The sequence below is a fragment of the Corynebacterium sp. UMB0012 genome (genome assembly GCF_030216265.1).
Lineage (GTDB): Bacteria > Actinomycetota > Actinomycetes > Mycobacteriales > Mycobacteriaceae > Corynebacterium.
Map to the genome: position 1 here is coordinate 1 of NZ_JASOKQ010000002.1, position 113506 is coordinate 113506.

Consider the following 113506-nt stretch of genomic DNA (forward strand, 5'->3'; position numbering starts at 1 on the left):
CGCTTCGTGTATTGCGCAGTCTCGAGCTTCCTCCTGGAACCGCGCTCGCTGCCACCGGATCCTTTGCGCGCAATGAGATGACCCCGCACTCGGATATTGATGTCATCCTCATCTATCCGGAAGGTCACGAGCCAGATCCGGCGCTGGTGGAGCAGCTGTGGTACCCTGTGTGGGATGCCAAGTACCGCCTGGATTATGCCCTGCGCACCCCACAAGAGTGCGGGGCGATTGCTGCCGAAGATGCCTCGGCCGGCTTTGCCCAGTTGGATTTGGCCTTTGTAGCAGGGCGCAAGGTTCTGGTGGATGAGGCGCGGGCGCAATTGCTCGCGGCGTGGCGGCGCCAGCTGCAACGCGGCTTTGATGATTTCTTGGATACCGCGATTACTCGGTGGAAGCGCTCGGGCGCGGTGGCAGCGATGACGAACCCAGACCTGAAGAACGGGCGCGGGGGACTGCGCGATATTCAGCTCTTGCGCGCGATGGCTTTGGGCAACCTGTGCGACTTTCCAGATTTAGACATTGAGCAGCGGCTGCTTCTCGACGCCCGCACGCTCCTGCACGTCACAGCTCGGCGCCACCGGGATATCTTGGATCCCGAGTTCGCCGCGGATGTCGCTGCGGATCTGGGGTTTGAAAGCCGTTATGCCCTGACAGCAGCTTTGGTCAGCGCTGCGGCCACGGTCAATAAGGCGGTGGAGCGCGGCCTTGCTACCGCCCGTGGGGTGCTAGGCCGTAATGCTTCAGTGACCGGCCGGGGCCGGCGCCGTCCGCTCGATGTGGACGTGGTGTCCGAGGGCGGCAACATTTTCCTTTCGCGCAATCCAAATGTGGAAGACCCGTGGCTGCTCACCCGCGTGGCAGCTGCCGCGGCGCGCACGGGATATATCATCGCCGAGACCACCTGGCACCAGCTCCAAGACTTGCCTGAGCTGCCGCCACGCTGGCCGCGGGCAGCGGTGGATGACTTCTTCGCTATTTTGTCCTCCCCGCGATGCACGCCGCGCGTCATACAGGACTTGGACCGCTATGGCCTGTGGGAACGTTTAGTCCCAGAATGGGGGCATGTGCGCGGCTTGTTGCCCCGCGAGCGCAGCCACGTCAATGCAGTGGACCATCATCTCATCGCAACGGTAACGCGGTGCGCGCAGATGCGTACGTCAGTGGCTCGTCCGGACTTATTGCTGTTGGCCGCGCTTTACCATGACATAGGCAAGGGCTACGGGCGCCCCCACGCCCAAGTCGGTGCGGAGATGATTACCCGCCAGGCAGCCCGTATGCGGCTGAGCGTCGCCGATAGGTCGCGCGCCCAAACCCTGGTGGCAGAACATACCACCTTGGCGCGGTTAGCAGCGACGATGGACCCAGCTTCCGATGCCGCTCGCGACGCCCTCTTGGCTGCCGCGCATTATGATCAGCTGACTATATCCCTGTTAGCGGTGTTGGCTGAGGCGGATGCCCAATCGACTGGGCCGGGCGTGTGGACACCGCGGGTGGAGCAAGCACAGAAGCTGATCGTCGCGCGGGCACTTGAGGCGCTCAAACCACGTGTTCTCGACCGCCCTGCTGTGCATGTACCGCTATCTAGCGAAGGCGTTGCGCTCAAAGTGGATTGGGAAGACCAAGAAGTTAGTGTGTCGTGGTGCGGTTCCTCGCAAGAAGAGTTAAAGCGCATCTTTGCCTTGTTATCGGCTCTGGGGTGGACCATCGTGCGGGCGAAAATCGTTCGCGAGGAGGACGGTGCCTATAAGGCGGAGTTTTTCATCCGCACGGTGCAACAGACCCTAAAGGAAGCAGCGCAGGAGATAAGGTTTATCCAGTCCTATAACTCACGAACTTATACGGAGCTGCCGGCCATTACTGGAGAGGTGACCACTGCGGCATTCGATGTGGGCGGCATTTTGGTCATCCGGACAGTCGAGCGCATCGGCGCTTTAGGGCACTTGGTTGAGGCATTGCCGGACTTTGTGTGGCTGCGCCATGAGATTTTGGGCGCGACGATGATTGTCAATGTGTACCTCGCCGGGCAGGTTTCTCGCGCTACCGTGGTGGGGAATGTGACCAGGGCCCTGGCTAGGGACTAAGATTGAATAGTTGAACTTTAGATCGATCTAAATAAAGGGAGCGCATCCGTAGTGTTTGACTCACTATCAGACCGCCTACAGTCAGCCCTGGCGGGCCTGCGCGGTAAGGGCAAACTGACCGAGGCTGATATCAATGCCACTGCCCGCGAGATCCGCCTCGCGCTGCTGGAAGCCGACGTGTCTTTGACCGTCGTCCGTGGCTTTATCAAGCGCATCAAGGAACGCGCCCGCGGCGCGGAAGTTTCTGAGGCGCTCAACCCAGCCCAGCAGGTAGTCAAGATCGTCAATGAGGAGCTCATTGAGATCCTTGGTGGCGAAACTCGCCGCCTGAACTTGGCTAAGAACCCGCCGACTGTGATCATGCTCGCCGGCCTGCAGGGTGCTGGTAAAACTACCTTGGCCGGTAAGTTGGCCAAGCACCTGGCGAAGCAGGGCCATACCCCGATGCTGGTGGCCTGTGACTTGCAGCGCCCAGGCGCGGTGCAGCAGCTGCAAATCGTCGGCGAGCGCGCTGAGGTGCCGACCTTTGCTCCGGATCCGGGAACCTCCCTGGACTCCAACGAGCATGAAATGGGTACCTCGCATGGGGACCCAGTGGACGTCGCCAAGCAGGGCATTGCTGAGGCCAAGCAGAAGCAGCACGATGTGGTCATCATCGATACCGCTGGCCGCTTGGGCATCGATGAGACCCTGATGACGCAGGCGCGCAATATCCGCGATGCCGTCAACCCGGACGAAGTCCTTTTTGTCATCGACTCCATGATCGGCCAGGACGCCGTGCAGACGGCCGAGGCCTTCCGCGATGGCGTGGACTTTACCGGCGTCGTTCTCACCAAGCTGGATGGTGACGCCCGTGGTGGTGCGGCCTTGTCTATCCGTGAGGTCACCGGCAAGCCCATCATGTACGCCTCTACCGGTGAGAAGCTCGATGATTTCGATGTCTTCCACCCAGAGCGCATGTCCAGCCGTATTCTGGGCATGGGTGATTTGCTCTCCCTTATCGAGCAGGCTGAAGCAACCCTAGACCACCAGAAGGCCGAAGAGGCAGCCTCTAAGCTGGGCTCTGGCGAGCTAACGCTAAATGACTTCCTTGAGCAGATGCTGATGATCCGCAAGATGGGTCCCATCGGCAATCTGCTGAAGATGATGCCCGGCGGCAAGCAGATGAATGAAATGGCCGCCATGGTGGATGAAAAGCAGCTGGACCGCATCCAGGCGATCATTCGCGGTATGACGCCGCAGGAGCGTGAGGATCCGAAGATTCTCAATGCATCGCGCCGCAAGCGCATTGCTAATGGTTCTGGTGTAAGCGTTTCCGAGGTCAACCAGCTCATCGAGCGCTTCAACCAGGCTAAGAAGATGATGTCCAAGATGGCCGGCCAATTCGGCATGGGCGGCATGGGCGGTCGCTCCGCTACCAAGAAGAAGCCCAAGGGTCGCAAGGGCAAAAACGGCAAGCGCAAGAAGGGCAAAGGCGGCGGTGGCAACCGCGGCCCGAAGATGCCAGGCGGTATGCCGGGCATGGGCGGAATGCCAGGAATGCCCGGTGGCGGCGGCATGCCGTCCATGGAGGAGCTGCAAAAGCTCCAGCAGCAAATGGGCGGCGGCGGTGGCATGCCAGGTATGCCCGGTATGCCAAAGATGCCGAAGGGAATGGAAAATATCGACCTCGACAACCTAGACTTTGGCAAGGGTACAAAGTAGTCTTTCTGGCCCGTGGCCAGAGCAAAAGGGGCTTCCGCATTCGCGCGGAAGCCCCTTTTGTGCTTGCGTTTGTCGACGCCCCCCTAAACCGGCTTCGCGAAAGCGCAGCCGGTCTTGGATCTCAGGGGCTAGACTGCCTCATCTTGGCCAGCGTTGGGGTAGGGGACTGGGTTGGCATGTTGCTTGCCGGCGTTGGTAGGCGCTGCGGGCGCTTGCTCCACGGCTCCTGCAGCCTGCTCCGGTGGAATATCCGGGGCTTCCTGCTGGACTTTTTTCCCGTCAAGGAAGGGCTTTAGTGCCTCGCGGATCATTGGCATTGCAGATTCCGCAAAAGCATTGGTGATGTGGTGCATGTCGCGGTAGACCATCGTATTGCCGATGATGACCGGGCAGTCACCATTGGCATCGCAGAACCACGGAGCGGTATCAATCGAGAGCATATTCTGGTACTTCGACAGCACGACCGCACCGGGGTCAAAAGGCTGGTAGACCTGCTCAAATCGCATGCCGCAGCCATAAGCATCTTCGGAAGCGACGTAGCATTCATCAAACTCGCGTGGGCGGCCTTCTTCATCGAATCCCCACGGGTTATCGCGGAAGCCCAAGAAAGGAATATCGCGGTCGGCCAATTCATCCCAGAACGCCTGGTAGCCGGCGGGCACGGCATCAGGGCCGGTGCCATATTCATTTTGCGGGCGAGTGGTATTCGAGATGACCAAGGCCGGGTTCGCCTCTTCGATGCGATCCATGACCAGCTTGCCCCACTCGGCACATTCTGGGGTCACGGTGACATCGTCACCCAATTCAATCGGGCAGCCCTGGCGCAGCAGCGGTACCAACTTAAAGCCCATTTCCTTGCCTAAGCGGTCCAGCGGGGCAGAATACTGCTCCGCGTGGGAACCGCCCACCAAATAGACTTCCTTCTCTGCGTTGGGGTCACCGAAAATGCAGGGGGTCTTTCCGTCCTTGCGGGTTTCGAAGAAGAAGTCAGCAGGCTGGCTATCTGGTACGAAGCACCAATTTGTCGCTACCGGTGGCTGGATGCCGCCGGCCAGGATCGGATCAGGTTTAATTTCCACATTATCCGGCGGGGTGATGTCGTTGATGAACGTCGTTGCGCCGGGGTAAAGGGCAGGATCCAAAAGCTCTGCATCAGCATCATTCAGTGTGCGCATCCATAGCGGTTGGACCGCCAAGAGGCCGATAACAGCCGCGGCGACAACAACGCCACCCACACCGCGGGCGGCACCGGCGGGTTTCTGCAAGGTCGACAGGCCCTTGCGCACCGGTAGATCCTCCGACGTGGGGCGCTTGCGATGCTGGCGTAGGGGCTTTTCCAAAAAGCGGTGCGTGAGGTCCGCCAACACCAGCGAAATGACGATAATGATGACGCCCAACCACCACGATGGGGTTTCTTGACCCAGGTAGGAGGTGGACAAAATGAGCAACGGCCAGTGCCACAGGTAGAGCGGATAGGCTACGTCGCCCAGCCAGCGCGCCTGCTTGGAGGCCATGGCCTTGGAAATCTTGCCACCGCCGCCCAAGATAATGAGTACGGCGCCGCCTAGTGGCAAGAGGGAAAGCGGGCCAGGGTACGCAGTGGTATCCGCGATGATGGCACCAGTAAAGATGAGCATCAGCAGGCCCAAACCAGTAAAGAGATCATAGAGGCGGGCTGGAATCTTCCAGGAGGAACCGTAGATGGCTAGGACCGCGCCCAAGGTCAACTCCCAAGCGCGCGACCAGGTGGAGTAGTAGTTCTCCGGAGTTCCGTAGAGGCCGTGGCGCGAAGCATAGGCAAAGGAAGCAATCGTGACCACGATGAGGATCGGGCCAGCAATCTGGTTGACCGTGGGGAAGCTGCGCTTGCCCAAAGGTTGCTGCTTTGGCCGGAACTTCATGATGGCCGCCAAGATGAGCGCGAAGGCAATGCCCATGATGTAGAACTGGCCCTGCACGGCCATGGACCACATGTGCTGTAGCGGTGAGGTATCAGCCGCGGCCGCCGTGTAGTCGGCGTTTTGTTCCGCTAGCTCCCAGTTCTGGTAGTACAGCATGGTGGCTGTGATCTGTTGAGTGAGCTCGGTGCGCATGAGCTGCGGGGTGAAAATGCGCACTAGAATGTAGGTCACACCGATGACCAAAACCAAGCTTGGTACCAGGCGCCGCAAGGTACGCCAGATGGGCCACCATGGGTTCAGCGAGGCGTTGGGCTTGCTCGCGTAGCGCAGTTGGGAGCCCAAGAAGAAGTAGCCGGATAGCAACAAGAATACGTCGACGCCGCCGGAAACGCGTCCGACGAATACGTGGTAGATAACTACTAGGCCGATGGCAATACCGCGCAGACCATCAAGGTCATAGCGGTACCGGAAATTTCGCGGTGATTCTTTAGTCATAAACTGTCTTTTCGTGCGCCTATGCCTGGATGGTAAGGCGGAAGGCGCGCCATACATATGAAACGAAATGTCTATATTCGGCCCCTAAGGGTACTCTGCTTCAGTATCGCAGGCATAACGAACCTGCGTGCGTGGCGTAGTGATTTTTGAAAATGCAGCTACTCGCGCTAAAATATCCCAGGTTATCTACTCGGATATTCTGAGCTAGATAAACTGAAGAACGTAATATTCTGCGTAGCACCGTTCCCGTCTACGGTCGGCCGGTATGTCACGCGCAGATAAAATCCAAGGGTTGAACCGGCGCACAACCTAGTGCGCGTCTGTACTGCCCAGTGACTAGTAAAGGAGCCAACATGGCTGTCAAGATCAAGCTGCAGCGCCTGGGCAAGGTCCGCGCTGCTGAGTACCGCGTTGTTATTGCTGATGCCCGCACCCGTCGTAACGGCAAGGTCATCGAGAACATCGGTATCTACCACCCGAAGGAAGAGCCTTCCCTCATCCAGATCGACTCCGAGCGTGCACAGCACTGGCTGTCCGTTGGCGCACAGCCAACCGAGCCGGTTCTCGCTCTGCTGAAGGTCACCGGTGACTGGCAGAAGCACAAGGGTCTGCCGGGCGCAGAGGGCACCCTGAAGGTTGCTGAGGAGAAGAAGTCCAAGCTGGAGATCTTCAACGAGGCACTGGCTGAGGCCAACAACGGCCCGACCATCGAGGCCATCACCGAAAAGAAGAAGAAGGCAAAGGAAGAGGCTGAGAAGAAGGCTGCTGAGGAAGCTGCTGCTGCAGAGGCTGCCGCTGCTGCCGCCGGCGAAGCTGACGCTGAGGCCGAGGAGAAGGCTGAGGAAGCTTCCGAGGAGTCCGCAGAGTAATCTGCCTCCCTTGCTAAGCGCATAGCGCTTCTAGCTTTGGGCCCGTCGCTACGATCACTGGTCGTAGTGGCGGGGCCTTTGTAGTTTTTGGTGCCTATAATGCCGGCACACGAAAACGACCGTGCACGCTAGCCCGTGGCGGGGCTGCGTGCGCGGTCGCTAGTGAAATTGGCGCGCAAGGAAACTTTCGGCGTCCCTCTCGGGGATGTGCCGGTTCGCCTTTAGCTCTGTGGCTTGTATTTGGGGTAGCGGCTGTGGACGTTGGATGGATCCTTAAAGTCCATGCCGCGCAGGGCGCCTGTAACAACCGGTGTGAAAAGCTCGAGGATCTGCTCGCGTGGAAGCCGGGACATAGGGCCGTTGATGGCAAGTACGGTAAAACCGTGAATGGCCGACCAGGCCAGCAGAGCATTCTGCATGAAATACGTAGCGTCAGTGGTATTGTCCAGCGCTTCCGCGTGGCGGGACAACAGCGCGAAGAAATCGCGAATCTGCTGTAGGTGATCCATCTTCGGATCATCTTCCGTATTGGGATCTACACCAAGCATGAAACGCAGCGCCTTCCACTCCAGCATGCAGCGGAAGAAATTGGCCTCATCCAAGGCAAACTCGAGGTAAGCGTAACCAATCTGCATCAGGTGCTCTGGAAAATCTAGGCCCTCTGCAGTCTCGGTAGTCTCGTGTAAACGCCGGACCAACTCATCGGTGGCAAGCTCAGCGACCTTATCGTGCAGTTCTTCTTGGTCCTTGAAATGGCGGTATGCAGAGGTAGGGGACACTCCTGCTTCGCGAGTTACCGCACGAACGGTAATTGCGTCGGGGCCGCTTCTTTTGCCTAGTTGAACAGCGATACGGAGCAGCTCATCGTGGAGGTTTCCATGATGGTAGGGCTTATTGTACGTTTCCATAAAACTCATTTTATCAACAAAACCTATGTACGTATAAACTATTTAGTCAGCATGGTGAGCAGCAAAATTGCGGGGGTAGAAGGGTCGCCGCTCTCGCTTGTAGCCTCGACTTTATGTACCTCATATGCAGGAAGGTGCACGATAGAGCCGGGGGTGAGCGTGATGGTTTCACTGCCGTAGCTGAAGTCAAGCTCACCGCGCAGCGCCTGCACGGTGATCGGATGTGCGGCCTTGTGATCGGGCAGGGACTGTCCTGGTGCAAAGCTAAAGAGAATGAGGTTGGCACCATCGGCGCTTAAGATGCGCTGGACGCCTGGGCGCGGGCGTTGCGGATCGGTATCTGGTGCGATGTCGAGCAGGTTGAGCGCGGTCATGGCAGAGGTGCCACTGGAATGAGAAGCCGCGCCAAAGGTTTCCGGGGAGTTGGTAGGTAGGTTGCTCATGGACCCACTTTAACGACAATGACACTCAAATTCTGGGTTAGCTTTCTAAAGTGGCGGAAGTTTATGACTGACAAGGGCAAAGAGGTCTGTGTTGTAGACTTTCCGCTATGGAATTGATGATTGGTCGCGTGATTAAATCGCACGGCGTGAAAGGCGAAGTCGTAGTCGAGGCCACTACGGATGAGCCGAAGGTGCGCTTTGCGGTAGGGGAAGTTCTTCATGGCACGCAGGGCAAGAAGGGGCACACACTAACTACCAAGGCGGTCCGGAGCCATAAGGGAAGGCTGCTCGTCACCTTCGAAGAGATCAAAGACCGAACAGTGGCGGATAGCCTACGTGGTACCAAGTTCTTTGCCGCGCCGCTCGACAGTGATGATGGTGGCTTTTATGACCATGAGCTGGAAGGGCTTCGCGTTCTTTTAGCGGGCAAGGAAATCGGTAAGGTCACATCGGTCATCCACGGCGGAAGCCAGGATTTGTTGGAGGTAGAACTCGATAACAGCAAGGAGGCGCTCATTCCCTTCGTGCATGCCATTGTTCCTGAGGTGAACCTAGAGGCTGGAACGTGCACCATCGATCCGCCGGAAGGACTGCTTGATCTATGAGGCTTGACGTCATCACCATCTTTCCGGAGTACCTGGACCCGTTGCGGCATGCGCTTCTGGGAAAGGCCATTGAACAAGGTCGCCTTGAAGTAGGTGTGCACGATCTGCGGCAGTGGGCTACGGATGCGCATAAGTCTGTCGACGACTCGCCGTTCGGTGGTGGTCCCGGCATGGTTATGAAGCCAGAAGTTTGGGGGCCGGCGCTCGATAGCGTTGCTGCGCGGGAAAGTGCGCCCAATCTAGAGTCTGCGCTGCCACATTTGAACCGTCCGCGCCACGATGAATTAGAAGGGGTAGAGGCACAAGCCTATGCGGTTGATGCCACGGCCGATGAGGATAGCGACCTCCCATTGCTTATCGTGCCGACGCCAACGGGAAAACCGTTTAGCCAAGCAGATGCGCGGGCGTGGTCCAATGAGGAGCATATTGTTTTTGCCTGCGGGCGTTATGAGGGCATCGATCAGCGCGTGGTGGATGACGCCGCTCGGCGTTACCGCGTGCGCGAGGTTTCTATCGGCGATTATGTGTTGATCGGTGGGGAAGTGGCAACGTTGGTGATTGCTGAGGCTGTGGTGCGCCTCATCCCCGGGGTGCTGGGAAATAAGCGCTCTCATGAGGAAGATTCTTTTTCTGATGGTCTCTTAGAAGGCCCGAGCTATACTAAGCCGCGAGAGTGGCGTGGCCTAGCCGTGCCGGACGTGCTCACCTCGGGAAACCACGGTTTGGTAGACAAATGGCGGAGGGAACAGGCATTGCTGCGCACGTGGCAACGCCGTCCCGAACTTTTGGAGGCGGCTGAGCTCGATAAGGACGACAAGGCCTTCATCGCGCAGTTGGAACAAGAAGCCAACACCCAGGGTGAAAGCTAATGGAGGTAAGCGCTGACCTCTCGGTACTCCTAGTAACCCAGGAGTGGGAGAAAAGCCTCGAAGCATTACCGGAGGCGATACGTGTCCGGGGTTTTAAGCCAATAAGCATTTTTGCCCTCCAGGTAGCGGAGGAGTGCACTGAAAGCGGCCCGCTAGCGCAGGAATATCGCTTCAGATTCGGCCAGTGGCCGCAGAGAATTCCGGTGTGGCGGCTCATCGTAAACGGAGAGACCACACAGCCCCTGGCCACAGTGGCCGCCCTGGTGGCAGACTGCTTGCCGCCGGCAGCCTCGTGGGTGGGCAGTGCGGAAATCGGTTTTACAGAGATGGGGCTTGGCGCCCCAGCGGTGTGGCGGGCCGAATCTGGGTTATAAGCGCAATCTGGAAAACTCTTTAGCGCTTTTTCCTGCCTAAACTGCAGCGCATATGCCTTCTAGGGTTATAGTAAAGGGGACTTTCCCTTCAGATTCCTATTCCCAAGGTGGTCCCTTAACCATGACGGCTCCCAATGGCAATAACTACGGTGGATATAACCAACAACCGCCCCAGTACAATCAGCAGTATTATTCCCAGCCGCAGCGAAGCGGTGGCGTAGGTGGCGCCACGATCGCCGCGATTATCGCAGCCATTGTGGCGGTTATCGCGGTGGCTGCCATGGTCATCATGTTCGTGACCACTAACAAGGATGATGCATCGACTAGCGCGGCTGCCGATAGTCAATTCCAACAGGCGGATGCGAATAGTGGCTCCGGCTCCTCCAAGGACGATGCAGACGATGAGGATGAAGATTCCAGCCCGGTCACGGTCACCAAGACCAAGGATGCTCCAGCTCCAGCGCCGGCACAGGCAGCGTCTTCTGGCAGCAGCAATGGGCACTCTTGGAGTGACTTCACTAGCTACTATGCGGCTACCAGCAAAACCTCCAGTGGGTTTGCCAACAACGTCTATACCGCGTTTATGAATAACTGGGTCGCTGGCGGCGGAACCGGCGCTACCTTGAGTGTCTACTCGCCGGCAACAGGTGGTACCTACACCATGTACTGCTCCGGTAGCTCTTCGCGCGTTTCCTGCTCCGGCGGCGATAACGCCCGCGTGGTTATCTACTAAGAACGCACTACGGCAACCTCCTTTCCTTACTGGGGAAAGGAGGTTTTGTGCGTATTGGGGGCGTCGGCAAGCGAAGGCAGTAAAGGGGCCGTGCGGTAAATTGGGTGGGTCTAATCCCAAGCCTCGAGAAAGAGTGAGGAGACCACGTGAATATTGCGGCCACTATCGCCGCCGAGCTCAACGTCAAGGAATCGCAGGTTTCTACCGCGTTGCAGCTGCTTGCGGAGGGCAATACAGTGCCCTTTATCGCCCGCTACCGCAAGGAGGCCACCGGTGGGCTGGATGACTCCCAGCTGCGCACCATTGAAGAGCGCGCGAACTATTTGAAGGAACTGCAAGACCGCAAGGAGACCATCCTTGCGGCGATTGAAGAGCAGGGCAAGCTTAGCGACGCCCTCAAGGAACAAATCCTTGCCTGCGAATCTAAGGCGCGCCTAGAAGATTTGTATCTGCCGTATAAAAAGCGCCGCAAAACGAAGGCCGATATTGCCCGCGAAGCCGGCCTTGAGGTACTGACCGATAAGCTCATTGCGGATCCCAACGCCGCTCCAGAAGAGTTGGCACAGGCCTTTACCACCGAGGGCTTTGAGGACACCAAGAAGGCCCTCGACGGCGCCCGCGCCATTTTGGTGGACCGCTTCGCGCTCGACGCGGATCTGGTGGGTGAAGTGCGCGAGCGTATGTTCACTGAGGGCTCCATGGGCGCGCGCGTTGTTGAGGGCAAGGAAGCCGAAGGCGCGAAGTTTAAGGATTACTTTGATTTCAACGAGCCCTTCCACAAGCTGCCTTCGCACCGCATTTTGGCGCTGCTGCGTGGCGAGAATGAGGGCGTGCTGCAGCTGCAGCTCGATGCCGGCGATGACGCGGACTACGAGGACACAATCGCCTCCCGCTTCGAGCTGGATCGCTCCTCCAAGTGGCTTGCCGACGCCGTCCATTGGGGCTGGCGCACCAAGCTCTATATTTCCTCCAGCCTGGACGTTCGCATGCGGCTGAAAGAGATTGCAGAGGAAGGCGCGCTGAAGATCTTTGCCACCAATTTGCGCGACGTGCTGCTCGCGGCACCTGCTGGCCAACGTGCCACCATTGGCTTGGATCCGGGTTACCGCAATGGTGTGAAGTGCGCGGTAGTGGACAAAACCGGCAAGGTGCTCGATACCGCCATTGTCTACCCGCATCAGCCGCAGAACCAGTGGAGCCAAGCAGCTCAGACGCTGTCGACCCTGTGCGCCAAGCATTCTGTAGACCTTATGGCCATCGGCAACGGCACCGCCTCCCGCGAGACCGAGAAGCTTGCCCAGGAAATTGCGGACCTCATCAAGCAAGCTGGGGGTCAGCGACCCACTCCTGTAGTGGTATCGGAGTCCGGCGCTTCGGTTTACTCAGCCTCGCCGCTTGCGGCGGAGGAATTCCCCGACATGGATGTCTCACTGCGCGGCGCGGTCTCCATCGCACGCCGCTTGCAGGATCCTTTGGCTGAGTTGGTCAAGATTGATCCGAAGGCCATTGGTGTGGGGCAGTACCAGCACGACGTTAATCAGACGGCGCTCGCCCGCACCCTTGATGGCGTCGTGGAAAGTGCGGTAAACGGCGTGGGCGTTGATCTCAATACCGCTTCCGTCCCGCTGCTTGAGCGCGTAGCTGGTGTCAATTCCACCATCGCCACCAATATTGTGGCCTACCGCAATGAACACGGTTCTTTTGCTTCCCGCAAGGAACTGAAGAAGGTACCGCGTCTTGGGCCTAAGGCCTTTGAGCAATCTGCAGGCTTCCTCCGCATCAACGGCGGTACCGATCCGCTGGATTCCTCTGCCGTACACCCTGAGGCATATCCTGTCGTCTCCCGCATCGCGGAAAAGACGGGCCTGGGTATTTCTGAACTTATTGGCAATACCCGCGTACTTAGCACGCTGGCGCCAGCAGACTTTGCAGACGAGACTTTCGGCATTCCTACGGTGACCGATATCATCGCCGAGCTGGATAAACCCGGACGCGACCCGCGCCCTGAGTTCAAGACCGCCACCTTTAAAGAGGGCGTACATAAGGTTTCCGATCTCACCCCGGGCATGATTCTTGAGGGCACGGTGACAAACGTGGCGGCATTCGGCGCCTTCGTGGATGTCGGAGTCCATCAGGATGGTCTCGTCCACGTTTCTGCCATGAGCCACAAGTTTGTCTCCGATCCGCACGAGGTCGTGCGCTCTGGCCAGGTGGTCAAGGTGAAGGTCATGGAGGTTGATGTGGAGCGCCAGCGCATCGGCTTGTCTTTGCGCCTCGATGATGAACCGGGGCAGCAGGCTCCGAAGCGCCGCGGTGATTCCCCACGTGGTTCCGCCAAGTCCGGCGGCAGGGGAGAAGGAAAGCGCTCCGGCCACAAGTCCGGGCGCGGTTCCCGGGGCGGCTCGCGCGGCCGCACCGGCGGTCGAGGTGGCCCCGGTGGTGGTGGAGCCATGGCCGATGCCTTGAAGAAGGCAGGCTTCTAATCGTCGTGGGCTAGCCTTTCTACCTGCTGCTTTTTGCTCCCATCGTTGCGGACGGTGGGAGCTTTTGCATTCCTAAGAGAGAATTCCTCCACGACGTGGGGTCCAATGTACGCCGGGATTGTTTCAAAATGGTAAGTTTGGCAAAACTAAATAAAAGGAGCTTGGTGCCATTTTAATTACAAGGAGAAGGAAATGAGCAAAGCCGCTAAAGCCAGCCATGGCAGGGGAGTGTTGGGTTGGCACCGCGTATTGGATTGGCGTCCGCGCAGTGCATTGGCACGGTTGTTCATCGTGTTCTTCCTGGTTGCACCCATTATTGTTGCCGGAACCATGATGTGGGCGATGTGGGACCCATCCAAATACATGCGCAAAATCGACCTAGCGGTGGTGAATGAAGACGCGGGCGTCAACAAGCAAGGCGTTGATACCAACTACGGCGATCAGGTGGTAGAAGGTCTGCTGGATACCGATTACCTAAATTTCGCAGAGGTGAATAAGGATGAGGGGGCCCAAGGGCTGATAAAGGGTAAATATCTGCTGGTGGTGACTATTCCTGAGGACTTTTCCAAAAAAGCGGTGTCCATCATCAGTGATAAGCCCGTCAAACCTGAAATTCACTTCGCTAGCAATGACTATTACGGCACGAACGGCTCCGTTATTTCTTCAAGCCTCATCCCGCAGGTGCAAACTAGCGTGGAAAATGCAATCTCGAAAAAATATGCTGACCAGGTAATCGAAGGGCTCAATAAGCTAAGCGATGGATTGGGTACTGCCGCCGATGGCGCTGGGCGTCTTGATGAAGGTGCCCGGAAGCTACAAGAAGGTGGAGGTCGTGCGGTCGCCGGTATAGGTCAGCTGGGAGCCGGTGCAGGAAAGCTACATGATGGAACTGGTGCGCTGCTTGATGGCACCACCCGCCTCAATGAGGGAGTCGGGCGACTCGATGATGGTGCCACTCGCCTGGATGATGGTGCAACGCAACTTGCCGAAGGCTCCGATAAGCTGCTCGCTGGCACTGGCCGTCTCGCCGACGGTGCCGGCGAGATCGATGGTGGAGTCAATCAGCTCACGGGAATGCTTATCCCAGTGCTCAAACAGGCCCAGGTCGTGGTTCCTGCCCTTTCGCAACTGGTAGAGGTGCTGCGTAACTTGGGTATGGGGCAGCAGGCTGAACAGCTCCACTCGCTCGTATCCAAACTTGATCCGGCCACGAGTGGCAACATGGTGGATAAACTAGAGCAACTTTCTAATGGTACCGGTCAGCTGTACTACAACCTTTCAGATCCCAATTCGGAGTATTTGGGCGGCATGAACAAGCTCAATGGCGGAGCGCACCGTCTGGCTGATGGCACGAAAGAGCTACACAGCGGCGTTGGCGAACTTGGCAACGGCGCCGCTCAGCTGCACGATGGCGCGAGCCGCCTCCACAACGGAACTGGCACCCTGAAGACGGGAACAGACCGCTTGGCAGCCGGTGGTGCCGAGCTCAAGGGTGGTATGGATAAGCTAAAGGCGGGTTCTGGTGAGCTCTCACAGAAGCTGGCAGATGGTGCAGCCAAAGCGCCATCTATCTCCAAACCGGAAGACTCAGCTCAAAACATGGCCGTTCCTATTAACTTCACCGCGTCCAATGTGCATCCAGTCCAAACTGCAATAAGCTCCACGGACCCCACCCGCAAGGACGTCACCGGCGGTGCCTCTTTGCTCTTAGTGCTCGTCTTTGGCTTCCTCGTCATGCTGCTGGTGGCTATGGTGTTTCCCTATTACCTCGGCCGTAAAGGAACTCCAGTTTCGCATCCTGCGCGCGGAGTATTGTCTGCGTTCGTCACGCTGACCGTGCTCAACTTCATTGTCCTTGCCTTTATGGCGCTGATGTCAGCGACTTTGGGGTGGTCACCGGCTAGCTGGCCGATGATTCTCGGGGTAGTAGCAGCGATCGCGGCGGTGGGTGCGGCGACTTACCAGTTCTTCCACGTGACTTTTGGGCGAAAGATCGGTGGCATCTTTGCTGCGGGAGTTTTCGCCCTCGGGGTGATGGTCTTTGGCGGCGTGTGGCCGGTGGCTGCGATACCTCGCCCGTTGAGTATGATGCATCCTTTCCACCCGATGACCTACGCCAAAGGCGCATTCACGCGTGCCACTGATGGGATTCATGATGCGACTTTCTGGACTGGAATGGCAGCGTTGCTCGGATTCACCCTGATCGCACTTTTCGCCTCATATGTGGTCTTTCGTGCGCGTCACTTGGGTACGGCGAAAATCCTAGATGAGCACCTTGTCCGCTCCCCGGCTGCTGCGGCGGCGTAGCTTGGGAGGAGGGAGAAAGTAGTGCTGGGGAGAAATTTGGTTCCTGCCTGTGGATGTGGAAAAATAGTGCACCGTTCTATGTAACGGGCACGAACCGGTTAGGCAGTACGCCGCTAGGGTCCTCTGTCCCAAACTGAAAAGGAATATTGGCATGTCCAACATTATTGACAAGGTCGATGCAGCACAGCTGCGCGACGATATCCCGTCCTTCCGCCCAGGCGATACCCTCGACGTTAACGTAAAGGTTATCGAGGGCAACAACGAGCGTGCACAGCTCTTCAAGGGCATCTGCATCCGTCGTCAGGGCTCCGGCATCCGTGAGACCTTCACTGTCCGTAAGGTCTCCTTCGGTATCGGCGTTGAGCGTACCTTCCCGGTTCACTCCCCGAACTTGGAGTCCATCAAGGTCTCCCGCCGTGGCCGCGTCCGTCGTGCGAAGCTCTACTACCTGCGCGATCTGCGCGGCAAGAAGGCTCGCATCAAGGAGCGTCGCTAGTACTAGCGCGCTGCGCGCCAGCTTCCTCCTGCACCCAACTGTGGGTGCAGGAGGATTTTTCTATGCCCAATTTCGCTCATCCCGAAGTCAGAAGCCATGTTCTAAACGAAAAGTTGACTGTGAATCCCCCTGCCGCGAGGGGGATAAGACCGGACATCGGGCGTGGGGTTGCTAGGATCTAGCGCGTGAATAAAGACAGCATCTCGCAGGAACAGCCGCCAGAAGGCGAGGGGGCCCACCCAGTACAGGGAGACGCCACCCAGCAAGGCAAAGAGGCGACTAAGAAGAAGGAAATGCCGTGGCTGCTGGAAACCCTTCTGGTAGTGGCGACGGTTCTCGTGATCGTCGGACTATTCCAGAACTTTATCGGCCGGCAGTATGTGATCCCATCGGGTTCGATGGAGCCGACTCTCCACGGCTGCGAGGGCTGCACAAATGACCGTATCTTTACGGAAAAGATCTCTTACTACGGTGACGGCGAGCCAGAACCAGGTGATGTCGTCGTCTTTAAAGGCACCGAGGACTGGAATTCCAGCTTCGTCTCACCGCGCTCGTCCAATCCGGTCATTCATGGCGTGCAGGATGCGTTGAGCTTCGTATCCTTGGCACCGCCAGACGAAAATACTCTGGTCAAGCGTGTGATTGCTACCGGCGGACAGACGGTGTCCTGCCAAGAGGGCGATCCTGCAGTCATGGTAGATGGCAAGCCCATCGAGCAAGACTACGTGCAAGACCCGCCAACGTACCCGGTAGATGAATCGACCGGCTCGGAGGCCTGCGGTGGTCCGTACTTTGGTCCCGTCGAGGTACCGGAGGACAATATCTGGGTGATGGGCGATAACCGTACTGCTTCGGCCGATTCTCGCTACCACATGACCGATAAGTTCCATGGCACGGTTCCAGTAGAAAACGTCCGCGGCAAGGTGAAATTCGTATTCTGGCCGTTTACCCGCATAGGTGGGGTCGATGACCCGGACATTCAGGAATAAGCCTTCCTCCCAACGCCTGCGCACCCGGGATTTTCTTATCCCCGTGGTGGCAGGCTTTGTCCTGCTGGTGCTCCTGCAGGCGCTGGTGGGGCGGATGTATGTCATTCCTTCTGCTTCGATGGAGCCGACCCTGCACGGGTGTCCCGGCTGTAAAAATGATCGCATTGCCGTGCAAAAGGTCAGCTACTACTTCACGGACCCCAAGCCCGGGGAGGTTGTGGTTTTTGAAGGGCCCGACTCATGGAATAACGAGTTTGAGGTCAATCGCTCGCACAATATTTTTGTGCGCGGCGCGCAGAACGCTTTGTCGGCCGTAGGGCTGCTTCCTAATGGGGAGAATATCCTGGTAAAGCGCGTCATTGCTACTGGCGGGCAGACGGTGAGTTGTCAGGCTGGCGATCCTGCGGTCATGGTGAACGGAAAGTCCATTGACCAATCTTTCGTCCTCGATCCGCCGGAGATTCCCGTAGATCCCAGTGTGGGCTCGCAAGAGTGCGGCGGTGAGTATTTTGGCCCAGTCACCGTCCCAGAAGGAAGCCTCTGGGTGATGGGTGATAATCGCACCAACTCCCTCGATTCCCGTGCGCACTTGGGTGACCATCTGCAGGGCACCGTGCCGGTGGACAATGTCCGCGGGCGCGTCGAGGCCGTCATTTTGCCGCTTTCGCGTTGGGGTGGGGTGGAGCACCCGGAAATTTCGCATGCGGCGGCTTAAACAGCGGCGCACCTACGAGGTCGCATTGAGCAAGGCCGGTTTAGGTCCTGTAGCTGGCGTGGATGAGGCTGGGCGCGGTGCCTGCTGTGGACCAATCACCATCGCGGCCTGTGTGATGCCTGATCGGACAATTAAGGAGTTGGCGGAGCTTACTGACTCCAAGAAGCTCACCCCCAAACAGCGCGAGAAGCTTTTTCCACTCATTAAAGACAAGGCTGTGGACTGGTCTGTGGTGCATATTGGTGCGGGGGACATCGATAAGCGCGGCATCCAACACGCCAATATTTCCGGCATGCGCAGGGCAGTTGCCCGCCTGGAAGCACCTCCGGGCTATGTGCTTACCGACGCCCTCTTTATCCCCGGTCTCACCCAACCCCACCTGCCCATTATTGGCGGCGATGCGGCCGCACGGTGTATCGCCGCGGCGAGTGTATTGGCCAAAGTCAGCCGCGACCACCTGATGCACCAATTGGATGCGCGGTACCCCGGCTACGGGTTGGCCAGCCATAAGGGGTACGGAACCAAGGCACATGAGGCCGCAATTGCGACGCTTGGAGCGTGTCCGGAGCACCGGATGAGCTACGAGAATGTCCGCCGCGCTCAAGCGGAGTTTGCCGCGCGTGCCTAGCTAAAATCTAGCCTTCCTCGCGCTAAGCTAAAGCGAGCTAACCCACAACCTGGAGGTCCACCGTGAGTGCAGAGGAACTCGATAACTACGAGGCTGAGGTAGAGCTGTCCCTCTACCGCGAGTACCGGGACGTTGTCAGCCAGTTTTCCTATGTCGTTGAAACTGAGCGGCGCTTTTATCTGGCTAATGCGGTAGAGCTCATTCCGCATACCTCTGGGCCTGATGTCTACTACGAGGTGCGCATGTCTGATGCTTGGGTATGGGATATGTACCGCTCCGCGCGCTTTGTGCGCTACGTCCGCGTTATCACCTACAAGGACGTAAACATCGAGGAGCTGGATAAGCCGGAATTCATGATGCCGGAATAACTTTGTCAAGCTGGCGCACAACGTGCCGCACCCTAGCTGTGGATAACAGCGCTGCAGAGCGTAGTTATCCACAGCTCGGGTCTTTTTTGCTTTTGTGTCCCTTGTGTAGGCCCTTTCACCTGCGGTGTCCTGTGCTAGCCAATGAATTTCTCGACGCACAAGGATAAACCGCAATGCACATTAGTTCAGAACACCGCTTGGCCACGAAGAAGCCCCGTCATAAACAAGTCTTAGGAAAAAGGGGAGAGGCCTTCGCAGCGCGCTATCTGCGCGAACGCGGGGCAGAAATAATTGCTGCCAACGTCACTTATCGGGTGGGAGAAATCGACCTCATCGCCCGGGAGTCAGACGGAACCATCGTCTTCGTTGAAGTTAAGACCCGCGCCAATTCTAGCTACGGGGTAGCTGAGGCCGTAACCCCGCAGAAGCTCGCGCGACTGCGTAAAGCCGCGGCGCAGTGGCTTGATGGAAAGCCACTATCTGAGGTGCGATTCGACGTTATTGCCTTGGTCGCGCGCGGGCAGGGGTTTGCGCTGGAACACTTCAAGGGGGTTGAAGATGGCTCTAGGTAATTGTTTGACCATGTCCCTCAACGGAGTCTTAGCCCAGTTGGTTGACGTGGAAGCGAACGTCGGTCACGGACTGCCGGGCATTCACGTTGTAGGCCAGACGGATACCGCAATTTCCGAATCTCGGGACCGAATCAAGACCGCAGCCTTTAACTCCCATCTGCCCTGGCCCAAGACGAAAGTGGTTGTCTCCATGTCCCCGGCGTCGCTTCCCAAATCCGGGTCCCACTTTGACCTACCCATAGCGCTTGCGATTCTGGCGGCCCAGGCGGAGGCCGACTTCCCGTCTTATGGCAGTACTCCCTCGCCCGCCCAACGTCTCCAGCGCACCTTGGTCCTAGGCGAGCTCGGCCTCGACGGCTCCGTTCGGCCTGTAGCGGGCATCATCCCTGCCCTCCTTGCCGCACGGGAACAAGGAATAACAACTCTCCTTGTTCCGCCTGGCAATGCCGCCGAGGCGACATTGGTGCCGGACATGGACGTACTGGTTGCGTCGTCTTTGAAGGAAGCTTTCGGATGGGCCTGCGGAAACCGTGGGCTGCCGCAGGCTGGAAGCTTTTCGGGGTCGCTCAGCCCCGCGCCTGCGGCGGCGTCGCGACTCGACTTTAGCGATATCGCTGGCCAAGCTAATGCCAAATGGGCTGCCGAGGTTGCTGCAGCTGGAGGCCATCACTTGATGATGATTGGGCCGCCAGGATCAGGAAAGTCCATGATCGCCTCACGCCTGCCCACCATCCTGCCTACACTTACCCCGGACCAGCAGGTCGAAACCACCGCAATTCATTCGCTTACCGGAACCCCAGGTGAGGTCATCGAGCGCGCCCCGTTCATCGCCCCGCATGCCTCGGTAACTCGGGCTGCACTTCTTGGTGGCGGTTCTGGACATCCGCGCCCTGGTGCGGTGAGCTTGGCTCACAATGGTGTGCTCTTTCTTGACGAGGCCAGTGAAGTAGCCGCGCCGGTACTCGATGGTCTGCGTGCACCGTTGGAGGAAGGACAGGTGCGGTTGGCGCGCTCGCGCCGCGAGGTTACGTATCCTGCTCGCTTCCAATTGGTCATGGCGGCAAACCCGTGCAGGTGTGCGGCCGAAGACCCGTCTAAGTGCAGATGCAACCCCCATGAACGAATGAACTACCTCTCCAATCTTTCCGGACCGTTGCGAGACCGTCTGGATATGGTGGTCACCTTAAGCGGGCAGGCGGCAACAATTAACGCGGACGGTGAAGAGGAATCCGCAGTCATCGCCGAGCGCGTCGCCGCTGCCCGTGAGCGCGCCGCCGCACGCTGGTGGGCGGATGGCATCACCGCACGCACCAATGGGGAAGTTCCTTCGTCCTATTTGCGCCGAAAGAGACCCGCTGCAGAGGCTGCGATGGTCATGTTGTCTGCCTACTTGGCTGAAGGTGAAATATCCCAGCGCGGAGTGGACCGCGTATTGAAACTCTCCTGGACTCTGGCCGATCTAGCAGGAAAGGCACAGCCGGACCTGGACGAAGTGGGGCGCGCGCTCGATCTGCGCGGCTCAATAAACGTCGGGAGGCTCGCAGCATGAGCGACCTTGATCTCTCTTCCTCGTATGTGACCTGGGTATACCTCAATCGAGTGGTGGAAGGCCCCTCTGCTGCTTTGCAGGCCCTGCTTACGCAATACCCAGCTGAGGAAATCGCCCACGGAATCTACAATCGCGCCGACTGGATTGGCCCGCTTTTGGCGCGCACGGCCTCCCGCTATGACTGGTTGCGGCAGGCCGAAGATATGGCGGCAGCCGAAAGGGTCGGGGCTCGGCTCATTACGGCAGAAAGCCCAGAGTGGCCCACAGAGGAGTTTGACTCTGCATTCGGCTTCTATCAGCACGGCGGGGAGGCCCCAGCTACTTTTGATGACCAAGCATTGCCACCACATAGCCTGTGGGTGCGCGGTGCGCCATTGCAGGCAGAGGTTGCTCAAGCTGTGGCCATCGTCGGTACTCGTGCCATTTCTCGCTATGGCTGGCAGGCCACCCACAACGTCGTGTCCGGATTGGTTCAGCATGAATGGACTCCAATATCCGGCGGCGCGCTGGGAGTGGATACCGTCGCGCACGAAACAGCGTTGCACAACAACGGGCGCACGGTAGCCATAGCAGCGTGTGGCATCGATAGGGATTACCCAGCCCGCAATGCCAACTTATTCGCTAAGATTGCGGACAATGGTTGCATCATCTCTGAATTCGCGCCGGAAACCGCGCCGAAGCGCCACCGGTTCTTAACGCGCAATCGCTTAGTGGCAGCATTGAGTCACGGTACCGTAGTTATGGAGGCGGCATTTCGATCTGGCGCGTTGAACACCCTCAACTGGGCAGAAGCGCTTGGGCGAGTTGCGATGGCGGTGCCGGGGCCGATAACTACCAGCGGTTCGTTGGGCTGCCACCAGCGCATTCAAGAAGGCCGCGCACAGTTGGTTACCAGTGCTGATGAAATTCGCGCCTTAGTAAGTCGCGCCGGGGAAGTAGACCCAGGCGCACAGTACGAAATCAATTTTGCGGCAACCATGACCCAACGCCTCTCCCGCAATGAGTTGCGCGTCTTTGACGCGACGCCACCGCTAGGACAGGAGAAAGCAACGGCAGAAGACATTGCCCGCGAAGCAGGATTCCGATTACCGCTGACAGTTCACTTACTACTGGCACTGGAAAAGATGCGCGTTGTCGTCCGGCATGGCAATACCTGGGCGCGCCGGGAAACGGAATAAATGGCACCTGCGTAGGGCGAGTACACTGCTGTGGCATGAGTGAAGATGGAAAGTCCGCGAAGTCTCCGAAAGTTGAGGGGCAGATGGCTGAGGCCATTGAGGACTTCGCGGATTTCCAACTACATGTCAAAGGCCGCGCAGAAGCGACGGTGCGCGGGTATCGCTCCGACTTGCGCGACCTTGCACGCAGCGTGCCTACCTTCGCGGAGTTTGACCTCAACAGCCTGCGCCAATGGTTGGCAGAGGCTGTTGCGGAAGGAAAGTCGCGTTCCACCCTGGCACGGCGCACCGCGGCAGCGAAGGGTTTTTCTACTTGGGCAGTGCGCGAAGGGCACCTGAAGCGAGACGTTGCTGCCCGCCTAGTTACGCCCAAAGTGGGGCGTCACCTTCCCACGGTTCTCGCTCCTGAGCAGGCCGGCGAGCTTATGGGCAATGCGGTCTCTGCCGATGAAGTCCACTTCCTTCGCGATAGTGCCATCCTGGAGTTGCTCTATGCCTCCGGTATGCGCGTGGCGGAGTTGGTCCGGCTAGATCTAGGGGATATTGATTTTCAACGCGGTACCTTGCACGTCACCGGTAAGGGCAATAAGCAGCGTGTAGTGCCTTTCGGGCACGCAGCGGAAGACGCCATAAAGCAGTGGATTGACAAAGGCCGTGGAGAAATCGCTGCGGCCGATACTGAAGCAGTTTTTGTTGGCAGCAGGGGAGGGCGCATCGATCAACGCCAGGTGCGCCGCATTGTAGAAAAGGCCGCCAAAGTCACTGGTACACAGGGGCTTACCCCGCACGGGGTGCGCCACTCTGCCGCGACCCACCTATTGGAAGGCGGGGCGGATTTGCGCGTAGTGCAAGAACTGCTGGGGCACTCCTCGCTTAATACCACGCAGATTTATACCCACGTGTCCGCGCAGCGCTTGCAGCGCGTATACGATCAAGCCCATCCCCGAGCCTAAAGCGGTTTGAGTCGAATCACCGGCATGTCCAGCAGGGTTAAAGGATCGATGTAGGAATCTTTTGCGATAAGTGCGCCCCAGTGCAGTCCGGGGTAGCCATCGACGGGATTGCCTAAACGGCCAATAACTTGGCCCTCGCGGACTTCTTGGCCCTGCTTTACGGAGCCGTGCACGGGCTGATACGTCGTTCTCACTCCATCCGCGTGGGCTATGGAGACAACTGGTTTGCCAGCAACCGTGCCCACAAAGGCGACCTTGCCGTCTTCGGCGGCTACCACCGGCGAGCCCACCGATAGGGCCATGTCGACGCCGCGGTGGCCAGGGCTCCACTTTTGTTCGGGGGCATCGAATCCACGCAGTACCCGCGCTGGGCTAGGTTTGCCGGAGGCGGGGTCGACATAGGCTGTGGCCGGTGGGCAACACAGAATAAGAAGCGAAAGAAGGGTGAGGAAAGCGGCGGGGAGGAAGGCGGGGCGTCGGCAAGCGGGAAATGTGGAGGAGGAAAGAAACTGATTCATGGGCACAGTGTCCGCCGGAGGCAAGCGGTTGGGAAGTGAGTTCTCCTTTAGTTGTGGACAACTTGGGTTGCATGATGTGATTGAGTCGATTGTGACGATTGAGGCAAAGTGGCTGCGGCGAAGTTGTGGATAAGCTGACTTCGGTTTGGAAAAACCAGCGTAAGGGGATTATTCTTTGTGGCAGCAGTGTGTCCACCTCGTGGAGGCATTGACTACGCGCGGCGAAGTTGTCGCTTCCTGCTGGAAGGAAGAGACAGCCTGACGGTTGACGTGGTCCTTGGAAACAAGGTGTCAGCGGGGCCTTCGTTGCTAGGGTGCGGAATAAAACACCGCACAATTGGAAAACCGAAAGACAAGATAAAAGAAAGCGAGCGAATCATGGCAGTTGTAACCATGCGCGAGCTCCTCGACGCTGGTGTGCACTTTGGCCACCAGACCCGTCGCTGGAATCCGAAGATGCGTCGTTTCATCTTCACTGACCGTAACGGCATCTACATCATCGACCTGCAGCAGACGCTGACCTACATTGACGAGGCTTACGAGTTCGTCAAGGAAACCGTTGCACACGGCGGCACCATCCTGTTCGTTGGTACCAAGAAGCAGGCTCAGGAAGCAGTTGCTGAGGAAGCAACCCGCGTCGGTATGCCTTACGTCAACCACCGCTGGTTGGGCGGCATGCTCACCAACTTCCAGACCGTTTCCAAGCGTCTGAAGCGCATGAAGGAGCTTCAGGCAATGGATGAGCGTGAGGACGGCTACAAGGGCCGCACCAAGAAGGAAGTTCTCATGCTCAACCGTGAGCGCGCCAAGCTTGAGCGCGTTCTGGGTGGCATCTCCGATATGGCCAAGACCCCGTCCGCACTGTGGATTGTTGATACCAACAAGGAGCACATCGCGGTCAAGGAAGCTCACAAGCTGAACATCCCGGTTGTTGCCATCCTGGACACCAACTGCGACCCGGACGACGTTGACTTCCCGATCCCGGGCAACGACGACGCCATCCGCTCCACCAAGCTGCTCTCCGGCATCGTTGCCTCCGCTGTTGAGGAAGGCAAGAAGGCTCGTGAGGAGCGTCAGCTGGCTGCAGCTAAGGAAGCTGCCGGCGACTCCGCTGAGAAGGAAAAGCGTGACGCTGAGGCAGCTGCCGCAGCTTCCGACCCGGCCTCCGCGGAAAAGTCTGAGGAAGCATCCGCAGACAAGGCCGAGAAGTAGTCTTAACTTCTCGCTAGGAATCTTCCTTACCTGCGTTTAACTGAATACCCCACGCACTTTTGGTGTGGGGCAGCAAGAGAGTAATTCCTGCCCAAGGCTGTTTACCAACCCCCGCCACCGTGCTTTAACGGCGGCGGGGGTTGGTTTTATCTATGCTGGGGGCTGCTGAAACCAGCTCCACTTTCATGCATAGGTGGGAAAGGGGTGGTTTCTGCCACCCTAAAGCGGCGCGATTTCACCGCGTCGACTACGCTGTTTGAACGAACACTGTTTGATTTTCAAGGAGGATCGCCCCAACTATGGCGAACTACACTGCTGCAGACGTCAAGGCACTGCGCGAAGCTACCGGCTCCGGCATGCTCGATTGCAAGAAGGCTCTGGAAGAGTCCAACGGCGACTACGACAAGGCCGTTGAGTACCTGCGCATTAAGGGCGCTAAGAACGTCTCCAAGCGCGCTGACCGTGAGGCTACCGAGGGTCTCATCGCCGTTTCCGGCAACACCATGGTCGAGATCAACTGTGAGACCGACTTCGTTGCTAAGAACGAGGCTTTCAAGACCTTCGCAGCCAAGATTGCTGACGCTGCTGCTGAGGCCAAGGCAAACTCCGCTGACGAGCTCAACAACATTGAGATCGACGGCAAGAAGGTCTCCGAGGTCGTGGACGAGGAGTCTGCAAAGACCGGTGAGAAGCTGCAGGCACGCCGTGCAGTTACCGTAGAGGGCGACAACGTTGCCGTTTACCTGCACCAGCGTTCCGCTGACCTGCCGCCGGCAGTGGGCGTTCTGGTTTCCTACGAGGGCAGCGAGGAAGGCGCTCACGCTGCAGCCCTGCAGATTGCTGCAATGAACGCTGAGTACCTCACCCGCGAGGACGTTCCTGCAGAGATCGTCGAGAAGGAGCGCGAGATCGCTGAGGCCACCACTCGTGAGGAGGGCAAGCCAGAGGCAGCCCTGCCGAAGATCGTGGAAGGCCGCCTGAACGGCTTCTTCAAGTCCATCGTTCTGCTGGAGCAGGCTTCCCTGTCTGATAACAAGAAGACCGTAAAGCAGGTTGCTGAAGAAGCTGGCACCACCATCACCGGCTTCGTTCGCTACGAGGTTGGCGCTTAAGCCTACCCCGCTTTAACACTTAGCCCACGAAGGATGACCCTTCGTGGGTTTTGTTGTGCGCTCACCGTGACGATTAGTGCGGCTTGACTGTCCCTAGGTGGGCCCGGCACGTAGCAATTGCCTAGTGGCCTGCACCGGCGGGCGGTGTGAGGAAGCGAAAGATATATGGGTAAGATAGGGCGGAGATTGAAACTGCCCCGCGTTAAGGAGACGAAGTAGGCGTGACTGCTGCAGATATTAAGCGAACCGGATACAAGCGAGTAATGCTGAAGCTGGGCGGTGAGATGTTCGGCGGCGGCAAGGTCGGCATCGACCCAGATGTGGTTGAAAACGTAGCCCGCCAGATCGCCGAGGTTTCCCGTCAGGGAATCGAGATTGCAGTGGTTATCGGTGGCGGAAACTTCTTCCGCGGCGCAGAACTCTCCCAGCGCGGCATGGATCGTGCTCGCTCGGACTACATGGGCATGCTGGGTACGGTAATGAATTCCCTCGCACTACAGGATTTCCTCAAGCAGCAAGGCGTGGACTGCCGCGTGCAGACATCCATCAACATGGCGCAGATTGCCGAGCCGTACCTGCCGCTGCGCGCTGAGCGTCACCTTGAAAAGGGTCGCGTGGTTATCTTTGGCGCCGGCATGGGCATGCCGTACTTCTCCACGGATACCACTGCCGCGCAGCGTGCCCTGGAAATTGGCGCCGAGGTTCTTTTCTTGGCCAAGGCAGTCGACGGCGTCTACTCCGATGACCCACGTACCAACCCGGATGCGGAACTGTACTCTGAAATCACTCCGCGTGAGGTCATTGAAAAGGGCCTTAAGGTTGCAGATGCTACGGCGTTTAGCCTGTGCATGGACAATGATATGCCAATTTTGGTCTTTAACCTGCTGGAGGAGGGCAATATCGCCCGTGCCGCAGGAGGCGAAGTTATCGGCACGCTGGTGCAGTCCTAATACTGTAAGGGCTGCGAACCTGCTACCTTTTTATACAGCCACCCCTATTCGTTTAAGGATGATTTAACCTCATGATCGATGAGATTCAGCTCGAAGCAGAAGAGCACATGACCGCTTCCGTCGAGCACACCCGCGAGCAGCTGGTGACCATTCGTACCGGCCGCGCGAACCCCACCATGTTCAACGGCTTGGTAGCCGAATACTACGGTGTACCTACCCCAATTACCCAGATGGCTACCATTTCCGTACCGGAGCCGCGCATGCTGCTCATCAAGCCTTATGAGCAGTCCATGATTCATGAGATTGAAAACTCCATCCGCAACTCGGACTTGGGCGTGAATCCCACCAACGATGGTCAGGTTCTGCGCGTGACCGTTCCGCAGCTGACGGAGGAGCGTCGTAAAGAAATGGTGAAGCTGGCCAAGAGCAAGGGCGAGGACGGCAAGATTGCTATCCGTAATATTCGCCGCAAGGCCATGGAGCAGTTGAAGAAGCTGCAGAAGGACGGCGACGCCGGCGAGGACGAGGTCATCGCAGCGGAAAAGGAAATGGAAAAGATTACTTCCGGCTACATCGAGCAGGTGGATAAGCTGGTAGATAATAAGGAAAACGAGCTGATGGAGGTCTAAGACCTCCCGTCATTGCCGCCGTGCCCGTCCCCGGCCGGCGGCGCTTTTTCTGTTCCGCGGCCTACAGCTCCGAAGTTAGGAGTAGCGGAGGTCGAGCAGTAGAAGTCAGCGAGGGGCGCGAAAGAAGCAGTGAAAGGAGCCGGACACGGTGAGTGACGCCATTAACCGCCGATTGCCTCAGCCGAAGAATGGTGCAGGCCGCGATTTGCCGGCTGCTATCGGCGTTGGCGTAGGCCTCGGCGCACTTGTCGTGCTCGCCGTATGGGCCGGACCACTCGCGTGGTACGCGGTCGTGGCCCTTGCAGTTGGCGTTGCCATGTGGGAGGTGCTCAGCCGCCTGCGGGAGCATTCCTACTATATTCCGCGCACACTGCTCATTGTTTTGGGCCAAGCCATGGTGTGGATCTCGTGGCCACTGGGCGCGCCCGGCCTTGTCGCGGTCTATGTCACCGCTGTGCTGGCGCTTATGTTTGGTCGCCTCTTCCATAATGGTCGCCATCGCCCACCCATTAACTACCTGCGTGATATGTCCGTCGGCATTTTTGTCCTAACGTGGATTCCGCTTTTTGCCACCTTCGCAGCAATGCTGTCGCTGGTGTCGACCCCGTTTGCCAGTGGTGCCGCTTCCATCGTCGTCTTCATGTTGTGCGTGGTGGCCTCCGATACTGGTGGCTATATCGCCGGAGTGATGTTTGGCTCGCATCCCATGGCCCCTGCAGTAAGCCCCAAGAAATCGTGGGAGGGCTTTGCCGGGTCCATCCTTTTTGGCATGGTCACCGGCGCGCTTACCGTGAAGTTCCTGCTCCATCACGATGCCTGGGTGGGCGGCCTAATGGGGCTTGGCCTTGTCATTTGTGCCACCTTGGGCGACTTAGTGGAATCACAGTTTAAGCGTGAGCTCGGAATCAAGGATATGTCGGCCTTGCTGCCAGGCCATGGTGGACTGATGGACCGCCTGGATGGCATGCTGCCTTCCGCCATGGTTACCTGGGTGGCCATTAGCTTCCTGGCAACGTTCACACCATAGGAACAGCGGGTACGCAAAAGCCGCCTCTCCCCAATAGTCTTTCCTAAGTAGGCAGGACAGGGGGGAGAGGCGGCTTTTAAGACCTATACCTGCTGAGCCTGCTTGCGAAGTTGGCGGCGCAACTCAAACATACGCCAGCCACCCACCAGTGCCATGATGAGCGCTCCGCCAATGGCGAAGATGAGGAAAGCAATTCCGGCAGGGAACTCACCGGACCAGCCTAGGAAGTTCATGGGAACCGCGTGCTGGTTTTGCATGATGAAAACGATGAGAACAATCAGCAGCAGGAAACCTACAATGAGCGCGATCCACGTGCTGGCTGCGAAAGATCCCTTTGCCTTGCCGGAAGGCTGGGTGGAGTGAGAAGTAGAGTCAGAGACCGTTGGCTCTAGGCTAGAACCGGTCTCCGGTGCAGAAGTGTTCATCTCCGTCGAGGAGAGGTCTGCGTCGGAAGAAGAAAAGTCATCTGCGGGGTAATTCGGATTTGTCATGCATCCATTATTTCTTTAAACCTGTCGATTATGCCACTTGGCATGGCTTTCAATTGGAAAAACCCACGCAGACCGTGGAAAGATGGGCAACACTATGGCTCAACCAGTGAAACTTAACTTCTCCGCCCCGCGCCGCGGACTTCCCCCTAAGCACTTCGCGGACCTGACCGAAACCGAGCGTATTGACAAGCTCGCAGAAATTGGCCTGCCTAAATTCCGCGCAAAGCAGCTGGCTAAGCACTATTACGAGCACTATACCGACAATGTAGAGGATATGACCGATATCCCCGCCGGCAAGCGCGAAGCAGTCAAGGAAGCTTTCTTCCCTGAGCTAATGCAGCCTATCCGGACTACTTCCACGGATGACGGCGAGACCACTAAGTCCCTGTGGCGTTTGCATGATGGCACGCTGCTGGAGTCGGTTCTGATGCGCTACCCAGGGCGCGCTACGTTGTGTATTTCTTCCCAGGCCGGCTGCGGTATGGCCTGCCCGTTCTGCGCTACCGGCCAGGGCGGTCTGGACCGCAATTTGTCTACGGGTGAGATTGTTGAGCAGTTCCGCCATGCTGCAGCTGCAATGGCAGCAGAAGGCGGCCGCCTGTCCAACGTAGTTTTCATGGGCATGGGTGAGCCACTGGCCAACTATAAGCGCGTGGTGCAGGCCGTGCGACAGATTACTGGCCAGGATGGTGCCGGCTTTGGTCTTTCCCAGCGCAACGTGACCGTGTCTACCGTGGGCTTGGCACCGGCAATCCGTAAGCTGGCGGACGAAGATTTGGCCTGCACGCTCGCCGTTTCCTTGCACACTCCGGATGATGAGCTGCGCGATGGTCTCGTGCCAGTCAATAACCGTTGGTCCGTCGATGAGGTGCTCGATGCTGCGCGCTATTACGCGGATAAGTCTGCTCGCCGCGTGTCCATTGAGTATGCTCTGATTCGCGATAAGAATGACCAGGATTTCCGCGCGGATATGCTGGGCCGCAAGCTGCATCAGAAGCTGGGCTCCAAGGTTCACGTCAATGTCATTCCGCTGAACCCCACGCCGGGCTCGGAGTGGGATGCAGCTCCGCAGGACCGCCAAGACGAGTTCGTGCGCCGCGTACAGGCCCAAGGCGTTCCTTGCACGGTGCGCGATACAAAGGGCGATGAGATTGCGGCAGCTTGTGGTCAGCTCGCAGCGGATGAACGGGAAGATAAGTCCGCCTAACTGATAAGATTGGCGGATATGATTATTCCGAATTATCCGCCGCTTGCAGATGACCCCACCGCGCAGGCCTTTGCTGTGCGCGGTCTGAATAAATCTTTCGCTGGGCGCCCCGCGGTGTCGAATTTGAGCCTCGACATTCCGCGGGGCTCTATTTATGGCATCGTCGGCCCTAATGGCGCCGGCAAAACCACCATGCTTACCATGGCATGCGGCCTGCTGCGCCCGGATAGCGGCGAGGCCTTTATCGCTGGGCACAATACGTGGCAGGAACCGATTGCGGCCAAGGCGGCCATGGGCCTGCTCATTGATGGTGCTCCCGTCTTTGACCGTTTATCGGGCCCAGAGTACCTGTTTTATCTCGGCGCTTTGCGCAGCATGAACCAAGCCGAGGTGGAGCGCCGCAGCGCACAGCTGCTGGATGCCCTGCAGCTTGCCGACGCCGCCGATAAACCCATCGCGGACTATTCCGCCGGCATGACTAAGAAGATCCTTTTGGCAGGTGCGCTCCTGCATAACCCAGAGGTAGTGATCCTCGACGAGCCTTTGGAAGCGGTGGACCCAGTCTCCGGCCAGCTCATTCAGGAGCTCTTGCGCGCCTATGCCGCCCGCGGTGGCACCGTAATCCTGTCTTCACACGTCATGCAATTGGTAGAAGGCTTGTGTGACCACGTAGCCATTATCGCGGGAGGACAGGTGCTATCTGCTGGCCATGTGGAGGAGGTGCGCCAGGGCGGTAGCCTGACGGATGCCTTCATCCACTTTGCCGGTGGGAGTGACTTTGACGCGGACTCTTTCGATTGGCTGCGCCGTGGAGGCGGCGATCCGCAGCGCGGGGAAGGGGAGGCGTAGGCGCAATGACTTCGACGCTCCTCAAGCTGCACCGCACACTGTGGGTCCGCAATCTCAAAGCGAATGCCGCGGCGGTCATGATCCCTATCTGCCTCTTGCTCTACGGTCTTATCGGCCTTGCGTCGCTGGGCGCTCTTGCTGCGGCAGATATCTCCATTGGAACTGGGAACGTGCAAGCCCTTACCGTGGCCCCTGCTGTAGGCACGCTTGCCTTTATCGTTATCACCCTCATCATGCCCAGCGGGGAGAATCAGCTTTCTGCCCGTGAGCTTTCCGCGTTGCCGGTGCGGTTAAAAGACATCACACCGGCACTAGCTATTGCCTCAGTACTCAATCTGCGAGCACCTGTATCTGTCCTGCTCTCCATCGCCTACGCGGTGGCGGGAAGCGTGATCTTGGCGGCCAATGGTAAGGCATTGTTCATCGTGCCCTTCTGCCTAGGCATGCTCTTTTCCCTAGTTCTGACGCTGGTCTTAGTAGATCTCGCGGTCTATGCTGGGGTTACTGTCGCGGAGCTAAGCTCGACCACCCTCAAAGTTTTGGGTGCGCTGGCGGTGTTCTTGCTCATCTTTGGTTCTAATCGGCTTGCTTCCCTCGCTGGCTCTGACTTCCCATTGGGAACGGTGGGCGAGGGGCTGGCGTGGACGCCCGTAGGCGCACCGGTGGGCTGGGCGCTCGCGCTCGCCCAAGGCCAACTGGCGGTGGCACTAGCACAGGTCCTCATCGCCGCGGTGTCGCTGGGCGCAGCCGTGTGGGCGTGGCACCGGTTGCTGCGCTTGCAATTCGAGCGCCGCACACTCTTGTCTCCGGCGCACCAACGCCGCGAAAAGGCCAAAGGGATTAACCGCTTTTCCTTGGGCTCCTTTTCCTATCGCGGACCAGCTGCGATGGAATTTACGCGCTCGTTGCGCTACATCTTCCGTGACTCCCGCCTTATTGGAACCATCATCATGCAGCCGATTCTGGCAATCGTCTTTATCATTCAAGGCTTTACTACTGATTCCGTCATGCCTTCTATAGGAGTGCTATTTCTGGGACTCTTCGGCGGAATTGTAGCCACAAATGATTTTGGTTATGACGGTCCAAGCCTGTGGGTAAAGATGGTCGCACCAGTTCGTCCGCGCACGTTTCTCTACGCGCGGCACTGGGCGCACTTGGCGCCCACAGTCACAATCTTCGTCCTCTCGGCGGCGGTGCTTTTCGCGGTGAGTGCCGACAAAGCGCTCACGGGGTGCTTGATGGTGGTAGCACTGGGAATTTTCATTTCTTCTGCGGGATTGTCATTGCTGCTTTCCACTTATAATCCCTTTGCCACCGCGCGGCCCGGTGGCAGTATGTGGGCGGATAAATCCGGCTACTCGGCCAGTGCCTTTTTAAGCGCCATTTTGAGTTTGTTTATTGGCTGGACGCCGATTATCCCTGGCGTCATTCCAATGGCCATCGGCTACGGCTCGAATATGGCGCTGGTTGTGCTGGGGTTTATCCTCGTCGTTGCGGTTCCCGTTGCGTGTTATATCGTCGCCCTCCGGGTAAGCGGCAAACGTGTGGACAACTCCTTGCCTGAGATTTACGCCAAGGTGGGGCACTGGGTGTCTTAATCCTCCGGCCCCGCGACAGTGGCCGCATCGCTGCCCTCCCAGGGCGCGATTGGGTCCGTGGGGCTGGGAGTGGAGCCTCAACGACAGACTGCGTTGGTGAGTAGGGGGGCGTCGCCAAGCGGAGGCATAAAGAAACCGCCGGCCTTCGCAGGGAAGGGCGGCGGTAGCTAAAGCGTACTAAAAGCTTAGAGCGTGTGCTTGCCGGAGGTAACCGGGGTGGCGTTGTTGGTGCCTGGCTCAACGCGCAGGTGAGAAACGCGGGAAGGCTCAATGTTGAGCGCGCGCAGCTGGGAATCGGTCAGCTCGGCGTATACACCGGTGTTGGTCTTCTGGTCGTAGACCCAGTCCGGCTCCTGGTGGCCCACCGGCTGGTTACGGGCGGTCACGGTGCGAACCTGGTGCAACTTAGGCTGGAAAGCGTGGATGAGCAGGCCAACGGCGATCAAGATAGCCAAGGCAATGAGCCAGATGGTCTCAACGTGGCCCTTGTGGTTACCAAAGTTGTAGGCAAGCAGGAACAGGACAGAGATCCAACCAGCGATCTGCACGCCAGAGCGGCTGATGCGGGACCAACCGAATCCTGCGGATGGAACGTCCTCAGTAGAAACACCGTCAAATACCTGCGGTACCGGCTTGTGGGAAGACACTTGCTCTCCTTCGCTTCTGCGTGTGTCCGTCTGCGCGATGGGCATGCGGGCACACCAATGCCATTTGTCTGCTACACATTCTAAAACATCGCACCTGAGATGGCGATTAAACACCCCCGTCGCAGTGCGGCGTACCTGCCGCGCACGCCCAATGGTAGTGGGCGCTAGGGTGGAGGCGTGACTACTCAGCGAATACTCATTCTTGGTTCCACCGGTTCAATCGGCACGCAAGCTCTGGAAGTCATTGCGGATAATCCCGATAAATTCGACGTCGTGGGAATCGCTGCGGGTGGCTCCAACCCGCAGCTCATCATCGAACAAGCCCGTAGCCTCAACCTTTCGTTTGACCACGTTGCTGTGGCCAACGAGGCCGCCGCCGCCGAGGTGTCGGCCGCTTTAGGCGGTTCGGTTTTGAGTGGCGCCGACGCTGCAGAGCACCTAGTGCGCTCGGCCCCGGCCGATACGGTACTCAATGCCTTGGTGGGGTCTTTGGGGCTCAAGGCCACCGTGGCCACACTGGAAATGGGCGAGTACTTAGCCTTGGCCAATAAGGAATCCCTCGTCGCGGGTGGCACGCTGGTTACGCAGAAGGCGCGCCCTGGCCAGATTATCCCTGTTGACTCGGAACATTCCGCCATGGCGCAGTGCTTGCGCGCCGGCGAGGAGGAGGAGCTGGATAAGCTCGTCCTTACCGCCTCTGGCGGCCCCTTCCGCGGTTGGTCGCGCGAAGAGATGTGGGACGTGACCCCTGAGCAGGCAGCGCAGCACCCTACCTGGTCCATGGGGCAGATGAATACCCTCAACTCTGCCACCCTCCTTAATAAGGGCCTGGAGCTGATTGAAGCCACCCTGCTCTTTGGCATCGCCCCGGAGCGCATCGACGTCACCGTGCACCCGCAGTCCATCATTCACTCCATGGCCACCTTCAAAGACGGCTGCACAATTGCTCAGGTCTCGCCGCCGTCAATGAAGCTGCCCATTTCGCTGGCGCTGAACTGGCCGCACCGCGTACCAGGCGCCCAGCCGGCCTTGGACTTTGCGCAGGCGCATGACTGGCGTTTTGAGCCGCTTGACGATGCCGCCTTTCCCGCCGTCAACCTCGCCCGCCGGGCCGCGGCCGAGGGAACAGGGGTCATCTATAACGCCGCCAATGAGGAGGCGGCGGCCGCGTTCTTGTCCGGACGCATCCATTTCCCGGAGATCGTGGACGTCGTGGGCACGATCCTTGATTCCGCATCCGAGTTTGCTGGTGTAGTCTCTAGCCTCGATGAAATCCTCGCGGTAGAAAGCGAGGCGCGCAGGCGCGCGAATGCGCTGATTGATTCGCTGGCTGACTAGAAAGCTTTCACACCATGGCAAACTTGCTGGGCATTGTGTTTTTCGCCCTTGGCATCGGGCTTACCGTAGCGCTGCACGAAGCAGGCCATATGCTCACCGCGCGCGCCTTTGGCATGCGCGTGCGCCGTTATTTTATTGGCTTTGGGCCGCGCCTATTTTCCTTCCGGAAGGGCCACACGGAATATGGGCTTGCGGCCTTCCCAGTAGGCGGGTTTTGCGATATCGCTGGTATGACCGCGCAGGATGAATTCCTCACCGAGGAAGAAGAGCCCCATGCGATGTATAAAAAGCCGTGGTGGCAGCGCATAATCGTGATGGCCGGCGGCATCGGTGTCAACCTGATTCTGGGCTTTGTCATCCTCTACTTTGTGGCGATGACGGCTGGTCTGCCCAACCCGGACGCTGATGTGCGCCCGCGCGTAGGTGAGGTGACGTGCTCGGCCAATCAGAAGCCGAACCAAGAGCTAGAGGCGTGTACGGGTAAAGGCCCCGCTGGAAAGGCCGGCGTGCAGGAGGGCGATATTATTGTGGCTCTCGATGGTCAGAAGCTGGATTCTTTTACCCAGCTGCGTGATGAGGTAATGCAGCGCCCCGGCGAGACCATCACGCTGACGGTTGAGCGCGGTGGGGAAGACAGGGACTTCTCGGTCCACCTCGATACGGTCAAGCGGTTGAACCAAGACGGCGAGCTGGTGGATGCTGGCTCGATCGGACTGAGTAATCAGCTAATCGATGTCGTCGAAAAGCACGGCGCCGTTGACGCCCTACCGGCAACCTGGCGCTTTAGCACCTACTCGCTGGACGCAACGGTCGAGGGGCTGAAGCAATTCCCGGGCAAAATTCCGGGTGTGGTGGCCTCCATTTTCGGCCACGAACGCGAGGCCGATGGCCCGATGTCCGTCGTCGGTGCTTCCCGCGTGGGCGGCGAATTGGCAGAGCGTTCCCTGTGGTCGATGTTCTTTATGATGCTAGCCACCCTGAACTTCTTCCTCGCACTCTTTAACCTGATTCCGCTACCGCCTTTCGACGGCGGACATATCGCCGTCATCATCTATGAAAAGCTGCGCGATGGCATCCGCAAACTGGCGGGCAAGCCAGCTCTGGGGCCGGCCGATTACACCAAGTTGATGCCGGTGACCTATGTCATGGCCGCGCTGCTAATGGGCGTTGGTGTCATTGTCATTGTTGCCGATGTGGTCAACCCCATACGGCTATTTGGCTAGCCGCCGCAGCCCCCGCTGCGCGCACTTCAGGCATAAAGCAAGCAGTGCTAGAGTGGGGGCGTTAATCACCCACCGTATGTATTTACTGTGCTTCAACAAGGAGAATTCATGTCGACCCCCATCGGTCTAGGAATCCCAGACGGCCCACCACCAGTCCTGCACCCGCGCCGCAAGACTCGTCAGCTGCAGGTGGGCCCGGTCGGCGTCGGCTCTGACTCACCCATCTCGGTGCAGTCGATGACCAATACCAAGACGCACGACATTAACGGCACGTTGCAGCAGATCGCGCAGCTGACTGCTTCCGGTTGCGATATCGTGCGCGTGGCTTGCCCTAAGCCTGTTGATGCGGAGGCACTTCCGGCCATTGCCAAGAAGTCCCCGATCCCGGTGATTGCGGATATCCACTTCCAGCCTAAGTACATCTTCCAGGCCATCGACGCTGGCTGCGCCGCCATCCGCGTGAACCCGGGCAATATCCGCGAGTTTGACGGCCGCGTGAAGGAAGTCGCTAAGGCAGCCGGCGATGCCGGCATTCCCATCCGCATCGGCGTGAATGGTGGCTCCTTGGACAAGCGCCTGCTGGAAAAGTACGGCAAGGCCACCCCGGAAGCACTCGTCGAGTCCGCTATCTGGGAAGCTGGCCTCTTTGAGGAGCACGGTTATGGCGATATCGCTATTTCCGTTAAGCACTCCGATCCGGTCCTGATGGTGGAGGCCTACCGCCAGCTGGCGGAAAAGACTGATTACCCGCTGCACCTTGGCGTGACCGAGGCCGGTCCGAAGTTCATGGGCACCATCAAGTCTTCCGTGGCCTTCGGTGCACTGCTGGCAGAGGGCATTGGCGATACCATTCGCGTGTCCCTGTCCGCCCCGCCGGTAGAGGAAATCAAGGTGGGCGACCAGATTCTGCAGTCGCTCAACCTGCGCCCGCGCAAGTTGGAAATCGTCTCCTGCCCGTCCTGCGGCCGCGCCCAGGTGGACGTTTACAAGCTGGCAGAAGAAGTTACCGCCGGCTTGGACGGCATGGAGTTCCCGCTGCGCGTTGCCGTGATGGGCTGTGTTGTCAACGGCCCAGGCGAGGCCCGCGATGCCGATCTCGGTGTTGCTTCTGGCAATGGCAAGGGTCAGATCTTTGTTAAGGGCGAGGTTGTTCGCACCGTGCCGGAAGACAAGATCGTGGAGACCCTCATTGAAGAGGCCATGCGCATTGCCGATGAGCAGGGTATGGAAGCCGTGGAAGGCGCCAAGGCTGAGGTTCGCGTAACCCAGTAATTCACCCACTTTGAGCAGACTGCCCCGCACTTCGGTGTGGGGCAGTCTTTTTTGGCGCTTGCGCTGCTAGAGTGCCAAGACATGAAGAAGTTGGTCGCGCTGGTTGCAACTATCACGCTCGCCTCCACCAGCGTGGTTTCCTGTACTCCGAAGCCGGTTTCTGCGGAACCGGTGGCGGAAGAATTCCTCCAGGGGATGGAGTCCCGCAATAATGACGGTTTAGCCGCGCTTACCGACGCCCCCTCGGACGCCACCTCCGCCCTCGATGCCACCTACTCCGGCCTGCAGGCCGAGGGACTCGACATTGAGCTTGAAGGCGTGGACCAAGATGAGAACCTCGCCACGGCCAACTACAAGGTCACCTGGGACCTTCCCAAGGAACGTACCTTGAGCTATGACACGCAGATGACGCTGACCAAGACTGAGGATGAGTGGACGGTGCGGTGGAAGCCGAGCCTTATCCACCCCGACCTGGGAGCAAATCAGCACCTGGAACTGCGCGCACTGGAAGCAGAGCGCGCCAGCGTGGTGTCTTCCAATGGAGTGGAACTGATGCGCCCGGGGCTGAACTACCGGCTGGTGGTAGATACCAGCTCGCTGGATGATGTGCGTCCCACCGCTTCCAAGATCAGCGGCGCACTAGCTGCCGCTCACCGCCAGGATGACTCCATTGCGGAGATGGATGCCAAGGATCTGGCGAAAAAATTGGAGGATGCAGACGGCTCCTTTTCCGTCACCATGTTTACGGAGGATCAAGCCAAGACCGTGCGCCCCAAGGTGGAAGGCATAGACGGCGTGCGCCTCAATGAAGAACCGGCTCTGGTCACCCGCGACCGTGGCCTGGCACCCGATCTGATGTCGCGCGTGCGTTCCGCGGTTCAGGATGAGGTTGATGGCCAAACCGGCTGGTCCATTTCTGTGGTCAATGAGAATGGCGCAGCACTCTCTGATGTGGAAAAGCACGACCCTGACGCGGCACCATCGATCAAGGTAGGTCTGGACTACGACGTGCAGCGGGCCGCGCAGGAGGCGGTCAATGAGCGTGCTGATTCCCAAGCCATGCTCGTAGCCATCCGTCCCTCCAACGGCGATATCTTGGCCGTCGCCCAAACCGAGAAGGCCGATGAAGACGGCGACGTAGCCCTCCAAGGCCAGTACCCGCCGGGCTCGGTGTTCAAGATTCTCACCGCAGCGGCCGGCGTAGAAAAGCAGGGGCTTAATACCGATACCATCGTTCCGTGCCCGGGCACCATGGATATCTTTGGCCGCGTGGTGACCAACTATAATGCCTTCGCCCTAGGCAGCGTTCCGCTCAGCCAAGCCTTTGCACAATCGTGCAACACTACTTTCGCGGATATCTCCACCAAGCTTAAGCCTGGTGAGTTGAAAGACATGGGAAAGAAGTTTGGCTTCGGCGTGGAATACGATATCCCAGGCCTTACTACCATTACCGGTTCCATTCCAGAGGGCAAAGAACCACTGGAGCGCACTGAAGCTGGCTATGGACAGGGTTACGACTTGGCTAGCCCTTTCGGCATGGCTCTTGTCTCCGCAACGGTTGCTAATGGCAAGACGCCTACGCCCACGCTTATCGAAGGCCACGAAACCAAAGCCTCCGACAAGCCGCAGCAGATTTCGAAGCCTGTGCTAGATAACGTCCGCGGCATGATGCGCCAAGTAGTCACCAACGGTACTGCCCGCAGCATGGCAGCGGGTGGCACGATTTACGGCAAGACCGGTGAGGCCGAGATTAATGAAGGTTCGCACGCCTGGTTTACCGGTTACCGGGAAGAAGACGATATCGCCTTTGCCACCCTCGTGGTTTTGGGCGGCGGCTCCGATGTCTCGGTCAATATCACTAGCAACTTCTTGCAGAAGGTCGATGACTACCGGTCCGGACCGCACGAGGGTGCGGCTCCGCCGGCCGAAGGGTAGAAACCCCGCCTGTCCTCGTGACCCCGGCTGCTGCATTATGGGCGCAGAGGACTACCATGGGAAACCATGAGTAATCGAGGAAAGCTAAAGCCAGGCAAGCCCACTCCGATCCTCACCGTGCCGGAGAGCATTGAGCGCCCCGAGTACGTGTGGAAAGACGAGGTGCAGGAGGCCGTAGGCGAGCCCTACGTCCAGTCCCCAGAGGTCATTGAGAAGATGCGTGAGGCCTGCAAGATTGCAGCCAACGCCCTCAAGGAGGCGGGAAAGGCCGTGCAGCCGGGCGTAACTACCGATTATGTAGACCGCGTCGCGCACGAGTACATGTGTGACCACGGCGCTTACCCGTCCACGCTGGGCTACCGCGGCTTCCCCAAGTCCAGCTGCGTGTCCCTCAACGAGATTGTCTGCCACGGCATCCCGGATACCACCGTGATTGAGGATGGCGACATCGTCAATATCGATATCACCGCTTATAAGAATGGCGTCCACGGCGATAATAACGCCACCTTCCTTGCCGGTAATGTTTCCGAGGAACACCGCCTGCTGGTAGAGCGCACCAAGGAGGCCACCATGCGCGGTATCAAGGCCGCAAAGCCCGGCCGTGAGATTAACGTCATTGGCCGCGTTATTGAGTCTTATGCCAAGCGCTTCGGCTACAACGTCGTGCGCGATTTCACCGGCCACGGCGTCGGCCCAACCTTCCACAACGGTCTTGTGGTCCTACACCATGACTCGACCGTGTACCGCGACATCCTTGAGCCTGGCATGACCCTAACTGTTGAGCCGATGATTAACCTCGGCTCCTTGGATTACGAGATCTGGGATGATGACTGGACCGTCCAAAACACCGACGGCAAGTTCACTGCCCAGTTTGAGCACACCCTCGTCATCACCGAAGACGGCAATGAAATCCTTACCATTCCAGATGAGGACTAGTACTTAGTCTCAGAACAAACTGAAGGCCGCCTCCATTTCCAGAGAAGGGGAGTGGAGGCGGCCTTTGTATTCTTGCCGACTTCCCACGGAGCAGTCGGCCGTATCGGAGCGACTATATATAGCAAAAAGGGCCTCGTTACAAGAACGAGGCCCGTGCAAGCCCTAGCTATCTAGAGCCAATCTGCGGCTAACAATTAGCGGCGGAAGATTGGGTCCAGGATGTGCTGCGGGATGATGCCGTTGTAAACAGCGTAGTTGTAAGCGCCGATGATTGCGCCGATAACGGAGGTGATGCCCAGTGCGGTAGCACCCTTCTTCCAGTTGGAAGCCCACTCCGGGATGGTTTCGGAGGTTTCCTTGCCGAACATGTCCTCGCCGGTGACCTGGTTGTCTGCAGTTACTACCGGCTTGCCGTCCTCGCCCGGAGTCCATGCGCCCCACTCCTTGCCCTTCTGGGTGAAGGAGCTGGAGGACAGGGAGGAACCGGTGCTCTCGTTGGCGGTGGAGGACTCTGCAGAAGCGACGGCAACGCCGCCGAAAGCTACGGTGACAGCGGTAGCAGCAGCAACGGCTGCGGTGCGGAAGTTACGCATTGTGAAAATTACCTTTCGGAAGTTTTGATTGAGCCGTGTGGCTGTTGCTTAGAAGGACGGGCCGTGTACGAAGAAGTTGTAAACAGGGCCGATGATGCCGCCGAGCAGGGCACCAACGCCTGCTACAACGGTTGCACCGTAGAAGACCTTTGCCCATGCTGGCTGGCCGGAGAAGTCCTTGGAAGAACCAAAGATGGCAACGCCGTTAGCTGCCTTGTCGCCCTCGAGCTTGTGGCCAAGCTTGGAGGACAGGGAAGGGGTGTAGTCCTCTGGAGTCTGGTCCTCGGCCTGGCCTTTACCAGTCTTGGAAGGGTTAGCCTGCTCTACGGTGACGTTGTTGCCGTTCTGGTTGACGGTGTCGGCAGCGGAAGCGACGGTGGTGCCGCCGAAGGCAACGGCGAGAGCGGTTGCGCCAGCGATTGCTGCATTGCGGATACGCATATCAAAATTCCTTAAAAGTCGTACTTGCAAGGCTTCCGCACTGGGAAACCAAAGTGTTATTGAATACACAGGCGGTATTCATAAACACGCGGTAGCCGTGTTCGTATCGGCTCGAGCCGGTGTCCCAAGTGAATTTAGTAAAACTCCCGTCCTTTTGCACGTCAAAGACCGGAATTTCAGCGATTAAATTAATTTGGGCCCCTTTATGGTGGTGAATTTCCTGAAATTGTGAATGGGACTTCCTTGGCGTGAAGTGGGAAAACGTCCTAAACCCTGGGAAGAAACTGGAGGAGTGTGAGAAGGATCACGTAACAGTTCACTTATTCCACTCCAGTCCCAAAAGGGTATTTTCCACTACTTCTGGCAGCGCAGGGTGGATCCAATATTGGTTGCGAGTGAATTCCCGCATGTCCAACTTGTAGGCCATCGCGGTAATCAATTGCTGGATCAAGGTTGAGGCCTGCGGGCCCATCAGGTGCGCGCCGAGAAGCTGCCCAGTGGAGCGGTCTGCTACCAGCTTGCAGATTCCGGTGTGATCTTCCATAGCCCAGCCGTAGGCAACGTCGCCAAAGTTCTGTACCTTGACGGTGACGTCGAAGCCCTTCTGTTGCGCCTGCTTCTCAGTTAGGCCCACTGTGGCGATTTGTGGGTGGGTAAAGATGGCGGCGGGGACATTGTCGTGGGGCAGTGGGCGGAGATCTTCTGGGTGGAGCAGGTTATGCTGCACTGCGCGTGTCTCCGCATTGGCTACGTGCTTGAGCATATATGGAGAAGAGACATCGCCGAGCGCCCAAACACCCTCGGCGGTGGTGCGGCCGAACTCGTCGGTGCTCACGCGGGCGTCGGCAAGCAGTTCAATGCCCGCCTTGTCCAGATCCATCTGATCGCCGTTTGGGGTGCGCCCAGTAGCAACCAGAATCGCTTCTGCTTCCACGGACTCACCATTGTCGAGCTCCAACCGCACGCCCGTGTCAGTTTCCTCGAGCTTGGTGCCATTGGCTATGCGCACGTCGAAGCGATCGCGAGCAATCTGGTTGAAGCGGCTAGATAGGTCATCATCCAGGTGGCGTAGCAAGGTCTCGGAGCGATTGACCACGGTGACCTTGGTGCCGAGGCCGTCAAAGACATGAGCAAACTCCATGGCGATATAGCCACCGCCTACCACGATGAGGCTTTCTGGCTGGTGGTCCATGCGCATGATGTCTTCATTGGTGTAGTACTTCACGCCCGAGTTGGCATAGACCTCCGGAATGACCGGACGGGAGCCGGCGGCAATGACGATCTGGTCGCCGCTGATGACATGCTCGCCGGTCTGAATGGTCTTCGGGCCGACGAAACGGGCGTGCTCATCAAACACGGTAATGTTCGGGGTTTCTTCGCCGCGACGGTACTGTTCGCCGCCCTGGGCAATCTGGTCGATGCGGTTGGTAAAGACCCGGTCCACGATGGAATCCCAATCCACGCTAGTGACCTGAGCATCAAGGCCGAGCCGGCCGGCCTCGCGCGCCGCTAGGGCAATATCGGCGGTGTAGACATACATCTTGGTGGGAATGCAGCCTACGTTGAGGCAGGTCCCGCCAAAGGTGCCCTTTTCAATGATGGCGATTTTCCGGTCATCAAAATCCGGGCTAGGGATGGAGTTTCCGGAGCCAGTGCCGATGATGATGAGGTCGAAATGTTCCTCGGCAGCGGGCGTGTGGGACTGGTGTGAAGTAGTCACGTTTATTCCTTATATATAGGGGCTTAATTACTGAGTAGATTGTGGGGTTTCTAGGACGGTGGGCAGCCACTTGTCACAGGCGTCAAAAGCTTCTTGGAGCGGGTCCGGAAGCGATAGGAACACATCGTGCCTAGCCCCCTTGATGGGATGCAAGGTGTAGTGGGCACTAAGTTCCTTTGCCCAGCGCCGCGTTTGCGCAACGTCGATGATGACATCTGCGTGGTTCACGCTGTCGGAGTAAGGCTGACCCAATTGGGTGCGAGTGGACTGCAGCGTCAAGATGGGGACACCGGCATCAACGCGGCCGCTGTGAATAGCATCAAAGCCGTGGAATACCGCGGCTATCCAACCGACATATTTCTTATGGCCCGCCAGTGGCTTAAAGCGGAGGTCAAAATTCCATTCGCCGTAGAAATCCTTATGCACGGACTCGCCGTAAGCAGTGAGGTTGCCACCAGGCAGGGGAGTCATGGGGGCGATGCGGCCCAATGTGTAGAGCAGCGGCTTGAGGGGAGTGAGGACCTGGCCGGGCACGCCCATCATGTCCAGCCATGGACTATTAAGGATGAGGCCCGCCAAGCGTTGGTGGCGTTCTTGGTCGGTTCGGCGCAGATGATCCATCCACAGCGGGGCGATCAAGCCACCGGTGGAGTGGGCGATGAAGATGACTTCATCATTGGGGATCGCATCAAGAGCGGCGGTGAGGTCTGTAAAGTACAGCGCCAGGTCCGAAGCATAGTGCCACGACTGGCCCGAGCGGCGCGAGCGGCCGCACTTGCGCAGATCGATGGCATAAAAGTCATAACCCTCGGCGGCAAAGTGCTCGGCTACGTGGGTGTGGAAGAAATAATCGGTCATGCCGTGTAGCCACACCAGTGCCGGGCGAGACGGGGCGGCTGACTCACGTGCAGTATCGCCCGCATGCTCCGGCGCGTAGTGCACCAGGGTGGTGACCACGTCGCCCTCGCCATCGGGGTCTGTACCCAAGTCAATGGTGGCAGCTTCATAGTCAGGGCCAAGCTTGTCTGGGCCCCATACCGGGGAGTGTGTAACCATGCCTCGATTCTAGGTGCAACGAAGAATTTATGGTGCTGCCGGTGGGGTGTAAATAGTGGGGGCGGAAATTCCCACATTTTCGCCACTGGTCTGGGGGAGAAATCCCAAATTGGATGAGAAAAGCGTAGAGTAAGGCCTTAATGCGTGACGCACTGCCAGGTTGTCATAGTGCAGCGATGGTGGCGCGGGGCGCTAAGCGCTAAAAATCAAGGCGTAGACCGCGCCGATGGATATCTATTTTCAATTCGAAGAGGTAATAACACAGTGTCCTCCGCTAAGAAGACAGCACAGGTTGTAGACGAGGTCGATGTAGCACTAATCGGTGCTGGCATCATGAGCGCCACCCTGGGTGCTATGCTCCGCGAGTTGGAGCCCAGCTGGACCCAAATGGTCTTTGAGCGCCTCGATGGCCCCGCATTGGAGTCCTCCTCCCCGTGGAATAACGCCGGTACCGGCCACTCCGCACTGTGCGAGCTGAACTACACCCCGGAGAAGAACGGCCGCATTGATATCTCCAAGGCTCTGGGCATCAACGAGAAGTTCCAGAAGTCTCGCCAGTTCTGGTCCCACCAGCTCAACAACGGTATTCTCACCGACCCGAGCGAATTCATTAATCCGGTTCCGCACGTGTCCTTCGCACAGGGCGAAATCCAGGTGGATTACCTCAAGCGCCGTTATGATGTGCTGAGCGAGAAGCACATGTTCCCGGGCATGCAGTTCTCCGCGGACGATTCCGATTTTGCTGAGAAGCTGCCGCTGATGGCGAAGGGCCGTGACTTCTCCAATAAGGTGGCCATTTCTTGGACCGACGCTGGTACCGACGTCAACTTTGGCGCGCTGACCAAGCAGTTCCTGACCGCAGCTAAGGCTTCCGGCACCGAGATCCGCTACGGACACGAGGTCATCGACATCAAGCGCGATGGCTCCGCGTGGAAGGTGTACTCCAAGAACAAGCACACCGGTGACATCACCGTAGTTAAGGCAGAGTTCGTCTTCGTTGGTGCTGGCGGTTACGCCCTGGACCTGCTGCGCAAGGCAAAGGTGAAGGAAGTTGCCGGTTACGCAGGCTTCCCAGTATCCGGTCTGTGGCTGCGCTCAAAGAACCCAGAGCTTATCGAGCAGCACCAGGCTAAGGTCTACGGCAAGGCTGCCGTGGGCGCCCCACCAATGTCGGTGCCGCACCTGGATACCCGCGTGATCGACGGTGAGAAGGGCCTGCTCTTCGGTCCTTACGGTGGTTGGAGCCCGAAGTTCCTGAAGAAGGGCACCTACCTGGACCTGTTCAAGTCCATCCGCCCAGACAACATCACCTCTTACCTCGGCGTTGCCGTGCAGGAGTTCGGCCTGACCAAGTACCTGGTCGATGAGGTGCGCAAGAGCTTCTCGGACCGCGTGGAAGCCCTGCGCGAGTACGTACCGGAAGCAAAGGAAAGCGACTGGGAAACCGTTATCGCTGGCCAGCGCGTCCAGGTGATTAAGCCTGCTGGTGCTCCGCAGTTCGGCTCCCTCGAGTTCGGCACCACCTTGGTGAACAACCAGGAGGGCAATATTGCCGGCCTGCTCGGCGCTTCCCCAGGTGCATCCATTGCCCCGGCCGTCATGCTGGAGCTGCTGGAGCGTTGCTTCGGCGAGCACATGATTGATTGGGCAGACAAGATCCGCGAGATGGTTCCGTCTTATGGCATCAAGCTGCGCAACGATGAGAAGCTGTACGACGAAATGTGGGAGTACACCCAGAAGACCCTGAAGCTGGACCGCTAAAAGCTAGCTTTCCTCCCTACGCGCCCCCGCGCCGCCACGTTGGCGGTGCGGGGGTTTCGTGCGTCCTAGGCCGGTAATGGCAGCCCTAGGTGCCGCAGTAGGTGAGGTAGCCCTCGAGACCATTAGGATCCGGCGATTCGAACGTTGGGTTGGGCTCCCACGGGTGGGTGACCGCGTGGAGAAGCTCCTGATACGGGCCCAACTCCCCGCGTTCGGCAGCATCCAGCGCGGATTCTACGGCGAGGTTGCGCGGGATCACCCGCGGCATGGCATTATCGACGCGGGAAGGATCGGGCGAGGACGCAAGGTAGTCATCCAAGAAGTCACCCTCGGCAAAGAGCTCGCGGGCGTGGGTGGGGTGGCCCGCGGCGGCGTCGGCAAGAGCGCGGTGAGCGAGCGTGATATCTGGGCCGTTGAGCTGCATGGCAGCCGCATAAGAAGAAGCGACCTCTCGAGAGGTATCCAAAGCCTGTGCCAAATCTGCCCTGTGCTGGTGCTCAAAGCGGTCGGTAAAGCCGTTGATGGATTCTTGGGCAAAGTCCATGGCCTTATTCATGTTCATATCAAAAAGCGGCAGGAGGGATTCCGCCAAGCGGGCCAGGTTCCATCCCAGAATGGAGGGCTGATTGCCAAAGGCATAACGGCCCTGCCTATCGATGCTGGAAAAGACCGTTGATGGCGAATAGGCCTCCATAAAGGCACAGGGGCCATAGTCAATGGTCTCGCCAGAGATGGTGGTGTTATCCGTATTCATCACGCCGTGAATAAAGCCCAAGCGCATCCAGTGGGACACTGTGCGGATCTGCGCATCCATCACCTGGGTGAAAAACTCCTGGTAGTCCGCTCCAGGGTAGTGGCGCGCAATGGCATAGTCGGCCAACTGTCGGGTGTAATCCGTCTGCGCGGCAAGATGGAAAGTGCCGACGCGGATATGGCTGGCCGCTACGCGTACCACAATGCCGGCCGGTTGCACGTGCCCGCGCTGAATGGGCTGTCCGGTGGAAATAACCGCCAGCGCCCGGGTGGTGGGAACCCCCAAGGCATGCATAGCCTCAGAGACTAGGTACTCGCGCAGCATGGAAGACAGCGTTCCGCGGCCATCGGACCCGAGGCGGGAAAAGGGAGTAAGCCCAGTTCCCTTGGCATGGAGATCCCATAACCGGCCGTCCTTTTCCACCTCGCCCAAGAGCATGGCCCGGCCGTCTCCCATTTGCGGGTTAAACGCACCGAATTGGAAGCCGGAATAGGCCATGGCGTGGCCGCACGCGCGGCCGGTAAGGAAATCTACGCCCTCGGAGGATCGCAGCCAGTCTGGGTCGAGGCCCAACTTGGTGGCCAGTTCCTCGTTGAGGATGACCATCTGTGGGTTCGGCTGCTCCTCACCCTCGGTGGGGCGAACCAAGTGGGGAAGCTTTTGGGCAAAATCGTGGTGGAGCTGCATCTAGACCTCCAGTGTTCCGCGCACGCGAATCTGGGCGCGACCGCCCACCCAAATATCCGTGCCGTCATCGTTGATAAATACTTCTCCCGCCCGGCCAATCTGGCTGCCTTGTGTTGCGGTATAGAGTGGCGGGACGAGGTTGCGTGAGCGCATAAACTGCGCGGCGCCGCCGTTGAAAGAACCGGTGACTGGGTCTTCGAATTGGGTGGTAAAGGCCCGCACCTCATAGGCCGGCTTGCTCTCTGCGGCGTTGGGATTAAGACCCACAACGCCGACCTTGGGGCGCTCGGCCCGGGGCTCAACCGCGCGCACCGCCGCGGCGTCGCGCAATTGAAGCAGGCGCCAGCCCGGGCCATTGTCCACCCAGCCATGGTCCACAATATCCGCGCTATCTAGCCCCAACCCAGCGCAGGCCTCCTTCAGCTCCGCCGGGCTCAGCGGTTCTTCGCGGCGCAGCGGCGGGGTAGCAAAGGAAAAGACTTCGCCCTCTTGGCGGACGGTTACCAAGCCCACGCCGCATTCTTGGACGATAGTTCCCTCCGACTGCGGGCTATTGCCCAGCGCCCGCCACGCGGCAGCGCTACCCAGCGTGGGATGGCCGGCGAAATCAAACTCTTCGTACGGGGTGAAAATGCGGACGCGGTAGTCCGCGCGGGCGTCGCTAGGCTCGAGCAAGAAGGTGGTTTCAGAAAAGTTGGTCCAGTTCGCGATTGCCTGCATCTGCTCGGTACTTAGGCCATCGGCGCCCGCAATCACCGCCAAGGCATTGCCGTTAAAGGCACCCGTGGCAAAAACATCAACCTCAAAGAACTCGTGGCGCATGCCCGCCAGTCTAGTCAGCCCCAGGGATGAGGACTAAGGCTTAGAGCCTGCGCTAGCCTAGAAAGCCATGAAGAAGCTATGGCCCGATGCACTTCGCGCGTGGGTAGGCCCACCGTGGAGAATTCTCATTCCGCTGTTTTTCTGGGTTTCTTCGGTTTCTTATGCTGCTGATGTAGTGGACGGGGATTCCCTCTTTCACAGGGGCGTTTTAATTCTTTATTGCGTGGTTCTCCCATTGGCGTTGTGGCTGCATCCTAAGTTGAAGGAAAAGGCGATAGGCGCAATCGCTATTGTCTTTACCCTGTGTCTTTTTACCCCTTTGGCCGCGCTGAGTAACGTCCATGCTTTTCCCTTGGCGTATTGCGTTTTTCTCATTGGGGCGCATTCCCCGAAGCGCATGCGCCGTGTATGGATTGCCTGGATAGGCCTAGGCACCCTTTTCTCTGTGTGGGCACAGCATTTTGGAAACCTTATCTTTAGTGATATTGATTTTGGGCTCGAGGGAGCACAGATTGATCCCCTAGTGTCCTTAGCCTCCGTTGTTATCATCGCGTGGCCGGTCATGGGCTTTTTCTTCTTGCTGGGCACCAATGACCGCAAAAAGCGCGAGGACCAGCAGCTGCTGATTGAACGTGCGGAGATGGCCGGCGCGGTAGAGCGCAACCGCATTGCCCGCGAAATGCATGACATTGTGGCGCATAATTTAGCGGGCGTTATCGCGCTTGCCGACGGCGCCCGGTTCGCCGCCGCCAAAAATCCCGCAGCGGCCACAGAAGCCTTAGAAACCATAGCCTCTACCTCCCGCGATTCCCTCAAACAGATGCGCGGATTGCTCTCTGTGCTGCGAGATGGAGATTCCCGCGCCGATACCAAGGCGCCCGGCGCGAGTGATATCGCAGGACTCATCTCGGAAGCCCGCCGCAGCGGTTTCGATATCATCGTGCACGGGCTGGAGGACCTGCCGACCGAAAGCGACGAGCTCTATCAGTTCACCGTCTACCGCGTGGTGCAAGAGATTTTGACCAATATGCTCAAGCATTCCCGCGATAAAAGGGGAGTGCTGCGCTTTCGCTCTACTGGAAGCGGCCTAGTATTGAGCGCCGATAACCCGGCCGCACGCACGCCGGACAATCACGAGCCCGGTTACGGGCTCATCGGGATGAGCGAGCGCGTTAGGGCCTATGGCGGCAGCGTTGCTACCCGCACAGAGGACGGACACTTCTTTATCACCGTGGAGGTACCCAATGACTAACTCTGAGCAGCCAGCAAGATCGCATGCCGCTCCCATCCGCATTGGCCTAGTAGATGACCAGCCCCTCGTGCGCGCCGGGTTCGCCATGCTCCTTGGCTCCCAAGAGGATTTAGACGTTGCCTGGCAGGCATCCGATGGCGATGAAGTCCTCGACCTCGCCCGCGCGCAGCCTGCCGATATTGTGCTCATGGATGTCCAGATGGCCCGCGTCAATGGCATCGCCGCCACCGAAAGGCTGCTGCCGGAATTCCCGGATACCCAAGTCATTATGCTTACCACCTTCGATGACCAGAACTTTGTCCATGGCGCCATTTCCGCCGGGGCTTCCGGATTCCTGCTCAAAGACGTCGAACCGGAAAATCTCCTCGCCGCCATTCGCACCGTACATTCCGGCGAGGCCGTCCTTTCACCGCGCATTACCGCCCAGGTGCTGCAGCAACTGCGCAGCGAGCAGTCCGCGTCACAGCCTAATTCACATGCCACCCCCGTTGCGGCAGCGGCTACCGCCCCTCCGGCAGAAGATCTCACGCCACGCGAGCTAGACGTCCTCAAGCTGATGGCACTGGGGTATTCGAATACCGAAATCGCGGAGTGCGAGTTCGTCTCCATGGCCACGGTCAAGACTCACGTGCGCCACATCTTGACGAAAACCGGCTCGCGTGACCGCGTGCATGCCGTGCTCTACGCGCTTACTCATGGCGTGGTTTCGGTGGAGGAACTGCTCTCTCATCCCTAGGTATGACCTGCTAAATCACTCCCAAGGATGGTTACTCTGTGCCGGTCAGGCGGCACGATGGGAACCATGCTCAAAGTTTCACACCTTTCCAAGAATTTCCGCTCCTTTAAAGCAGTAGATGACCTCTCCTTCGAGGTTCCAGACGGTCAAGTCACCGGCTTCCTCGGACCGAATGGTTCCGGCAAGTCCACCACCATGCGCATGTGCGTGGGTCTGGAGACTCCGACTTCCGGCACCGCGACTTTTGATGGCACGCCTTTCCGTGAACTGTCCAATCCCGCCACCATGGTGGGCACCTTGCTGGATGCGAACTGGTTCCACCCGGGCCGCAGCGCCCGTGCTCACCTGGGCTACATGGCCGCGTTGCAGGGCGTGTCTATGAACCACGTGGATGACACCTTGGACCGCGTCGGCCTAACTCAGGTAGCCACCAAGCGCGTGGGCGGCTATTCGCTAGGCATGAAGCAGCGCCTGGGCCTTGCTTGTGCGCTCATCGGCGAGCCGAAGCACTTGCTTCTCGACGAACCCGTCAACGGTCTCGACCCCGAAGGCGTGCACTGGATGCGTGCCCGCATCCGCGAATTCGCCGAGGCCGGTTGCTCGGTCCTCGTATCTTCCCACCTGCTTTCGGAAATGCAGCTCACCGCAGACCGCCTCGTAGTCATCGGCAAAGGCAAGCTGCTGGGCGAGGGCACCATGGATGAATTCGTCAACGGAACTGGTGGCGCAAGCCTCGAAGTCATCGTTGACCAGCCCGATGAACTCTTGCGCCTATTGCACGGCACCGATGCGGAAACCTCCTTTGACGGTGAGGTCCTGCGCGTGCGCGGCCTCGAAGGCTCCGACATCGGCCGCATCTGCCTGGATAACCGCATTCTTATCTCCAGCTTGGAACGCAAACAGCCCTCCCTGGAAGAGGCCTACCTCGGCGCGACCGCCGACCACGTGGCCTACCGCTCCGCCTAAACGCACAACCCAACCTTTAAGGACAGATTTCTATGAATACTGTGGTTTCAGAATCCCGCAAGCTCTTTTCTCTTCGCTCTACCTGGGTCTACCTCGCCATCGTGGCACTCGGCATGACCGCCGGCGGCGTGCTTACGGCTTGGGGCTATGACTTCAACGGCACCGCGGACGGCAAGTTTCAATCCAGTGATGTCTTGGCAGCTAGTGACCTCGCCATGGTGGTGATGATCTTTGCATCTGCGATGATGGTCGGAGGTGACCTAGGAAAGGGAACCGTTGCATGGTCTTATCTTTCCTCCAACCGCCGCGTTGGCATAGTGCTCAGCCAATTCTTAGTCATCCTGGTATCACTCTTGCTCGCTGCCACGCTGGGTATAGCTGTGGGAACCTTGCTGATTGCGGCACTCGGCGGCGATATTGACTTCACAAGCTTTCACCAGTGGCCGGATTGCAACCGAGTGGTGTTTGCTTACCTGGAATGGGCCGGCTTTAGCCTGCTGGCTATGGGGTTGGCTTATCTCTTGCGTAGCGGCACATTTGCGGCGATGATCCTCGTGGTGGAGTTCTTTGTTCTTGAAACTGCGCTTATGGCATTTGACGCTTCGTGGGCAGAAGCGTTGTTGAGCTGCCTGCCCTTCGCCAATATGCAGACCTTGGTCCTGGGTAGCGATTTGGGCCCCTTGGACCATTCCCGCGGTGTGTCTGCTTTGATTCTGGGCGTCACGCTGGCAGTCTGCGTCGGCGGTGCGTGCGCAGTGTCCCGCCGTCGGTCCGTCGCCAAATAACTCCCAGAACTAACTACGCTGGTGGGCATGAGTGATGCACTTTTTGCCCGCATAGAACCTATCCAGACCATGCGGGATGGCACGGTCAAGCAGGTCAACCCGTTCTCCGGGACCGAAGTGTGGACCGTGCCGGGCCGCGGCAACCGCCCGCTGTCCACGCCAGTGGCTAACCCGCAGCCACTGCAGGAAGAAGACTTCACCCACCGCTGCGCCTTTTGTTCAGGGCGCATGACTGATACCCCGCCGGAAAAGGCCCGCATCCTGCCGTCCGGCGGGATTGTGCGTGGATTGCCCTTGAGCGAATACGGCCACACCGTCCCGGCCTTTCGCCGCATTCCAAATCTGTTTGAAATCGTCTCCTTTGACTATTGGCACGCCAACTACGGCTTCGACATGGATGCTGAGACCCGCCAACGCATGGACAACTACCTTGCAGATCCTGCCGGCCGTGAACATGTGCTCAATATCGTGCGCACGAAGCGAAAGGCAGCGCACCTGCCCGAGGCAAGCGACGAGGAACTTATAGAACAGGCGGCGGGCTTTTTCGCAGGTGGCCACGACGTCATCGTGGCGGGCCGCCATTTTGAGCGCGGTGCACAGGATGATTCCCAAGTGGTATCTTCCGGCACCCTCAGCGCCGAAGAGCACCTGCTCTTTATGCAGCTGACTATTGACGCCATGCGCGACCTCTACGAACGCAACCGCTACGCACCCTATGTGGTGGCCTTCCAAAATTGGCTGCAGCCAGCCGGCGCCTCCTTTGAGCACCTGCACAAGCAACTCGTTGCCATCGATGACCGCGGCATGGCCTCCCACCGGGAGGTACAGATGCTGCGCAGCAATATGAATATGTACAACGAGTGGGCGGTGGACTTTGCCGCTAGCCGCAACCTCATCATTGCGGAAAACGACCATGCCGTCCTCTTCGCCGGCTTTGGGCACCGCTATCCCACCTTGGAGGTCTACTCCAAGTCCGCGACCTGCGAGCCGTGGCGGCAGTCGGAAGAAGAAATCCGCGCCATGAGCGACCTCGTCCATGCTGCCCACGCTGCTGTCGGCCGCGAGGTTCCCTGCAATGAGGAGTGGCACCACAAGCCTGCCGATGTCGACGTCGCTCAGCCATGGCGCATTCTCATCAAGCTCCGCATTTCTACCCTTGCCGGATTCGAAGGCGGCACCAAGATTTACCTCAACACCATCTCGCCCTGGGACCTGCGCGATAGGGTAGTAAGCCAGCTTTATCCCTTGCGCGAGTCCGGGCATGTTGCCCGCTCGGTCCGCGTGGCCACCGAATGCTCGGTGCAGCGCAATAGCCTGCTGTATAACCCGCAGCTGCGCTAAGCGGGCAGCGTTGGGCTCAGCGCTTGACGACGAGCGTAAGCTCACTCGACCCAGGCCCCGGCTCCTCAACGGTCATACCCGCGGCGCGCGCGATGGCGGCAACGTCGGCGGCGCTGTAGGCGTCAGCAGGCGAGAGCGCTAACTCGCGGGCTAACAGGCCCTTGAAGTGCTTATTGAAGTGGCTGACCACCTTGCGCGAACCATCGTCCTGCAGGCTTTCCACCCGTACCGTTACCGCATCCTTTACACGGCCGAGCTGCTGGTAAGTGCCCGAGCGCAGATCGACAATAAGCTCGTCCACTCCCTCGAGCGCCTGCGTAATCTGCTTGCCCCAGCGCGACTTCATGGTGCGGCCACCAAGCTTGGAGCCACCCGAAAGCCGGTAATGCGGAATGGGGTCGCTGGCGCGGAGGACGCCAAAGAGGGCGTCGCCAATAGCAAGCCGATCCCACGTGGGCAGGGAAGGGGCATCCAAGGCATCAAAAAGCACGCCGGTATAACGCAACACGGCCGGCATGGTGGGGGTGGTAAAAAGCCCCTGGTTGGATTCGGCCTCACCACGCAGCTTTTCCGAAAGCTTGAGTACCTCCATGGCCTCGTCTACCGGAAGAGACTGCAGCTCAGCGGCAATTTCTTGCCGGGTGGCATGCAATTGCGGAAAGGACAGTTGGCTGAAGTCAAGGGGCTGTCCCGTACCGCCATGGGCCTTAGTTTCTGAAGGAGGGAGGATAATGAGCATATATACAGGGTAGCGGGGTATATTTTTGTGCATGATTACCCGCCTTTCTGAACTATTTCTCCGTACCCTTCGTGAGGACCCCGCCGATGCCGAGGTCCCCAGCCACAAGCTGCTCGTACGCGCCGGTTATGTACGCCGCGTCGCGCCGGGCGTGTATACCTGGCTGCCGTTGGGTCTGCGCACCCTGCGCAAGATTGAAGATGTAGTCCGTCAGGAAATGGACGCCATCGGCGGCCAGGAAATGCTGTTTCCTGCTTTGCTGCCGCGCGAGCCTTATGAGAAGACCAACCGCTGGGTGGAATACGGCGATAACCTCTTCCGCCTCAAGGACCGCAAGAACGCAGATATGCTGCTTGGCCCTACCCACGAGGAAATGTTTGCCAGTGCGGTCAAGGATATGTACTCCTCCTATAAGGATTTCCCGGTTACGCTGTATCAGATTCAGACCAAGTACCGCGATGAGGAGCGCCCTCGTGCTGGTGTGCTGCGTGGCCGCGAATTCACGATGAAGGATTCTTACTCCTTCGACATGACCGATGAGGGATTGGACGAGTCCTACGGCCGCCACCGCAAGGCGTATCAGAATATCTTCAACCGCCTAGAGATCGATTACGCCATCTGTAAGGCCACCTCTGGTGCCATGGGCGGCTCCGCGTCCGAGGAATTCCTCGCCGTCTCTGAGGTGGGCGAGGATACCTTTGTGCGCTCCACCGAGGGCGACTACGCAGCCAACGTCGAGGCCGTGGTGACCCCAGCACCGGCGGAGAAGGATATTGAGGGCCAGCCAGAGGCACAGGAGCATGACACCCCGGGAGCAGAGACCATTGAGAAGCTGGTCGAATGGGCCCAGGGCGCAGGCATTACTGTCGACGGCCGCGAGGCCACCGCTGCAGACACCCTCAAGTGCATGATGGTCAAGCTCTACCACCCGGCCGTGGAGAGCGAAGAGCGCGAGTCTGAATTGGCTGCCGTTCTCATCCCTGGCGATCGCGAGTTAGATGAAAAGCGCCTTGAGGCCGCACTCGAGCCAGTGGAGTTTGAGTTGGCCGGGGACAAGGACTTTGCAGACAATGACTTCTTGGTCAAGGGCTATGTGGGCCCGCGCGCTCTAAATGCCAATGGCATCAAGGTCCTGGCCGATCCGCGCGTGGTCAAGGGCACGGCGTGGATTACCGGCGCCGATGCGAGCGAGCGCCACGTGGTTGGCTGCGTGGCCGGTCGCGATTTCACCGTGGATGAGTTCATTGAGGCCGCAGAGGTTAAAGAAGGCGACCTGGCTCCCAATAACCAGGGCACCTTGACCTTGGAGCGCGGCATTGAGCTTGGCCATATCTTCCAGCTGGGCCGCAAATACACCGAGGCCTTTGACGTGCAAATCTTGGATGAGAACGGCAAGCGCGCCGTTCCCACCATGGGATCCTATGGCATTGGTATCACCCGCATGCTGGCCGTCTTGGCCGAGCAGCGCCATGATGACAAGGGCCTCAATTGGCCAGTAGCTGTTGCGCCGTACCAGGTACACGTAGCCGTGGCTAATAAGGACGCCGCCGCCATGGAGGCCGGCGATAAGCTGGTAGAGGAGCTATCCTCCAAGGGGCTCGAGGTGCTCTTCGATGACCGCCCAAAGGTCTCCCCAGGCGTGAAGTTCAAGGATGCAGAGCTCCTGGGCATGCCCTTCGTAGCCATCTTGGGCCGTGCCTTCAAGGAAGGCAAGATTGAACTGCGCATCCGCGGTGGAGAGACCCTTGAGGTTCCAGCCGAAGACATCGTGGACAAGATCCTCGAGCTCGTGCGTGGCTAAATAGGACTCAACTCTGCGCGGCGGGGTACCGTGGAAGGCATGAACTTTCAAAAGAATGGGCTTTCCACGGTGCTTTCAGCAATGGGCGTATTGCACTTTGTGAAGCCGAAGACTTTCGAATCCATTGTCCCGCCGCAACTGCCAGGCCCTGCGCGCTTCTATAACTTTGCTTCGGGCCTGTGGGAGATTGCCACCGGTGCTTTGCTTCGCCGCCGCGCCACCCGCGGCTTCGGCGGTGCTTCCGCACTCGCGCTCTTTGCAGCGGTGTGGCCGGCCAATATGTACCACGCCTGGATTGAACGCAAGGCAGGGTGGCCAAAGAAGCTCTACCACATCATCCGCCAGCCGCTGCAGGTGCTGTTGATGATGTATGCCTGGAATATCGCCAAGCATGAGGCCTAAAGCCGCCTTGGCTGCATGCTAGCCAGCTAGGTCAAGCACAAAACCGGCCTCCTCCCTTACTCCGCGGGGTTTCGCGGGATGGGGAGGAGGCCGGCTTCGTATTAACTGCCGAGGCAAAAACTAGCCGGCGACGGGGCCGCCGCAGTTGGGCCAAGCGCCAGCACCCTGGGTGGCTAGGACGCTTTCGGCCACGGCAATCTGCTGCTCGCGGGTCGCCTGGTCAGCCGTCGGGGCGTACTGGGTGCCGCCATTGGCGGCCCAAGTCTGCGGGTTGAACTGCAGGCCGCCCTGGTAACCGTTTCCGGTATTGATGTGCCAGTCACCGCCGGACTCGCAGGCGGCTACCTGATCCCAGGCGCTAGCCGGTGCGGCGGTAGCAGCAGGCGCGGCCAAGCCAGCAAGGCCGAGTGCTGCGGCGGATACGGTCAACATGGTCTTCTTAGAACGCATTGAGAGGAAACTCCTTCTCTTTGTGTCTGTTTAGCTTGCGGAATCTCCTGCAAGCTCATGGTGAACCAACCTACGCACGCTAGAGGAGCCGAGGCAATGCATAGGGTCGTAGAGGTTGCTGCCATTTCGCTGGCCCGTTGTCAGGGGATGGACAGGTGGGGTTGGCCGGGGTGGTAGTGGTCTAGCGCATGCCGTGGGACTCTGCCGCGATGCCAATGAGCCACGTAACCCATTCCTGATCCGGGGATTCTTCTTGCGCTGCGCCCGTAGCGGCAGCGGACCACTTGCGGTCGTCATGTTCGGCAAGGCCATCGATAAAGGCCAGGGCGGACGCAGAATCGTGGGGCAGTTCTTGCTCTCCGGAGGCATAAGCCGGCTCCGGCTGCGGAGTGTTGCCGTAGCGGGCAAGTGCGCCCTGGAGGGCGTCGATGCGGCGATGATGAACAGCTAGGCGATGATCCACCTTGTCCTCGTGTTCGGGGCCAACGTAGGCGCGGGCGAAATCTAGGCCGTATACCTGCTCATACTCCCAACTCAAGAGATCAGCAGCGCTCTTTTGCTCCGGTTGGGAAAGCTCGGGAATATCGGGGGCATCGCCAGGCAGCCAAGCATTGAGCGCAATAGCCTGCTCGGTAACTAGGGTGCGCGATTCAACGGTGACCTCATCGGCCGCCTCTGTTGTTGCAGAAGCGGCATTTTCCATAATTTCGCCAGAGTCTGCGGCGTGATTGGCCTCGGTAGGACGCTCCACCTCACAGGAGCGTGGGGGATTGCCGGCATCATCCGTGCCGCATAGCCGTGTAACTTCGGCATACAGGGCGTCCGCCTGGGAGCTGCGCAGCCCTGCGGCATGGTCATCGACGCCGCTGAGGGACAAGGCGTCGGTAGCGGCGGCGTCGGCAAGCGCCAGCAGCCTGCTTTCTGGCCGCGGGCCAAAATAGTCGACGACGGAATCAACCGCTTGGCACCCAGCCAAGGCGGGCACGGAGGCGGTTGTGGCTACGAGGGTCAAAGCTATGCGTCGGCGGTTCACGCAAAAGACTGTACCCCGTAGCACGTAGGCTAGTGGGCATGGCTTTCCCAGATGCACAACAATTGACCGATCTCCTGCAACCCAAACTGGCTGAGCGGGGATTGGACGTAGAAGATATTAAAACCACCAAGGCGGGAAAGAAATCCCAGGTCATTATCCGTGTTGATGGCGATAAGCGCCCTAGCTCCGATGTGTTGGAGGAAGTCTCCAACGAGATTTCTGCCTTCTTTGATGACAAGGAAGCGCAGGGAGAGCTGAACTTCGGCGCCGGCTATACCTTGGAGGTCTCCACCCCCGGCGTGGACTTGCCGCTCACCGCCCCGCGCCACTGGCGCCGCAATCGGGGACGCAAGGTCTCCTTCGACCTTGGCGATGGCAAGACTCAATCGGCGCGCATTGGCGCGCTTAACGACGCCGCCGATGCCGTAATCCTCATCACGGCAAGCAAAAAGGACGTGCAGGCGCGCGCCGAACGATTGGAAAACATTGCCCGGGCAGTGGTAGAAATTGAGTTTGCACAGCCGTCCGAACAGGAGCTAGAGGCAGTGCGAAAGACGTTTGAAGAAGCCGAGAATTAACCGGCAACCGAGAGGAATGACAAGTGAATATTGATCTACAGGCACTTCGTACCATCGAGTCCGAGCGCAACGTCCCCGTAAAGGACTTGCTGGAAGCGATTGCGGGTGCCTTGTTGTATTCCTACCTGGATTACCGCGAGTCTAATGCTGGCGGCAAGGTAGAAGGCGCCAAGTCCCGCGTCGATATCGACGCCACCACCGGTGCGGTCAGCGTCATTGTTTCGGAGCGCGACCCAGAAACTGGGGAAGTAACCACCGAATACGATGACACCCCGGAAAACTTTGGACGCGTGGGTGCACAGGCCGTGCGCGAGGCCATTCTGCGCAAGTTGCGCGAGGCCGAGGCAGAGCGTACCTATGATTCCTACTCGGAGCTCACCGGCCGCGTTGTCAGCGGCATCGTCCAGCGCGATGCGCGAGCTAATGCCCGCGGCATCGTTGTGGTCCAGCTGGGCTCCGAGCTGGAGTCCCAGGATGGCATCTTGCTGCCTGCCGAGCAGATTCCGGGTGAAAAGCTCGAGCACGGTGACCGCATTAAGGCCTATGTCGTAGGCGTTAATCGCAATGGCGCCCAGGTACAGATCAATCTCTCTCGCACTCACCCGGAGCTGGTGCGTGGCCTTTTTGAGCTCGAAGTTCCAGAGGTTGCCGATGGCAGCGTAGAAATGATTGCCATTGCCCGCGAGGCAGGCCACCGTTCCAAGGTGGCCGTTGTGGGCCATGCCAAGGGCCTGAACGCAAAGGGAGCCTGCATTGGCCCGCGCGGTCAGCGCGTCAACAACATCATGCGCCAGCTCGGCGGTGAAAAGATTGACATCATCGACTTCAGCGAGGATCCCACGGTCTATGTAGGCAATGCACTGGCCCCCTCGAAGGTGGTCAAGGTCACCGTTGTAGACAACGAGGCGCAAATCGCGCGCGTGGTGGTGCCGGACTACCAGCTGTCCCTGGCTATTGGTAAAGAGGGGCAGAATGCCCGTCTAGCTGCCCGTTTGACCGGTTGGAAGATCGATATTCACTCGGACGCTGACGCTAATTAAGGATCTGCGCTTTTGTAGCGTAGGCTAGTAAACGGCCCAGTTGCAGATTGGGGGCATATTGGCGACGCGAAAAGTAAGGAGTTGAATGTCTGAGAGGCAAAGACTCCGGACTTGTATCGCCACTCGCCGTCGCCTGCCAGATACGGACTTGTTACGGGTGGTCATCGACCGCGATGATCCGCACGGCCGCCGTCTGGTAGCAGATCCACACCGCCGGCTTCCCGGCCGCGGGGCGTGGATTAGCCCCACACTTTCTGCACTCGAGCTGGCGGAGCGCAAACGCGCCTTCAAGCGCGCGCTTCGCACGTCCGCACCCGTGGACACAGGTCAGGTACGGCAGTACTTGGAAGCGTATAGCGGACAGGTACCTAGCGCGGAAACGCCGCGTTAGATTCGTACGAACCAGAGTTACAAAGGAAGACCGAACACTGATGAGCGCACAACGATGAAGCATCAGCGATGAAAGTCCTACACACCTAACTAGGGGTCAGGCCAGTTTCCGCGGCCTTGACTCCTAGTCGATACCAAGAGGAGACAAGTGCCCGGAAAGCTACGTGTTCACGAGCTCGCAAAGCAGCTCGGAGTAACCAGCAAGGAACTGCTCGCCACCCTGAAGGAACAGGGTGAGTTTGTAAAGACTGCTTCTTCCACCATCGAACCGCCGGTGGTTAAGAAGATGCGAGCTCATTATGAAGCACAGTCCGGCGGCGATGACGCCGCCGAGAAGAAGCAAGACAATAAGCCTGCCAAGGGTGCTGCTAAGAGCACCGCAAAGGCGAGCGCCCCTAAGCCGGGCGCGAAGTCTGCTGCCCCGAAGCCGGGCGCAGAGGCGCCAAAGCCAGGCGCGAAGGCCGCTGCACCGAAGCCCGGCCAGGGCGCACCGAAGCCGGGACAGGGTGCTGCTGCTAAGCCCGGTGCAAAGCCAGCTGCCCCGAAGCCGGGCGCACAGGCCCCGAAACCTGGTGCCAAGTCTGCCGCACCGAAGCCTGGCCAGGGTGCACCGAAGCCAGGTCAGGCTGGCGGCAAGAAGTCGGGCGAGCGCCCGACCCCAGGCAATTCCATGCCTCGTCCTATGCCGAAGCCAGGCGGTTCCCGTCGCGTAGCTAATAACCCGTTCTCCACGGGTGGCGGCGACAACCGTCCGGGCCCGCGCCCAGGTGGCTCCAAGGGCCAGCGTGGCGGCAATAAGCCGGGCGATAACCGCGGTAAGCGCGGCGGCCAGAACGAGGGCGGAAATAACCGTCAGGGCGGCAATAACCAGGGTGGCGGTCGCCGTCCATCCCCGGCCATGATGCCGTCCCACCCGAACCCTGCGTCGATGCCGTCTAAGGCACCGAGCGGCGGTGGACGCGGCGGCCGCGGTCGCGGCGGTCACGGCGGACCAGGCCACGGTGGCCCAGGTGGCGGACGTCCAGGCGGTTTCCGCGGAGGCGGACGCGGCGGACGTCGCGGTGGCACCGCAGGTGCATTCGGCCGCCCAGGTGGCGCTCCACGCAAGGGCAAGAAGTCCAAGCGTCAGAAGCGCCATGAGTACGAGGAGCAGCAGAAGCACGTCGTAGGCGGCGTGCGCTTGCCAGACGGCAAGGGCCAGACCGTCCGCCTGCGTCGTGGTGCATCCCTGTCTGACTTCGCCGAGAAGATCGGTGCGGATCCAGCATCGTTGGTGCAGGCACTGTTCAATCTCGGTGAAATGGTGACGGCAACCGCTTCCGTATCGGAAGATACGCTGCAGCTGCTCGGCTCCGAGATCAACTACAACGTCGAGGTTGTCTCCCCTGAGGACGAGGACCGCGAGCTGCTCGAGTCCTTCGACTTGAAGTTCGGCGAGGACGAAGGCGGCGAGGAAGCACTGGAGAATCGTCCTCCAGTCGTCTCCGTTATGGGTCACGTTGACCACGGTAAGACCCGCCTGTTGGACGCTATTCGTAAGACCAACGAGGGCGCCCGCGAGGAAGGCGGCATCACCCAGGGCATTGGTGCCTACCAGACCACGGTGGACGTGGACGGCGAGCGCACCATCACCTTCCTGGATACCCCGGGTCACGAGGCCTTTACCGCCATGCGTGCCCGCGGTGCTAAGTCCACCGACTTGGCCATCCTCGTGGTTGCCGCCGATGACGGCGTTATGCCACAGACCGTGGAGGCCATCAACCACGCCAAGGCTGCCGATATTCCGGTCGTCGTGGCCGTGAATAAGGTGGATAAGCCGGAAGCTCAGCCGGATAAGATCCGTGGCCAGCTCACCGAGTACGGCCTGGTTCCGGAAGAGTACGGTGGCGACACCATGTTCGTGGATATCTCCGCGAAGCAGGGCAAGAACATTGACCAGCTGCTTGAGTCGGTCATCCTGACCGCGGATGCGGCCTTGGAGCTGACCGCTAACCCAGACATGGACGCACAGGGCGTGGCCATTGAGGCTCACCTGGACCGCGGACGCGGTCCGGTGGCAACGGTCATCGTTCAGCGCGGTACCTTGCACGTGGGTGACTCCATCGTCGTTGGCGATGCGCACGGCCGTGTCCGCCGCATGCTCGATGAGTTCGGCGAAGACGTCGAAGAGGCGGGCCCATCCCGTCCGGTGCAGGTCCAGGGTCTGTCCGGTGTGCCGGGTGCAGGCGATAATCTGCTCGTGGTGGAAGATGATCGCGTTGCCCGCCAGATTGCTAACCAGCGTGATGCTCGCAAGCGTTCTGCCCTGCAGGCAAAGCAGCGCAAGCGCGTCTCCCTGGAGGATCTGGACAAGGTATTGCAGGAGACTTCGACCCTCAACCTCATCCTCAAGGGCGACAATGCCGGTTCCGTCGAGGCACTGGAAGATGCCCTGCTGGATATCAAGACCGAGGACGAAGTCGAGCTCAACATCATCGACCGTGGTGTGGGCGCTGTGACCGAGACCAACGTCTCTCTCGCAGCGGCTTCCGACGCCGTCATCATTGCCTTCAACACCCGTGCGGAAGGCAAGGCGACGGAGATGGCCACCCAAGAGGGCGTGGATATTCGTTACTACACGATCATCTACAAGGCCATCGAAGAGGTCGAGGCTGCGCTCAAGGGCATGCTCAAGCCGATTTACGAGGAGCGCGACACCGGTGCGGCCGAAATCCGCGCCCTGTTCAAGTCCTCCGCGGTGGGTACCATCGCCGGCTGCATGGTTACCGAGGGCAAGGTTGTCCGCAACGGCAAGGTTCGCCTGCTGCGCGATAACAACGTCATCACTGCCGACGCCAAGATTGAGTCCCTGCGTCACGAAAAGGACGACGCAACCGAGATCAAGGCCGGCTACGAGTGCGGTATGGTGCTCTCTTACCCGGATATCCAGGTAGGCGACATCATCCAGGCCTACGAAGAGGTCGAGGTTCCGCGCGACTAAACGTCGCCGTCTCAAGGCCCGCTTCCGCTCCCGCCGTCCCCACTGAATGTGCTGCTAGCACTCAGTAGGGAAGGCGCGGGGAGATGGGAAGCGGGCCTTGCGCTATTCCTGCGTCTGTAAGTTGAGGGCGCCTTGGGTGCCGCTGCCTACTGGCGTTGCCGCGACGGGTTTTCATTGTCCGCGATTCGGCACTAAACTGGTGGTTTCTTGTACCGGTTGGCGGTAATTTTAGAGATAGATTCTTTTTGAGCTGGGAGGTTCACATGGTCGATCACGCACGCGCAGCGCGCATGGCCAAGCGCATTCAGGAAATCGTGGCGAGCGCCATCGAACGCCAGATTAAGGATCGCCGCCTCGAGCTGGTGACCATTACGGATACTCGAGTCACGGGCGACCTGCACGATGCCACCGTTTTTTATACCGTGCGCGGAAAGGACATTGATTCAGAGCCGGACTTCGCACAAGCAGAAGAAGCCCTCAAGCGCGCTAAAGGTCAGCTGCGCAAGATTGTGGGCGATCAGCTCTCGGTGCGGTTTACCCCGACGCTAACCTTCGAGGTCGATACCGTACCGGAGGCCTCTGCTCATATGGAAGAACTTCTGGCTCGTGCTCGCGCCCGCGATGAAGAACTGGCAAAGCTGAAGGAAAACGCCCAGCCGGCAGGGGATGCGAACCCGTATAAGACCTCCGATGAAGACGAGGCTTAAGTGACTAAGAAGCAATACCAGCCGGCAGTTGCCGCTTTGCATGATGCTCATAGCATCTGCATTGTGACGCACCTGCGGCCGGATGCCGATGCCATCGGCTCTGCTGCGGCGTTGCTGCTCGCGCTGCGCCAACGGGGCAAAGACGTCTGTGCCGTTGTGGGCCAGGAGCGGGAGATTTCCCGTAATCTTTACACCATTCCTGCCGCCGACGACGTCACCACTAGTCGTGAGCTGCCGGAAGGCTATGACCTCTACGTCACCGTTGATTGTGGTTCTTTAGACCGGACGGGCTTTTTTGCGGACCGGATTGAGCAGCTAGCCCAGCAGGGCCGAGTTCTGTGCATTGACCATCATTCTTCTAATCCGGGGTTTGGTGCCATCAATGTGGTGGACACTGAATGTGAATCCACCACCGTGGTGTTGCTGAGCATCCTGGATTCACTGGAGATTCAGATTGACCGTCATATTGCGCACTGCTTATATGCCGGTTTGATGACCGATACTGGCAGCTTCCGCTGGGGCAGGCCGGCTATGCACGATATTGCCACCCGCCTCATGCACTACGATCTCGATACCAAGCAGATCGCAGCTGACCTTTTAGATTCCACCACGCCGGACGATCTTCAGATGATCGGTAGGGTATTGGCCGGTTTGCGCCTCGAAGATGCAGGGGAGCACACCCTAGGCATTCTCGTCGCGCGGCTGGAAGATATCCAGGGACACTCTGATTCGGCCGTTGAATCTTTGGTGGAGTTCGTTCGCGCGCTTGAAGGAACCACCGTCGGCGTGGTGTTTAAGGAACAAGCTCCGGAGGTGTGGGCAGTTTCTTTGCGTTCTTCTCGCATTGATTGTTCTTCGGTGGCGCTAACCTTCGGCGGTGGCGGGCATGTACCGGCCGCGGGCTATACCGCTCACGGGGCTCCGGAAAAAATATTTAAGGAATTGGTGGCCGCTATCCGATGAGAAATAGGCAGACGGACGGAATGAACGCTCAGGATCGCTCCACCGCTGGCACGGTAACCGCACGCGAGGTCTTTGGCCTCGCGTTTCCCGCGCTTGGCGTACTTGCGGCCATGCCGCTCTACCTCTTGCTGGATACCGCGGTAGTCGGACGCCTTGGCGCCCAAGAGCTCGCCTCGCTGGCTGCAGCCACCACAATTCACTCCGTGGTGACGACGCAGTTGACTTTCTTGTCCTACGGCACGACCGCTCGCTCTGCCCGTCTCTTTGGCTCCGGAAAGCGCGAAGCTGCGGTTGCTGAAGGCGTGCAAGCCACCTATGTGGCCCTAGGTGTAGGCGCGCTGCTCGCCGTGATCATGTGGATTTTCGGCGGCGTATTTGCCCGCGCCTTAACCGGTGATCCCACCACGGCCGCCGGTACGGCCTTGTGGCTGCGCATCGCAGCTCTGGCTATTCCCGTTACTTTGGTGGAGATGGCCGGAAACGGCTGGATGCGCGGTGTCCAAGATACGAAGAAGCCGCTGTACTTCACTTTGTCTGGCATGATTCCCGGCGCTATTGCGGTGCCCATCTTCGTCCATTTCTGGGGGCTGGCAGGCTCGGCCATTGCCACGGTTTTGGGCATGAGCATTATTGCTGCGCTATTTGTCCGCGAATTGCATAAGGAGCATACCGGCTCCTGGCAATTTCAGTGGCATGTGGTACGCGAACAACTCATCTTAGGCCGCGATCTTATTTTGCGTTCGGCTAGCTTCCAGGTGGCTTTCCTAACCGCCACGGCTGTGGTTTCCCGCGTTGGTACCGCTTCTTTGGCCGGTCACCAGATCATGATGCAGCTGTGGAACTTCATGTCCCTTATCTTGGATTCGTTGGCCATTGCCGCGCAATCATTGACTGGTGCTGCACTAGGTGCTGGCTCTGCGCGGCACGCACGCAGTGTGGGCAGCAAGGTGGCGTTGTACTCTACGATTTTCTCTGGCCTCTTGGCTGCCGTATTTGCTGCTGGTGCAGGGATTATTCCGCGCATTTTTACCTCCGCTCCGGAAGTGCTCGATGCCATCTCTAAGCCGTGGTGGATCCTGGTAGCCATGGTTATCGGCGGTGGCGTGGTCTTCGCCTTCGATGGTGTCTTGCTGGGTGCCGGCGATGCTGCCTTCCTGCGTACGCTGACCATTTCTTCGGTCCTGGTGGGATTTTTGCCGGGCGTTATCTTGGCGCACTTTATGGGCACAGGCTTAACCGGCGTGTGGTGTGGCCTCGCGGCCTTCATTGCTTTCCGCATGGTGGGTGTGGTCTACCGGTTCCGATCGATGAAATGGGCCGTAGTACAGGAGCGCTAGCTGCGCTAAAGTGGGCGTGTTGATACTCTCGCGCGGTGTGCTGCTCCGTGCAGCGCGCAGATTCTAGGAAGGCAGGTGAGAAACCTATGCCAACAGTGTGGGCGGTTTCTGACCTGCATGGAGCGGTCAGCGCCAATAGCGAGCGCATTGATCAGCTTACTCCGCCCGATCCCGCGGATTGGCTCATCGTGGCCGGGGACGTCGCAGAGCGTACCGATCTCATCATTCGTATTTTGCGCCAGCTCAATGATCGCTATGCCAGGGTCATCTGGGTGCCGGGCAACCATGAGTTATTCTCCCGCTCCCAGGATCGTTATCAAGGCCGAGATAAGTATGCGCACCTGGTGGAAAGGTGTAGGGAAATTGGAGTTATCACTCCAGAAGACCCGTATCCAGTATTTCACGGGACCACCATCGTTCCGCTATTTACTTTGTATGACTACAGTTTCCGTCCGCATGGCCTTAGCGTGGACGAAGCCATTGAGGCGGCGCGCGCAAAACAACTGATGATGACCGATGAGTTCGCCATCGCCCCCTTCGTAGACGTGCGGGCGTGGTGTGGGGATAGGTTGGCCTATTCCATCAAGCGCCTTTCCCGAGTACATGGTCCTACCGTGTTGGTTAACCATTGGCCGCTGGTCCAAGAACCGACAATGCTATTGCGCTTTCCGGAAATTGCCTTGTGGTGCGGAACTAGGCATACGCGGTCGTGGCCGCGGCGCTATAACGCGCAGTCCGTCATCTATGGGCACCTTCATATGCCGTCTCGCATGAATGTGGACGGCGTTGACCACATCGAGACGTCATTGGGGTATCCACGCGAATGGCAGGGGCGCGACAGCACCCAGACGTGGCCCTATCCGGTACTGCGTTCTTTTGAAGGGGAGGAGGCACGATGATGTATCCAGAGCTATTTCCTGAAAGTGCGCGCTATTGCTATGTGCGCACGGATTCGGGTTACGCGGATTTGGCTAATTTTGAAGGCCTCGCGGCCGAAGAAAAGTCTCTGGTTTCCCAGGCAGTTGATGTACGCAAGGCCGAGTTCGGTGATGCTCGGTGGTGCGCGCACCGAGCCTTGCAGGAATTAGGTGCCAGCCCGGCGACGCCGATTTTGCGCAGCGAGCGCGGCATGCCGCTGTGGCCAGAAGGCTTTGTCGGCTCGATGACGCATACCGAGGGGATGCGGGCTGCGGTGGTTGCCCCTACCTCAGCCTTAAAATCCGTAGGCCTGGATGCAGAACCCGCCGAACCGCTGCCGGATCATGTGCTCACCATGATCGCCCGAGCGGGGGAGATGCCGCAGCTTTTACGGCTTCGTGAGGCGGGGATTACCTGCCCGGATCGTTTGCTCTTCTGCGCCAAAGAGGCCACGTATAAGTCGTGGTTTCCCATGACTTTTCGCTGGCTGGACTTTGACCAGGCAGAAATCGACCTGCGCGAAGATGGCACGTTAATTTCCTATATTTTGGCTAGGCCCACACCGGTGCCTTTTATCACCGGGCGCTGGGTAATTCGAGACGGCTACGTTATCGTCTCCACCTCGGTTCCAGCCTTAGATTTTAGTCGCTAAAGGGTAGAGGGCCGTGCCACAAATACGGTGGCCAGGCGCTTGCCTTTTTCTTTAATGAGCGCCACGGCTTGGCCATTAGGGGCCACAGCAGCGTGGACGCCCTTGAGCCCGCGGGGCTCTAGCCATTTGCCCATGGCGAGGGCGGCGGCCTCCTCCTCTGTGACGGAAAGGACGGGGAAGCAGCGAGCCAAGGCCTCATCCAAGCTGAGGGAAAGGCGAGGGGATTTGGCAAGGGCGTCGAGCGAGAGGGCGTCGACAAGTGCAAAAGGGCCCACCTCAGTGCGACGCAAGGCGGTCAGGTGCCCGCCCACCTGCAGGGCCTCGCCCAGATCGCGGGCCAGGGAGCGGATATAGGTGCCGGAAGAACAGTCCACCGTGACGTCTAGATCGATGTAGTCGCCCTCGCGGCGCTCGGCCAGGACGTCAAATCTATCTACCGTTACTGGGCGGGCGGGAATGTCTACCTCCTGGCCCTCGCGTACTAGCTCATGGGCGCGGCGGCCGTTAATTTTAATTGCGGATACGGCCGCGGGCTTTTGCATGATGTCGCCGGTGAGCTTGGCAATCTCTGCCTCGATTGCGGTGCGGTCAATTGCCGCAGCGCTAGCGCCCCAGCAGCGCTCCCCCTCGGCGTCATCGGTTGTGGTGGCGGCGCCGAGGCGAATGGTGGCGTCATAGGACTTAGTGGAGGCAACCATGTGGGCCAAGAACTTGGTGCCACGCTCCATGCCTAGGACAAGCACGCCGGTGGCCATGGGGTCGAGGGTGCCGGCGTGGCCTACCTTCTTGGTGCGAAAGTACCTGCGTAGGCGGCCGACAACATCGTGGGAGGTCATGCCGGCGGGTTTGTCTACGATGACGAGTCCGGAGTTTGCGAGCGCATCAGTCATAGCCTCTAAGTCTATGCTCTACGATGGTCTGCGTGGATATTTGGTACGGAATCGATGACATCCCCGCGGAAGTGGGCCCAACGTCAGTAACCATCGGCGTTTTTGATGGCCTGCACCGCGGCCATCAGCAGCTCATCTCCGCCTGCGTGGAGCATGCACGCGCTCATGGTGAGCGCCCTGTCATGGTGACCTTTGACCCGCACCCGGTGTCGGTATTCCTCCCGGAACGTGCGCCGTTGGCGGTGCTGAGCTTTGAACGCCGACTGGAATTGGCCGAAGAGATGGGCATTGCAGCCGTGCTCGTTATTGACTTCACCCGAGACCTTGCTGGGGTGGAGCCACGGCCCTACGTAGAAGATTTATTGGTAGGAAAGCTCGCAGCCCAGCACATCGTGGTAGGAGAGAACTTCACCTTTGGCGCCGGCGCGACCGGAACCGCCCAGGCTATGCAGGACTTTGGTGCCGAGTTCGGCTTTAGTGTGGACATCGTCCCACTGCTGGATGATGAGGGCGTGCGCATTTGCTCCACCCACATTCGTGAGTGCCTTGCGCAGGGGGATATCGAATCCGCAAACTGGGCTCTCGGTCGCCATTTCACTGTGACCGGGCCCGTAGTGCGCGGCGCAGGACGTGGAGGCAAGGAGCTCGGATTCCCTACGGCCAATCAGTATTTCCCGGATACGGTGGCCATCCCGGCCGATGGTGTGTACGCGGGCTGGTTCATCGTTCACTCTGATTCCTCTATCGAGGGGGATATGCGGCCTGGCGTGGCCTATGCGGCCGCTATTTCCGTAGGCACCAACCCCACCTTTGGCGATGAGGAGCGCTCCATTGAGTCCTTCGTGCTCGACCGCGACGCTGACCTGTACGGCTACGAGGCTACGGTGCACTTTGTGGGCCACCTCCGCGATATGGTGAAGTTCAATTCCGTAGACGAGCTGCTAGAAGCGATGGCCAATGACGTAGCCAAGGCCCGCCAGGTGCTAGCCGCCGATGCTAAGGCGCAGGGCTGGACCGCGAAGGACTACTTCCTGCGGGAGAAATAAATGAAGGCGATTCTCGATCTTGATACCGGCATTGATGATGCCCTAGCGCTGGCGTATGCCATCGCCCATCCGGACCTGGACTTAATCGGCGTGACCTGCACGTACGGCAACGTGACCGTGCCCTTAGCCGTGCGCAATACACTGGCCCTTCTAGAACTACTGGGCCAAGACGATATTCCGGTCTTTGCCGGACCTAGCCCGGATGGTTTTCGGCCAAGCGAGATTTCTTCTTTAATCCACGGCCACAACGGCGTGGGGGAGGTCCTGCTTCCGCCGGCAACCACCCAGGCGCAGTCCCAACCAGCGGCTGAGTTCCTCATCGAGGCCGTGCACGAGCACAGCGATGATCTAGTAATCATTCCGACCGGCCCGTCCACCACGATTGCTGCCGCCATGCAGCAGGACCCTTCCTTTGCCACGGCCGCACACTTGGTGATGATGGGCGGGGCTCTCACGGTTCCGGGCAACGTCACGCCGTGGTCCGAGGCCAATATCTCCCAGGATCCGGAAGCTACTGATTACCTGTTCCGCCACACAAGTGATACCACCATGGTGGGCTTGGACGTCACCTTGCGCACGCTTTTGACCACGGCGGAGTCTGCGCGTTGGCGCGCTACCGGAACCCGCGCCGGCCGCATTTTTGCGGATATGGTGGACTATTACATTCGTGCTTACGCCACCACATCGCCGCACTTGGGCGGGTGCGGCCTGCACGATCCATTGGCCGTTGCGGTGGCGGCAGATGCCTCGCTTGTCGACGTCCTTTCGATAAACCTCAAGACTGACACCACCGGCCCTACCCGTGGGCGGACAATCGCGGATGAAAAGCGATTGGATGCGCCACCCACCGCCCGGGTAGCTGTGGGTGTGGATAGTGAGCGTTTTGTGCGAGAGTTTGTCGAACGCCTTGAGACGCTCTTCAGCGAGCTTTAAAAGCACAGCCTAGAAGCCATGTGGTTTTGATTTTCTCTGCCTCGGCGCTGTAGGGTGTTTGTTTGGCTTAGCGACTGCGGTTCACAGCAGTTGCGGCACGCACAAGTACTGCGCCAGCGCAGGCTTAAGCGTCACGATAATGTGGACTGAAATAAAGGAGAAATACTCATGGCATTGACCACTGAGAAGAAGGCCGAAATTCTCAAGGAGTACGGCCTGCACGAAACCGATACCGGTTCCCCTGAGGCACAGGTTGCCCTGCTGACCTCCCGCATCAATACTTTGACCGAGCACCTGAAGTTCCACAAGCACGATCACCACTCCCGTCGTGGTCTGCTGCTGATGGTTGGTCGCCGTCGTGGCCTGCTGAAGTACCTGGCTGAGAACAACGTCGATCGCTATCGTGATCTGATCTCTCGCCTGGGTCTGCGCCGTTAATTTCGGCCCAGCTTCGGCCACCTCGCCCCGCCCTTTGGCGGGGCTTTTGTGGTTTTTCTGTTAGAATTTGACACCGTTGTCATAGACAAAATCGACCAGGCGGCACCGACGATCGCCTAAACCACTCAAGGAGACATTTTTTAATGAGCGTTCAGAACTCCGTCGAGTTCAATATTGACGAGGACTTTGGCATTACCGAGGCCATTGCCACGCTAGACAATGGTGACTTTGGCACCCGCACCCTGCGCTTTGAAACCGGCCAGCTGGCTCGGCAGGCAGACGGCTCCGTGACCACCTACTTAGACGATGACACCATGTTGCTGGCCACGACCACCGCGTCCAACCAGCCGCGCGAGGGATTCGACTTCTTCCCGCTGACGGTGGACGTAGAAGAGCGTATGTACGCCGCCGGCAAGATTCCGGGCTCCTTCTTCCGCCGTGAGGGCCGCCCTTCCTCTGAGGCCATCCTGGCATGCCGCCTTATCGACCGCCCGCTGCGCCCAACCTTTGTCAAGGGTCTGCGCAACGAGGTCCAGGTCGTTGTTACCGTGATGTCCCAGGATCCGGAAGAGTACTACGACGTCGTTGCTATCAACGGCGCTTCCGCCGCCACCCAGCTGTCCGGCTTGCCCGTTTCCGGCGCTGTCGGCGGTGTCCGCATGGCACTGATCGCTGATGATAAGCACCCCGAGGGCCAGTGGGTGGCCTTCCCGAATCACGAGCAGCACGAGCGCGCTCTCTTTGAGATGGTCGTTGCCGGCCGCATTGTCAAAAAGGGCCGTAAGGACGACGTAGCCATCATGATGGTCGAGGCCGGTGCCGGCACCAACGTTGCTGAGCGCATTGCCGATGGCGCTCCTGCACCGCAGGAAGCAACCGTTGCTGAAGGCTTGGAGGCAGCAAAGCCATTCATTAAGACCTTGTGCGAGGCCCAGAACGGTCTGGCCGAGCGTGCCGCCAAGGAAACCCAGGAGTTCCCACTCTTCCCGGCATACGGCGATGATGTCTTTGCGGCAGTGGAGAAGGCTGCTGCAAAGAAGCTAGAGAAGCTGCTGACCATTCCGGGTAAGCAGGAACGCGACGATGCCACCAATGAATACATGGAGCAGGTCGAAGAAAAGCTCTTGGACCAGTTCGAGGACTTGGATGAGGCCGATGCCTCCAAGCAGATCCGCGGTGCTTATAACGCCCTGATGAAGCAGATCGTGCGCCACAAGATCCTCTCCGAGGGCTTCCGTATCGATGGCCGCGGCGTTACCGATATCCGCGACCTCTCCGTTGAGGTGGACCTGGTTCCGCGTGCTCACGGTTCCTCCCTGTTCGAGCGCGGTGAGACCCAGATTCTGGGTGTTACCACCCTGGACATGCTCAAGATGGAGCAGCAGATTGATTCCCTGACCCCGGTGGAATCCAAGCGTTACATGCACCACTACAACTTCCCGCCATTCTCCACTGGCGAGACTGGCCGCGTGGGCTCCCCGAAGCGCCGCGAGATCGGCCACGGTGCTTTGGCCGAGCGCGCTCTGCTTCCGGTCATCCCATCCCGTGAGGACTTCCCCTACGCCATCCGTCAGGTCTCTGAGGCCTTGGGCTCCAATGGCTCCACCTCTATGGGCTCTGTGTGTGCCTCCACCTTGTCCCTCTACAATGCCGGTGTCCCGCTGAAGGCTCCGGTAGCTGGCATCGCTATGGGCTTGGTCTCTGGCGAGGTAAATGGCAAGGAAAAGTTCGTCGCCCTGACAGATATCCTCGGTGCCGAGGATGCCTTTGGCGATATGGACTTCAAGGTCGCCGGTACCTCTGAGTACATCACCGCCCTGCAGCTGGACACCAAGTTGGATGGCATCCCGTCTAAGGTCCTGGCCCAGGCCCTGGAGCAGGCTCGCGATGCCCGCTCTACCATCCTGGAAACCATGGCTGAGGTCATCGATACCCCAGATGAGATGTCTGGCCTTGCACCGAAGATCACCTCCGTGAAGATCCCGGTTAATAAGATCGGTGAGCTTATCGGACCAAAGGGCAAGACCATCAACCAGATTACCGAGGAAACCGGCGCCGATGTCTCCATCGAGGATGACGGAACCGTCTACGTTTCCGCTGCTACCGGTGAGGCTGCGGATGCTGCCATCGATAAGGTGAACTCCATTGCAAACCCACAGCTGCCGAAGGTAGGAGAGCGCTTCCTGGGCACCGTGGTAAAGACCGTGCCGTTCGGCGCATTCGTTTCCTTGACCCCGGGTCGCGATGGCTTGATCCACATTTCCAACTTGGGTGGCGACGAGCGTATCGAGAAGGTAGAAGACGTCATCAACGTTGGCGATAAGGTTCAGGTAGAAATCGCGGATATTGATAATCGCGGCAAGATTTCCCTGGTTCCGGTTGAGGACTAATCCCTAAGCGCAAAGAAGGCTCTGCCTTCCAGTTCACTCGCTGGAAAGCAGAGCCTTCTTTGTAAGGTGTGCACCATTTAGAGGCGCCGCTATACGTTAGTTCTGGAAGTCAATGACCACGCGGGACGGGTCCTTTAGATACGTCACGGAGTAGGCAGTCTTCTTCTCTAGACCGATAATGAGCTGTGTTTGCGCCTCAAAGGTGGTGGTGTAGTTGACTGCGCTGACCACCCCGGCACCAGGGGTAGTGCCTGGCTGCATGTACTTTTCTTTTAGCTCTGGGGTAGAAGGCCACGGCGTTCCCTCAATGCCTAGGTTGAGGAAGGTATTTCCTTGGAGCTCAACCGGCTTGCCGGATGCTTGTTGGGTAGGGCTATCGGTATAGGACGTAAACCAGCCCGGTTCACCTTCGCCCTCCAAGTCAATGACGACGCGGGTGAACCCATCGTGCGCCCCCACTCGCACACCCGTGGGGATGAGGTTTCCGAGATTCTCTGGCATATGCTGTTGGTCCTCGAGAGAGGCCGTGCCCATACCGGCGAACGTCATTGGGGCTGAGTCATGGGAGAGCTTCTGCATTTCTTCATTCGCCGCTGAGGTACTGCGCGGTGCAGAAGTGGTGGCAGGGGTAGCGGAGGTGGTCTGAACTTCAGCAGTGTCGGTAGTTGACTGAACCTCACTAAACGCCGGTGTGCCTGCCTGCGTAGTGTCTTCAGCGGAACAAGCGGCAACTGCTAACGCGCATCCTGCGCTGATGGCCACGGCGATAGTGCGAGAGAAATTTGAGGGAGACATATTCATCACTTCCTTGGTGCGTACCGTGTTGTTACACCCATTCTACTGGGGAAGATGGGACGTACAGTAGGAAGTGATGCAATTGTTAACCTGTGTGAGAAGGAAGGGTGCGGTTACTTCTTCAGTTCCACCAGCTGAATAAGGTTACCTACGGTGTCATCGAAAACAGCGATGATGGACGGCCCAACATCGGTGGGCTCCATGGTGAACTTCACGCCCTTGTCACTGAGCTCCTTATATTCGGCTTCCACATCCGCGGACAGGAACTGCGTGACCGGAATACCGTCGGCCTTGAGTGCTGCGGCGTAGTCTTTGGCAGCGGGATGGCCCTTCGGTTCCAGAAGCAGCTCGGTATTTCCCTCACCTTCAGCATTGGTAACGGTAAGCCACCGGAAATCGCCGTGAGTTACGTCATCCTTAACTCGGAAGCCAAGGGTATTGACGTAAAAATCGTGAGCGCGGGCAACGTCGTCTACAGGAACGGAAGCGATATATATCTACATGCTTGCCATCCTAGGGAGAATGAGGGGGCATCGTCGAAGGGGGCAATTCCATTCCAAGGAAGGTGAAGAATTGTGCAACCTCCATGCGCGTTAGGATGGGGAGAAAAGTACTACCGATGTGGCTGAAGAAGGAGAACACACCATGGCTATCAAGGTTGGCGTGCTAGGCGCCCACGGGCGCGTAGGTCAGGCAATCGTTGAAGGTGTCAACGCGGAAGATGACCTAGAGCTGGTGGCAGAAATCGGTCGCGATGATGATTTGCGGCAGCTTATCGACGCCCACGCAGAGGTCATCGTGGACTTTACCCAGCCAGATTCCGTAATGGGAAACCTTGAATTCTGCATCTCCCACGGAATCCACTGCGTGGTGGGAACCACCGGCTTTGATAAGGATCGCTTGGCTCAGGTAGAGGAGTGGACCAAGCAGGACGGTGCCGGCAATGTCCTCATTGCGCCGAACTTTGCCATTTCTGCAGTTCTCACCATGGTGCTAGCTAAGCAGGCTGCCAAGTTCTTCGAAACGGCAGAGGTAATTGAGTTCCACCACCCAACCAAGTTGGATGCGCCGTCCGGTACTGCGATCCATACCGCTGAGGGAATTGCCGCCGCCCGCAAGGAGGCTGGTCTGGGTGACATGCCGGATGCTACGGAAAAGCAGCTCGATGGTGCTCGCGGCGCCACTGTCGATGGCATTCCGGTACACGCGGTTCGCACCCGTGGCATGGTGGCACACGAGGAGGTCATCTTTGGTGCTCAAGGTCAGTCGCTGACCATCCGCCAGGATTCCTATGACCGCGCGTCCTTCACGCCGGGCGTACTGGTGGGTGTGCGCCAAATTGCGGATCACCCGGGCCTAGTCGTGGGCCTCGACAAGTACCTGGGGCTTTAAGCCATGGCTAAAGCAAGTGAGCTAGATATTCAGCTCATTGCCGCAACGCAGTTCCACGCTCCGCAGGGCGTGGAGTGGCACGCGGATGACTCGGCCTCTGATGGGGAAGCACTCGTCGAGTTTGCTGGACGGGCTTGCTACGAGTCCTTTGATAAGCCAAATCCTCGCACGGCAACTAATGAAGCCTACCTGCACCACATCATGGAGGTAGGCCATACTGCGTTGCTCGAGCATGCCACAGCCACGATGTACATCACAGGGCTGTCGCGTTCGGCGAGCCATGAGCTCGTGCGCCACCGGCACTTTTCCTTCTCGCAGCTCTCCCAGCGCTTTGTCCACCCGGAGGAGACCGAGGTGGTCCTGCCTAAATTGGTGGCTGAGGACGAGCAACTTAGCCGATTGGTAATGCAAGCGGTAGATGAGACTCGCTTTGTCTACGATGAACTGCTTAGCGCACTAGAGGAGAAGCTGGATGAGCCCAACGCGCTCCTCCGCAAGAAGCAGGCCCGCCAGGCGGCGCGTGCCGTTCTTCCCAACGCCACAGAAACGCGCATTGTTGTCACCGGCAACTATCGGGCGTGGCGTCACTTTATTGGTGCTCGTGCCGCCGAGCAGGCCGATGAGGAGCTCCGCCACGTTGCGGTGGAGTGCCTGAAACTGCTGCAAAGCAAGGCCCCAGTGCTGTTTGATGATTTCAACATCACCACTCTGGCTGATGGAACCCAGATGGCGGCAAGCCCCTACGCCTAACACGCGCGTGACCCCGATGCGGCTAATTGCAAGCCAAAAGGGTAATCTTGACGGCTATGAGCACAGGTATGACAGCAAAGACTGGCGTCGACACCTTTGGACGCATCGGCGTCGCCATGGTCACCCCGTTTGACCGTGACGGTGCGCTGGACGTTGCAGCAGGTCGTCGCCTAGCAGCTCATCTCGTTGACAATGGCGTTGATTCGCTCATCCTAGGTGGAACCACCGGCGAATCACCGACCACTTCAGTTGAAGAGAAGCTGGAGCTGCTCAAAGCCGTAAAGGAAGAAGTAGGAGATCGCGCAAAGCTTTGCGCCGGTGCCGGAACGAATGACACCGCAACCTCCATTAAGTTGGCTCAGACCACCGCTGACGCGGGGGCAGACAGCTTGCTGGTGGTAACTCCGTACTACTCCAAGCCATCTCAAAAGGGCGTTTACGAGCACTTTGCCGCAGTCGCGCAAGCCACGGATCTGCCGATCTGTGTCTATGACATCCCTGGCCGCTCGGGCATCCCAGTGGCGCCGGATACCCTCCGCCGCCTTGCGGATTTGCCGACCATCCAAGCCGTAAAGGACGCCAAGGGCGACCTTCCTGCGGCCGCAGAACTCATCCAAGAAACCGGTTTGGCCTGGTATTCCGGTGATGATCCGATTAACCTGCCGTGGCTTTCCCTCGGCGCTTCTGGTTTCATCTCCGTCATCGGCCATGTTGCACCGCGTGCCTTGGTAGAACTTTATGAAGCTTTCGACGCGGGCGATATGGCCCGCGCCCGAGAAATCAATGTCACTACGCTCCTTCCGCTCACCCATGCACAAGCTCGGTTGGGCGGAGCGACGTTTGCAAAGGAAGCCCTGCGCCTGCAGGGCATCGAAGTTGGCGATACCCGTCTTCCTGTCACCGCTGCGAGCGAGGAGGAACGCGAGGTACTTCGCCGTGATCTGGAACAATCTGGAGTCCTCTAAGAATGAATGAACCCCGTAACCGTTCCCGCAAGGTGACCCGCAAGGCGGGCCCACCGGCGGAAAACGAAACCGCCTCCAACGAGGCGGCTTCGCCAGTTTTCCAAGCCCCAGCAACTGATGCGGGCAATTCCGCACAGGATAATTCCGCGAAGGGCGACAAAGGCAATTCTGGCAAGAAGAATTCTTCCGACAACAACAATGATGGCGGCAGCAACAATCGTCGCTCCCGTTCCCGTGGCAGCCGCGGCCGTGGCCGTGGTGGAAACGGCAACGGCAATGGCAATAACCACGGTGGAAACAATAACCACGGCGGCAAGAACGGCAATGGCAACGGAAAGAACGGCAATGGTAAGGGCCGCGGCCGCAATAACCGTGGCCGCCGCAACGTGCCCAAGTCTATGCAGGGCGCGGATCTGACCAAGCGCCTGCCGGAGCCACCGAAGCAGCCGAAGGATGCCCTGCGTATTTACGCTCTGGGCGGTATTTCGGAGATCGGCCGTAATATGACCGTCTTCGAGTACGGTGATGACCTCATCATCATCGACTGTGGTGTGCTCTTCCCATCCTCTGGTGAGCCAGGCGTGGACCTCATCCTGCCTGACTTTGGCCCGATTGAGAAGAAGATCCACAAGGTCAAGGCCCTCGTCGTTACTCACGCGCACGAGGACCACATCGGCGCTATCCCGTGGCTGCTTAAGCTGCGTCCGGATATTCCCATCGTTGCTTCCCGCTTCACCATCGCGCTTATTGCTGCAAAGTGTAAGGAGCACCGCCAGAAGCCGAAGTTCGTCGAGGTTAATGAAAAGTCGGACGTAACCTACGGTCCGTTCCGCGTACGCTTCTGGGCCGTCAACCACTCCGTGCCGGATGCCTTGGGCATCATGCTGGGAACCCCAGCCGGCAATATCATCCACACCGGTGACATCAAGCTGGACCAGACCCCGCTGGATAACCGTCCAACGGACCTCCCAGCCCTGTCCCGCTATGGTGATGAGGGTGTTGACCTCATGCTGTGTGATTCCACCAACGCAACCGTCCCCGGTGTTTCGGCATCTGAGGGTGATATTCCTGCCAACTTCAAGCGGCTCGTCGCCGGCGCTAAGCAGCGCGTAATCTTGGCGTCCTTTGCCTCCAACGTTTACCGTGTCCAGGCCGCTATCGACGCCGCTGTGGCCAACGGCCGCAAGGTGGCTTTCAATGGCCGTTCGATGATGCGCAACATGGAAATCGCGGAGAAGATGGGCTTCTTGAAGGTTCCACGCGGCACCATCATCCCCATCGATGAGGCCGCCAAGATGGCTCCGCATAAGACCATGCTGATTACCACCGGTACGCAGGGTGAGCCCATGGCCGCACTGTCGCGTATGGCCCGCCGCGAACACCGTCAGATTACCGTCCGCGATGGCGATACCATCATCTTCTCTTCCTCGCTCATTCCGGGTAACGAGGAGGCCGTTTACGGCGTCATCAACATGTTGTCCCAGATCGGTGCCAACGTTATTACCAACCAGGACGTAAAGGTCCACGCTTCCGGTCACGGTTACGCTGGCGAGCTCCTCTTCCTGTACAACGCAGCGCGCCCGCGCAACGCGATGCCGGTGCACGGCGAGTGGCGCCACCTGCGCGCCAATAAGGAACTGGCTATCTCCACCGGTGTGGACCGCGACCGTACGGTGCTGGCACAAAACGGCGTCGTCGTGGACCTGCGCAAGGGGCGCGCCGAGGTCGTAGGCCAGATGCAGGTGGGTAACCTGTACGTCGACGGCGTATCCATGGGTGATGTGGACGCTGATACCTTGGCTGATCGCACCAACCTGGGTACCGGCGGCGTGGTTTCTATCACCTGTGTGATTGATAACCGCACCTCGCGCCTGCTGGAGCACCCAACGGTATCTACCACCGGCTTCTCCGATGATGACCGCGGCATCGTGCCGGAGGTTGCGGAGATGGTGGAAAACACCATGAACGATCTCGCCGCTGAAGGGGAGAACGATACCTATCGCATGGTGCAGAAGCTGCGCCGTAAGGTATCCAAGCTCATGGATTCCAAGTACAAGCGCGAGCCGGTTATCCTTCCGACCATCGTGCCGACCAACTCCGGCCCTTTGGTTACCGATGAAGAAGACGTTGACGCTTCTCGTGAGTCCCTGTAAATAGCGCGGGTTCCTCGCGCTAAGCGAAAGCAAGCCCCAGCATGCCAGCTAGCTCGGTATGCTGGGGCTTATGTCGTTTTCTTCTGCTGAGCGCGCCAAGATGGTAGCGCTATTTCATAAGCTTGGTCCCGATGCCCCAACCTTGTGCGAGGGCTGGACAACCCGCGACCTAGCCGTACATTTGTGGGTGCGGGAAAATCGCCCAGATGCAGCCGCCGGCATCTTCGTTAAAGCATTTTCCGGCCGGCTGGAAGAGGAATCACGCAAGGTAGCCGAACGCGACTTTGATGAGTTGGTTGATGACTGGGGGAGGGGACCTGCTGCCTATAACCCCGTCCGGTTCGTGGATGCACAGCAAAACTTTGTGGAGCACTTTGTTCACCACGAGGATATTCGCCGGGCTAATGGCATGGGCCCACGCGACTTTTCGGCGCGCATCAAGCAGCAGATGCATGGCTACCTAAAGCCCTTGGCCAAGTTGGCTCTGCGCAAATCTGAACGTCCGGTCATTGTGCAGCCGGAAGGATTGCCGCGAATCGTTGCCGCAGATACCCATGGCGTGGCGGATAAGGGCGATGCCGTGGTCCGCGTTTCGGGCGAGGTGGGCGAGCTCATCCTCTGGTCCTTCGGGCGTGATGCTGCTGAAGTGACGGTAGAAGGTAATGCCAAAGCTATCGTAAGGTCAAGCCTTTAATATTGATTTAGCTATCACTTTTATGTCGTGGGCCGCGCGTGACGTGTGTGCCGACAGTTTAAAGGGGGCAGGTGCTAGGGAAACGCGTGTGGCTAATGTGATTTGTGGGGTAGCCCGGTTAGAGTAGAGGCATGTCTGTCAAAAATGCCTCTTCGCGCGGAACGCGCCGAAAGTCGAATCGTTCCCGGCCGTCGGGCCGCAGCCGGTCCGGTGCTGGCATGCCGGAAACCTTGGCTATGACGTCTTCGCATCGGCGCGCGGCGGCGACCTCGCAGGAGCGTACGGGTAGTGCGTTCCGGGCCGTCGGCAAGGGCTTGGGCGTTGCCTTTAGTGCCACGGCCCGCGGCATGGGAAATATGGCGCGGGGTGTAAGCCATGGCGTGGCCGGGCTCAAGCCCAGCGAAGACGTATATGACACCGAGGAGTACGAGACGACGAGGGAGCCGGAAGAAATTTCTGCACGCGGGGAGAAAAAGAAGAAGAGCAAGGTTACTCGGGCGCGCGATGTAGCCGCGGAAGAAGAGCTTTCTACGATGGAAGCAAGCGAGGAAGAATCACGCGGTATTCAGGTGAAAAATCCTGATGCGGTGGCACTCGTTCTCATCGGCATTGCCATCGTGCTCGCTGCTACCGTCTGGTTTGGCGTTGCTGGCCAGGTTGGCGCCTGGGTGGGCAATATCGTCCGCTATGTCATTGGTGCAGGCGCCTGGGTGCTGCCGGTGGCACTGGTGGCCTTGGCCATTTCCTTGATGATGGATATCTCCGGCCCAGCGGGGCACTTTAAGCCGCGCATTGTGGGCGGTATCAGCATCATCGTCCTTGCCATGCTCAGCTTGATCCACATCTTTGCTGGCACCCCTGAGCTTGGCTTTACCCCGGACAGCGCCGGTGGTGCTGGCGGTGTAATCGGCTACGCCATCGGCGGCCTTCTGGAGACGGCCTTTACCTCTTTCGTCGCAGTGCCGTTGCTTTTCCTCGTCATTATTTACGGCGCCTTGTTAGTCACCGGCATTACTATCCGCGAGGCCTATGAGTTGGTGGCTGATGCCATAGCTGCGGCCTTCTCCCGCTTTGGTGGTACGGATGAAGACTATTACGACGAAGAGGGCGATGACCTCTACGGCCACGTGACTGGCGATATTGATGACATCGCGGAAGGCCGTGAGCGCAGCGAGCGCCCAGCACGACCTGTGGCCAAGCGTCGTTCCTCTGAGCGTGGTGGAAGCCTGCGCGCTTTCCGACGCCCCTCTGAAGACCCCGCCCCGCGTGGTTCTTCTTATCCGGTGGATTCCCCTGCTGCAGCAGAGGAGGAACAGGCCACCCGCGCCTTTAGTGCACCAACGCGTGGCGGGTTCCAGTCCGTGTCTAACGCGGCTGAAAAGCCGGTCTCTCGTGACATTGGCGATACCGATGAGATCCCGGTAGTGGACGACGCCGCTGCGTCGTCGACGGCACAACCGGACTCCGGGGATCCGGAACCAACTCGAGTGCTGGGCACTACTCGTCAACGTTCCACTTCTCCTTCTGCTCGATCGGCTACGGCAGCGGGTGCTGATGCTGGCACCGCCGCCGGTAACGCAATTGGCTCGGCCGCTGGTGCGGCTGCGGGCGCCGCGGGTGCTGCGGGAGCAGCAAGTGGCGCAGCAAAGACTGCTGCTGCGGGTGCTGCCGGTGCCGCTGGCGCTGCAGCAGCCGGTGCAGCTGCAGGCGCTGCTGGATCCGCGGTGGAAGGAGGCGCTGATGCAGTATCGTCCGCGCACGAGAAGGCCCGCCAACTCTTCCGCGAGCGCTCCGGACGCGACGCTACGACCGGTGCACAGGTGGACTCCACCGAGCCTGCGACCGAGGCCGCAGGGGAAACGGGTACTTCTGCTGCTCCTGCGCCGTCCGCGCAGTTTGGCAATGAGAACTACGCGGTTCCCACCACAGACCTGCTGACCCCGGGCACTCCGGCCAAGGAGCGCACGGAGATTAATGACCGCATCATCGAGGCCATCACCGATGTCTTCGAAGAGTTCAAGGTCGATGCCCAGGTAACCGGCTTTAGCCGTGGCCCAACAGTGACCCGTTATGAAATCGAGCTAGGACCAGGCGTCAAGGTATCGAAGATTACGAACCTGCAGTCCAATCTGGCCTACGCCGTGGCCACGGATAATCTACGCTTGCTCACTCCCATCCCCGGCAAGTCGGCCGTCGGCATTGAGGTTCCGAACCCAGACCGCGAGATGGTGCACCTGCGCGAGGTGCTTGATGCGCCAAGCATGACCAGCTCACCGGATCCCATGCTCATCGGTTTGGGCAAGGACATCGAAGGCGAATACACCTCGTTCTCGGTGCAAAAGATGCCGCACTTGCTGGTCGCCGGCGCTACCGGTTCCGGTAAGTCCGCTTTCGTTAACTCCATGTTGGTCTCGCTGCTTACCCGAGCCACCCCTGAGCAGGTTCGCCTCATCTTGGTGGACCCGAAGATGGTGGAACTTACCCCGTACGAGGGCATTCCGCACTTGATCACGCCCATCATTACCCAGCCGAAAAAGGCCGCAGCAGCCCTGCAGTGGCTGGTGGAGGAGATGGAGCAGCGATACATGGATATGAAGGCTGCTCGCGTGCGCAAGATTGAGGACTATAACCGCAAGGTGATCTCCGGCGAATACCAGGCACCGGCAGGATCCGAGCGCGAGGTACGCCCGTACCCGTACATCGTCTGTGTCGTTGACGAGCTGGCGGACCTGATGATGACCGCGCCAAAGGAGATTGAGGACTCCATCGTCCGCATCACCCAGAAGGCGCGTGCCGCCGGAATTCACCTGGTGCTGGCAACCCAGCGCCCGTCCGTTGACGTGGTGACCGGTCTGATTAAGACCAACGTGCCTTCACGCTTGGCCTTTGCGACGTCCTCACTGACGGACTCCCGCGTTATCTTGGATCAGGGCGGCGCGGAAAAGCTCATTGGTATGGGCGATGGCCTCTTCATTCCGCAGGGCAAGCGTCCTGTGCGTATGCAGGGCGCATTCGTCTCGGATGATGAAGTCATGGCGGTTGTCGATGCCGCCAAGTCGCAGGCAGCGCCGAACTATACCGAGGGCGTGACTGAAGAGAAGCAATCCGAGGCCAAGCAGGAAATCGATGAGGAAATTGGCAAGGACATGGACGACCTCCTCGAGGCCGTCGAGCTGGTGGTCACCGCCCAGTTGGGCTCGACCTCGATGTTGCAGCGTAAGCTGCGCATCGGTTTTGCCAAGGCCGGCCGCCTCATGGACCTGATGGAATCTCGTGGCGTCGTCGGACCGTCCGAGGGCTCCAAGGCCCGCGAGGTCCTAGTGAAGCCGGAAGAGCTCGATACCATCATCTGGATGATTAAGGGCGCCGATCCTGCCGAAGCCCCGAAGGAGATTCAGGAGGAGATGCAGCAGCAGGAGCAGGAGGAAGCTGCCGCTACTTCCGATGCCGACTCTTCTCCAAGCTCCGATTCTTCCCCGCAGGGCGATGACGGCGATACCCGTACCGTTCAGGCGACGTATAACCCTTCGGCAGGTGCCTTCTAAGATCGTGTAAGGTTGGACGGGTCTTGGAGGGGAGTACCCCATCCTTCGGCATCGATCGTCAGCACGGAAGCGTTACGCTCCCGGTCGTGCCGGCCCGGCTGCAGTTATCTAGCCGGGCGGGGGAGACCTCCGGTCACTTTGTTGTATCTTCGACCGGAGGGATGTACCAATGCATGTGCCATTGTGGATCTGGGCGATTTCCATCGTCGTCATTCTTGGATTCTTTGTTTTTGATTTCTACTCCCACGTGCGCACCCCGCACGAGCCGACGCTGAAGGAATCCGGGTTTTGGACCCTATTCTATGTCGGTATCGCTTTACTTTTTGGTGCCGGAGTGTGGGCCATATGGGACCACGAGCACGGCATCCAATACCTCACGGGTTACGTGACAGAGAAAGCGCTATCCGTAGATAACCTCTTTGTTTTCGCGCTTATCATGGGTGCCTTCAAGATCCCGCGTAAGTACCAGCAGAAGGTATTGCTTATCGGTATCGTTATTGCCTTGGCATGCCGCCTGGTGTTTATCCTTTTGGGTGCTGCGGTCATCGCGGCATGGTCCGATATCTTCTACCTGTTCGCGATTTTCCTCATCTACACAGCGATCAAGCTCATCGTCGACGAGATTCGGGACGCCCCCGAAACCGATCCCAATGACATGGGCATCATCAAGCTGATCCGCAAGGTAGTCCACGTCACCCCGCGCTACCACGGGGATAAGCTCACGCACCGCGTGGAAGATTCTTCGGGCAAGCGGAAATTCGCGTTCACCCCGCTATTTATCGCGTTGGTGTCCATTGGCCTTATCGACGTGATGTTTGCCTTCGACTCCATTCCGGCCATTTACGGCATTACCTCGGAAGCGTTCTTGGTCTTTACCACCAATGCCTTCTCCCTCATGGGATTGCGCCAGATGTACTTCCTGCTGGATGGCCTGCTGGATCGCTTGGTGTACCTGCCCTATGGTTTGGGCATCATCTTGGGCTTCATCGGTGTAAAGCTCATGTTCCATGCGCTGCATGAGAATAACTTGCCGTTTGTAAACGGCGGCGAGAATGTGGAGTCCATCCCAGAATTTTCCACTATCACCTCTCTTATTGTGATCGTGGGCGTCCTAGTCATTACGGTTATCGCCTCGATTATTAAAAGTAAACGCGATGAGAACCAAGGCGGAGTGCCGGTATCGCACAATCACTTCGACTGGGACGAGGAAGGCAATAAGATCGTCCGGAACAAGAGGGGCGAATTCTTGGGCAAGGCCAAAGACCTGCCCAAGGAAGAGCTACCACACTAGAAGCGGGCGTTGACGGGACTCCATTCGCGGAAGCTGCGGCCAGTGATGCAGCCGGCTTGGTAGAAGGGGTCTTGGTCCATGAGGGCGATGGCGTCGGCGACCACGGCGTCGTCGGCAAGCCCCACGATGATGAGTGCGCCGCCCTTGGAATCCGTCAAGGGGCCTGTGGCAATGATGGTGCCCTCCTCAAAAAGTTGCGCGGTAAACTCGCGGTGCGCGGGGCGAGCCTTAGCAATCTCAGGATTATTGGGGTTGTAGTCGTAGCTAACAGCAAAATACTTCATGCTTCGCATTTTAAAATGCAGGGGCATCCAAGCGCAGGTGCTTGGTGCTAACAGGTAGTATGTATAACGTGAATCAACCCGGAACACAGTCAGCGCAATCCTCGGATGTGAATCCACAGGTATCCAATTGGAACCTGCCAAATATTCTCACCAGCCTGCGCATTCTTTTCATTCCGGTTTTCGCATGGCTGGTGATTGCCGGCCATGACTGGTGGGCTTTTGGCCTATTTGCGGCCCTAATGCTGACAGATAAGCTCGACGGGGACATCGCACGTGCCCGTGGCCTTATCACCAATTTTGGCAAAATCGCTGATCCCATCGCGGATAAAGCGCTTATGACTACCGCATTGGTGTGCCTCAACATCATTGGGGTACTGCCAGTGTGGATTACCGTGGTCATTCTCATCCGTGAGTTCGGTATCACCATCTGGCGTATGGTTTTGTTGCGCCGCGGCAAGGTCGTTCCTGCTTCGAAGGGCGGCAAGCTGAAGACTGTATTGCAATCCTTGGCAGTAGGGCTGTATCTGTGGCCCTTGCCGGAGTGGATGAACGTTCCTACTTTCCTGGTGATGCTCTTGGCTGCAGTGGTGACCGTGGTTACCGGCGTTCAGTACCTCATCGACGGCAAGAAGCAGAATAGCTAGGTAGTTCATGAGCTCCATGGCGGCCCGCCTCGTATCTGAACTCACCGAGCGCGGCGAAACTTTGTCCTTTTGTGAGTCACTTACTGCTGGGTTGGCCAGCGCCACGGTGGCTTCCGTCCCTGGAGCTTCGGCTGTGTTGCGCGGAGGGCTTGTAACATATGCCACCGAGGTGAAATCCCACTTTTTGCACCAACCGGTAGCCGATATCGAAGCAGCCGGTGTGGTTTCTGGGGAGACCGCCCTTGCAATGGCGCGCGCGGCGGTGGCAGAAACCGCCGCGGACTGGGGGATAGGCCTTACCGGGGTGGCGGGACCAGACCTACAGGAAGGCAAGCCGGCGGGCACGGTTTATATCGGAATTTTTTCTCCTAGCGGAGTCAGTTTTTCGCAGCAGCTGTCCGGGTTGGGGAAAGAGCGAAACGAAATCAGAGAGGCCACGGTCGCAGCCGCCTTGCGGCTCCTGGGCTCAACTGTGGAAGAAAATCCGGCACTGCGGGAACAATAACGAGACAAGGAGCGTTGACCATAGTGATGAACACTTCTACTGCAGTCCTCGAACACCCGGTAAACGGCACTGTTGCACCAGCGGCGCCCGCCACTGCTCGTACCCCTGAGCCCCTTTTGCGTGAGGCTCTTGGGTTGACGCTGCGCGCCTTCCGCGCGGACAAAGGGGTAACCCTGCGCGAATTGGCCGGGGTAGCCCGCGTATCGCCGGGTTACCTTTCGGAACTTGAACGCGGCCGCAAGGAGGTCTCCTCTGAGCTTCTTGCGTCCGTGTGCCACGCGCTGGATTGCTCAGTCTCGGACGTATTGATTGAAGCGGCCGGTTACATGGCCCTGCCCTCCATGGATGAGGAGCTTGCCCATACGGCACCTGCCGCATCAGAGCTTTAGCCCACAGCGGTCTATGTCAACAGCCGGCCTATTCTCTTGCGAGAAAGGTCGGCTGTGGTGGTTAAGGGGCGTCGGCAAGCGCCCGCGACCGCGGGGAGTACAAGCGGTGGAAACAGCGCTTCGCTAGTATAAACAGCAGAACATTACGCACATTTTTAACCTAGAAAGGTTGAAGCACACCATGGCGAACCCATTTGTTAAGGGCTGGAAGTACCTAATGGCTCTCTTCGATAATAAGATCGAGGAAAACGCCGATCCAAAGGTGCAAATCGAGCAGGCTATTGAAGATGCTCAGCGCCAGCACCAGGAGCTGTCTCAGCAGGCGGCCGCCGTGATTGGTAACCAGCGTCAGCTGGAAATGCAGCTTAACCGCCGTTTGGCAGAGGTAGAAAAGCTGCAGGGCAATGCCCGCCAGGCTTTGGAATTGGCTGATCAGGCCCGTGCCAAGGGCGATGAAAATAAGGCCGTGGAGTATGAGAACGCGGCCGAGGCCTTCGCCGCCCAGCTGGTTACGGCTGAGGAGTCCGTGGAGGATACCAAGAAGCTGCACGACCAGGCACTACAGCAGGCAGAAAAGGCCAAGAATGCGGTTCAGCGTAATAACGCCGCGCTGCGCGAAAAGGTCAATGAGCGTTCCAAGCTGCTTTCCCAGCTGGAGCAGGCAAAGATGCAGGAAAAGGTCTCTGAGTCTTTGAACTCCATGAACGAGCTGACTGCCAATGGCAATACGCCGTCTCTGGATGCTGTGCGCGATAAGATTGAGCGCCGTTACTCCAAGGCACTCGGCCAGGCTGAGCTTGCTGAGAACTCCGTGGAAAACCGCATGGCCGAGGTACAACAAGCTGGTATTCAGATGGCCGGTCATTCCCGCTTGGAGCAGATTCGCAGTGAAATGAACTCTTCTAAGTCCGTGGAAGGCAATAAGGCCCAGGCCATTGAGGGCAATAAAGCGTCCGGCTCTGCTGCCGACAACGCTGCTCAGCCCGGCAGTGCCAACAACGATGCTGTGCAGGCCCGTCTGCGTGAGCTGCGTGGGGAGTAATCCCCGACTGTCTTCTAAATAATTATCGCCTCCCTCGGCCATCATGTGGTGGTGCAAGGGAGGCGATAACTTTTGCTGCTAGTCGCCGACGCCGCGGGCCTGCAAAGCCTCACCCATGGCGCGCGCTCGCCGGATGGAGCGAATGATAACCGGGGTGCCAAATGCGAGCGGGGACATCCCGGCACCGCGCGCTTTGCGGGCATCTAGGACTTCATAGACGGTTTCAAACATCAACGGGATGAGACGAATAGTCAGTGACATAGCCAAGCTGATGTTTTCTACCGGTATTCCGAGTCGCTTTAGGGGCTGCAGCGACTCTTCCAGCGACTCCATGATCTCATCGACCGTGGAGGTCAGCGTGAGCAGGAAGGCAGCCATCATAGCGGCGAAGACATTGAGGAACATCACCGCCGCATAGTCGAAGTCCTTTGCCCACCATTGAAAGCCTGCCAAGGGGACTAGGAAAAAGAGGGGCGGCCAGATCTGACTCCAGGCAATGCCCAATGGAATCCGGGCGCAAGCATAGAGAAAGACGACAAAAATGACGCCGCCTGCTGCCCACGGAATGGACTTGAAAAAGATGCTGGTGACCAGGATAAAGACTAAGAGGAATGCGATCTTCCAGCTAGGTTTGATGCGATGAACAAAGCTGGTGCCATCAACATAGACGGAAAGTGGGAGATTCGAGCGTCGTTGCATAACAATTCTCCCTACAGCGGCCGCTGGGCCATGAGGTCTTGGTAAAAATCTATGACCTCAGCCGGCCTACCATCCGCGGCGATGCGGTGGTTATCGATGCAGATGACTCGATCAAAATCGCGCAGAAAGTCCAGATCGTGCGTCACCACAATTAGTTGCTGTTCCAATCGCGCGAATTCTCTTTTGATTCGATCGCGGTTGCGCAGATCCAGCAGGGTAGTGGGCTCATCAGCGATGATGAGAATCGGGTCGATGACCATGACCGCTGCCAGCGCGAGGAGCTGCTTTTGTCCGCCGGAGAGCGTATGCGGCGAGCGCTCAGCAAAGTCGGCGAGTCCGAAGCGCTCGAGAGCAGCATGCACGCGGGCGAGACGCTCATGTTTGGGCAGCTTAAAGCGGCGGAGCGAAAAGGCGACGTCATCGCGCACATTGGGCATGACAATCTGGTTTTCGGCATCCGAAAAGACGAACCCCACCTTTTCGCGTACCTTTTTGCCTTGCTTGGCGACGTCCATCTGGTCCACCGTCACCGTACCTTCACTAGGCTCGCCCAACCCATTAATGAGCCGGGTCAAGGTGGATTTCCCGCCACCATTCTGGCCGATAATGCCTATGCGCTGTTCGGTGAGGGTGAGGTTGATGTCCTCAAGCACCACGGTGTCATCAAAAGCCACCGAGACCGAGGAAAATTCGATCGTGGGCACTAGGCGGCCTTTCGTCCCATCAGATCGGGGAAGGCCGCGTGAACACCGAGAGCGATGATGACGGCAACGACAAGCTTTCCGGCATCGACAGGGATGAAGGGCAATTGGGCGGCGAAGGCTGGACCAATGTCCAAGCCAGAGCGGATCATGAGACCAAAGGCGCCGCAGATGTATTGGACCGCAAGGCCTGCAATGGCAGCAATGGCAAATATGACCGCCATGCCGCCCTTGTTCTTAGGGGAGCGGTAGGCAATTGCGCCTGCAACTGCTGGCGAGAGAACATAGCCGATGATGTAGCCTGCGGTCGGGCCTGCCAGCGCGCGCAGCGTGGTACCGCCACCTGCCAGAACTGGGAGGGCGAGCCCCAGGAACAAGAAGAGTAGTCCCACGTAACCGCCGCGCTTGCTGCCCAAAATTAGGCCGGCGAGGATCAGCGCTGCGTTTTGCAGCACAATGGGCACGCCGGCTGAACCGACGGGGATGGATACGAAGGCAAGGACAATGACGAGAGCGGTAAACACGGCAACATAGGCAATGGTGGTTGCCAGAGAGTTCTTTTTCATGCTCAAGAGGTTAGCACTGCATGAAAACTGCAGACAATTGAGGGTTTTGAACGGTGTTCACCCGGGGCTGATAATTGCGAGCCAGAGCTATTGCGGCGGGCTCCCAATCGAGGCTTCTTAGCCCGCTGGCGCCTGTGTTTAAGCGCTGAGTAGGATGGCGCGCATGCGATTGACCGAGTATTACCAGCTCATTAAGGACGAATTTGGCGAGTCTAAGGGAAAGTGGATTAGCCACTCCCATGTCTTGCCAGACCTCGGGGCAACGCCTGATGAGCTTATCGAACGCGGCGTCGATCCGCGTCGCGTCTGGCTGAGCCTGTGCGATGACTTTGATGTACCGAAGGAGCGCAGGTTGGGAGTCGATTACCCGACTTTATAGCGCCGTCGAATTTGACGGACTGGCGTGTTCACTTTCAAAATTCGAACAGATGTATGTAATATGGCGGAAGTGTCGATGCAGTCGTCTACAGTGGGATGGCGTTGACGGAGGGAACCGTTTGAGTTCCACGGCAGTCTAATAATGCGTTAGTACATCGTCGTTAAAGATAAGGATGAAAGTTAATGGCAACCAAAAAGAAGTCTTCTTCTGCCGCCTCTAAGGGAGATGACCGCCAAAAGGCCCTCGATGCCGCAATGGCCATGATTGAGAAGGATTACGGCAAAGGCGCTGTGATGCGCCTGGGTGATGACAACCGCCCACCGATTAAGGCCATTTCCTCCGGTAATACCGCAATCGATGTCGCTCTTGGTATTGGCGGTTTCCCGCGCGGGCGCATCGTAGAGATTTATGGCCCGGAGTCTTCTGGTAAGACCACTGTTGCGCTGCACGCTATTGCATCCGCGCAAAAGGATGGCGGCATTGCCGCGTTTATTGACGCCGAGCACGCGCTCGACCCGCAGTATGCTCGCCTGCTTGGCGTGGATACCGATAACCTCTTGGTTTCCCAGCCAGATACCGGTGAACAGGCCTTGGAGATTGCCGATATGCTGGTGCGCTCCGGCGCAATCGACATCATCGTTGTTGACTCCGTAGCTGCCCTTACCCCGAAGGCGGAAATTGAAGGTGAGATGGGGGATAGTCACGTCGGCCTTCAGGCCCGCCTGATGTCGCAGGCGCTGCGCAAGATGACCGGTGCCCTGTACAACTCCGGGACCACCGCTATCTTCATTAACCAGCTGCGCGAAAAGATTGGCGTGATGTTCGGCTCGCCAGAGACCACCACCGGTGGTAAGGCGCTCAAGTTCTACTCTTCCGTGCGCTGCGATATCCGCCGCATCCAGACCTTAAAAGATGGCCAGGATGCCATCGGTAACCGCACCAAGCTCAAGGTTGTAAAGAACAAGGTCTCGCCCCCATTTAAGATTGCCGAGTTCGACATCATGTATGGCGAGGGCATTTCTCGCGAGTCGTCCATCATTGATCTTGGTGTCGAAAACGGTTTCATCCGCAAGTCCGGCTCCTGGTTTACCTACGAAGGCGACCAGCTGGGCCAGGGTAAGGAGAAAGCGCGAAATTTCCTGAAGGATAACCCGGATTTGGCCAATGAAATCGAGCAGAAGATTTTCCAGAAGCTCGGTATCGGCGAGGCCGCGGCCGAAGGTGAAGAGGGTGCCGCGATGGACGTTCCTGGAGCCGATGATCCATTGACCGATGAGTCCGTTGATCTCGTTCCAAACGTCGATTTTGATGACGACTAAAATCGTCTAACCCGTCCCCACACAGCCCGCGCACCATTTGAATCTGCATCATGAATCAGCCCGCCCCCGAAAAACTCGCCCAACTTCGTCAGGCCCTCGAGGCCTATGAGAATGGAGCGGCAGGGGGCGGGCTTTTTGATCGAGAGGCAGAAGAGGCCAAGGCCAAAGTCCGCTCTCGGGCACTGGGTCTTTTGGATCAGCGCTCTAGGTCCCGGAAAGAGCTTTATGATCGTCTAGTAAAAGCCGAGTTTGAGCCAGATGTCGTTGAGAACGTACTAGATGATTTAGCCCACGCTGGCCTGGTGAATGACGCCGCTTTTGCACACGAGTGGGTGCGCCAACGGCATAAGCGGCGCGGCAAGTCCAGCTCGGTTCTCAACAGGGAATTGCGGGAAAAGGGCGTGAGTGAGGCTGACCGTGCTGAGGCTCTCGAGCAAATCGACCCTGCCGATGAACAAGCTATGGCACAGGCCCTTGCGGAAAAGAAGGCCCGCTCCATTAAGTTCGTACCGGAGGATCGCAAGGAGCGCGACAAGGCTCTACGCCGCATCGTGGGAGTGCTGGCACGCCGTGGCTTCAATGAAGGGATGTCGCTGCAGATTGCAATCGCGGCGCTTGACGCGCGGTGCGCGGAGCTGCGCGCAGAGGACTGATACGGCCAAGGCAGGGCAGCACCGGAATGGCCAAGTCCGGCAGTTATGAGATGCCTAGCTTCATGGCTAAACTATGCCGACGTGGAGCAGACAATCGCAGATAACCGTACTTATGAAGTCCGAACTTTCGGCTGCCAGATGAATGTGCACGATTCGGAGCGCATCTCTGGTCTCTTGGAGGAGGCCGGCTACGCGGCCGCCGGCGAAGGCGTGGAGCCAGATCTCATCGTCTTCAATACCTGCGCCGTGCGCGAAAATGCCGATAAGCGGCTCTACGGCACCTTGGGTGCCTTGAAGAAGACCAAGGAAAATCATCCCGGCATGCAAATTGCCGTGGGCGGTTGCCTGGCGCAGAAAGACAAGGACACCGTCCTAGATAATGCCCCGTGGGTTGATGCTGTCTTTGGCACTCACAATATGGCGGCCCTGCCGACGCTGCTGGAGCGCGCCCGCCACAACGATGAAGCCCAGGTGGAAATCGTTGATTCCCTCGAGGCCTTCCCGTCGGTCTTGCCAGCCAAGCGTGAGTCTGCCTATGCCGGCTGGGTTTCTGTTTCCGTAGGCTGCAATAACACCTGCACCTTCTGTATTGTTCCTTCGTTGCGCGGCAAGGAAGAGGATCGCCGGCCTGGCGATATCTTGGCCGAGGTTAAAGCCTTGGTGGACCAGGGCGTATCTGAGGTCACCCTGTTGGGGCAAAACGTCAATGCTTATGGCGTTAATTTTGCCGATCCCGACATGCCACGCGACCGTTTCGCTTTTTCGAAGCTGCTGCGCGAGGTGGGCAAGATCGAAGGCCTTGAACGCCTGCGCTTTACTTCCCCGCACCCAGCGGAGTTTACTTCCGACGTCATCGATGCCATGGCCGAGACCCCGGCCGTGTGCCCGCAGTTGCATATGCCGCTGCAGTCTGGCTCCGACAAGGTCCTTAAGGACATGCGTCGTTCCTACCGCACCAAGAAGTTCCTGCGGATTTTGGACGAGGTACGGGACAAGATTCCGCACGCCGCAATCACGACCGATATCATCGTGGGCTTCCCGGGCGAGACCGAGGAAGACTTCCAAGACACCATGGAATTGGTGCGCCGCGCTCGCTTTGCCTCGGCCTTTACCTTCCAGTATTCGCCGCGCCCGGGAACCCCGGCTGCGGAAATGGAGGATCAGATTCCCAAGGAGGTCGTCCAGGATCGTTTCGAACGTCTCGTTGCCCTGCAAGACAGCATTCAGGCAGAGGAAAACAAGAAGCTCATTGGTACGGATGTGGAGCTTTTGGTGCAGGCCGAAGGCGGCCGCAAGAACGATGAAACCCACCGCATGACCGGCCGCGCGCGCGATGGCCGCCTGGTGCACTTTACCCCGGTTGATTCGCACGGCACGGATATCTCGGCGGAGATTCGCCCGGGTGATGTGGTGCATACCCAGGTCACCGGTGCGGGCTCCTTCTTCTTGCTTGCCGACGCCGCCGTGACCTCCCACACCCGCACCAAGGCCGGCGACATGTCTGCTGCCGGCGAAACGCCTACCACCGCACCCATCGGCGTCGGTCTGGGTTTGCCGTCGATTGGCAAGCCCGCGGCGGCCGAATCCGGCGATTCTTGCGGTTGCTAGCAGGGGAGTAGGCTAGGGAGCCATGACTGAGGAACATTCGACCACCGCAGCCCACAATGCAGCTAACGCTGAGCGTAGAGCAGCACAAACAATGGACCTCGGCGGTCACAAGGTGACGCTGAGTATTGCAGTGGTGGTCTATATCCTCTACCTGATTTTGCCCTACGCCGGTCCAGCCCATGGTTGGGAGGCATTGACGTTCGGCACCACGTCGAGTGGCGTGAGGATTTCCATCATGGAAACCGTCTCCGCGTGGCTCGCGCTCATTGGGTTGGGCGTTCTTACTCCGGTGACGCTGTTTACCCGCCGCGCTACGCCGGGACTCATCGCGTGGATGTTGGTGACGGTGTCCTTCTTCGCTAACCTATGGGGCTTCTGGTTCCGTGGCTCTACTTCCGACGGGGCGTCGTTGGGAATGTGGGTAGGAATGCTGGCTACCTTCCTAGCATTTCTGGCCTATAGCATGGTGGCGCTGCGCCGCAGCCCAGAGCAGAAGGCTGCCGAAGCCCGCGTGCGCGCCACCGCCGGACAGCTCGATGAGGTGGGCGAATTCCAATCCAAAATTGACGCGGCACCGAGTCAGGAACCCCTTGTGGACAATCGCCGCAAGCAAGCCGCCGAACGCCACCGCGCCCAGCGCGGCGAGCAGTAGGCCTATCACCGCCACTAGTCCCGCAGCCGCAACTCCCACGCGGAAGAGCGGGAGAGTTCTCGGGCACCCAGGCTGCGGTAAATGGCATTCATGGCCGCGTCCTTGGCGGCAACGGAACAATAGCAGCGCCGTACCCGTGGCCAATAGCCTGCCACCTCATGCAGCGCTGTGAGCTTCGCTAGCTGCGCAAGTCCACGGCGGCGGTGCGGGCGATCGGTCACAGTCAGAGTCCACTCGCATACTTCAGGATTCGCGTCCTCGTGCCGGGCCATTTCGGTTAGTGCGAGAATGCTCCCGTCCTCGGCGGTGAGTGCGACAAGAAGTGTGTGCCCGCGACGAGAGCGCAGCCGGCTGTGCGCTTCGCGCAATCGAGCACGCGTCCACACGATGGGCTCCACCGTCAGATTCCCGGTCTCCGCGTCCTTGGACGCTAGGCTAAGCAGCCGCATGACCTCGTCGAGGTAGTCCTCAGGGATGTCGTAATCCGGCCAGACTCGGGCCGTGATTCCCGCTGGGAGCAGTGCTGCGACCGGGCTTTCGGGGATGTCCATCACCAGCTGGTGCTCCGCATGCCTTTGCGTAAATCCCAACTCGCGGTAGATGCTGCCCATAGCGTCGTAGTCTGGATCCGCGCCCGGCGGGTTCAATAATCCCACGTGCGCTACGGTGCGGCCGAGCTGCCGGGCCAGCTCCAGCGCCTTCGTACCCATCCACTCGGCAACCTTGCGCCCTTCCTCATCGAGCTGCTCGCCGGGCAGAGGCAGGTCGCACAGCACGCATTCAATTTCAGCGGCCTCGCGCTCCTCCAACAGCGGCAGGCTAATGTGGATGAACCCAAGGTAATCCAGCTCCGGGCTCGGCTCCACCGAGGGGATGAGCGGCAGGCCAAGATCAGAAACCTCACCAAGGGTGGAGTCGCCGTCCACTACGGCAAAGAGATAGGTCTGTGATTCGCTAGAACCCTGCAGACGCTGGACCACACGGCCCGGCGACGTCGATGCCGCGGCATCGCCGCTGGCTTCTTGGGCCGCCAAGTTGGCCCAAAAGACGAAGCTGCGAATACAGTCCGCAGGTTCGCTGGGCCGGGCGTGAGCGGTAGGCGAGTGCGCCGGCCGCGGTGGCCGCGCAATGTGGACGAGGTGCACTACTTGTCATTGACGGCGTTAGCGGCGGCGTCGGCAAAAGCCTGCCACTGTTCAGCCTGCGCACGCAGATCAGCGGCCTTTTTCGCATTGCCCTTGGCCTCAGCTGCCTCGGCTTGGGAGTTAAACTCATCGACCTTGGCCTGGAACTGTGCCACGCGTGCTTGCGCCTCTGGGTCGGTGCGGCGCCACTCGGACTTTTCTGCCTCGGTGACGCGCTGCTCCAGCGCCTCAATCTTGGACTCGTACTCGCGCACCTGCTTGCGGGGAACGAAGCCAATTTCTTCCCACTTTTCCTGCAGCTCGCGCAGCTTGGCCTTCGCACCCTCGATGCCCTTGGACGGGTCGATCTGCTCGTCGTATTCCGCGATCAAGGCGTCCTTGGCCTTGGCATTTTCTGCAAACTCGCGGTCGCGCTCGTCATTGACGGCATTGCGGGCATTGAAGAACTTGTCCTGGGCGGCGCGGAAGCGGGCCCAGAGCTTATCGTCCACGTCGCGCGGGGCGCGGCCGGCAGCCTTCCACTCAGTCATCAAATCGCGGTAGGCGCGGGCGGTGGGTCCCCACTCGGTGGAATCCTGGATAGCCTCGGCGCGCTCGACCAGTTCTTCCTTCTTCTTGCGGGCAACCGCACGGGCGCGGTCCAGCTCGGCAAAGTGGGAGCCGCGACGGCGGTTGAAGGAGTCGCGGGCGCGGGAGTAGCGCTTCCACAGGGCATCATCGGTCTTGCGATCAATGCCCTTAATCTGCTTCCACTCTTCTAAGATGGCGCGGATGCGGTCACCGGCGGCCTTCCATTCGGTGGAATTTTCTGCGATGTCTTCTGCTTCCGCCGCCAGCTTCTCCTTGGCAGCAATAGCTTCCTCGCGGCGGCGTTCCTTATCGGCCTGCGCCTGCTCACCGGCTTCTACCGAGTGCTCAATGACGGCAACAAGGCGGCGGTCAAGTGCTGCGATATCACCGATGACCGCAGCGGTAGGCAGGGTGTCGCGCAATTGCGCTGCGGTCTTCTTGATGCCAGCGGCCTCGCTGGGGTTGGCGCGCAGGCGAGCCTCGAGCAATTCAATTTCGGTGGAGAGATCGTCGTAGCGCGCACCGTAGTGCTGTAGGCCCTCCTCTGGGGTACCGGCCTGCCATTCGCCAATCTTGCGTTCGCCCTCCGGAGCGGAGACGAAGACGGAACCATCCGCGTCGACGCGGCCCCATTTAGCCGGGTCATTCTTGCTTGGTGCCTGCACGGGAACAGGCTTTGCGGTGGGACGAGGGCCCTTCTTGGGCATGGAACCTGGGGTAGGGATGGGAGACATGACAAGCCCTCCTATGCATAGATCGCCGCGCGTCACGGCTGCCGAATAAAATCACTGGATACATTACCGCGAATATCCCGCGCGTGCCCAGATTCTATTTAATTACCTCCACTTGGGTAGATAGTATGGAGGAATAATGTTCAATCTCATGGTAATGCCTGCGTCACCGGCGCTGGCCGTGGAGCTTTCCGCCAATGACGCTGCTTCCCGCGCCCTGCTTGCCGCTGCCCGTACGCTCGCAGTGGAGGCTGCAGCCGCTGGAATAGTGGAAGTAGATATCGTCGGCAGCCAGGATAAGCGCTGGTATACCGCCCATTCCGGAAGCTTACGGGCCTGGGGTGCGGCCACTGACCTGGGCGGCGGCAACTTCCTTCCGGAGATCATGGCTCGGTACGTGCTGCACAGCGTGCCGCAGCTTCACGCCCGCGCTAGCCGGGAGCACATTGGCCAGCCGGATCCGGCGGCGCTCACCATCGTCGTGGCAGATGGCAGCGCGGGCCTGACCGAGCGCGCCCCCTTGGCGCTCGTTCCCGGTGCCCAGGAAGCGCACGAGTGGTGCGAGGAGGTGCTCATGGGGGCGTCGGCAAGCAAGGCAGGCGAATGGCTGTCCCAGCGCGGTGTGGTAGAGCCCGCGCTGTGGGAGGAGTTAGCAGGACTACAACCAAAGAAGGCGCAATTGCTGGCCACCGACGCCACCCTGGGGGTTGGCCGCTACGTTGCAGGGTGGGAGGTCTAATGCGCCCGATTGCAGTGTTTGGACCCACCGCCTCCGGCAAATCTGCGCTGGGGTTGGCGCTGGCGCAGGAGCTGGGCGGCGAGGTGGTCAACGTCGATTCCATGCAGCTCTACCGCGGTATGGACATTGGCACCGCCAAGCTCACCCCGGCCGAGCGCGAGGGAATCCCGCACCACCAGCTCGATGTGTGGGACGTGACCGAGACCGCTTCTGTGGCGCGCTACCAGCGCGATGCCATCGCGGACGTGGAAGGCATCATGGCCCGCGGCAAGACGCCAATCCTAGTCGGCGGTTCCATGCTTTATGCCCAAGCGCTTGTCGACGACTGGCAGTTCCCACCCACCGACCCCGCCGTCCGCGCCAAGTATGAGGCCCGGCGCGTAGAAATCGGTACCGATGCCCTGCATGAGGAGCTGGCGCAGGTGGATCCGGCCGCGGCCGCCATCATTGAAGATAAGGACCCACGGCGCACCGTGCGTGCCTTGGAGGTCATCGAACTGACCGGTAAACCTTATAAGGCTAGTCAACCGCCGAAGGACGCCCCGCCGCGGTGGGGCACCCGTTTGCTCGGCCTGCGCACCACCGCAGACTGGCTTAATCCGCGCATCGAGCTGCGCACGCGCCTGATGTTTGAGCGCGGGCTCATCGAGGAAGTCGAGTGCCTCCAAGCCCAAGGCTTGGTTGCCGATTCCACGGCCGGGCGCGCCATTGGCTATGCGCAGGTATTCCAAGCCCAGCGTGGCGAACTTACGTGGGATGAGGCCGTCGAGCGCACTATTACCGGGACACGGCGCTACGTGCGCCGCCAACGCTCGTGGTTCAACCGCGATAAGCGCATCATGTGGTTGGATGCCGCGGGCGATACGACCGCCCAGGCGCTGCGCGCGCTAGGGTAGGGAGCATGAAATTTGCCAAGGGTCATGGAACTGAGAACGACTTCGTCATCGTCGAAGACCACGCGGCCACCACGCCGCTTGCCCCCGAGCGCGTAGCGGCGCTGTGTAATCGCCGCGCCGGTATCGGCGGCGACGGATTGCTGCGCGTCGTGCGCGCCGAGGCCTTGCTCGCGGCTGGGGAAATCGAGTCGCTGGCCGAGGGCATCGCGCCCACTGACTGGTTCATGGATTATCGCAACGCTGACGGTTCCGTGGCCGAAATGTGCGGAAACGGCACCCGCGTTTTCGCCCACTGGCTGCGCTCGCGCGGCCTCGTGGAAGAAGACGAGTTCACCATCGGCACCCGCGCCGGCGCCAAGCGCGTGACGGTGCACTCGTGCGATGCGCATGCGGCTGAGGTCACCGTGGAGATGGGACCGGCCGAAGTAACGGGTGTATCCACCGCGTCTATGGCCGGGGAGAGCTACGCCGGTCTAGGCGTTGACATGGGCAATCCGCACCTCGCGGCCGTAGTGCCGGGGCTGGACGCCGAGGGCCTTGCAGCCAAGACATTCGAGCAGCCCGTCATCGATGAGTCTTTCTTCCCCGCCGGCGTGAATGTTGAGGTCGTGACCCCGCTGCGTGATGGCCACGTGCACATGCGCGTCTTTGAGCGCGGGGTAGGAGAGACCCGCTCCTGTGGCACGGGCACCGTGGCGGCCGCGACCGCCGCGCTTGCCGACGCCGCCGTTGACCACACCACCACCCCTCACGGTACCGTGCACGTACACGTCCCCGGCGGGGAAGTAACAGTGGACATCTACGAGGGCGGCTCACGCTTGACCGGCCCGTCCGCGATCGTCGCCACCGGCGAGACCTCCCTTTAGACCGCGTCGGGCCCGACGCGCGGTGCGCGGTACACGGTGAGTGCTTAGGCGCTGCGCCCTTCGCCTTCCTCTTTCTCGAATGCTTGCTCTTCGAGGGCTTGGCGGCGCAGGGCGCGATTTTTTACTTCGTTCTTTTCATACTTCGGCCCGAGCGCAAAAGCGGCGCGGCGGGCCGATAGCCATGTTTCCTTGAGCTCGCGAGCCCGTCCATCGGTCACCTTCAGCAAGGACTCCAGCTCGTTGGTGCTGACCTCTTCCGCGTTGACGCGCAGGTTCAACCGGCGCAGGAACCGTCGGGAGCCCGAAATCTCATAGTGGAAGGCTTCGATGGTGGGGTCGGAGCAATCCAGATCTAAAAGCGCCGGCCGGTAGAGCGTGCGGTCCGCGATCTTCTCGGCCGCCTCGGAGGACCGGAAGTCTTCGTATTCGGCCAAGACGTCCTGAATATCTTCGGCAGAGAGCCGAATAGAGCTGCGCAGCGCCGCCTGCTCCGAGGCATCCGGCCGTGCGTGGAGCATAAGCAGTGCTGCCGCGATAAGTAGTGCCGCGATGAAAACACCGGGGAGTTTTAGGGTTGCCACAACCGCCACTGATCCGACCAGGATCAGCGCGAGAACCAGCACCCGCCGGTTTCTCGCATTTTCCGGGAAAGGCATCCACACAGCTATTCCACCAGACCTTTGCGTCAACTCTTAGTGGCCGCCGCAGCCACAGCCTCCGGAACCACAACCGCAGCCAGCGCCGTCGCCGCAGCCACCGCTGGGCATTTCAATAGAAGCCGTCAGCAGGGCGGTGCCGGCCACGATAGAGTCCTTGGCGGGCAGCTCATCTCTGCCTGCAGGCAGGCAGAGATCGAAGGGGAAGAGGCCATCCATGACGAGGTGGGCGAATTTCTCGCCGGTGAGCTCATTGGTACGCCACTCGGATTCCATGACGCGCGCCGCAAAGGTAGCGGCCGGGGTAGGAACCTCCGCGCCAGACCCGGAGGAAATTACCTTCGCCCCCGCGGACTCAAAGAGCGCCGGGAACTCGCCCTCGGCCGCCTCATAGGCATCGGCAGACTCGTAGGTGCGGATATCGAGGCCCATGGCGGTGAGGGAGATTTGCTGCCACTGCTGCAAGGGTTCGTCGGCAAGCAAAGGCCCCTGCGCCAAGTTCGCGGTGGCTTGGGCGATGGTGGTGCCGAAAGGATCGATAATCTCCAGCAGGGCGAGGACATCGTTGACCATTTCCACGTGGGCGAATCCCTGCGTAACGGCATTGAAGCCAATGAAAGTAGCAAAAGGCTCCACCGCGAGAATATTGAGCTGTGCGCCCGATGGATCGGTGAACTGGATCAGCTGACCACCGCGTACCTCACCGGTAACGGCCAAGCGATCGCTCGCGATAGCGGCCTCGACGGCATCCTGCCAGCGTTCGAAATTGAGGCCAATCGCCTGCATCTCGGTATTCTGCTTAGCCCCAGTGTCCTTAACGTTCATGCCCGCCATTGTATCGCCTTGTGCAGCCAGCTAAGAATCCGCAATTCCCGCTTTTGGCCGCAACGTGCCAAAATGAATGGTAGTATGACCGAATTTTCCCAGCACAATAACGACGATCTCCTCGCCCGTGCGTTCCGCGATAATGACGCCCCGGCCGTACCAGAGGCGACGCCCACCACCGGTGACCTTGACCTGGCAGAGCGCAACGCCTTCCGCCGCGTCACCCGTGAGACCACCATCCGCGCCGAGGACACCACCGATGGCTATGAGGTGGAGTACCGTAAGCTGCGCCTCGAGCGCGTCATCTTGGTTGGCGTGTGGACCGAAGGCACCGTGGCCGAAGTCGAAGCCACCATGGACGAGCTCGCGGCGCTGACCGAGACCGCCGGCGCCGAAGTAGTAGAGATGATCTACCAAAAGCGCGATAAACCTGATTCCGGCACTTTCATTGGCTCCGGCAAGGTCAAGGAATTGCACGACATCGTCGAGGCCACCGGCGCCGATACCGTGGTATGCGATGGCGAGCTCAATCCTGGCCAGCTCACCGCTCTCGAGCGCGCGCTTAACACCAAGGTCATTGACCGCACGATGCTCATCCTTGACATCTTTGCCCAGCACGCCAAGTCCAAAGAGGGCAAGGCGCAGGTCTCCTTGGCACAGCTGGAATACCTCTACACCCATACCCGTGGTTGGGGCGGCAACCTTTCGCGCCAGGCGGGCGGCCGCGCCGGCTCCAACGGCGGCGTGGGCCTGCGCGGTCCCGGTGAGACCAAGATTGAGACGGACCGCCGCCGCATCCGCACGGAGATGGCCCGGCTGCGCAAGGAGCTGCGCGCTATGAAGACCGCCCGTGAGGTCAAGCGTTCCAAGCGTCAGCGCTCGACTATCGCGCAAATAGCCATTGCCGGCTACACCAACGCCGGAAAGTCCTCGCTCATTAACGCCATGACCGGCGCCGGCGTGCTGGTGGAGGACGCACTCTTTGCCACGTTGGACCCCACCACTCGCCGTGCCACGCTTGCCGACGGCCGCCAGGTCGTCTTCACCGATACCGTCGGCTTTGTCCGACACCTGCCCACGCAGCTGGTCGAAGCCTTCAAATCCACCCTGGAAGAGGTGCTGGCCGCCGATATCATGTTGCACGTGGTCGATGGCTCTGACCCATTCCCGCTTAAGCAGATTGAGGCGGTCAACCAGGTCATCTATGACATTGTCGCGGAAACCGGGGAGCAGGCCCCGCCCGAGATCATCGTGATTAATAAGATCGACCAGGCCGACCCGCTGGTGCTCGCCGAGCTGCGCCACGTGCTCGACCACGAGGACGTCGTCTACGTATCCGCGCGCACGGGCGAGGGAATTGACGAGCTTACCGCGCGCGTGGAGCTCTTCCTCAACTCCCGCGACAGCCACGTCAAGCTGCAGGTTCCCTTCACCCGCGGCGATGTGGTCGCCCGCGTTCACGCCGAGGGCACGGTGCGCCACGAGGAGTACACGGCCGAAGGCACGCTTGTCGACGTCCGCCTTCCCGCACCCACCGCCCGCGAACTCGCCGAATTCATCGTGGAGGAAGTTTCCTAAAACCAGCCTGGGTGATCCATAATTAAGGCTCGTGAGCTTAAAAGGTTGGACCGTCCACGGAGACGGTAAAAGGATTGCACCGGGCGCGGTCGTGGCGCCGGAAGAACGACTCAGCTGGGGCCGAACCATCGGCATCGGAATGCAGCACGTGGTGGCCATGTTCGGCGCTACGCTGTTGGTTCCTACCCTGACCGGATTCCCCGTCAATACGACGCTGCTCTTTTCCGGCCTCGGCACCATTTTGTTCCTGCTTATCACGCGCAACCGGTTGCCGTCCTACCTCGGCTCCTCGTTCGCGTTCATCGCGCCGCTTTCGGCGTCGCAGCAGTACGGAATCGCCGCGCAGGCGGGCTCCATTTTGGTCACCGGCCTCGTCTTGGCTGCGGTGGGTGTGGCAGTCAAAATCGCCGGCCGCCGCGTGCTTGATGCCGTCATGCCGCCGGCCGTCACCGGTGCAATCGTGGCCCTCATCGGCCTGAACCTAGCGCCGAATGCGGCCGAGAACTTCGCCTCCCAACCGCTCGTGGCCGCGGTGGCGCTGCTCGTCATCCTGCTGGCCACCGTCGCCGGCCGCGGTATGGTCTCGCGCCTATCCATCTTGCTCGGCGTGGTCGTCGGCTGGGTCTTCGCTGCGCTGACCGGCAACCTCGGCGATGACGCCGTCGCGGCCATCGATGCCGCCCCGTGGGTAGGCCTGCCGGAATTCCACGCGCCTTCTTTCAACGTCTCCGCCATTGCCGTGGCGCTTCCCGTGCTGGTGGTACTCATCGCGGAAAACGTCGGCCACGTCAAGGCCGTCTCCGAGATGACCAAGCGCGATCTCGATGATCTGGCCGGTGACGCGCTGATCGCCGATGGCCTTGCGTCCACCCTTGCCGGCGGCTTCGGTGGCTCCGGTACCACGACCTACGCCGAAAATATCGGCGTGATGGCCGCAACCCGTGTATATTCCACCGCCGCCTACTGGGTGGCGGCCTTTACCGCCATCCTTTTGGCCTTCGTGCCGAAGTTTGGTGCGCTGATTTTCACCATCCCGACCGGCGTTTTGGGCGGCGCCTGCATCGTGCTGTATGGACTCATCGGCATGCTGGGTGTGCGCATCTGGATGGATAATAAGGTTAATTTCAATAACCCGGTCAACCTGACTGCGGCCGCGGTGGCGCTTATCGCGGGCATCGGCAACCTGACCCTCACCGTGGGTGGGGTTTCCCTCGAGGGCATTGCGTGGGGCTCCGTAGGCATCATCGTGGCCTATCCGATTATGAAAAAGCTTTACGATTCCGTCGGCGAGGGGCACGGCGCCAAGTACTAATTTTCCACCTGTGGATAACTGCCCGTCGCGCGCCCGCGGCGGGCAGCGTTGTTGACGGAGCAACGCGGGTTATCCACAGCGCGCCGGTATGCGGCTCGCTTAGGCGTGCGGGGTCTATTTAACTTAGCAGCATGACCGCATTGGATGCATATCTAAACGCAGTGAACGCCGGCATGGACATTGTCGCCGCCGTTCAAGGGCTTAGCGATCGCGAGCTCATCGCGCGGGGTGCCTCTGACATAGCCGCGCGCGACCTGCTGCGTCTATGCGATACCTACTTCGGCCGGTGCGGCTTTGCTGCCAAACAGCGAGCGGCGCGGCAGACTAGGCATTCCCTTGACGTGCTATTGCTGATTGAAAAATACGCCTTGCGCTTGCCGACGCAGCGCGACGCCTGGACCCTACGCACCGAGCTGTGTGCCTTTCGCGGCAGCGCCACCGCCTTGGAAAAGCGTGCCCGCGCTTTGGTACGCGAACTGCGACCTCGCCGCGCGCCCGAAAAGGGAGTGCGCCTTACCCGCCGCTCCGGCGGTCCGTGGTCACTGACTATTACCGGGGATTCAGCCGATGTGGCGGATATGCACGCTGCATTGGATGCCAATAAGCCCCTGGAATCTGCCAAAGACCTCTTCTTTGGCAAGGCGAATGCGACGCGGGCGACGGTGACGACTCAGGTGGTTCTCACCCTCGACGAGCTCGACCGCGTAGTAGACGGAGGCGGCGAGGAAATCACCCTCCAACTCACCAACGGCGCTCGAATCACCGGAGCGGAGCTTGTCGCGCGGACACTGAGCGACCACGGCTATGTCACGCTCGTCCATCCCCACGAGGGGCCGGTCAACCTCTACCGGACCTCGCGCGTGGCCAACGACAAGCAGCGGCTCATGGCGGCTGCGGTCAACCCGGTATGCCCGTGGGAGAGCTGTAACTATCCCGCCGACAAGTGCCAGATTCACCACCTCAAAGCCTGGAAGCACGGCGGCGAGACCAACGCTGCGAACCTTGCAACATGCTGCCCCTATCACAACGGCGTCAATGACGATGACCCCAACGCCCCGCCGCGCCGTGGCCGGCTAGCCCGGGTGCGCGGGCAGGTGAGGTGGGTGCCACCGTGGGGATAGGTGGCGTCGGAAAGCGAAAAGCTCCCCACCGCAAGGGTGGGGAGCCTAGAGCCGAACCGTTTTAGGGCTTAGGAAGCGTCCAGGTCCTTCTCGATGAGAGCAGCAATCTTTTCCACTGCTTCTTCGTTTTCGGAGGTAACGGTAACCTCATCGCCCTGTTCTGCGCCAAGAGCCATGATCATCAGGGAAGAGGCCGCATCGGTCTCATCCTCATCATCATCGCCGACCAGGTTGAGGAAGATATCCTCATCGAACTCGCCGGCAGCGTCCGCGATAATAGATGCAGGACGTGCGTGCAGGCCTACAGAGGAGCCAACCTTTACAGTCTTGGAAGCCATGGAAAATATCCTTTCTTACGGGGATTTTTACAATCCAGTGTACGAGTGTTTGGTTTATACTGCCACGTTCTGGGCGGCTTCTTCGACGGCCTTGTTAGGCCAGAACTGCTTCATCGCCAGCACCGCCGCAGTGGAGACAACCACGCCGGCCGCGATGGCCACGAGGTAGCCCCAGAACGGGTCGATGGCGAAGAAGACGAACACGCCGCCGTGCGGGGCACGGGAACCGACCGACAGGGCCATCGAAATCGCGCCCGTCACCGCGCCGCCGGCCATCATCGAAGGGATGACGCGGAACGGATCGGCCGCCGCAAACGGGATGGCACCCTCCGAGACGAAGGACAGACCCAGCAGCCAAGCGGACTTGCCGTTCTCCTGCTCGGCCGGTGTAAACAGCGACTTGCGGATAAACGTAGCCAGCGACAACGCAATTGGTGCGATCATGCCGGACGCCATGACGGCGGCCATGATCTGCATGGAGGATTCGTCGCCGGTAGACAGTCCGGCCGTGGCGAAGAGGTAGGCCGCCTTATTGACTGGGCCGCCCAAGTCGAAGCACATCATCAGGCCGAGAATGATACCCAGCAATACAGCCGAAGAACCGGACATGGACGATAGCCAATTTTGCAGGCCTTCCATGAGGTTTGCCAGCGGTACGCCGAGTGCCAGGTACATGGCGAGACCGACAACCAACGATGTCAGCAGCGGAATAATGACAACCGGCATGAGCGAGCCTAGCCAACGCGGTACCTTCCAGTTGCCAATCCACATCGCGATGAAGCCTGCCAGCAGGCCAGTAACTAGGCCGCCGATGAATCCAGCGCCCAAGGTAACTGCGATCGCTCCGCCTGTGAAGCCCGGAGCAATGCCCGGACGGCCAGCCAGCGCAAAGGCGATGTAGCCCGACAGCGCAGCGACGATGAAGCCCATTGCCGCTTGGCCTACGGCGAAGAGAACAGCGCCGAGATAGAGCAAGAACCCGGAGCGCTCGAAGTGCATGAGTTCGCCGTCAACGGTCACGTCATGGCCGGGGAGGTTGCCGAGCGAAAACTCCGTCGATAGTGTCTGCCAACCATTTGCCATATCGGCGCCACCGAAAAGGAAGCCGAGGGCGAGCAGCAGACCACCGGCCGCAACGAACGGGACCATATAAGACACGCCGGTCATAATGGCTTGCTGGATGCGCTTGCCCCAACCAAGAGACTTGTCTTCTTCTTCCGCATCGGCGCGGGTAGCAGTGCCGGAGACCTTGTGCGCGTGGGGGTTGTGCGCGGCTGCGATCGCCTCGTCGAGCATCGTGCCAGGTTCATTGATGGCGCGTTTGACTCCAGACTCGATAACCGGCTTGCCGGCGAAGCGTTCGCGGTCGCGCACGCCGACGTCCGTGGCGAAGATGACCGCATCGGCCGCGTCGATCGTGGATTGGGAGACAGACTCATTATTAGACGAGCCCTGCGTCTCAACAGTCAGAGATACGTCATCACGCTCGGCCGCGGTTTGGGTGAGGGCGTCGGCCGCCATGTAGGTGTGGGCGATGCCGGTGGGGCAGGCGGTGATGGCCACGATGCGGGTGACATCGGCCGAAGGTTCTGCGTTGGTAGGGGGTGCGGCCGAGGGCGCGGCGGCGGAGGGGCCGGCGGCACCGGCATCGGTACCGGTTGCGGCAGTGCCGGCAGCAGCGCCTTGGGCGGCCGGTTCCTCGGCTGGCTTCTTCTTCGGCTTTTCGGCATTGACTACCTCCAGCACAAGCCGAACAATTTCTTCCTTGGTGGGCGCGTTGCGCAGGGACTCGAGGAAGTCCTTGCGCACTAGAGCGCGGGCCAACTTGGACAAAATCTTCAAGTGGGCTTTGCCGCCGCCGGCCGGAGCAGCGATGAGGAAGACCAGCTGGGCGTCACCGTCAGGGCCGGAGAAATCCACGCCACGGCTCAGGCGGGCGAACGCGAGAGTAGGTTCGGTCACTGCCTCGGAGCGGCAGTGCGGAATGGCGACTCCGCCAGGGACGCCGGTACCGGCCTTGGCCTCGCGGTCGATGGCGGGCTGGGCCAAGCCGGCGATGTCGGTGGCTCGGCCGGTGTCATGGACTAGCGTGGCCAGGTTGGTAATTACGGAGTCAACGCTGTCGCCGAAGTCGGCGTCGAGCGCGACTAGGTCGGTAGTGATGAGGTCGGAAGCCATGATTAGGCACTCCTTAGGCTAGCGATTGTACGGGGGTATGTGCGATATCGAGTTCTTCTGGGCGAGGGAATTGGGTGCCTTGTTTGGATGCAGCCGCAGTTCCGTAGGCCACCGACTGCGCGAGGCTATCGGCCGGCGACTTACCGGCGGTGCGGCCGAGGAGGTATCCGGCGAGCGCGGCGTCACCGGCGCCTACGGTGGATTTCACCGTTGTTGGCGGGGGAGTTGCAGCCCAAGCGCCATCCGCGGTAACCAGCACCGCGCCGGCACTGCCAAGAGTGACGAGTACTTCTGCGATGCCCTGCTTGACGACGTCCCGGGCCGCCCGCACAACCCCCGCGTACTCGCCGCGTGCGGCCTGGTCTTCCAATTCGCGGCCGTCGGTTCCGGTGAGCTGGCCGAGCTCTAGGCCGTTCGGCTTAATGAGATCCGGCGCAGCAGAATTGAGGTTTTCGCCAATGGCCTGCATTGGGGCGTCAGACGTATCGACGGCAATGCGAGCCTGTGGTGCGGCTGCTCGGACTGCGGAGATGAGGTCGCAATACCAATCGGTGTTGACGCCACGCGGCAGGGAGCCGGCTAGAACCACCCAGTCGGAGGCAAGGGCGCGGGCGGTGAGTTCGGAGGTAATGGCGCGGGAGTCGGCGTCGGAAAGCGCAGGGCCTGGACCGTTGACCTTGGTGGTGGTGCCATCAGGCTCAGTGATGGTGGTATTGACGCGAACTGCGCCGTCCATGGGGATAGCAGAGGAAGGCAGCCCAGCCGAGTGGACGAGATTCAGGAAAGAATCGGAGTCGTGGGCCGGGAAAAGAGCCAAGGATTGCTCGCCGGCCAAGTGTACGGTATGGGTGACGTTTACCCCCTTGCCGCCAGCAACCTGTGTGACCTCGCTGGCGCGGTGGACATCACCGGAGGTCAATGGATCACTGAGCACAAGGGTGGCGTCGATACTGGGATTGGGGGTCAGCGTGAGAATCAAGTCGTCCCTTTCGCAGGTTGTATATTGGGGGCCGAGCGCCGTTGGAGAGAACCGTACGGGCATGGCCCGCCCTTAATGTTGATTCTTGTCCGATTGTGTCCGAAAGTCAACAGAATTCCTGTGGTATACATTGCTTTTCTATCCGATTTGTGGTGTTCTGGAAGTTAACAAACCGCTATCTTCGAAGGAAGTACGCTCATGGAAAACGCGTCTGAGTCCACAATCAAAGGAACCGGTGTCGTTGCCGGAGTCGCCTACGCCGAAGCCGTGTGGGTCCGCCCTCGCCCCGCCCTGCCTACCGAGGGAAGCATCGACCCAGAGCAAGCGAGTGATGTTGAATACGACCGCTTCCTTGCGGCCGTAGATACTGTCGCTGGCCGTTTGGAGCAGCGAGCTGCTGCCGCAGAAGGCCAGGCTGCGGAAGTTCTGACCGCAACGGCCGGCATGGTCAAGGACCGTGGCTGGCACAAAGCCGTGCGCAAAAACATCCGCACCGGCCAGGATGCGGAGTTCGCTACTGTCGGCGCCACCGATAAGTTTGTCACCATGTTCGAGGCCGCCGGCGGCGTGATGGCCGAGCGCACCACTGACTTAAAGGACGTGCGCGACCGCGTAATCGCAGAGCTGCGCGGCGAGGACGAGCCGGGGCTGCCGCTCGTAGACGGCGAGGCCGTGCTCTTCGCGGATGACTTGGCCCCGGCCGATACCGCGACGCTGGATACCAAGCACATCAAGGCCCTTGTCACCGAGCTGGGGGGACCTACCAGCCACACGGCTATTATCGCCCGCCAGCTGGATATTCCATGCATCGTTGCTGTGGGCGCCGCGCTTAGCGATATTGAAAGCGGCACGCTGGTATTCGTCGATGGTGCAGTGGGTGCCGTCACTCTTGGGGCCGACGAAGAGGCTTCTACAAAGGCCGTGGCCGAATATCGCGAGCGTGCAGCACGCGTTGCCCAGTGGCGCGGCCCGGCTGAAACCAAGGATGGCCACCGCGTGCAGCTGCTTGCCAACGTCGCTGATGGCAACGCCGCCCGCATTGCTTCGGATTCCCAGGCAGAGGGCATTGGTCTCTACCGCACGGAGCTGTCCTTCCTCTCTGCTAGTGAAGAACCGAGCGTGGACGAGCAGGCAAAGATTTACGGCAAGGTTTTTAATGCCTTTCCTGAGTCAAAGGTTGTCGTGCGTACGCTGGATGCCGGATCCGATAAGCCTATCTCTTATGCCACGCTAAGCTCCGAGGAAAACCCAGCATTGGGTGTTCGTGGCCTGCGTATTGCACGCGATAATGAGGCTTTGCTGACCCGCCAGCTGGATGCGATTGCGCAGGCGGCTGCGGCTCGCGATGACAAAGCATCGACTTGGGTGATGGCTCCTATGGTTGCCACCTCTACCGAGGCCCAGTGGTTTGCTAGCCTGTGCCGCGAGCGCGGCCTGACTGCTGGCGCCATGATTGAGGTTCCGGCCGCAGCGCTTATGGCGGATAAAATCATGCCGCACCTTGATTTCGTGTCCATCGGCACCAATGACCTGACTCAGTACACGATGGCTGCGGACCGCTTGTCTCCACAGCTGGCCTACCTGACCGACCCGTGGCAGCCGGCTGTCCTGCGACTCATTCAGCACACTTGCATCGTGGGCCAAGCTAATAACGTTGCGGTAGGCGTGTGCGGTGAGGCGGCAGCCGACCCGATGTTGGCCTGCGTGCTTACCGGCTTGGGCGTAAATTCGCTATCCGCAGCGTCGACGGCGGTAGCGGGCGTCGGTGCACAGCTGGCAGAAGTTACCTTGGAACAGTGCCAGCAGCTTGCCGAGGTGGCATTGGATGCGGAAAGCCCTGACGCTGCCCGTACCGCAGTGGTCGAACGCATGGAGTCCTTCGCCTAAAGTAGGCGAAGGATCGGGGGATTATTCGCTGGCGAGCACGACCTCAATTTCGCGCTCGCGCAACGCTTCCACGAAGGAATCGGGGGCAGCAGCGTCAGTAATGACGACGTCGATATCGGCGGCAGAGGCGAAACTTACAAGGTAGTCATTGCCCAGCTTGCTGGAGTCACACATGACCACTACCTTGTGGGCATTGGTGACGAAGGCGGATTTGATGGCTGCCTCTTGGGAGTCGGCCGTCGACAAGCCATGGTCTAGGGTGAGGGCATTGGTGCCAATGAAGGCGACGTCGGCACGCATCAGCGCCAGGGTGCGCAGTGCGGTATCGCCAACGACGGCTTGGGTAATCGCGCGGACCGTACCGCCAAGTAGCTGGACATCAGGCACGCCATTGCCTGCTAGAGACAGCGCAATAGGCAGGCTATTGGAGACAATATTAAACTGCGCCTGCGGGTATTGCTGTCCAATGAGCTCTGCGAACGCGTTAATGGTGGTGCCTGCGTCCAAGAAAATGCTGCCGCCGCCCTGGGGAAGAAAATCTAGGGCCGCGCGGGCGATAGCCGCTTTTGCGCCGGAGGCTGACCGCTGGCGGGTATCCAGTGTGAGCTCCGCGGTCTGGAAAGATTGAGAGGCTACTGCGCCGCCGTGCACGCGATGAACAACGCCCTCACGGTCAAGCACCGCAAGGTCGCGGCGAATGGTTTCGGCCGTAACTTCGAAGCGCTCTGAGAGCTCAGTGACGTTGACACGGCCTTCAACGGCGGTGAGAGAAGCAATTTGGCGACGCCGCTCTTCTGCGTACATGATTCCTCCTTGAATCTAGAGACATCGCATCATGGGGTGGGGGTAAACATTGCCACGTTCTGCGGAAGTAAAAATCCGGCGATGTTGTTTTGCTTAGTCCATTGTCTCAAAAATCGGGAATAAACGGACTGAAGCAAAAATTTGCACAGCTGCATCCGATATCTAGCACCCTGAAATACCTGGTTATCGGCCAAAGTGGGAAAGTGGGATTTTCGTCTCTATAGGTGTCCGGGTCCGAAATAGAGCGAAAATGGGGGTGGCTGGGACGCAGGCCGCGTCAAAGAGGCGTGCACATAGATAGACCCCGCAAGGGCCAATCGAGGACCTCGCGGGGCTATAGAATCTGTGTTAGGCAGGTGACTAAAGCTTACGGAATACCGATACAACCTTGCCCATGATCTCCGCATCATCGCCGTTGATGGGAGCGTAGGCATCATTGTGGGGGAGCAGCCATACGCCAGAGGAATCGCGGTGGAATTCCTTAACGGTAGCTTCAGCACCATCGAGCAGCGCTGCAACGAACTCGCCTTCTTCTGCAACTGACTGGGAGCGAATGATTACCCAGTCGCCGTCAAGAATGCCGGCATCCTGCATCGAGTCGCCGACCACTTGCAGCATATAAAGGTCGCCGCCACCGACTACCTCATCGGGCATCGGGAAGTAAGTGTCTACGTTTTCTTCCGCGGTAATGGGCGCACCCGCTGCGATTCGGCCAACCACAGGAATGTAGGAAACAGCACCTGCCTCTGCGGGAACCTGCTGTTCAGGCTTAGCCGGTTTGCGGCCCGGCTTCTTGGCGCCATCGTCGGTATTTAGGTGTCGAACATCTACGGCTCGCGGCTTATTTGGGTCACGACGCAAGAAGCCCTTTTCTTCCAATTGCTTTAGCTGGTAGGCAACCGATGATGTGGACTGCAGGCCTGCTGCGTCACCAATTTCGCGAATGCTTGGTGGGTAGCCACGCAACATAACGGCGTCACTAATGACGTTGAGAATGCGTCGCTGGCGGTCAGACAGGGAAGCGTAGTCGGTCTTCTCGGTGGTCTTCTTTGGCTTGCGGCCCATTGCTGGCTCCTAGGGGATTGGGTGGCTTTATCAGTGGTTTGTTGGCTGGCGGCGTTGAAAATGGCCCCACGTCATTTGTAGCACGAAAAGTACAGATGTTCGAGATTTGAGCGTTGGGGTGGACAAGTATTCGAAGCGATGCTATAAATCGAACGTACCAACTAAATCGAACATTGTGGCGACTGGGTGCCAGTGTGTGTCGTTCGGGGCACCTACGGTGTGTTCAGTCGTCGAAAGGAAACTCATGTCTCTGCTGATCAATTCTCGCAATAACCTGGTAACTCGCAACGCTGCCGAACCTGTAGTGGTGCCTTCTGCGTCCGTGTGGGATGTGGATCGCGGCTACGGTTCTGCGGCCCGCGGTGCTACAAACTCTCGGTATGTTCGAACTCTACGTGTGGAAGATCGCACGACCTATCGTTCGAACCGTGTGTCGGTCGGAGGCTCTGGGAACAGATCGAATAGGGTCCGAAACAGTGTGGGTGAGTCGAACACAGGTAACTACGCATTGGGCGCAGTGTTTGGTGTCGCGGTCTTTGTGGGCACATTGCTAGGGGGACTAGCGGGTGCTGAAGGAGATAGTGCCCCTCAACCCCCGGCTTCTGGCGTGCAGCAGGTTGAGGCTGCAGTAGCGCACTAGGGGATACAGCGGGGTGAAGCCCGGTGGCCGCACGGAATTGAAGATGAGTAAACTACTGGCGTACCAACGTCAGTGAAAGGACCACTGTGTATTGCCCCTTTTGTCATAATGAGCAATCCCGCGTCATTGACTCGCGTGTGGTCGATGCTGGAGCGTCGATTCGTCGCCGGCGCGAGTGCGCTTCGTGCAAGGGGCGCTTTACCACGGTTGAAAAGGCCGTGCTGCTTGTCGTGAAGAGAAACGGTCTGGCCGAGCCCTTCAGTAGAGATAAATTGATTCGCGGTGTGCGCCGTGCCTGCCAGGGGCGAGATGTCAGCGACGATGCCCTGAAGAAACTGGCGCAAGAAGTGGAGGAGACCGTGCGCAGTCATGGCTCCTCGCAGGTCAACGCGAACGAGATTGGCTTGGCCATCCTAGAACCACTGCGGGACCTTGATGAAGTGGCCTATCTGCGCTTCGCCTCTGTATATAAATCCTTTGAAAGCGCAGATGACTTTGAATCCGAGATTCGCCTGATGCGAAGGCGCGATCGCGAGGACTTTTAGCGCAGTTTGTCCACCGCCTTTTGGATACGGCGGAGTGAAACAGCGTGGGCTGTGCCAAGGCGCTGGGCGAAAAGAGATACTCGAAGTTCTTCAATCATCCAGCGCACGTCCTTGACCTCGCGGGTCTTTTCGCGGCCGGCCGGGAGGTTGCGAAGGCGGTTGGATAGGTAGGCCTTGGCGTTATCTACCTCGGCTTGGCGGTCTGCATCGCGGTCCGGGTCAAGGTTCATATCCTCTAGGCGAATGCGCATAGCTTGGATATATCGCGGGAGATGGCGCAGGTGGGACATGCCGTGGACAGTGATGGCATTTCGGGGGAGGAGGAAGTCCAATTGTGCGCGCATGTCATCGATTGCTGGACCGTCCCAATGAGCGAGTTCCGCTCGCAGGTTGGAGTACTCGGCGAGTCCTGGGGCAATAGCTACCACGGCCTGGCGTACGCGTCCTGGGACCTGGGGTTTAACGGTGTCTTTAAGCTTCTGGAACGCCGCGGGGGTGCGGACGGGCCCGCCGGCTTCGAGCATCAGGTCGCGGATGGCGGCGACGCGGGCGTCATTCACAAGGCCGTCGGCGCCGCCGTGCGGATAGGAATCGACGGCTACGCGTTGTTGCAACGGCAGGCCCTTGACCATCTGGGAGGCGTTGACGGATATCTCACGCATGAGGAGTGTAAGAGTGGTCGTGACCATGGCGGCATCTGCGGCGGCCTTGGTGGGATGGACCTTGAGTTCGACGCCGTCCTTGGTAGCGACTAGGGCGGGGTAGGCGGTGACTTCGTGGCCGTCGACGGTGGTCGTAACAGTGTCGTCGATGGTGCCGAGGGTGTCGTCAGTCCATTCG

The 113506-nt window shown here is 59.2% G+C and carries 107 protein-coding genes (1 of these 107 cut by a window edge); 75 read left to right on the forward strand and 32 right to left on the reverse strand.

What is annotated here, in order from left to right:
* On the forward strand, positions 1–2081 hold a 2081-nt coding region (locus QP324_RS01085), incomplete at its 5' end, for a [protein-PII] uridylyltransferase (RefSeq protein WP_284814010.1).
* A 51-nt stretch (positions 2082–2132) separates the two neighbouring features.
* Positions 2133–3785 carry a signal recognition particle protein gene (gene ffh / locus QP324_RS01090; protein ID WP_284765818.1) on the forward strand — a complete coding sequence of 551 codons (1653 nt, stop codon included), beginning with the start codon at positions 2133–2135 and terminating at the stop codon, positions 3783–3785.
* Positions 3786–3913: 128 nt separating this feature from the next.
* Here the strand turns inward: ffh and QP324_RS01095 are convergent, their stop codons facing one another.
* Positions 3914–6181, reverse strand: coding sequence for an acyltransferase family protein (locus QP324_RS01095; protein ID WP_284814012.1), 2268 nt, complete (start codon positions 6179–6181; stop codon positions 3914–3916).
* A 353-nt stretch (positions 6182–6534) separates the two neighbouring features.
* On the opposite strand from QP324_RS01095, the gene rpsP reads away from it, so the two are divergent.
* Entirely contained in the window at positions 6535–7050 is a 516-nt protein-coding gene (gene rpsP, locus QP324_RS01100) for a 30S ribosomal protein S16 (RefSeq protein WP_005325261.1), read from the forward strand.
* 221 nt (positions 7051–7271) lie between these two features.
* On the opposite strand, the gene QP324_RS01105 is transcribed toward rpsP, so the two are convergent.
* Positions 7272–7958 carry a TetR/AcrR family transcriptional regulator gene (locus tag QP324_RS01105; RefSeq protein WP_284814014.1) on the reverse strand — a complete coding sequence of 229 codons (687 nt, stop codon included), beginning with the start codon at positions 7956–7958 and terminating at the stop codon, positions 7272–7274.
* 38 nt (positions 7959–7996) lie between these two features.
* The gene (locus QP324_RS01110) at positions 7997–8401 is read right to left on the reverse strand and encodes a cupin domain-containing protein (RefSeq protein WP_284814016.1); all 405 of its coding nucleotides are present in this window, start codon (positions 8399–8401) and stop codon (positions 7997–7999) included.
* 107 nt (positions 8402–8508) lie between these two features.
* Between QP324_RS01110 and rimM the strand changes: the two genes are divergently transcribed.
* From rimM to QP324_RS01180, 14 genes are all read left to right on the forward strand, one after another.
* Complete coding sequence (rimM, locus tag QP324_RS01115; protein ID WP_284814019.1) at positions 8509–9006, forward strand: ribosome maturation factor RimM; 498 nt, start codon at positions 8509–8511, stop codon at positions 9004–9006.
* Entirely contained in the window at positions 9003–9875 is an 873-nt protein-coding gene (gene trmD, locus QP324_RS01120) for a tRNA (guanosine(37)-N1)-methyltransferase TrmD (RefSeq protein WP_284765823.1), read from the forward strand. Before rimM ends, trmD begins: the two co-directional genes overlap by 4 nt.
* Before the next feature lie 495 nt (positions 9876–10370).
* Positions 10371–10982, forward strand: a complete 612-nt coding sequence (locus tag QP324_RS01125; RefSeq protein WP_284814021.1) for a hypothetical protein — start codon at positions 10371–10373, stop codon at positions 10980–10982.
* Between the two features lie 146 nt (positions 10983–11128).
* The gene (locus QP324_RS01130; RefSeq protein WP_284814023.1) at positions 11129–13465 is read left to right on the forward strand and encodes a Tex family protein; all 2337 of its coding nucleotides are present in this window, start codon (positions 11129–11131) and stop codon (positions 13463–13465) included.
* A gap of 192 nt (positions 13466–13657) precedes the next feature.
* Entirely contained in the window at positions 13658–15772 is a 2115-nt protein-coding gene (locus tag QP324_RS01135; RefSeq protein ID WP_284814025.1) for a YhgE/Pip domain-containing protein, read from the forward strand.
* A gap of 151 nt (positions 15773–15923) precedes the next feature.
* A complete protein-coding gene (rplS, locus tag QP324_RS01140) occupies positions 15924–16268 on the forward strand; it encodes a 50S ribosomal protein L19 (RefSeq protein ID WP_005325245.1) in 345 nt (114 codons plus the stop codon).
* Between the two features lie 185 nt (positions 16269–16453).
* The gene (gene lepB, locus QP324_RS01145; RefSeq protein ID WP_284814027.1) at positions 16454–17257 is read left to right on the forward strand and encodes a signal peptidase I; all 804 of its coding nucleotides are present in this window, start codon (positions 16454–16456) and stop codon (positions 17255–17257) included.
* Positions 17235–17972 carry a signal peptidase I gene (gene lepB / locus QP324_RS01150; protein ID WP_284814029.1) on the forward strand — a complete coding sequence of 246 codons (738 nt, stop codon included), beginning with the start codon at positions 17235–17237 and terminating at the stop codon, positions 17970–17972. Before lepB (QP324_RS01145) ends, lepB (QP324_RS01150) begins: the two co-directional genes overlap by 23 nt.
* A complete protein-coding gene (locus QP324_RS01155; RefSeq protein WP_284814031.1) occupies positions 17959–18600 on the forward strand; it encodes a ribonuclease HII in 642 nt (213 codons plus the stop codon). Before lepB (QP324_RS01150) ends, QP324_RS01155 begins: the two co-directional genes overlap by 14 nt.
* Positions 18601–18662: 62 nt before the next feature.
* Positions 18663–18968, forward strand: a complete 306-nt coding sequence (locus QP324_RS01160) for a DUF2469 domain-containing protein (RefSeq protein WP_005325239.1) — start codon at positions 18663–18665, stop codon at positions 18966–18968.
* A gap of 173 nt (positions 18969–19141) precedes the next feature.
* Positions 19142–19540 carry a YraN family protein gene (locus QP324_RS01165; protein WP_284814032.1) on the forward strand — a complete coding sequence of 133 codons (399 nt, stop codon included), beginning with the start codon at positions 19142–19144 and terminating at the stop codon, positions 19538–19540.
* A complete protein-coding gene (locus QP324_RS01170) occupies positions 19527–21089 on the forward strand; it encodes a YifB family Mg chelatase-like AAA ATPase (RefSeq protein ID WP_284814033.1) in 1563 nt (520 codons plus the stop codon). Before QP324_RS01165 ends, QP324_RS01170 begins: the two co-directional genes overlap by 14 nt.
* The gene (dprA, locus tag QP324_RS01175) at positions 21086–22267 is read left to right on the forward strand and encodes a DNA-processing protein DprA (protein ID WP_284814034.1); all 1182 of its coding nucleotides are present in this window, start codon (positions 21086–21088) and stop codon (positions 22265–22267) included. The genes QP324_RS01170 and dprA overlap by 4 nt, the downstream gene beginning before the upstream one ends.
* A 35-nt stretch (positions 22268–22302) precedes the next feature.
* On the forward strand, positions 22303–23220 hold the full coding sequence (locus QP324_RS01180; protein WP_284814036.1) for a tyrosine recombinase XerC: 918 nt from the start codon (positions 22303–22305) through the stop codon (positions 23218–23220).
* Here QP324_RS01180 and QP324_RS01185 read toward each other — a convergent pair.
* Positions 23217–23738, reverse strand: a complete 522-nt coding sequence (locus tag QP324_RS01185) for a M23 family metallopeptidase (protein WP_239277443.1) — start codon at positions 23736–23738, stop codon at positions 23217–23219. The two genes, QP324_RS01180 and QP324_RS01185, sit on opposite strands and share 4 nt — an antisense overlap.
* Before the next feature lie 378 nt (positions 23739–24116).
* On the opposite strand from QP324_RS01185, the gene rpsB reads away from it, so the two are divergent.
* From rpsB to QP324_RS01210, 5 genes are all read left to right on the forward strand, one after another.
* Positions 24117–24950, forward strand: a complete 834-nt coding sequence (rpsB, locus tag QP324_RS01190; RefSeq protein ID WP_005325233.1) for a 30S ribosomal protein S2 — start codon at positions 24117–24119, stop codon at positions 24948–24950.
* A 299-nt stretch (positions 24951–25249) separates the two neighbouring features.
* Positions 25250–26062 (forward strand): translation elongation factor Ts, encoded by an 813-nt coding sequence (gene tsf / locus QP324_RS01195; RefSeq protein WP_005325225.1) that lies wholly within the window; start codon positions 25250–25252, stop codon positions 26060–26062.
* A 263-nt stretch (positions 26063–26325) separates the two neighbouring features.
* Positions 26326–27012, forward strand: a complete 687-nt coding sequence (gene pyrH, locus QP324_RS01200; RefSeq protein WP_239277749.1) for a UMP kinase — start codon at positions 26326–26328, stop codon at positions 27010–27012.
* Positions 27013–27083: 71 nt separating this feature from the next.
* A complete protein-coding gene (gene frr, locus QP324_RS01205) occupies positions 27084–27641 on the forward strand; it encodes a ribosome recycling factor (RefSeq protein WP_284814038.1) in 558 nt (185 codons plus the stop codon).
* Positions 27642–27789: 148 nt separating this feature from the next.
* Positions 27790–28668: a phosphatidate cytidylyltransferase gene (locus tag QP324_RS01210; protein WP_284814040.1), complete on the forward strand. Its 879-nt coding sequence runs from the start codon at positions 27790–27792 to the stop codon at positions 28666–28668.
* Between the two features lie 83 nt (positions 28669–28751).
* Here QP324_RS01210 and QP324_RS01215 read toward each other — a convergent pair whose 3' ends face one another.
* Positions 28752–29159, reverse strand: a complete 408-nt coding sequence (locus QP324_RS01215; RefSeq protein ID WP_239277448.1) for a lipopolysaccharide assembly LapA domain-containing protein — start codon at positions 29157–29159, stop codon at positions 28752–28754.
* An 82-nt stretch (positions 29160–29241) separates the two neighbouring features.
* Here QP324_RS01215 and rlmN point away from each other — a divergent pair, with 82 nt between their 5' ends.
* Genes rlmN through QP324_RS01230 form a run of 3 tightly spaced genes read left to right on the forward strand, consistent with a single transcriptional unit; the run spans position 29242 to position 32813 of the window.
* Complete coding sequence (gene rlmN, locus QP324_RS01220; protein WP_005325218.1) at positions 29242–30366, forward strand: 23S rRNA (adenine(2503)-C(2))-methyltransferase RlmN; 1125 nt, start codon at positions 29242–29244, stop codon at positions 30364–30366.
* 18 nt (positions 30367–30384) lie between these two features.
* Positions 30385–31215, forward strand: coding sequence for an ABC transporter ATP-binding protein (locus QP324_RS01225; protein ID WP_284814044.1), 831 nt, complete (start codon positions 30385–30387; stop codon positions 31213–31215).
* A gap of 5 nt (positions 31216–31220) precedes the next feature.
* Positions 31221–32813, forward strand: a complete 1593-nt coding sequence (locus QP324_RS01230) for a hypothetical protein (RefSeq protein ID WP_284814046.1) — start codon at positions 31221–31223, stop codon at positions 32811–32813.
* Positions 32814–32998: 185 nt separating this feature from the next.
* Here the strand turns inward: QP324_RS01230 and QP324_RS01235 are convergent, their stop codons facing one another.
* Complete coding sequence (locus QP324_RS01235) at positions 32999–33505, reverse strand: DUF2631 domain-containing protein (protein ID WP_284814048.1); 507 nt, start codon at positions 33503–33505, stop codon at positions 32999–33001.
* A gap of 132 nt (positions 33506–33637) precedes the next feature.
* On the opposite strand from QP324_RS01235, the gene dxr reads away from it, so the two are divergent.
* From dxr to map, 5 genes are all read left to right on the forward strand, one after another.
* Positions 33638–34798, forward strand: a complete 1161-nt coding sequence (gene dxr, locus QP324_RS01240) for a 1-deoxy-D-xylulose-5-phosphate reductoisomerase (protein ID WP_284814050.1) — start codon at positions 33638–33640, stop codon at positions 34796–34798.
* A gap of 14 nt (positions 34799–34812) precedes the next feature.
* Complete coding sequence (locus QP324_RS01245; RefSeq protein ID WP_284814053.1) at positions 34813–36021, forward strand: RIP metalloprotease; 1209 nt, start codon at positions 34813–34815, stop codon at positions 36019–36021.
* A gap of 108 nt (positions 36022–36129) precedes the next feature.
* Positions 36130–37293 (forward strand): flavodoxin-dependent (E)-4-hydroxy-3-methylbut-2-enyl-diphosphate synthase, encoded by a 1164-nt coding sequence (gene ispG, locus QP324_RS01250; protein ID WP_239277458.1) that lies wholly within the window; start codon positions 36130–36132, stop codon positions 37291–37293.
* Positions 37294–37374: 81 nt separating this feature from the next.
* On the forward strand, positions 37375–39228 hold the full coding sequence (locus QP324_RS01255) for a penicillin-binding transpeptidase domain-containing protein (RefSeq protein ID WP_284814054.1): 1854 nt from the start codon (positions 37375–37377) through the stop codon (positions 39226–39228).
* A 66-nt stretch (positions 39229–39294) separates the two neighbouring features.
* A complete protein-coding gene (gene map, locus QP324_RS01260; RefSeq protein ID WP_005325202.1) occupies positions 39295–40164 on the forward strand; it encodes a type I methionyl aminopeptidase in 870 nt (289 codons plus the stop codon).
* Positions 40165–40358: 194 nt separating this feature from the next.
* Here the strand turns inward: map and QP324_RS01265 are convergent, their stop codons facing one another.
* The 4 genes from QP324_RS01265 to QP324_RS01280 all read right to left on the reverse strand — a co-directional run bounded on the left by QP324_RS01265 (position 40359) and on the right by QP324_RS01280 (position 43974).
* Positions 40359–40757: a hypothetical protein gene (locus QP324_RS01265; protein ID WP_005328707.1), complete on the reverse strand. Its 399-nt coding sequence runs from the start codon at positions 40755–40757 to the stop codon at positions 40359–40361.
* 48 nt (positions 40758–40805) lie between these two features.
* Positions 40806–41198: a hypothetical protein gene (locus QP324_RS01270; RefSeq protein WP_005328705.1), complete on the reverse strand. Its 393-nt coding sequence runs from the start codon at positions 41196–41198 to the stop codon at positions 40806–40808.
* Between the two features lie 316 nt (positions 41199–41514).
* Positions 41515–42918 carry a mycothione reductase gene (gene mtr / locus QP324_RS01275; protein ID WP_284814057.1) on the reverse strand — a complete coding sequence of 468 codons (1404 nt, stop codon included), beginning with the start codon at positions 42916–42918 and terminating at the stop codon, positions 41515–41517.
* Between the two features lie 27 nt (positions 42919–42945).
* Positions 42946–43974, reverse strand: a complete 1029-nt coding sequence (locus QP324_RS01280) for an alpha/beta hydrolase (RefSeq protein ID WP_005328696.1) — start codon at positions 43972–43974, stop codon at positions 42946–42948.
* Positions 43975–44238: 264 nt separating this feature from the next.
* Between QP324_RS01280 and mqo the strand changes: the two genes are divergently transcribed.
* A complete protein-coding gene (gene mqo, locus QP324_RS01285; RefSeq protein WP_284814059.1) occupies positions 44239–45735 on the forward strand; it encodes a malate dehydrogenase (quinone) in 1497 nt (498 codons plus the stop codon).
* A gap of 85 nt (positions 45736–45820) precedes the next feature.
* Here the strand turns inward: mqo and QP324_RS01290 are convergent, their stop codons facing one another.
* Both QP324_RS01290 and QP324_RS01295 read right to left on the reverse strand, forming a co-directional pair.
* Complete coding sequence (locus QP324_RS01290; protein WP_284814061.1) at positions 45821–47176, reverse strand: YdiU family protein; 1356 nt, start codon at positions 47174–47176, stop codon at positions 45821–45823.
* Positions 47177–47998, reverse strand: coding sequence for a PhzF family phenazine biosynthesis protein (locus tag QP324_RS01295; protein ID WP_284814063.1), 822 nt, complete (start codon positions 47996–47998; stop codon positions 47177–47179).
* A gap of 445 nt (positions 47999–48443) precedes the next feature.
* Between QP324_RS01295 and QP324_RS01300 the strand changes: the two genes are divergently transcribed.
* The 5 genes from QP324_RS01300 (at position 48444) to QP324_RS01320 (ending at position 53078) form a co-directional block, all read left to right on the forward strand.
* Positions 48444–49250: a sensor histidine kinase gene (locus tag QP324_RS01300; RefSeq protein WP_250408327.1), complete on the forward strand. Its 807-nt coding sequence runs from the start codon at positions 48444–48446 to the stop codon at positions 49248–49250.
* Complete coding sequence (locus tag QP324_RS01305; RefSeq protein WP_239277475.1) at positions 49243–49986, forward strand: response regulator transcription factor; 744 nt, start codon at positions 49243–49245, stop codon at positions 49984–49986. Before QP324_RS01300 ends, QP324_RS01305 begins: the two co-directional genes overlap by 8 nt.
* 66 nt (positions 49987–50052) lie before the next feature.
* Entirely contained in the window at positions 50053–50952 is a 900-nt protein-coding gene (locus tag QP324_RS01310) for an ABC transporter ATP-binding protein (RefSeq protein ID WP_040425320.1), read from the forward strand.
* Between the two features lie 32 nt (positions 50953–50984).
* Positions 50985–51737 (forward strand): ABC transporter permease, encoded by a 753-nt coding sequence (locus tag QP324_RS01315; RefSeq protein WP_005325189.1) that lies wholly within the window; start codon positions 50985–50987, stop codon positions 51735–51737.
* 27 nt (positions 51738–51764) lie between these two features.
* Entirely contained in the window at positions 51765–53078 is a 1314-nt protein-coding gene (locus QP324_RS01320; protein ID WP_239277477.1) for a DUF4921 family protein, read from the forward strand.
* Between the two features lie 16 nt (positions 53079–53094).
* Here the strand turns inward: QP324_RS01320 and yaaA are convergent, their stop codons facing one another.
* Positions 53095–53817 carry a peroxide stress protein YaaA gene (yaaA, locus tag QP324_RS01325; RefSeq protein WP_034668531.1) on the reverse strand — a complete coding sequence of 241 codons (723 nt, stop codon included), beginning with the start codon at positions 53815–53817 and terminating at the stop codon, positions 53095–53097.
* Positions 53818–53848: 31 nt separating this feature from the next.
* Between yaaA and QP324_RS01330 the strand changes: the two genes are divergently transcribed.
* Complete coding sequence (locus tag QP324_RS01330; protein ID WP_239277478.1) at positions 53849–55618, forward strand: proline--tRNA ligase; 1770 nt, start codon at positions 53849–53851, stop codon at positions 55616–55618.
* 39 nt (positions 55619–55657) lie between these two features.
* A complete protein-coding gene (locus QP324_RS01335; protein ID WP_034668463.1) occupies positions 55658–56020 on the forward strand; it encodes a membrane protein in 363 nt (120 codons plus the stop codon).
* 120 nt (positions 56021–56140) lie between these two features.
* On the opposite strand, the gene QP324_RS01340 is transcribed toward QP324_RS01335, so the two are convergent.
* Complete coding sequence (locus tag QP324_RS01340; protein WP_049377454.1) at positions 56141–56470, reverse strand: transglycosylase family protein; 330 nt, start codon at positions 56468–56470, stop codon at positions 56141–56143.
* Positions 56471–56651: 181 nt separating this feature from the next.
* Positions 56652–57503, reverse strand: coding sequence for a DUF4439 domain-containing protein (locus QP324_RS01345; protein ID WP_284814069.1), 852 nt, complete (start codon positions 57501–57503; stop codon positions 56652–56654).
* Positions 57504–57541: 38 nt separating this feature from the next.
* Between QP324_RS01345 and rimP the strand changes: the two genes are divergently transcribed.
* The 9 genes from rimP (at position 57542) to QP324_RS01390 (ending at position 67068) form a co-directional block, all read left to right on the forward strand.
* Positions 57542–58081, forward strand: a complete 540-nt coding sequence (gene rimP / locus QP324_RS01350; protein ID WP_284814071.1) for a ribosome maturation factor RimP — start codon at positions 57542–57544, stop codon at positions 58079–58081.
* Positions 58082–58104: 23 nt separating this feature from the next.
* On the forward strand, positions 58105–59121 hold the full coding sequence (nusA, locus tag QP324_RS01355) for a transcription termination factor NusA (protein WP_005328685.1): 1017 nt from the start codon (positions 58105–58107) through the stop codon (positions 59119–59121).
* 85 nt (positions 59122–59206) lie between these two features.
* Complete coding sequence (locus QP324_RS01360) at positions 59207–59512, forward strand: YlxR family protein (RefSeq protein ID WP_284814072.1); 306 nt, start codon at positions 59207–59209, stop codon at positions 59510–59512.
* Between the two features lie 147 nt (positions 59513–59659).
* Positions 59660–62491, forward strand: coding sequence for a translation initiation factor IF-2 (gene infB, locus QP324_RS01365; RefSeq protein WP_284814073.1), 2832 nt, complete (start codon positions 59660–59662; stop codon positions 62489–62491).
* Between the two features lie 263 nt (positions 62492–62754).
* A complete protein-coding gene (gene rbfA, locus QP324_RS01370; RefSeq protein ID WP_239194447.1) occupies positions 62755–63198 on the forward strand; it encodes a 30S ribosome-binding factor RbfA in 444 nt (147 codons plus the stop codon).
* Positions 63199–64161: a bifunctional oligoribonuclease/PAP phosphatase NrnA gene (locus QP324_RS01375; protein WP_284814075.1), complete on the forward strand. Its 963-nt coding sequence runs from the start codon at positions 63199–63201 to the stop codon at positions 64159–64161.
* Positions 64162–64181: 20 nt separating this feature from the next.
* Entirely contained in the window at positions 64182–65498 is a 1317-nt protein-coding gene (locus QP324_RS01380; RefSeq protein WP_284814077.1) for an MATE family efflux transporter, read from the forward strand.
* Between the two features lie 86 nt (positions 65499–65584).
* Positions 65585–66397 carry a metallophosphoesterase gene (locus QP324_RS01385; RefSeq protein WP_284814079.1) on the forward strand — a complete coding sequence of 271 codons (813 nt, stop codon included), beginning with the start codon at positions 65585–65587 and terminating at the stop codon, positions 66395–66397.
* Positions 66394–67068: a 4'-phosphopantetheinyl transferase gene (locus QP324_RS01390; protein ID WP_284814081.1), complete on the forward strand. Its 675-nt coding sequence runs from the start codon at positions 66394–66396 to the stop codon at positions 67066–67068. Before QP324_RS01385 ends, QP324_RS01390 begins: the two co-directional genes overlap by 4 nt.
* On the opposite strand, the gene truB is transcribed toward QP324_RS01390, so the two are convergent.
* Positions 67065–67958, reverse strand: a complete 894-nt coding sequence (truB, locus tag QP324_RS01395; protein WP_284814083.1) for a tRNA pseudouridine(55) synthase TruB — start codon at positions 67956–67958, stop codon at positions 67065–67067. The genes QP324_RS01390 and truB overlap by 4 nt on opposite strands.
* 23 nt (positions 67959–67981) lie before the next feature.
* Between truB and QP324_RS01400 the strand changes: the two genes are divergently transcribed.
* From QP324_RS01400 to QP324_RS01415, 4 genes are all read left to right on the forward strand, one after another.
* Entirely contained in the window at positions 67982–69004 is a 1023-nt protein-coding gene (locus tag QP324_RS01400) for a bifunctional riboflavin kinase/FAD synthetase (RefSeq protein WP_204608618.1), read from the forward strand.
* Positions 69005–69937: a nucleoside hydrolase gene (locus tag QP324_RS01405; protein WP_284814085.1), complete on the forward strand. Its 933-nt coding sequence runs from the start codon at positions 69005–69007 to the stop codon at positions 69935–69937.
* 168 nt (positions 69938–70105) lie between these two features.
* Entirely contained in the window at positions 70106–70375 is a 270-nt protein-coding gene (gene rpsO, locus QP324_RS01410) for a 30S ribosomal protein S15 (RefSeq protein WP_005278802.1), read from the forward strand.
* 143 nt (positions 70376–70518) lie between these two features.
* Entirely contained in the window at positions 70519–72765 is a 2247-nt protein-coding gene (locus QP324_RS01415; protein ID WP_284814086.1) for a polyribonucleotide nucleotidyltransferase, read from the forward strand.
* Between the two features lie 96 nt (positions 72766–72861).
* On the opposite strand, the gene QP324_RS01420 is transcribed toward QP324_RS01415, so the two are convergent.
* Both QP324_RS01420 and QP324_RS01425 read right to left on the reverse strand, forming a co-directional pair.
* Positions 72862–73560 carry a hypothetical protein gene (locus tag QP324_RS01420; RefSeq protein WP_284814089.1) on the reverse strand — a complete coding sequence of 233 codons (699 nt, stop codon included), beginning with the start codon at positions 73558–73560 and terminating at the stop codon, positions 72862–72864.
* 113 nt (positions 73561–73673) lie between these two features.
* On the reverse strand, positions 73674–74057 hold the full coding sequence (locus QP324_RS01425) for a VOC family protein (protein ID WP_284814215.1): 384 nt from the start codon (positions 74055–74057) through the stop codon (positions 73674–73676).
* Between the two features lie 148 nt (positions 74058–74205).
* Here QP324_RS01425 and dapB point away from each other — a divergent pair, with 148 nt between their 5' ends.
* From dapB to QP324_RS01460, 7 genes are all read left to right on the forward strand, one after another.
* The gene (gene dapB / locus QP324_RS01430) at positions 74206–74952 is read left to right on the forward strand and encodes a 4-hydroxy-tetrahydrodipicolinate reductase (protein WP_239277506.1); all 747 of its coding nucleotides are present in this window, start codon (positions 74206–74208) and stop codon (positions 74950–74952) included.
* 3 nt (positions 74953–74955) lie between these two features.
* On the forward strand, positions 74956–75702 hold the full coding sequence (gene thyX / locus QP324_RS01435; RefSeq protein WP_150851383.1) for an FAD-dependent thymidylate synthase: 747 nt from the start codon (positions 74956–74958) through the stop codon (positions 75700–75702).
* Between the two features lie 56 nt (positions 75703–75758).
* Entirely contained in the window at positions 75759–76667 is a 909-nt protein-coding gene (dapA, locus tag QP324_RS01440) for a 4-hydroxy-tetrahydrodipicolinate synthase (protein WP_284814092.1), read from the forward strand.
* Between the two features lie 2 nt (positions 76668–76669).
* On the forward strand, positions 76670–78820 hold the full coding sequence (locus QP324_RS01445; RefSeq protein ID WP_284814094.1) for a ribonuclease J: 2151 nt from the start codon (positions 76670–76672) through the stop codon (positions 78818–78820).
* 58 nt (positions 78821–78878) lie between these two features.
* Entirely contained in the window at positions 78879–79514 is a 636-nt protein-coding gene (locus QP324_RS01450) for a TIGR03085 family metal-binding protein (protein ID WP_284814096.1), read from the forward strand.
* A 131-nt stretch (positions 79515–79645) separates the two neighbouring features.
* Positions 79646–83059: a DNA translocase FtsK gene (locus QP324_RS01455; protein ID WP_284814098.1), complete on the forward strand. Its 3414-nt coding sequence runs from the start codon at positions 79646–79648 to the stop codon at positions 83057–83059.
* 169 nt (positions 83060–83228) lie between these two features.
* Positions 83229–84350 (forward strand): TerC family protein, encoded by a 1122-nt coding sequence (locus QP324_RS01460; protein WP_284814100.1) that lies wholly within the window; start codon positions 83229–83231, stop codon positions 84348–84350.
* Here the strand turns inward: QP324_RS01460 and QP324_RS01465 are convergent.
* Positions 84347–84634 carry a YciI family protein gene (locus tag QP324_RS01465; protein ID WP_284814102.1) on the reverse strand — a complete coding sequence of 96 codons (288 nt, stop codon included), beginning with the start codon at positions 84632–84634 and terminating at the stop codon, positions 84347–84349. The genes QP324_RS01460 and QP324_RS01465 overlap by 4 nt on opposite strands.
* A gap of 59 nt (positions 84635–84693) precedes the next feature.
* Here QP324_RS01465 and pgsA point away from each other — a divergent pair, with 59 nt between their 5' ends.
* From pgsA to QP324_RS01485, 4 genes are all read left to right on the forward strand, one after another.
* Positions 84694–85278 (forward strand): CDP-diacylglycerol--glycerol-3-phosphate 3-phosphatidyltransferase, encoded by a 585-nt coding sequence (pgsA, locus tag QP324_RS01470; RefSeq protein WP_239277515.1) that lies wholly within the window; start codon positions 84694–84696, stop codon positions 85276–85278.
* Between the two features lie 7 nt (positions 85279–85285).
* Complete coding sequence (locus tag QP324_RS01475) at positions 85286–85783, forward strand: CinA family protein (RefSeq protein ID WP_239277517.1); 498 nt, start codon at positions 85286–85288, stop codon at positions 85781–85783.
* A 26-nt stretch (positions 85784–85809) separates the two neighbouring features.
* Positions 85810–86172, forward strand: coding sequence for a helix-turn-helix domain-containing protein (locus QP324_RS01480; RefSeq protein ID WP_284814103.1), 363 nt, complete (start codon positions 85810–85812; stop codon positions 86170–86172).
* 181 nt (positions 86173–86353) lie between these two features.
* The gene (locus QP324_RS01485; RefSeq protein WP_005325125.1) at positions 86354–87214 is read left to right on the forward strand and encodes a PspA/IM30 family protein; all 861 of its coding nucleotides are present in this window, start codon (positions 86354–86356) and stop codon (positions 87212–87214) included.
* A gap of 78 nt (positions 87215–87292) precedes the next feature.
* Here the strand turns inward: QP324_RS01485 and QP324_RS01490 are convergent, their stop codons facing one another.
* The 3 genes from QP324_RS01490 to QP324_RS01500 are packed head-to-tail and all read right to left on the reverse strand — an operon-like array spanning position 87293 to position 89180.
* On the reverse strand, positions 87293–87913 hold the full coding sequence (locus QP324_RS01490) for an energy-coupling factor transporter transmembrane protein EcfT (protein ID WP_284814105.1): 621 nt from the start codon (positions 87911–87913) through the stop codon (positions 87293–87295).
* Between the two features lie 11 nt (positions 87914–87924).
* The gene (locus QP324_RS01495) at positions 87925–88617 is read right to left on the reverse strand and encodes an energy-coupling factor ABC transporter ATP-binding protein (RefSeq protein ID WP_284814107.1); all 693 of its coding nucleotides are present in this window, start codon (positions 88615–88617) and stop codon (positions 87925–87927) included.
* Positions 88617–89180 carry a biotin transporter BioY gene (locus QP324_RS01500; protein WP_284814108.1) on the reverse strand — a complete coding sequence of 188 codons (564 nt, stop codon included), beginning with the start codon at positions 89178–89180 and terminating at the stop codon, positions 88617–88619. Before QP324_RS01500 ends, QP324_RS01495 begins: the two co-directional genes overlap by 1 nt.
* A gap of 163 nt (positions 89181–89343) precedes the next feature.
* Here QP324_RS01500 and QP324_RS01505 point away from each other — a divergent pair, with 163 nt between their 5' ends.
* The 5 genes from QP324_RS01505 to QP324_RS01525 all read left to right on the forward strand — a co-directional run bounded on the left by QP324_RS01505 (position 89344) and on the right by QP324_RS01525 (position 93791).
* Positions 89344–89559 carry a DUF3046 domain-containing protein gene (locus QP324_RS01505; RefSeq protein ID WP_239277525.1) on the forward strand — a complete coding sequence of 72 codons (216 nt, stop codon included), beginning with the start codon at positions 89344–89346 and terminating at the stop codon, positions 89557–89559.
* Between the two features lie 182 nt (positions 89560–89741).
* Positions 89742–90878 carry a recombinase RecA gene (gene recA / locus QP324_RS01510; RefSeq protein WP_005328639.1) on the forward strand — a complete coding sequence of 379 codons (1137 nt, stop codon included), beginning with the start codon at positions 89742–89744 and terminating at the stop codon, positions 90876–90878.
* A 50-nt stretch (positions 90879–90928) separates the two neighbouring features.
* Positions 90929–91531 carry a recombination regulator RecX gene (recX, locus tag QP324_RS01515; RefSeq protein ID WP_284814110.1) on the forward strand — a complete coding sequence of 201 codons (603 nt, stop codon included), beginning with the start codon at positions 90929–90931 and terminating at the stop codon, positions 91529–91531.
* A gap of 45 nt (positions 91532–91576) precedes the next feature.
* Positions 91577–93139, forward strand: a complete 1563-nt coding sequence (miaB, locus tag QP324_RS01520) for a tRNA (N6-isopentenyl adenosine(37)-C2)-methylthiotransferase MiaB (RefSeq protein ID WP_284814111.1) — start codon at positions 91577–91579, stop codon at positions 93137–93139.
* 22 nt (positions 93140–93161) lie between these two features.
* Positions 93162–93791, forward strand: a complete 630-nt coding sequence (locus QP324_RS01525) for a hypothetical protein (protein WP_284814114.1) — start codon at positions 93162–93164, stop codon at positions 93789–93791.
* A 14-nt stretch (positions 93792–93805) separates the two neighbouring features.
* Here the strand turns inward: QP324_RS01525 and QP324_RS01530 are convergent, their stop codons facing one another.
* Positions 93806–94936, reverse strand: a complete 1131-nt coding sequence (locus QP324_RS01530) for a GNAT family N-acetyltransferase (RefSeq protein ID WP_284814115.1) — start codon at positions 94934–94936, stop codon at positions 93806–93808.
* Positions 94936–96240 (reverse strand): DUF349 domain-containing protein, encoded by a 1305-nt coding sequence (locus tag QP324_RS01535; protein ID WP_198493204.1) that lies wholly within the window; start codon positions 96238–96240, stop codon positions 94936–94938. Before QP324_RS01535 ends, QP324_RS01530 begins: the two co-directional genes overlap by 1 nt.
* Before the next feature lie 136 nt (positions 96241–96376).
* Between QP324_RS01535 and QP324_RS01540 the strand changes: the two genes are divergently transcribed.
* From QP324_RS01540 to dapF, 3 genes are read left to right on the forward strand one after another with little or no spacing between them, the layout of a single operon-like run.
* Complete coding sequence (locus QP324_RS01540; RefSeq protein ID WP_198493203.1) at positions 96377–96976, forward strand: hypothetical protein; 600 nt, start codon at positions 96377–96379, stop codon at positions 96974–96976.
* Positions 96976–97872, forward strand: a complete 897-nt coding sequence (gene miaA, locus QP324_RS01545) for a tRNA (adenosine(37)-N6)-dimethylallyltransferase MiaA (protein ID WP_198493202.1) — start codon at positions 96976–96978, stop codon at positions 97870–97872. Before QP324_RS01540 ends, miaA begins: the two co-directional genes overlap by 1 nt.
* Before the next feature lie 5 nt (positions 97873–97877).
* Complete coding sequence (gene dapF, locus QP324_RS01550; RefSeq protein WP_284814118.1) at positions 97878–98738, forward strand: diaminopimelate epimerase; 861 nt, start codon at positions 97878–97880, stop codon at positions 98736–98738.
* A 44-nt stretch (positions 98739–98782) separates the two neighbouring features.
* Here dapF and QP324_RS01555 read toward each other — a convergent pair whose 3' ends face one another.
* Positions 98783–99319, reverse strand: a complete 537-nt coding sequence (locus QP324_RS01555) for a hypothetical protein (protein ID WP_284814120.1) — start codon at positions 99317–99319, stop codon at positions 98783–98785.
* 111 nt (positions 99320–99430) lie between these two features.
* Complete coding sequence (locus tag QP324_RS01560) at positions 99431–100228, reverse strand: hypothetical protein (RefSeq protein WP_284814122.1); 798 nt, start codon at positions 100226–100228, stop codon at positions 99431–99433.
* 75 nt (positions 100229–100303) lie between these two features.
* Between QP324_RS01560 and hflX the strand changes: the two genes are divergently transcribed.
* The 3 genes from hflX (at position 100304) to QP324_RS01575 (ending at position 104230) form a co-directional block, all read left to right on the forward strand.
* Positions 100304–101797 (forward strand): GTPase HflX, encoded by a 1494-nt coding sequence (gene hflX, locus QP324_RS01565; protein WP_284814123.1) that lies wholly within the window; start codon positions 100304–100306, stop codon positions 101795–101797.
* Between the two features lie 31 nt (positions 101798–101828).
* On the forward strand, positions 101829–103109 hold the full coding sequence (locus tag QP324_RS01570; protein ID WP_284814125.1) for a uracil-xanthine permease family protein: 1281 nt from the start codon (positions 101829–101831) through the stop codon (positions 103107–103109).
* A 131-nt stretch (positions 103110–103240) separates the two neighbouring features.
* Positions 103241–104230, forward strand: coding sequence for an HNH endonuclease signature motif containing protein (locus QP324_RS01575; protein WP_284814126.1), 990 nt, complete (start codon positions 103241–103243; stop codon positions 104228–104230).
* A gap of 68 nt (positions 104231–104298) precedes the next feature.
* Here the strand turns inward: QP324_RS01575 and QP324_RS01580 are convergent, their stop codons facing one another.
* The 3 genes from QP324_RS01580 to QP324_RS01590 are packed head-to-tail and all read right to left on the reverse strand — an operon-like array spanning position 104299 to position 107725.
* Positions 104299–104568, reverse strand: coding sequence for an HPr family phosphocarrier protein (locus QP324_RS01580; RefSeq protein WP_005325102.1), 270 nt, complete (start codon positions 104566–104568; stop codon positions 104299–104301).
* A gap of 54 nt (positions 104569–104622) precedes the next feature.
* The gene (locus QP324_RS01585; protein WP_284814129.1) at positions 104623–106746 is read right to left on the reverse strand and encodes a fructose-specific PTS transporter subunit EIIC; all 2124 of its coding nucleotides are present in this window, start codon (positions 106744–106746) and stop codon (positions 104623–104625) included.
* Positions 106747–106759: 13 nt separating this feature from the next.
* Positions 106760–107725, reverse strand: a complete 966-nt coding sequence (locus QP324_RS01590) for a 1-phosphofructokinase family hexose kinase (RefSeq protein ID WP_284814131.1) — start codon at positions 107723–107725, stop codon at positions 106760–106762.
* Between the two features lie 198 nt (positions 107726–107923).
* Between QP324_RS01590 and ptsP the strand changes: the two genes are divergently transcribed.
* Complete coding sequence (gene ptsP, locus QP324_RS01595) at positions 107924–109612, forward strand: phosphoenolpyruvate--protein phosphotransferase (RefSeq protein WP_284765896.1); 1689 nt, start codon at positions 107924–107926, stop codon at positions 109610–109612.
* Positions 109613–109633: 21 nt separating this feature from the next.
* On the opposite strand, the gene QP324_RS01600 is transcribed toward ptsP, so the two are convergent.
* On the reverse strand, positions 109634–110416 hold the full coding sequence (locus QP324_RS01600; RefSeq protein ID WP_239194046.1) for a DeoR/GlpR family DNA-binding transcription regulator: 783 nt from the start codon (positions 110414–110416) through the stop codon (positions 109634–109636).
* A gap of 360 nt (positions 110417–110776) precedes the next feature.
* On the reverse strand, positions 110777–111481 hold the full coding sequence (lexA, locus tag QP324_RS01605; RefSeq protein WP_005328592.1) for a transcriptional repressor LexA: 705 nt from the start codon (positions 111479–111481) through the stop codon (positions 110777–110779).
* 726 nt (positions 111482–112207) lie between these two features.
* On the opposite strand from lexA, the gene nrdR reads away from it, so the two are divergent.
* Positions 112208–112666 carry a transcriptional regulator NrdR gene (gene nrdR, locus QP324_RS01610; RefSeq protein ID WP_005328590.1) on the forward strand — a complete coding sequence of 153 codons (459 nt, stop codon included), beginning with the start codon at positions 112208–112210 and terminating at the stop codon, positions 112664–112666.
* Here nrdR and hrpA read toward each other — a convergent pair.
* On the reverse strand, positions 112663–113506 hold the 3' portion of the coding sequence (gene hrpA / locus QP324_RS01615) for an ATP-dependent RNA helicase HrpA (protein ID WP_284814134.1). The gene runs 3044 nt beyond the window's last position; the window shows 844 of its 3888 coding nt (coding positions 3045–3888); its start codon lies beyond the right edge, outside the window; the stop codon is at positions 112663–112665. The two genes, nrdR and hrpA, sit on opposite strands and share 4 nt — an antisense overlap.

What these genes read in the sequence shown, in the direction of transcription:
- QP324_RS01095 (WP_284814012.1), bottom strand. Translation starts at nt 6,181, where the DNA reads ATGACTAAAGAATCACCGCGAAATTTCCGGTACCGCTATGACCTTGAT.
- rpsP (WP_005325261.1), top strand. Translation starts at nt 6,535, where the DNA reads ATGGCTGTCAAGATCAAGCTGCAGCGCCTGGGCAAGGTCCGCGCTGCT.
- QP324_RS01105 (WP_284814014.1), bottom strand. Translation starts at nt 7,958, where the DNA reads ATGGAAACGTACAATAAGCCCTACCATCATGGAAACCTCCACGATGAG.
- QP324_RS01110 (WP_284814016.1), bottom strand. Translation starts at nt 8,401, where the DNA reads ATGAGCAACCTACCTACCAACTCCCCGGAAACCTTTGGCGCGGCTTCT.
- rimM (WP_284814019.1), top strand. Translation starts at nt 8,509, where the DNA reads ATGGAATTGATGATTGGTCGCGTGATTAAATCGCACGGCGTGAAAGGC.
- trmD (WP_284765823.1), top strand. Translation starts at nt 9,003, where the DNA reads ATGAGGCTTGACGTCATCACCATCTTTCCGGAGTACCTGGACCCGTTG.
- QP324_RS01125 (WP_284814021.1), top strand. Translation starts at nt 10,371, where the DNA reads ATGACGGCTCCCAATGGCAATAACTACGGTGGATATAACCAACAACCG.
- QP324_RS01135 (WP_284814025.1), top strand. Translation starts at nt 13,658, where the DNA reads ATGAGCAAAGCCGCTAAAGCCAGCCATGGCAGGGGAGTGTTGGGTTGG.
- rplS (WP_005325245.1), top strand. Translation starts at nt 15,924, where the DNA reads ATGTCCAACATTATTGACAAGGTCGATGCAGCACAGCTGCGCGACGAT.
- lepB (WP_284814029.1), top strand. Translation starts at nt 17,235, where the DNA reads ATGACCCGGACATTCAGGAATAAGCCTTCCTCCCAACGCCTGCGCACC.
- QP324_RS01155 (WP_284814031.1), top strand. Translation starts at nt 17,959, where the DNA reads ATGCGGCGGCTTAAACAGCGGCGCACCTACGAGGTCGCATTGAGCAAG.
- QP324_RS01165 (WP_284814032.1), top strand. Translation starts at nt 19,142, where the DNA reads ATGCACATTAGTTCAGAACACCGCTTGGCCACGAAGAAGCCCCGTCAT.
- QP324_RS01170 (WP_284814033.1), top strand. Translation starts at nt 19,527, where the DNA reads ATGGCTCTAGGTAATTGTTTGACCATGTCCCTCAACGGAGTCTTAGCC.
- dprA (WP_284814034.1), top strand. Translation starts at nt 21,086, where the DNA reads ATGAGCGACCTTGATCTCTCTTCCTCGTATGTGACCTGGGTATACCTC.
- QP324_RS01180 (WP_284814036.1), top strand. Translation starts at nt 22,303, where the DNA reads ATGAGTGAAGATGGAAAGTCCGCGAAGTCTCCGAAAGTTGAGGGGCAG.
- QP324_RS01185 (WP_239277443.1), bottom strand. Translation starts at nt 23,738, where the DNA reads ATGAATCAGTTTCTTTCCTCCTCCACATTTCCCGCTTGCCGACGCCCC.
- rpsB (WP_005325233.1), top strand. Translation starts at nt 24,117, where the DNA reads ATGGCAGTTGTAACCATGCGCGAGCTCCTCGACGCTGGTGTGCACTTT.
- tsf (WP_005325225.1), top strand. Translation starts at nt 25,250, where the DNA reads ATGGCGAACTACACTGCTGCAGACGTCAAGGCACTGCGCGAAGCTACC.
- pyrH (WP_239277749.1), top strand. Translation starts at nt 26,326, where the DNA reads ATGCTGAAGCTGGGCGGTGAGATGTTCGGCGGCGGCAAGGTCGGCATC.
- frr (WP_284814038.1), top strand. Translation starts at nt 27,084, where the DNA reads ATGATCGATGAGATTCAGCTCGAAGCAGAAGAGCACATGACCGCTTCC.
- QP324_RS01215 (WP_239277448.1), bottom strand. Translation starts at nt 29,159, where the DNA reads ATGACAAATCCGAATTACCCCGCAGATGACTTTTCTTCTTCCGACGCA.
- rlmN (WP_005325218.1), top strand. Translation starts at nt 29,242, where the DNA reads ATGGGCAACACTATGGCTCAACCAGTGAAACTTAACTTCTCCGCCCCG.
- QP324_RS01225 (WP_284814044.1), top strand. Translation starts at nt 30,385, where the DNA reads ATGATTATTCCGAATTATCCGCCGCTTGCAGATGACCCCACCGCGCAG.
- QP324_RS01230 (WP_284814046.1), top strand. Translation starts at nt 31,221, where the DNA reads ATGACTTCGACGCTCCTCAAGCTGCACCGCACACTGTGGGTCCGCAAT.
- QP324_RS01235 (WP_284814048.1), bottom strand. Translation starts at nt 33,505, where the DNA reads ATGCCCATCGCGCAGACGGACACACGCAGAAGCGAAGGAGAGCAAGTG.
- QP324_RS01245 (WP_284814053.1), top strand. Translation starts at nt 34,813, where the DNA reads ATGGCAAACTTGCTGGGCATTGTGTTTTTCGCCCTTGGCATCGGGCTT.
- ispG (WP_239277458.1), top strand. Translation starts at nt 36,130, where the DNA reads ATGTCGACCCCCATCGGTCTAGGAATCCCAGACGGCCCACCACCAGTC.
- QP324_RS01255 (WP_284814054.1), top strand. Translation starts at nt 37,375, where the DNA reads ATGAAGAAGTTGGTCGCGCTGGTTGCAACTATCACGCTCGCCTCCACC.
- map (WP_005325202.1), top strand. Translation starts at nt 39,295, where the DNA reads ATGAGTAATCGAGGAAAGCTAAAGCCAGGCAAGCCCACTCCGATCCTC.
- QP324_RS01265 (WP_005328707.1), bottom strand. Translation starts at nt 40,757, where the DNA reads ATGCGTAACTTCCGCACCGCAGCCGTTGCTGCTGCTACCGCTGTCACC.
- QP324_RS01270 (WP_005328705.1), bottom strand. Translation starts at nt 41,198, where the DNA reads ATGCGTATCCGCAATGCAGCAATCGCTGGCGCAACCGCTCTCGCCGTT.
- QP324_RS01280 (WP_005328696.1), bottom strand. Translation starts at nt 43,974, where the DNA reads ATGGTTACACACTCCCCGGTATGGGGCCCAGACAAGCTTGGCCCTGAC.
- QP324_RS01290 (WP_284814061.1), bottom strand. Translation starts at nt 47,176, where the DNA reads ATGCAGCTCCACCACGATTTTGCCCAAAAGCTTCCCCACTTGGTTCGC.
- QP324_RS01295 (WP_284814063.1), bottom strand. Translation starts at nt 47,998, where the DNA reads ATGCGCCACGAGTTCTTTGAGGTTGATGTTTTTGCCACGGGTGCCTTT.
- QP324_RS01305 (WP_239277475.1), top strand. Translation starts at nt 49,243, where the DNA reads ATGACTAACTCTGAGCAGCCAGCAAGATCGCATGCCGCTCCCATCCGC.
- QP324_RS01310 (WP_040425320.1), top strand. Translation starts at nt 50,053, where the DNA reads ATGCTCAAAGTTTCACACCTTTCCAAGAATTTCCGCTCCTTTAAAGCA.
- QP324_RS01315 (WP_005325189.1), top strand. Translation starts at nt 50,985, where the DNA reads ATGAATACTGTGGTTTCAGAATCCCGCAAGCTCTTTTCTCTTCGCTCT.
- QP324_RS01320 (WP_239277477.1), top strand. Translation starts at nt 51,765, where the DNA reads ATGAGTGATGCACTTTTTGCCCGCATAGAACCTATCCAGACCATGCGG.
- yaaA (WP_034668531.1), bottom strand. Translation starts at nt 53,817, where the DNA reads ATGCTCATTATCCTCCCTCCTTCAGAAACTAAGGCCCATGGCGGTACG.
- QP324_RS01330 (WP_239277478.1), top strand. Translation starts at nt 53,849, where the DNA reads ATGATTACCCGCCTTTCTGAACTATTTCTCCGTACCCTTCGTGAGGAC.
- QP324_RS01335 (WP_034668463.1), top strand. Translation starts at nt 55,658, where the DNA reads ATGAACTTTCAAAAGAATGGGCTTTCCACGGTGCTTTCAGCAATGGGC.
- QP324_RS01340 (WP_049377454.1), bottom strand. Translation starts at nt 56,470, where the DNA reads ATGCGTTCTAAGAAGACCATGTTGACCGTATCCGCCGCAGCACTCGGC.
- rimP (WP_284814071.1), top strand. Translation starts at nt 57,542, where the DNA reads ATGGCTTTCCCAGATGCACAACAATTGACCGATCTCCTGCAACCCAAA.
- QP324_RS01360 (WP_284814072.1), top strand. Translation starts at nt 59,207, where the DNA reads ATGTCTGAGAGGCAAAGACTCCGGACTTGTATCGCCACTCGCCGTCGC.
- rbfA (WP_239194447.1), top strand. Translation starts at nt 62,755, where the DNA reads ATGGTCGATCACGCACGCGCAGCGCGCATGGCCAAGCGCATTCAGGAA.
- QP324_RS01380 (WP_284814077.1), top strand. Translation starts at nt 64,182, where the DNA reads ATGAACGCTCAGGATCGCTCCACCGCTGGCACGGTAACCGCACGCGAG.
- QP324_RS01385 (WP_284814079.1), top strand. Translation starts at nt 65,585, where the DNA reads ATGCCAACAGTGTGGGCGGTTTCTGACCTGCATGGAGCGGTCAGCGCC.
- QP324_RS01390 (WP_284814081.1), top strand. Translation starts at nt 66,394, where the DNA reads ATGATGTATCCAGAGCTATTTCCTGAAAGTGCGCGCTATTGCTATGTG.
- truB (WP_284814083.1), bottom strand. Translation starts at nt 67,958, where the DNA reads ATGACTGATGCGCTCGCAAACTCCGGACTCGTCATCGTAGACAAACCC.
- QP324_RS01400 (WP_204608618.1), top strand. Translation starts at nt 67,982, where the DNA reads ATGGTCTGCGTGGATATTTGGTACGGAATCGATGACATCCCCGCGGAA.
- QP324_RS01405 (WP_284814085.1), top strand. Translation starts at nt 69,005, where the DNA reads ATGAAGGCGATTCTCGATCTTGATACCGGCATTGATGATGCCCTAGCG.
- rpsO (WP_005278802.1), top strand. Translation starts at nt 70,106, where the DNA reads ATGGCATTGACCACTGAGAAGAAGGCCGAAATTCTCAAGGAGTACGGC.
- QP324_RS01415 (WP_284814086.1), top strand. Translation starts at nt 70,519, where the DNA reads ATGAGCGTTCAGAACTCCGTCGAGTTCAATATTGACGAGGACTTTGGC.
- QP324_RS01420 (WP_284814089.1), bottom strand. Translation starts at nt 73,560, where the DNA reads ATGTCTCCCTCAAATTTCTCTCGCACTATCGCCGTGGCCATCAGCGCA.
- dapB (WP_239277506.1), top strand. Translation starts at nt 74,206, where the DNA reads ATGGCTATCAAGGTTGGCGTGCTAGGCGCCCACGGGCGCGTAGGTCAG.
- thyX (WP_150851383.1), top strand. Translation starts at nt 74,956, where the DNA reads ATGGCTAAAGCAAGTGAGCTAGATATTCAGCTCATTGCCGCAACGCAG.
- dapA (WP_284814092.1), top strand. Translation starts at nt 75,759, where the DNA reads ATGAGCACAGGTATGACAGCAAAGACTGGCGTCGACACCTTTGGACGC.
- QP324_RS01445 (WP_284814094.1), top strand. Translation starts at nt 76,670, where the DNA reads ATGAATGAACCCCGTAACCGTTCCCGCAAGGTGACCCGCAAGGCGGGC.
- QP324_RS01450 (WP_284814096.1), top strand. Translation starts at nt 78,879, where the DNA reads ATGCTGGGGCTTATGTCGTTTTCTTCTGCTGAGCGCGCCAAGATGGTA.
- QP324_RS01455 (WP_284814098.1), top strand. Translation starts at nt 79,646, where the DNA reads ATGTCTGTCAAAAATGCCTCTTCGCGCGGAACGCGCCGAAAGTCGAAT.
- QP324_RS01460 (WP_284814100.1), top strand. Translation starts at nt 83,229, where the DNA reads ATGCATGTGCCATTGTGGATCTGGGCGATTTCCATCGTCGTCATTCTT.
- QP324_RS01465 (WP_284814102.1), bottom strand. Translation starts at nt 84,634, where the DNA reads ATGAAGTATTTTGCTGTTAGCTACGACTACAACCCCAATAATCCTGAG.
- pgsA (WP_239277515.1), top strand. Translation starts at nt 84,694, where the DNA reads ATGTATAACGTGAATCAACCCGGAACACAGTCAGCGCAATCCTCGGAT.
- QP324_RS01475 (WP_239277517.1), top strand. Translation starts at nt 85,286, where the DNA reads ATGAGCTCCATGGCGGCCCGCCTCGTATCTGAACTCACCGAGCGCGGC.
- QP324_RS01480 (WP_284814103.1), top strand. Translation starts at nt 85,810, where the DNA reads ATGAACACTTCTACTGCAGTCCTCGAACACCCGGTAAACGGCACTGTT.
- QP324_RS01485 (WP_005325125.1), top strand. Translation starts at nt 86,354, where the DNA reads ATGGCGAACCCATTTGTTAAGGGCTGGAAGTACCTAATGGCTCTCTTC.
- QP324_RS01490 (WP_284814105.1), bottom strand. Translation starts at nt 87,913, where the DNA reads ATGCAACGACGCTCGAATCTCCCACTTTCCGTCTATGTTGATGGCACC.
- QP324_RS01500 (WP_284814108.1), bottom strand. Translation starts at nt 89,180, where the DNA reads ATGAAAAAGAACTCTCTGGCAACCACCATTGCCTATGTTGCCGTGTTT.
- QP324_RS01505 (WP_239277525.1), top strand. Translation starts at nt 89,344, where the DNA reads ATGCGATTGACCGAGTATTACCAGCTCATTAAGGACGAATTTGGCGAG.
- recA (WP_005328639.1), top strand. Translation starts at nt 89,742, where the DNA reads ATGGCAACCAAAAAGAAGTCTTCTTCTGCCGCCTCTAAGGGAGATGAC.
- recX (WP_284814110.1), top strand. Translation starts at nt 90,929, where the DNA reads ATGAATCAGCCCGCCCCCGAAAAACTCGCCCAACTTCGTCAGGCCCTC.
- miaB (WP_284814111.1), top strand. Translation starts at nt 91,577, where the DNA reads ATGAGATGCCTAGCTTCATGGCTAAACTATGCCGACGTGGAGCAGACA.
- QP324_RS01525 (WP_284814114.1), top strand. Translation starts at nt 93,162, where the DNA reads ATGACTGAGGAACATTCGACCACCGCAGCCCACAATGCAGCTAACGCT.
- QP324_RS01535 (WP_198493204.1), bottom strand. Translation starts at nt 96,240, where the DNA reads ATGTCTCCCATCCCTACCCCAGGTTCCATGCCCAAGAAGGGCCCTCGT.
- QP324_RS01540 (WP_198493203.1), top strand. Translation starts at nt 96,377, where the DNA reads ATGTTCAATCTCATGGTAATGCCTGCGTCACCGGCGCTGGCCGTGGAG.
- miaA (WP_198493202.1), top strand. Translation starts at nt 96,976, where the DNA reads ATGCGCCCGATTGCAGTGTTTGGACCCACCGCCTCCGGCAAATCTGCG.
- dapF (WP_284814118.1), top strand. Translation starts at nt 97,878, where the DNA reads ATGAAATTTGCCAAGGGTCATGGAACTGAGAACGACTTCGTCATCGTC.
- QP324_RS01560 (WP_284814122.1), bottom strand. Translation starts at nt 100,228, where the DNA reads ATGGCGGGCATGAACGTTAAGGACACTGGGGCTAAGCAGAATACCGAG.
- hflX (WP_284814123.1), top strand. Translation starts at nt 100,304, where the DNA reads ATGACCGAATTTTCCCAGCACAATAACGACGATCTCCTCGCCCGTGCG.
- QP324_RS01575 (WP_284814126.1), top strand. Translation starts at nt 103,241, where the DNA reads ATGACCGCATTGGATGCATATCTAAACGCAGTGAACGCCGGCATGGAC.
- QP324_RS01580 (WP_005325102.1), bottom strand. Translation starts at nt 104,568, where the DNA reads ATGGCTTCCAAGACTGTAAAGGTTGGCTCCTCTGTAGGCCTGCACGCA.
- QP324_RS01585 (WP_284814129.1), bottom strand. Translation starts at nt 106,746, where the DNA reads ATGGCTTCCGACCTCATCACTACCGACCTAGTCGCGCTCGACGCCGAC.
- ptsP (WP_284765896.1), top strand. Translation starts at nt 107,924, where the DNA reads ATGGAAAACGCGTCTGAGTCCACAATCAAAGGAACCGGTGTCGTTGCC.
- QP324_RS01600 (WP_239194046.1), bottom strand. Translation starts at nt 110,416, where the DNA reads ATGTACGCAGAAGAGCGGCGTCGCCAAATTGCTTCTCTCACCGCCGTT.
- lexA (WP_005328592.1), bottom strand. Translation starts at nt 111,481, where the DNA reads ATGGGCCGCAAGCCAAAGAAGACCACCGAGAAGACCGACTACGCTTCC.